At 56.8% G+C, this 115,343-nt stretch carries 94 protein-coding genes, 3 tRNA genes and 1 other RNA gene (1 of these 98 running past the window's edge); 54 read left to right on the top strand and 44 right to left on the bottom strand.

The features are described 5' to 3' along the window. Positions 1–49 carry the final stretch of a methyl-accepting chemotaxis protein gene (locus RDL66_RS00490; protein ID WP_308534532.1) on the top strand. Its footprint begins 1,559 nt before the window's first position, so 49 of the gene's 1,608 nt are visible here — the last part of the coding sequence; its start codon lies off the left edge, out of view; the stop codon is at positions 47–49. 72 nt (positions 50–121) lie between these two features. Here RDL66_RS00490 and RDL66_RS00485 read toward each other — a convergent pair whose 3' ends face one another. Next, on the bottom strand, positions 122–1,825 hold the full coding sequence (locus RDL66_RS00485; protein WP_308534531.1) for a DASS family sodium-coupled anion symporter: 1,704 nt from the start codon (positions 1,823–1,825) through the stop codon (positions 122–124). Positions 1,826–2,502: 677 nt separating this feature from the next. On the opposite strand from RDL66_RS00485, the gene dnaB reads away from it, so the two are divergent. Continuing rightward, a complete protein-coding gene (gene dnaB / locus RDL66_RS00480; protein WP_308534530.1) occupies positions 2,503–3,879 on the top strand; it encodes a replicative DNA helicase in 1,377 nt (458 codons plus the stop codon). Positions 3,880–3,933: 54 nt separating this feature from the next. Here the strand turns inward: dnaB and rplI are convergent, their stop codons facing one another. The 6 genes from rplI to RDL66_RS00450 all read right to left on the bottom strand — a co-directional run bounded on the left by rplI (position 3,934) and on the right by RDL66_RS00450 (position 9,901). Then, a complete protein-coding gene (gene rplI, locus RDL66_RS00475) occupies positions 3,934–4,398 on the bottom strand; it encodes a 50S ribosomal protein L9 (protein ID WP_297723770.1) in 465 nt (154 codons plus the stop codon). A 21-nt stretch (positions 4,399–4,419) separates the two neighbouring features. After that, positions 4,420–4,665: a 30S ribosomal protein S18 gene (gene rpsR / locus RDL66_RS00470; protein WP_296181282.1), complete on the bottom strand. Its 246-nt coding sequence runs from the start codon at positions 4,663–4,665 to the stop codon at positions 4,420–4,422. Between the two features lie 90 nt (positions 4,666–4,755). Next, the gene (locus RDL66_RS00465; RefSeq protein ID WP_308534529.1) at positions 4,756–5,313 is read right to left on the bottom strand and encodes a single-stranded DNA-binding protein; all 558 of its coding nucleotides are present in this window, start codon (positions 5,311–5,313) and stop codon (positions 4,756–4,758) included. Between the two features lie 132 nt (positions 5,314–5,445). Further along, positions 5,446–5,733: a 30S ribosomal protein S6 gene (rpsF, locus tag RDL66_RS00460; RefSeq protein WP_297723768.1), complete on the bottom strand. Its 288-nt coding sequence runs from the start codon at positions 5,731–5,733 to the stop codon at positions 5,446–5,448. A 362-nt stretch (positions 5,734–6,095) separates the two neighbouring features. Beyond that, positions 6,096–8,282: a transglycosylase domain-containing protein gene (locus RDL66_RS00455; protein WP_308534528.1), complete on the bottom strand. Its 2,187-nt coding sequence runs from the start codon at positions 8,280–8,282 to the stop codon at positions 6,096–6,098. 95 nt (positions 8,283–8,377) lie between these two features. After that, complete coding sequence (locus tag RDL66_RS00450) at positions 8,378–9,901, bottom strand: CCA tRNA nucleotidyltransferase (RefSeq protein ID WP_308534527.1); 1,524 nt, start codon at positions 9,899–9,901, stop codon at positions 8,378–8,380. A 114-nt stretch (positions 9,902–10,015) separates the two neighbouring features. Here RDL66_RS00450 and RDL66_RS00445 point away from each other — a divergent pair, with 114 nt between their 5' ends. The 7 genes from RDL66_RS00445 (at position 10,016) to RDL66_RS00415 (ending at position 18,870) form a co-directional block, all read left to right on the top strand. Beyond that, positions 10,016–10,528 (top strand): NUDIX hydrolase, encoded by a 513-nt coding sequence (locus RDL66_RS00445; protein ID WP_308534526.1) that lies wholly within the window; start codon positions 10,016–10,018, stop codon positions 10,526–10,528. Continuing rightward, a complete protein-coding gene (locus RDL66_RS00440; protein WP_308534525.1) occupies positions 10,432–13,065 on the top strand; it encodes a DUF6049 family protein in 2,634 nt (877 codons plus the stop codon). The genes RDL66_RS00445 and RDL66_RS00440 overlap by 97 nt, the downstream gene beginning before the upstream one ends. Then, positions 13,058–14,788 carry a lipid II flippase MurJ gene (murJ, locus tag RDL66_RS00435; protein WP_308534524.1) on the top strand — a complete coding sequence of 577 codons (1,731 nt, stop codon included), beginning with the start codon at positions 13,058–13,060 and terminating at the stop codon, positions 14,786–14,788. Before RDL66_RS00440 ends, murJ begins: the two co-directional genes overlap by 8 nt. A 152-nt stretch (positions 14,789–14,940) precedes the next feature. After that, positions 14,941–15,861, top strand: coding sequence for a hypothetical protein (locus RDL66_RS00430; RefSeq protein WP_299294853.1), 921 nt, complete (start codon positions 14,941–14,943; stop codon positions 15,859–15,861). Positions 15,862–16,001: 140 nt separating this feature from the next. Beyond that, positions 16,002–16,937, top strand: a complete 936-nt coding sequence (gene trxB / locus RDL66_RS00425) for a thioredoxin-disulfide reductase (protein WP_299294855.1) — start codon at positions 16,002–16,004, stop codon at positions 16,935–16,937. Continuing rightward, on the top strand, positions 16,934–17,335 hold the full coding sequence (gene trxA / locus RDL66_RS00420; RefSeq protein WP_374042881.1) for a thioredoxin: 402 nt from the start codon (positions 16,934–16,936) through the stop codon (positions 17,333–17,335). The genes trxB and trxA overlap by 4 nt, the downstream gene beginning before the upstream one ends. 260 nt (positions 17,336–17,595) lie before the next feature. Continuing rightward, the gene (locus RDL66_RS00415) at positions 17,596–18,870 is read left to right on the top strand and encodes a PLP-dependent aminotransferase family protein (RefSeq protein ID WP_308534523.1); all 1,275 of its coding nucleotides are present in this window, start codon (positions 17,596–17,598) and stop codon (positions 18,868–18,870) included. A gap of 342 nt (positions 18,871–19,212) precedes the next feature. On the opposite strand, the gene RDL66_RS00410 is transcribed toward RDL66_RS00415, so the two are convergent. The 8 genes from RDL66_RS00410 to rpmH form a co-directional block, all read right to left on the bottom strand. Next, positions 19,213–20,220 (bottom strand): ParB/RepB/Spo0J family partition protein, encoded by a 1,008-nt coding sequence (locus RDL66_RS00410; protein ID WP_299294861.1) that lies wholly within the window; start codon positions 20,218–20,220, stop codon positions 19,213–19,215. Between the two features lie 3 nt (positions 20,221–20,223). Further along, the gene (locus tag RDL66_RS00405) at positions 20,224–21,195 is read right to left on the bottom strand and encodes a ParA family protein (RefSeq protein ID WP_299294863.1); all 972 of its coding nucleotides are present in this window, start codon (positions 21,193–21,195) and stop codon (positions 20,224–20,226) included. Between the two features lie 268 nt (positions 21,196–21,463). After that, positions 21,464–22,144 (bottom strand): 16S rRNA (guanine(527)-N(7))-methyltransferase RsmG, encoded by a 681-nt coding sequence (gene rsmG, locus RDL66_RS00400; RefSeq protein ID WP_308534522.1) that lies wholly within the window; start codon positions 22,142–22,144, stop codon positions 21,464–21,466. A 28-nt stretch (positions 22,145–22,172) separates the two neighbouring features. After that, the gene (locus RDL66_RS00395) at positions 22,173–22,853 is read right to left on the bottom strand and encodes a R3H domain-containing nucleic acid-binding protein (protein WP_308534593.1); all 681 of its coding nucleotides are present in this window, start codon (positions 22,851–22,853) and stop codon (positions 22,173–22,175) included. A 75-nt stretch (positions 22,854–22,928) separates the two neighbouring features. Further along, positions 22,929–24,254, bottom strand: coding sequence for a membrane protein insertase YidC (gene yidC, locus RDL66_RS00390; protein ID WP_308534521.1), 1,326 nt, complete (start codon positions 24,252–24,254; stop codon positions 22,929–22,931). Further along, positions 24,245–24,643 carry a membrane protein insertion efficiency factor YidD gene (yidD, locus tag RDL66_RS00385; protein WP_308534520.1) on the bottom strand — a complete coding sequence of 133 codons (399 nt, stop codon included), beginning with the start codon at positions 24,641–24,643 and terminating at the stop codon, positions 24,245–24,247. Before yidD ends, yidC begins: the two co-directional genes overlap by 10 nt. A 25-nt stretch (positions 24,644–24,668) precedes the next feature. Continuing rightward, the gene (rnpA, locus tag RDL66_RS00380; protein ID WP_308534519.1) at positions 24,669–25,067 is read right to left on the bottom strand and encodes a ribonuclease P protein component; all 399 of its coding nucleotides are present in this window, start codon (positions 25,065–25,067) and stop codon (positions 24,669–24,671) included. Between the two features lie 10 nt (positions 25,068–25,077). Next, positions 25,078–25,215, bottom strand: coding sequence for a 50S ribosomal protein L34 (rpmH, locus tag RDL66_RS00375; RefSeq protein WP_004007802.1), 138 nt, complete (start codon positions 25,213–25,215; stop codon positions 25,078–25,080). A gap of 290 nt (positions 25,216–25,505) precedes the next feature. On the opposite strand from rpmH, the gene dnaA reads away from it, so the two are divergent. The 8 genes from dnaA to RDL66_RS00335 all read left to right on the top strand — a co-directional run bounded on the left by dnaA (position 25,506) and on the right by RDL66_RS00335 (position 37,702). Then, the gene (gene dnaA / locus RDL66_RS00370; RefSeq protein ID WP_308534518.1) at positions 25,506–26,960 is read left to right on the top strand and encodes a chromosomal replication initiator protein DnaA; all 1,455 of its coding nucleotides are present in this window, start codon (positions 25,506–25,508) and stop codon (positions 26,958–26,960) included. A gap of 723 nt (positions 26,961–27,683) precedes the next feature. Continuing rightward, on the top strand, positions 27,684–28,826 hold the full coding sequence (dnaN, locus tag RDL66_RS00365) for a DNA polymerase III subunit beta (protein WP_308534517.1): 1,143 nt from the start codon (positions 27,684–27,686) through the stop codon (positions 28,824–28,826). A 47-nt stretch (positions 28,827–28,873) separates the two neighbouring features. Further along, positions 28,874–30,115: a DNA replication/repair protein RecF gene (recF, locus tag RDL66_RS00360; protein ID WP_308534516.1), complete on the top strand. Its 1,242-nt coding sequence runs from the start codon at positions 28,874–28,876 to the stop codon at positions 30,113–30,115. A 10-nt stretch (positions 30,116–30,125) separates the two neighbouring features. Continuing rightward, positions 30,126–30,833 carry a DciA family protein gene (locus tag RDL66_RS00355; protein ID WP_308534515.1) on the top strand — a complete coding sequence of 236 codons (708 nt, stop codon included), beginning with the start codon at positions 30,126–30,128 and terminating at the stop codon, positions 30,831–30,833. 200 nt (positions 30,834–31,033) lie between these two features. Further along, a complete protein-coding gene (gene gyrB, locus RDL66_RS00350) occupies positions 31,034–33,058 on the top strand; it encodes a DNA topoisomerase (ATP-hydrolyzing) subunit B (RefSeq protein ID WP_299294884.1) in 2,025 nt (674 codons plus the stop codon). Between the two features lie 59 nt (positions 33,059–33,117). Next, positions 33,118–35,661: a DNA gyrase subunit A gene (gene gyrA / locus RDL66_RS00345; protein WP_299294886.1), complete on the top strand. Its 2,544-nt coding sequence runs from the start codon at positions 33,118–33,120 to the stop codon at positions 35,659–35,661. A gap of 134 nt (positions 35,662–35,795) precedes the next feature. Then, positions 35,796–36,560, top strand: coding sequence for a DUF3566 domain-containing protein (locus RDL66_RS00340; RefSeq protein WP_308534514.1), 765 nt, complete (start codon positions 35,796–35,798; stop codon positions 36,558–36,560). Between the two features lie 62 nt (positions 36,561–36,622). Further along, a complete protein-coding gene (locus RDL66_RS00335) occupies positions 36,623–37,702 on the top strand; it encodes a glycosyltransferase family A protein (RefSeq protein WP_308534513.1) in 1,080 nt (359 codons plus the stop codon). Here RDL66_RS00335 and RDL66_RS00330 read toward each other — a convergent pair. From RDL66_RS00330 to RDL66_RS00305, 6 genes are all read right to left on the bottom strand, one after another. Next, positions 37,695–38,699, bottom strand: coding sequence for a DMT family transporter (locus RDL66_RS00330; protein WP_308534512.1), 1,005 nt, complete (start codon positions 38,697–38,699; stop codon positions 37,695–37,697). The two genes, RDL66_RS00335 and RDL66_RS00330, sit on opposite strands and share 8 nt — an antisense overlap. A gap of 178 nt (positions 38,700–38,877) precedes the next feature. Continuing rightward, positions 38,878–40,098 carry a UDP-galactopyranose mutase gene (glf, locus tag RDL66_RS00325; RefSeq protein WP_308534511.1) on the bottom strand — a complete coding sequence of 407 codons (1,221 nt, stop codon included), beginning with the start codon at positions 40,096–40,098 and terminating at the stop codon, positions 38,878–38,880. Between the two features lie 161 nt (positions 40,099–40,259). After that, a tRNA-Ala gene (locus tag RDL66_RS00320) sits at positions 40,260–40,332 on the bottom strand. Positions 40,333–40,368: 36 nt separating this feature from the next. Then, positions 40,369–40,442: transfer RNA gene (locus RDL66_RS00315), tRNA-Ile, on the bottom strand. A gap of 238 nt (positions 40,443–40,680) precedes the next feature. After that, positions 40,681–41,166, bottom strand: a complete 486-nt coding sequence (locus tag RDL66_RS00310; protein WP_308534510.1) for a prolyl-tRNA synthetase associated domain-containing protein — start codon at positions 41,164–41,166, stop codon at positions 40,681–40,683. 90 nt (positions 41,167–41,256) lie between these two features. Next, the gene (locus tag RDL66_RS00305) at positions 41,257–41,496 is read right to left on the bottom strand and encodes a hydrolase (RefSeq protein ID WP_308534592.1); all 240 of its coding nucleotides are present in this window, start codon (positions 41,494–41,496) and stop codon (positions 41,257–41,259) included. Between the two features lie 691 nt (positions 41,497–42,187). Between RDL66_RS00305 and RDL66_RS00300 the strand changes: the two genes are divergently transcribed. Beyond that, entirely contained in the window at positions 42,188–57,286 is a 15,099-nt protein-coding gene (locus RDL66_RS00300) for a VaFE repeat-containing surface-anchored protein (RefSeq protein WP_308534509.1), read from the top strand. Positions 57,287–57,592: 306 nt separating this feature from the next. On the opposite strand, the gene RDL66_RS00295 is transcribed toward RDL66_RS00300, so the two are convergent. Both RDL66_RS00295 and RDL66_RS00290 read right to left on the bottom strand, forming a co-directional pair. Then, positions 57,593–58,468, bottom strand: a complete 876-nt coding sequence (locus tag RDL66_RS00295) for a rhomboid family intramembrane serine protease (RefSeq protein WP_308534508.1) — start codon at positions 58,466–58,468, stop codon at positions 57,593–57,595. 48 nt (positions 58,469–58,516) lie between these two features. Then, a complete protein-coding gene (locus RDL66_RS00290) occupies positions 58,517–59,038 on the bottom strand; it encodes a peptidylprolyl isomerase (RefSeq protein WP_308534507.1) in 522 nt (173 codons plus the stop codon). Between the two features lie 189 nt (positions 59,039–59,227). Between RDL66_RS00290 and RDL66_RS00285 the strand changes: the two genes are divergently transcribed. Beyond that, entirely contained in the window at positions 59,228–59,659 is a 432-nt protein-coding gene (locus RDL66_RS00285; RefSeq protein WP_308534506.1) for an acyltransferase, read from the top strand. A 242-nt stretch (positions 59,660–59,901) separates the two neighbouring features. Here RDL66_RS00285 and RDL66_RS00280 read toward each other — a convergent pair whose 3' ends face one another. Next, a complete protein-coding gene (locus RDL66_RS00280) occupies positions 59,902–60,174 on the bottom strand; it encodes a cell division protein CrgA (RefSeq protein ID WP_299294914.1) in 273 nt (90 codons plus the stop codon). A 113-nt stretch (positions 60,175–60,287) separates the two neighbouring features. Between RDL66_RS00280 and RDL66_RS00275 the strand changes: the two genes are divergently transcribed. The 4 genes from RDL66_RS00275 to RDL66_RS00260 are packed head-to-tail and all read left to right on the top strand — an operon-like array spanning position 60,288 to position 63,193. Then, the gene (locus RDL66_RS00275) at positions 60,288–61,754 is read left to right on the top strand and encodes a class E sortase (RefSeq protein WP_308534505.1); all 1,467 of its coding nucleotides are present in this window, start codon (positions 60,288–60,290) and stop codon (positions 61,752–61,754) included. Positions 61,755–61,771: 17 nt separating this feature from the next. Further along, the gene (locus RDL66_RS00270) at positions 61,772–61,927 is read left to right on the top strand and encodes a hypothetical protein (protein WP_308534504.1); all 156 of its coding nucleotides are present in this window, start codon (positions 61,772–61,774) and stop codon (positions 61,925–61,927) included. 52 nt (positions 61,928–61,979) lie between these two features. Continuing rightward, complete coding sequence (galE, locus tag RDL66_RS00265) at positions 61,980–63,005, top strand: UDP-glucose 4-epimerase GalE (RefSeq protein WP_308534503.1); 1,026 nt, start codon at positions 61,980–61,982, stop codon at positions 63,003–63,005. 56 nt (positions 63,006–63,061) lie between these two features. Continuing rightward, entirely contained in the window at positions 63,062–63,193 is a 132-nt protein-coding gene (locus RDL66_RS00260) for a hypothetical protein (protein ID WP_308534502.1), read from the top strand. Here the strand turns inward: RDL66_RS00260 and RDL66_RS00255 are convergent. Both RDL66_RS00255 and RDL66_RS00250 read right to left on the bottom strand, forming a co-directional pair. Further along, positions 63,190–65,886, bottom strand: coding sequence for an FtsX-like permease family protein (locus RDL66_RS00255; protein ID WP_308534501.1), 2,697 nt, complete (start codon positions 65,884–65,886; stop codon positions 63,190–63,192). The two genes, RDL66_RS00260 and RDL66_RS00255, sit on opposite strands and share 4 nt — an antisense overlap. A gap of 1 nt (position 65,887) precedes the next feature. Next, entirely contained in the window at positions 65,888–67,216 is a 1,329-nt protein-coding gene (locus RDL66_RS00250; RefSeq protein WP_308534500.1) for an ATP-binding cassette domain-containing protein, read from the bottom strand. A gap of 22 nt (positions 67,217–67,238) precedes the next feature. Between RDL66_RS00250 and RDL66_RS00245 the strand changes: the two genes are divergently transcribed. Next, positions 67,239–67,493: a hypothetical protein gene (locus RDL66_RS00245; RefSeq protein ID WP_308534499.1), complete on the top strand. Its 255-nt coding sequence runs from the start codon at positions 67,239–67,241 to the stop codon at positions 67,491–67,493. A 258-nt stretch (positions 67,494–67,751) separates the two neighbouring features. On the opposite strand, the gene RDL66_RS00240 is transcribed toward RDL66_RS00245, so the two are convergent. Together RDL66_RS00240 and RDL66_RS00235 are read right to left on the bottom strand one after the other, a co-directional pair. After that, complete coding sequence (locus tag RDL66_RS00240; protein WP_308534498.1) at positions 67,752–67,949, bottom strand: hypothetical protein; 198 nt, start codon at positions 67,947–67,949, stop codon at positions 67,752–67,754. A gap of 30 nt (positions 67,950–67,979) precedes the next feature. Continuing rightward, the gene (locus tag RDL66_RS00235; protein ID WP_308534497.1) at positions 67,980–69,446 is read right to left on the bottom strand and encodes an FAD-dependent oxidoreductase; all 1,467 of its coding nucleotides are present in this window, start codon (positions 69,444–69,446) and stop codon (positions 67,980–67,982) included. Between the two features lie 236 nt (positions 69,447–69,682). Between RDL66_RS00235 and RDL66_RS00230 the strand changes: the two genes are divergently transcribed. From RDL66_RS00230 to RDL66_RS00110, 25 genes are all read left to right on the top strand, one after another. Beyond that, a complete protein-coding gene (locus RDL66_RS00230; RefSeq protein WP_308534496.1) occupies positions 69,683–70,495 on the top strand; it encodes a hypothetical protein in 813 nt (270 codons plus the stop codon). Between the two features lie 5 nt (positions 70,496–70,500). After that, an RNA gene (gene ffs / locus RDL66_RS00225) (signal recognition particle sRNA small type) lies at positions 70,501–70,596 on the top strand. 190 nt (positions 70,597–70,786) lie between these two features. Continuing rightward, a complete protein-coding gene (locus RDL66_RS00220) occupies positions 70,787–71,620 on the top strand; it encodes a hypothetical protein (RefSeq protein WP_308534495.1) in 834 nt (277 codons plus the stop codon). Continuing rightward, entirely contained in the window at positions 71,617–72,354 is a 738-nt protein-coding gene (gene cpaB, locus RDL66_RS00215; RefSeq protein WP_308534494.1) for a Flp pilus assembly protein CpaB, read from the top strand. Before RDL66_RS00220 ends, cpaB begins: the two co-directional genes overlap by 4 nt. Then, positions 72,351–73,631 carry an AAA family ATPase gene (locus tag RDL66_RS00210; RefSeq protein WP_308534493.1) on the top strand — a complete coding sequence of 427 codons (1,281 nt, stop codon included), beginning with the start codon at positions 72,351–72,353 and terminating at the stop codon, positions 73,629–73,631. The genes cpaB and RDL66_RS00210 overlap by 4 nt, the downstream gene beginning before the upstream one ends. A gap of 14 nt (positions 73,632–73,645) precedes the next feature. Continuing rightward, positions 73,646–73,999: a hypothetical protein gene (locus tag RDL66_RS00205; RefSeq protein WP_308534492.1), complete on the top strand. Its 354-nt coding sequence runs from the start codon at positions 73,646–73,648 to the stop codon at positions 73,997–73,999. Next, entirely contained in the window at positions 73,996–74,373 is a 378-nt protein-coding gene (locus RDL66_RS00200) for a pilus assembly protein (protein ID WP_299294949.1), read from the top strand. Before RDL66_RS00205 ends, RDL66_RS00200 begins: the two co-directional genes overlap by 4 nt. 2 nt (positions 74,374–74,375) lie before the next feature. Continuing rightward, positions 74,376–75,674 (top strand): CpaF family protein, encoded by a 1,299-nt coding sequence (locus tag RDL66_RS00195; protein WP_308534491.1) that lies wholly within the window; start codon positions 74,376–74,378, stop codon positions 75,672–75,674. After that, entirely contained in the window at positions 75,674–76,600 is a 927-nt protein-coding gene (locus RDL66_RS00190) for a type II secretion system F family protein (protein WP_299294953.1), read from the top strand. The genes RDL66_RS00195 and RDL66_RS00190 overlap by 1 nt, the downstream gene beginning before the upstream one ends. Continuing rightward, positions 76,600–77,499 (top strand): type II secretion system F family protein, encoded by a 900-nt coding sequence (locus RDL66_RS00185; RefSeq protein ID WP_308534490.1) that lies wholly within the window; start codon positions 76,600–76,602, stop codon positions 77,497–77,499. Before RDL66_RS00190 ends, RDL66_RS00185 begins: the two co-directional genes overlap by 1 nt. Next, entirely contained in the window at positions 77,483–78,670 is a 1,188-nt protein-coding gene (locus RDL66_RS00180; protein ID WP_308534489.1) for a sensor histidine kinase, read from the top strand. The genes RDL66_RS00185 and RDL66_RS00180 overlap by 17 nt, the downstream gene beginning before the upstream one ends. 14 nt (positions 78,671–78,684) lie before the next feature. Beyond that, positions 78,685–79,332: a response regulator transcription factor gene (locus RDL66_RS00175; protein WP_308534488.1), complete on the top strand. Its 648-nt coding sequence runs from the start codon at positions 78,685–78,687 to the stop codon at positions 79,330–79,332. A 100-nt stretch (positions 79,333–79,432) separates the two neighbouring features. Further along, positions 79,433–79,648, top strand: a complete 216-nt coding sequence (locus RDL66_RS00170; RefSeq protein ID WP_282922410.1) for a hypothetical protein — start codon at positions 79,433–79,435, stop codon at positions 79,646–79,648. Positions 79,649–79,740: 92 nt separating this feature from the next. After that, entirely contained in the window at positions 79,741–81,255 is a 1,515-nt protein-coding gene (locus RDL66_RS00165) for a hypothetical protein (RefSeq protein WP_308534487.1), read from the top strand. Positions 81,256–81,298: 43 nt separating this feature from the next. After that, positions 81,299–81,808, top strand: a complete 510-nt coding sequence (locus RDL66_RS00160; RefSeq protein ID WP_299294965.1) for a hypothetical protein — start codon at positions 81,299–81,301, stop codon at positions 81,806–81,808. A 12-nt stretch (positions 81,809–81,820) separates the two neighbouring features. After that, positions 81,821–82,429 carry a hypothetical protein gene (locus tag RDL66_RS00155; protein ID WP_308534486.1) on the top strand — a complete coding sequence of 203 codons (609 nt, stop codon included), beginning with the start codon at positions 81,821–81,823 and terminating at the stop codon, positions 82,427–82,429. Beyond that, positions 82,426–83,121 (top strand): prepilin peptidase, encoded by a 696-nt coding sequence (locus RDL66_RS00150; protein WP_308534485.1) that lies wholly within the window; start codon positions 82,426–82,428, stop codon positions 83,119–83,121. The genes RDL66_RS00155 and RDL66_RS00150 overlap by 4 nt, the downstream gene beginning before the upstream one ends. Positions 83,122–83,278: 157 nt before the next feature. Then, entirely contained in the window at positions 83,279–84,991 is a 1,713-nt protein-coding gene (locus RDL66_RS00145; protein ID WP_308534484.1) for an OmpA family protein, read from the top strand. 28 nt (positions 84,992–85,019) lie between these two features. Beyond that, positions 85,020–85,487: a DUF192 domain-containing protein gene (locus RDL66_RS00140; RefSeq protein WP_308534483.1), complete on the top strand. Its 468-nt coding sequence runs from the start codon at positions 85,020–85,022 to the stop codon at positions 85,485–85,487. Positions 85,488–85,496: 9 nt separating this feature from the next. After that, the gene (locus RDL66_RS00135; protein ID WP_308534482.1) at positions 85,497–85,934 is read left to right on the top strand and encodes a hypothetical protein; all 438 of its coding nucleotides are present in this window, start codon (positions 85,497–85,499) and stop codon (positions 85,932–85,934) included. Between the two features lie 51 nt (positions 85,935–85,985). Then, positions 85,986–88,241: a DNA polymerase III subunit gamma and tau gene (locus tag RDL66_RS00130; RefSeq protein WP_308534481.1), complete on the top strand. Its 2,256-nt coding sequence runs from the start codon at positions 85,986–85,988 to the stop codon at positions 88,239–88,241. Beyond that, entirely contained in the window at positions 88,241–88,843 is a 603-nt protein-coding gene (recR, locus tag RDL66_RS00125; protein WP_308534480.1) for a recombination mediator RecR, read from the top strand. Before RDL66_RS00130 ends, recR begins: the two co-directional genes overlap by 1 nt. 211 nt (positions 88,844–89,054) lie before the next feature. Beyond that, on the top strand, positions 89,055–90,389 hold the full coding sequence (locus tag RDL66_RS00120) for an aspartate kinase (protein WP_308534479.1): 1,335 nt from the start codon (positions 89,055–89,057) through the stop codon (positions 90,387–90,389). Next, positions 90,386–91,435, top strand: coding sequence for an aspartate-semialdehyde dehydrogenase (locus tag RDL66_RS00115; RefSeq protein ID WP_308534478.1), 1,050 nt, complete (start codon positions 90,386–90,388; stop codon positions 91,433–91,435). Before RDL66_RS00120 ends, RDL66_RS00115 begins: the two co-directional genes overlap by 4 nt. Positions 91,436–91,517: 82 nt before the next feature. After that, positions 91,518–91,877: a thioredoxin domain-containing protein gene (locus tag RDL66_RS00110; protein WP_308534477.1), complete on the top strand. Its 360-nt coding sequence runs from the start codon at positions 91,518–91,520 to the stop codon at positions 91,875–91,877. A gap of 95 nt (positions 91,878–91,972) precedes the next feature. On the opposite strand, the gene RDL66_RS00105 is transcribed toward RDL66_RS00110, so the two are convergent. Continuing rightward, positions 91,973–93,379 carry a hypothetical protein gene (locus RDL66_RS00105; protein WP_308534476.1) on the bottom strand — a complete coding sequence of 469 codons (1,407 nt, stop codon included), beginning with the start codon at positions 93,377–93,379 and terminating at the stop codon, positions 91,973–91,975. Positions 93,380–93,641: 262 nt separating this feature from the next. Between RDL66_RS00105 and RDL66_RS00100 the strand changes: the two genes are divergently transcribed. Beyond that, complete coding sequence (locus tag RDL66_RS00100; protein WP_308534475.1) at positions 93,642–94,652, top strand: hypothetical protein; 1,011 nt, start codon at positions 93,642–93,644, stop codon at positions 94,650–94,652. 45 nt (positions 94,653–94,697) lie between these two features. Here the strand turns inward: RDL66_RS00100 and pknB are convergent, their stop codons facing one another. From pknB to RDL66_RS00035, 13 genes are all read right to left on the bottom strand, one after another. After that, positions 94,698–96,548, bottom strand: a complete 1,851-nt coding sequence (pknB, locus tag RDL66_RS00095; protein ID WP_308534474.1) for a Stk1 family PASTA domain-containing Ser/Thr kinase — start codon at positions 96,546–96,548, stop codon at positions 94,698–94,700. Next, positions 96,535–98,013 carry a protein kinase gene (locus RDL66_RS00090; protein WP_308534473.1) on the bottom strand — a complete coding sequence of 493 codons (1,479 nt, stop codon included), beginning with the start codon at positions 98,011–98,013 and terminating at the stop codon, positions 96,535–96,537. Before RDL66_RS00090 ends, pknB begins: the two co-directional genes overlap by 14 nt. Beyond that, on the bottom strand, positions 98,010–99,470 hold the full coding sequence (locus tag RDL66_RS00085; protein WP_297723839.1) for a penicillin-binding protein 2: 1,461 nt from the start codon (positions 99,468–99,470) through the stop codon (positions 98,010–98,012). The genes RDL66_RS00090 and RDL66_RS00085 overlap by 4 nt, the downstream gene beginning before the upstream one ends. Further along, positions 99,467–100,957: an FtsW/RodA/SpoVE family cell cycle protein gene (locus tag RDL66_RS00080; protein ID WP_308534472.1), complete on the bottom strand. Its 1,491-nt coding sequence runs from the start codon at positions 100,955–100,957 to the stop codon at positions 99,467–99,469. Before RDL66_RS00080 ends, RDL66_RS00085 begins: the two co-directional genes overlap by 4 nt. Beyond that, on the bottom strand, positions 100,957–102,279 hold the full coding sequence (locus RDL66_RS00075) for a protein phosphatase 2C domain-containing protein (protein WP_308534471.1): 1,323 nt from the start codon (positions 102,277–102,279) through the stop codon (positions 100,957–100,959). Before RDL66_RS00075 ends, RDL66_RS00080 begins: the two co-directional genes overlap by 1 nt. Beyond that, positions 102,279–102,743 (bottom strand): FHA domain-containing protein, encoded by a 465-nt coding sequence (locus tag RDL66_RS00070; RefSeq protein WP_308534470.1) that lies wholly within the window; start codon positions 102,741–102,743, stop codon positions 102,279–102,281. Before RDL66_RS00070 ends, RDL66_RS00075 begins: the two co-directional genes overlap by 1 nt. A gap of 16 nt (positions 102,744–102,759) precedes the next feature. Then, entirely contained in the window at positions 102,760–103,608 is an 849-nt protein-coding gene (locus RDL66_RS00065; RefSeq protein ID WP_308534469.1) for an FhaA domain-containing protein, read from the bottom strand. Between the two features lie 100 nt (positions 103,609–103,708). After that, on the bottom strand, positions 103,709–104,482 hold the full coding sequence (locus tag RDL66_RS00060) for a methionine ABC transporter permease (RefSeq protein ID WP_308534468.1): 774 nt from the start codon (positions 104,480–104,482) through the stop codon (positions 103,709–103,711). A gap of 1 nt (position 104,483) precedes the next feature. Continuing rightward, the gene (locus RDL66_RS00055) at positions 104,484–105,533 is read right to left on the bottom strand and encodes a methionine ABC transporter ATP-binding protein (RefSeq protein ID WP_308534467.1); all 1,050 of its coding nucleotides are present in this window, start codon (positions 105,531–105,533) and stop codon (positions 104,484–104,486) included. A 162-nt stretch (positions 105,534–105,695) separates the two neighbouring features. Then, positions 105,696–105,768: transfer RNA gene (locus RDL66_RS00050), tRNA-Arg, on the bottom strand. Positions 105,769–105,884: 116 nt separating this feature from the next. Next, positions 105,885–106,631: a sulfite exporter TauE/SafE family protein gene (locus RDL66_RS00045; RefSeq protein WP_308534466.1), complete on the bottom strand. Its 747-nt coding sequence runs from the start codon at positions 106,629–106,631 to the stop codon at positions 105,885–105,887. A 141-nt stretch (positions 106,632–106,772) separates the two neighbouring features. After that, on the bottom strand, positions 106,773–108,194 hold the full coding sequence (locus tag RDL66_RS00040) for an FGGY-family carbohydrate kinase (protein ID WP_308534465.1): 1,422 nt from the start codon (positions 108,192–108,194) through the stop codon (positions 106,773–106,775). A gap of 65 nt (positions 108,195–108,259) precedes the next feature. Next, complete coding sequence (locus RDL66_RS00035) at positions 108,260–109,234, bottom strand: phosphoglycerate dehydrogenase (RefSeq protein ID WP_308534464.1); 975 nt, start codon at positions 109,232–109,234, stop codon at positions 108,260–108,262. A 293-nt stretch (positions 109,235–109,527) separates the two neighbouring features. On the opposite strand from RDL66_RS00035, the gene RDL66_RS00030 reads away from it, so the two are divergent. The 4 genes from RDL66_RS00030 to gndA are packed head-to-tail and all read left to right on the top strand — an operon-like array spanning position 109,528 to position 114,241. Then, positions 109,528–110,934 (top strand): GntP family permease, encoded by a 1,407-nt coding sequence (locus RDL66_RS00030; RefSeq protein WP_308534463.1) that lies wholly within the window; start codon positions 109,528–109,530, stop codon positions 110,932–110,934. Between the two features lie 18 nt (positions 110,935–110,952). After that, a complete protein-coding gene (locus RDL66_RS00025; RefSeq protein ID WP_308534462.1) occupies positions 110,953–111,720 on the top strand; it encodes an SDR family oxidoreductase in 768 nt (255 codons plus the stop codon). Between the two features lie 34 nt (positions 111,721–111,754). Then, positions 111,755–112,795, top strand: coding sequence for a zinc-binding dehydrogenase (locus tag RDL66_RS00020; RefSeq protein WP_308534461.1), 1,041 nt, complete (start codon positions 111,755–111,757; stop codon positions 112,793–112,795). Between the two features lie 6 nt (positions 112,796–112,801). Beyond that, positions 112,802–114,241, top strand: coding sequence for an NADP-dependent phosphogluconate dehydrogenase (gene gndA / locus RDL66_RS00015; protein ID WP_308534460.1), 1,440 nt, complete (start codon positions 112,802–112,804; stop codon positions 114,239–114,241). Between the two features lie 64 nt (positions 114,242–114,305). On the opposite strand, the gene RDL66_RS00010 is transcribed toward gndA, so the two are convergent. Together RDL66_RS00010 and RDL66_RS00005 are read right to left on the bottom strand one after the other, a co-directional pair. Beyond that, positions 114,306–114,932: a bifunctional 4-hydroxy-2-oxoglutarate aldolase/2-dehydro-3-deoxy-phosphogluconate aldolase gene (locus tag RDL66_RS00010; protein WP_308534459.1), complete on the bottom strand. Its 627-nt coding sequence runs from the start codon at positions 114,930–114,932 to the stop codon at positions 114,306–114,308. Positions 114,933–115,048: 116 nt separating this feature from the next. Beyond that, on the bottom strand, positions 115,049–115,343 hold a 295-nt coding region (locus tag RDL66_RS00005), incomplete at its 5' end, for a hypothetical protein (RefSeq protein WP_308534458.1).

The following is a 115,343-nucleotide window of genomic DNA, read 5'->3' as shown; positions in this document are numbered from 1 at the left end:
CGAACACTCGGAATACTTAAAGACCCAGATTGGGAACTTTAAGTTCTGAGACTGACCTCCCGTAAAAATGATTTTGGGCTAGCCGCAAGGCTAGCCCAAAATCATATCTAGGTATAACTGCTTATGGCAGAGCCAAACCGAAGATGGGGATAGCCAGGGCAAACACGGTGATGGTAATCAACACCAAGCCCACCAGGGCGATGATGAAACCGCCCTTGATCATATCCGCAATCTTGAGGTACCCAGAACCGTAAGCGATAGCGTTCGGCGGGGTCGCGACCGGCAGCATGAACGCACAGGTCGCAGCCAGAGCAGCCGGAATCGTCAGAATCATCACGTTCGGGCCTTGCAGACCGATACCCATAGCCACGCCACCGATGATCGGCAGGAACGCGGCCGCGGTAGCGGTGTTCGAGGTCAACTCGGTCAGGGCCAGCACCAGGGCGGCCACGGCTAGGACGATAATCACAATGGGCGCACCCGCCAGTCCCTTCACCATCTCACCGATGTAGTTGGACAAGCCGGTGTGCTGGAACTGCTTGGACAGCGACAGACCGCCGCCGAACAGCAGCAAGATGTCCCACGGAATCGTCTTGGCTTCGTTCCACGTCACCAGACGTTCTCCGTTGGTCTTGCCGGGGATGATGAACAGCAGCACCGCTACGCTCATCGCCACGATAGCGTCAAGCTTCTTCGGACCTTCGATGCCTGTAGCTTTCAAAATCAGCGGCACGAAAATCCAGCAGAACACCGCCAGGATGAACAGCAACATAACCAGCAGTTCGCCGCCGCGCAGTTTCCCGAGCTTGGCGTATTCCTCGTTGATGAGTTCCTTACCGCCGGGGATTTCCTCGATTTCCGGCTTGAACATGACGAAAGTCAAAATCCACCAGGCGAACAGGGTAAAGACAACCACCATCGGGAAGCCCATCAGGAACCACTTGCCGAAGTTGATGTCGTACTTCAACGTATCGCTCATGTACGCCTTCAAAAGGGTGTTCGGGGGGGTCCCGATGGGGGTCGCCAGCGAGCCGATAGAGGCGGAGTAGGCGATGGCCAGCATCAAACCGATAGCGAAGTTAGACCGCTTAATACCGTGCTTTTCCGCCGTGGTCGAGGCCACATTGTCGCCCTCGTTCAACAGACCGGACATGACACCACCGTGGATAGCTCCACCGTAGGCGGCTTCCACGTCCAGACCTTTACCGACGGCGGCGTTCTTGTCCTGGGCGGATTCAAACAGCTGAACTACGGATAGGCCGATGGGCAGCATCATCACAGCGGTTGCGGTGTTGGACACCCACATCGAAATAAACCCGGTAGCAATCATGAAGCCCAGAATCAGGCGGCGGGGTTTGACCCCCACGATGCGGACGATACCCAATGCCACGCGCCGGTCAAAGTGCCAGCGTTGCATGGCGATAGCCAGGATGAACCCGCCCATGAACAGGTAAATCGTGTCCGATGCGTAGGATCCGGCGGTGCCCGCGTAGTCGTTGACTCCCAGCAGGGGGAATAACACCAGCGGAACCATTGCCGTAGCCGCCAGTGAGATAGCTTCGGTCATCCACCAGATAGCCATCATGACCGCGATACCGGCGACCAGATACACCGCACCCACATTCATTTCTTCTTCTTTGATTACGTCGGCGCCAACGGACTTCGTAATCACGTCCACAGCGTCACGGGGAATCAAAAAGTAAACGATGGCACCTAGGATGATGCCACCGAAAAGCCCGATTAGCCGGACCTTTGATATTTTCTTTTCGCCCTCAGATTGCTCCACATCGTGTTTGTCGATCGGAGGGACTTCCTTCACACTCATACTTTCGCGTGCCTTTCGTGTTTAATCGGCTCAGCTTTGAGCTGACTTTGCACATTCTACATGAGAATAAGAAGGGCAAATACCAGGTCGAGGGCTTTTCTTGGGGTTTTCTTGGTAAACGTCCAGGTTATCCCTGTGTCACAGATTGGGATTTTATTTTTTCAAACCTTGGTTATTCACGAGTTCGGTGCCACGGTTTTTCGGGTTTTCCCGCGATTTTTCGGGGGTGTGGATAACCTGTGGATAAAATTGCAGTTTGTTGAAACAATTTTCTCTCTCGTTTCTTGCCTAAACGCCCTCAAGTGTGCTAAAGAGGCATTTTGCTATGCCAAATACCCAGCTCATGCCCTGTTTGAGCGGTGGAACCTTATTTCTGTAGTGAAAGGTTTGGAGAATTTTTTGTGGCGATTTTTAATTCACAGCGACTGTGGATAACCTGTGGGTTCCCAACCCGCAACATCTCACATAACTTTGACAGAGGAGCCTAGGTGATAAAAAACTTAAAAAAACAATTCACCGCCTTACCCACCGGTTATCCACAGACTTATTCGGGGTTATCCACCTATTTTCCACCAAAATGGTTTGCTAAGTCAGAACCGAAAGCGTAGGTTTGAGCCCGGATATCTATCTTTCAACCCCTTCCTAGCGGGGGTGAAGTGTCGGTGAAAGGAGTCCGCGTGGAGGAACAAAATAATCTGGCTGTCGACCGGATTCCCCCCCACAACATCTTGGCTGAGCAATGTGTGCTCGGTGCCATGATTCTGTCAAAAAATGCCATCGCCGACACCTATAAATTGCTGCTGCCCAGCGACTTCTATGACTCGCGTCACGAGATTATTTTCAACACTATCCTGGACCTCTACGCGGCGGGAGCGGCTTCCGATCCGGTGACGGTGCCTGCCGAACTGGAAAAACGAGGTCAGCTTTCTCGCGTCGGGGGCTTGGATTACATTCACACCGTTATCCACTCGGTGCCTACGACCGCTAACGCTGCCTACTATGCACAGATTGTGCGCGACCAGGCGACCTTGCGCGGCCTGGTCGAAGCAGGCACCCGCATCACCCAGCTCGGTTACGCCATCGACACTACTGACGCGGACGAACTTATCAATACCGCCCACGCTGAACTGGACCGAGTCAGCGAGAAACGCACTTCTGAAGACTATCGACCACTGTCCGAACTGCTGACCCCAGTCTTGGACGAAATCCAACAGACCGACGACGACCCGCACACGGTTCACACTGGGTTCCTCGATTTTGATAGTGTGACTAACGGTCTGCGCGCTGGTCAGCTCATCATTGTGGCGGCGCGTCCGGCGATGGGTAAATCGACTTTTACCCTAGATATTTTGCGTCACGTGACTTTGAAAGAGAAACGGGCGGCGGCGATTTTTTCTCTCGAGATGTCGGCTGCGGACATTATCAAGAGGATGCTGTCGGCGGAGGCTAGCGTGCCGCTGTCCCTCCTGTTCGCGGGGATGCCCAACGATGGCCCCCAGAACCAAGCCAACTGGGACAACATCGCTTCAGCGTATAACCGAATGAAGTCCGCGCCTTTCTTTATTGACGATTCCCCGAACCTGACCATGCCCGATATTCGAGCCAAGTGCCGGCGCCTCAAGCATTCCACAGATTTGTCCCTCGTTGTCGTGGACTACATTCAGTTGATGAGTTCACACAAACGCATCGAGTCGCGTCAACAGGAAGTTTCCGAGATTTCAAGGTCCTTGAAACTGTTGGCCAAAGAGCTGGAGGTGCCGGTCATTGGGGTCGCTCAGCTGAACCGTGGGCCGGAGTCTCGTACCGATAAGAAACCGATGATGAGCGACCTGCGAGAATCGGGTTCGTTGGAGCAGGACGCTGACCTGGTGCTGTTGCTGCACCGCCCCGAGTATTACAACTCGGACGACCGTCCCGGCGAAGCTGACCTCAATATCGCCAAACACCGCAATGGACGCACCGAAATTATAAACCTGCAGTTCCAAGGCAAGTTTTCGCGTTTCGTTTCGGGGATTCACCGCAATCAAGAGGAACCCCCGCCCCCGGATTACTAAAAACGCCCGGTGCCGGAAACCCGCAGGTTCCCGGCACCGTTCTCTATTTAGGTTCTACTTTTCGGCCCGCACCGTGACTTCCAGCGGTGAGGTCAATTCTTCGAACAGGCGCACCGTCAGCTGGTAGGTACCGACTGCCTTGATGGGCTTCTCAATGACAATCTTGCGCTTGTCGATTTCAGCGCCCTTTTGCTCCTTAACCGCCGCGGCGATCTGAGCGGTGGTGATAGCCCCGAACAGACGCCCGTTCGCGCCGGCCTTGGCATCAATCAACACCGGGTCGCCCTCGGCAAGCTTGGCTTGCACCGCCTGAGCGATTTCCATCGAGGCAATCTGTTTCTTTGCCAAGGCGGCCTTCATCCGGTCGATTTCCACCTGGGATCCCTTGGTCCACGGCATCGCCAAACGGCGCGGCAACAGGTAGTTGCGAGCGTAACCGGGGCGTACTTCCACCACGTCGCCAGCGTTACCGAGCTTGGCGACTTCGTGGGTCAAAACAACTTTCGTATTCTGAGTCATTGTTTACTTCCTCCCTCAAATTTAGCGGCCGGAACCGGAGTAGGGCAGCAAAGCCATTTCGCGGGCGTTCTTAACCGCTTTCGCAATCTGACGCTGTTCCTGGACGGTTACACCGGTGACGCGCCGGGCGCGAATCTTGCCGCGGTCCGAAATGAACTTGCGCAGCAAAGCGGTGTCTTTGTAGTCAATGTTGCCAACCTTTTGAGCCTTTAGGGGGTTGGTCTTTTTCTTAATGGGTTTGTTGTTATTGCGCATCTGCTTACCCATATCGATCTCCTTTATATATAACGTGTTGAAAAACTTATCTGTGCTGTGTCGGAATGCCGCGGGGAAAAGCCCTAACGACGGCAAACCGGTCTAGAACGGCGGATTTTCGCCAAAGCTGGAATCAGCCGGAGCCCCCGGGGCGCCAAAGCCAGGCGCGGGCGAACCCCACGCGTCCCCGTCGGAGCCTCCGGCGGGAGCACCGTAAGTGGGCTGCGGCTGAGCTGTGCCAGGAACGCTGTTGTAGCCGCCGCTACCCGCGTTGGCACCAAAGCCTCCCTCACCGCGCTGAGTCCGGTTCACCGAGGCGGTAGCAAACCGCAGGGACGGACCAATCTCATCTACCGTCATCTCTACTGAGGTGCGCCGAGAACCATCTTGGGCTTCCCAAGAACGCTGCTGCAAACGGCCTTGAGCGATGACGCGCGACCCCTTGTGCAGGGATTCCGCAACGTTTTCCGCCAGTTCCCGCCAAGCGGTACACCGCAAGAACAGGGCTTCGCCGTCTTTCCAGCTGTTGGAGGCCCGGTCAAACGAACGCGGAGTTGACGCAATCGTGAAAGAAGCCAACGCCGTGCCGGACTGGCCCCAGCGAAGTTCCGGGTCCGCCGTCAAGTTGCCTATTACCGTGATAATCGTGTCGCCTGCCATTGTTTCTCCTTAGTTGTCATCAATTCGGGGGCGTGGTGCCAAAATCCGCTCGTTGCGTGGTGCCTTTCCGGCTCTACTCAACATATCAGGGACCCTGGAGACCAAAATTCGCCTCCGTTGGATTGGAAAAAATTAGGCATCCTTGCGCATCAGTTTGGTGCGCAGAATCGACTCGTTTAGGCCCAGCTGACGGTCCAATTCCTTGGCGATTTCCGGGGTGGTTTCCATGTCGACAACCACGTAAATCCCGTCAGTCTTTTTCAGAATGGGGTAGGCGAGCTTGCGCTTGCCCCACACATCAAGTTTCTCAATCTTGCCCCCCAGGTCTTCTACCTGGCCAAACAGGGCGCTCATCGAGGGTTCGACAGTGCGTTCATCGACCTCGGGGTCAACAATCACCATCATTTCGTATTTCCGCATATAACTCTCCTTTGGTCTTAACGGCCCCGGTCCCTCCGGAGCAGGAGTCGCCGTCCTGGCGCGGCGCCAAAACAGCCTTACGATTCTAACGTTTTCCGCTCCCTTTAGCCAATTCGGGGGTTGGTAATGCGAAGTCGGAGGACTTACCCACCTGTGGAGTCGAAAAACATGTCTCAGCCGGCCCGCTATATGCTACTGTAACACCAACTCTAACATTTTAGGGTTAGACTCCCGCCACCCCTCAAAGTCCCAACCACCAGGACATATACCAACTGCCAACCCGCCCTTGTGCCAGCTACTGTAACGTACTGTAACAATGTTAGAGTAGCTGTCCCACCGGGCTTGTAAATCAGTACCGGTTGTTACGAGACGGACCCACCCGATTCGGTCGCGCCGCCTTCCCCACCCGGGGTCGGGTTGGGGGGAACAGGCGAATTACTAGGGTTGGGAACGAACCCGGAAGTGCCCGGGATGGTGGGACTGGGTTCGGTTCCTCCCGAACCATTCCCCGGCTCATTCCCGGGACTGTGCGGCGTCGCGGGAGAAGGCGATAGGGAAGGGCTGGGGGACAGAGAATCATCGGGACTGGGACTCAGTGAAGGTTCAGTCTCGGTGGGGCTTGGTTCCTCCGACCGGGTCACTTCCACTTTCTTGAGTTTTTGGGCCTTCGCAAACTGCTCCACTTCCAGGCCTTTCACGGCCCCGGACATATATTGTTTCCACAGCCACGCCGGCCAGGTAGAGCCGGTAACCTCACGGATACCGCCAAACGGTGAGATGGATTGTTCCTCCCCGTTAGGTCCGGACTGGTACAGACCGACAATGGTCACCACTTGGGGAATGAATCCGGCGAAAACCGCAGACTTGTTATCGGTGGACGATCCGGTCTTACCGGCGGAGGGCCTGCCGATTTGGGCTTTCGCCGCGGTGCCTCCCGCCTGGAACGGTCCCGTCAAGGCTTGGGTGGCGGTCAGGGCGATATTGCGTTCAATGACCTGGTCCGCCGAGAACGACGGCATATAAACAATGTCCCCAGAAGTGTCCGTAACCTGGCGAATCATGTGGACAGTCTCACGTTTGCCCTCGTTGGCAATAGTTCCGTAAGCTTCGGCGATATTTGCCGCCGTCGGAGAAGCCGAACCCAGCACGTTCGTCAGAGCATCGTCCAGGCCCGGGGTGTTTTCGGGATAGCCCAAACGAATCGCCACTTCCTTGGTCAAGGACGGTCCGACCTTCGCGTTCAAAGCGACATAGGCCGTGTTGATAGATTTCGCGGTAGCTTGTGCCAGGTTGACCGTTCCATATGAGGCTCCGGCGAAGTTCCTGATGGGCACGCCTTGTATGGTCTGCGGGGAGTTCCCCGGATAGGTGTCGTTCAACGACCCGCCCTGTTCCAGGGAGGCAATCATGCCGAAAGGCTTAAACGTCGACCCAGCCTGGAAGTGTTCCTGGGTGGCGGCGTTGATTTGGACTTTCAGATAGTCCTGCCCCGGATATTCCGCAATAATTTCCCCCGTCTTCGGATCGGTGGAAATCATCGCGACGTGCAAGTTCTCCGAATGCCCCGACGGCAGCTTCGCCACCGTCTGTTCCATCAGTTTGACTTTATCTTTGTCTAAAGTCGTGGTGATTTTCAGCCCCATCGTGTCGATTTGTTCCTCGCTCAAGCCAGCCAAATCTTTCAGTTCTTGACGCGCCTGGAACATGAAATAGCCGTTCAGCCCCCCGAAATCCTGCACGCTTTGGGTGGGCGGAATCGTGGCCGGGAACTGCGCCGATGCCTGCTGTTGCGGGGTGATATACCCATCGGCGGCCATGTTCTTAATGACCCGTTTCCACCGTTTTTCCGCCAGTTCCTGGCTCACGGCCGGATCGTAGGCGGAAGGCGCGGGGATAATGCCGGACAGCAGGGCGGCCTCGGAGTAATCAATATCTTTGGCATTTTTCCCGAAATAAGCCTTCGCAGCAGCCTGGATTCCATAGGATCCGCGGCCGAAATAAATCGTGTTCAAATAGTTGCCCAGGATTTCGTCTTTTTCCTGCTGGCGGTTAATCTTCAGCGCCATAATGGCTTCTCTGGCTTTCGCCCAGTACCGCTGCAAAACGTTTCCCTGGTTCGTGTTTTCCGCCATGTAGTAGCGTTCCACGTACTGTTGGCTCAGCGTGGAAGCGCCCTGCGTCGACCCGCCGCGCGCGTTATTGAGGAAAGCCCGGGCGATGCCGCGCAAGTCAACCCCGGAGTTGGTCCAGAAGGTGCGGTCTTCCGAGGCCACGACCGCGTTGCCAATCTGTTTGGGCAGATCTTTTGTTTCGATAATTTCCCGGTTTACCTCAGCGAACTTGCCGATTTCGGTGGTTCCATCGGAATAGTACACGGAGGTGACTTGGGCGCGAGCGAACTCGGCGGGTTTCGGTATTTCGGTCGTGGCATAGACGACCAGGAAAGTTGCTAGGGCGCCCACAATGCCCAGAATGATAAGGAACAGCAGGGTCAGGAAAAAGTTGCGTACGTAGTGGTGTTTGCGCCGTTTGGGACGCACCTGTCGCACTGTTTGCCCAGTTACTGTGCGTGGTCGCGCTGCCTTTGCCATGTTACCTGTCCTCGCCACAGTTTTGCCGATTCACCCTAAGCGGTGAAGCGGGGTTACCGCGCTTTGTCCTGCTCTTTCGTACCATTGTGCCATTTTTCCCACCAGTCACGCAGAACGGCAATGGCATTATCGTGTCCGACTGGGCCGTGTTCCATCCGATAGGCCAGCATATATCGATAAGCTTTGCCGACGTCCGGGCCGGCGGGAATCCCCAGGATTTCCATGATTTCGTCCCCGTTGAGTTCGGGGCGGACCGCGTCTAGTTCCTCCTGGGCTTTCAGCTCCTTAATCCGGGTTTCCAGGTCATCGTAGGCGGCCGCTAGGCGGTGGGCTTTTTTCACGTTGCGGGTCGTGCAGTCGGCACGAGTCAGGCGGTGCAGGCGTTCCAGCAGGGGACCGGCGTCGGTGATGTAGCGGCGCACGGCGGAATCGGTCCACACTTGTTCCCCGTAGCCGTGAAACCGCTGGTGCAAAGCGACCAGGCGGGACACATCACGAATCGTCGCCTTGTCATATTTCAAGGCTTTCAGGCGGGCGCGGGTAATCCGGGCGCCGACCACGTCGTGCTGGTGAAAAGTCACGACCCCGCCGGCTTCAAAACGCCGGGTCGCGGGCTTGCCAATATCGTGCAAAATCGACGCTAGGCGCAGCACCAAATCCGGTGCAGGCACCGGCCCGTCCGGCCCGGTCTCCTGGGCAATCGCCTGGTCGAGCACGGTCAGGGAGTGTTCCCACACGTCCTTGTGACGTTTGTGTTCGTCCTGCATATCGCGCAACTCCATCAGTTCGGGCAAGACCTGGTCGGCCAGCTGGGTATAAACCATCAGCTCCAGCCCACGGCGCGGCGCGGTTGCGGTCATCAGGCGGGACAGTTCGGCTTGGACGCGCTCAGGGGAAACAATGCTCAGCCGTTCGCGCATGGTTTCCATCGCCTGCATCGTTTCGTAATCCACGTCAAACTCGAGCTGGGCGGCAAATCGAGCCGCACGCATAATCCGCAGGGGGTCGTCGGAAAATGATTCTTCCGGGTCGATAGGGGTGCGCAAAATCCCGGCCGCTAAATCGTTGAGTCCTCCGGTGGGGTCCACCAGCTCCAGGTTAGGCAGGCGCAATGCGATGGCATTAACCGTGAAATCGCGGCGGAACAGGTCTCCCTCCAGGGTGTCGCCGAACTTGACGGTGGGTTTGCGCGAATCCCGCTGGTAGTCGTCACTGCGATAGGTCGTGATTTCGAACACGTCATCGCCTTTGCGGGCTCCCAAGGTGCCGTAGTTGCGTCCTACGTCCCATACCGCGTCCGCCCACGAGCGCAGTACCGCCTCGGTTTCATCGGGACGCGCCGAAGTGGTCAGGTCCAAGTCGTGGGGGGTGATTCCCAGCAAGGCGTCGCGAACCGGCCCTCCGACCAGCGCAATCTCAAAGCCCGCGGCGGTGAACACCTCTCCGAGAGGCACCACTTTCGCCTCCAGCGCTTGGCGCACCGCGTCCTGCCGACTCGCCTTCGTACCGGACTGTTCCCCTGCCGCGGCCGGGCGAGTTTGGGGCGGAAGTGCGTTTTTCGCGGTCGTTTCGGTCATGGCCCTCCTTTCTGGGTATGTTTTCCTCACAATGATCGGCCTATTACCGAGACTTTTTACCGGGTTTTCAACCGGTTAGAAAAACCTCGGCACTATTTTATATAAAATCGACGTATGTCAGCCGCGCCGGAATCGAATCAGCCCGTCCCCGAGGGCTTTTACCGGTCGCGTTCGGGGCGCCTGCTGCCGATAGTGGAAGAGGTCAGCGCGGGCGGGCTGGCGGTGAAACTCATTGAGGGAAAGGTGTGCGCCGCGTTGATTTTGCGTGAAGGTCGCGCCGGTCGTCTGGAATGGCTGCTGCCCAAAGGGCACGTGGAACCGGAGGAAACCATCCCCCAAGCCGCCGCTCGTGAAATCCAGGAAGAAACCGGTATCGAGTGCCGTCCGGTACGTTACCTCTCCTCGATGGATTACTGGTTTTCCGGCCCGGACCGGCGAGTTCACAAGGTCGTTCACCACTTTTTGCTGGAAGCGACGGGTGGTGAGATTACGGCGGAGCATGACCCGGACCACGAGGCTTGCACCGCCCAGTGGGTGCCGCTGTCCCTGCTGGACAAACGTTTGGCTTTCCCAGCCGAACGCCGCATTGGAGCGTTGGCTCTAAAAATGTTGGGGGTGCGCAGTTGAAGGTGCACCGGTCGATTTCGTTTATTTCCCGAGTCTTTCTCGGGTTAGCGGCGTTGTCTGTCGTGTCGCTGGCTGGCGGCACGCTCGGCCTGGCACAGGCCCAAACGGAAAAACCTTCCCCCACCCCTTCTGCCAGCCCCTGTAGGTCCGCGACCAGCTCACGCTCCGCTCCGGCCTTCTGCAGATCGGGCTTCAATCATCAGGGCGTTCACCTGGAAATCACCGCGATGACCCCCATAGTGACGCCGGACACCACCGAATTGACTGTAAACGCCCTGTTGGAGGTCAACTCTGATTACCACCAAGCCTCCCAAGGGACGCTTAGTCTCGAAGTTTCGACCCAAACCCCCGTCACGCGCGAAGAACTGAACCAGTGGATGGACGCCCGGGACAATGACGCGCGTTTGCAGAGAAACCTCCACACCGTCTCGACCCAGCGAATGACCCGCCTCACCGCGGGCAAACCCCAGCAGGTGACGCTGCGGGTGCCGGTGACTGATTTGCCCTTGGGGGGCTCGGATCGGTGGGGACCTCGGCCGTTGACCTTGACTTTTACCCCGGATTCCGCAGCGTCCTCGGCAAACAAAGTCAAGTCCAACACCGGTTTGGAGCCAGTCAGTGCCCAGGACCGCTCGTTTTTGCTCTGGGATTCCGGGGCGGCCTTTGAGCCCAGCGAGCTGCTGGCTTTCGTACCACTCACTACCACCAAAGCTGACATTTTGGCCTCGACCTGGCCGCTGCCGAACCTGGCTGAGGTGAGCAGTACCCGGATGCAAACAGTGTGCGAACTGGCCACCGCCACCGGACTGACCCCCGTTTTTGACCCGCTCCTCTTGGAACCGGAACTGAACGGCATCAACGACGCGGCGAACCTACTGAACCTTGAAAACGGGCCGACCCAACCAGCTGCCGAAACCCCGCACCCAACCCCGACCCAGCCCAGTGTGGCCAACAGTCTGGCGGGCGGATTGTGTGGAAAACAACCCATTGCTTATCTTCCTCCGGGTGACTTTGCGGCCGCGAACACGTCTTGGTTGGATGATTCCTCCCGTTCACGCCTTGACGAAGCCGCCGCAGACTTGGCCAAAAAAGTCAGCGAAAAACTTCCCGATTACCGAGCAAACCTTTTGTTGTGGCCCGATTTCAGCCAAAAATACTTGCCATCGGGGGACGTGGCGGGTGAAAACCTGCTGTGGGGTGCAGACCGCCCGATGATTTTGTCCCCCGATTCGGGATTCAGTGATGACCTGCGTCCTCTGTCCCATGACCCGGATGCCCGCCGTCTTATCAACTTCGTCGGCCGACATGAGGAAATGGCGATTCAAAGCCTCGGATGGACTTTGGATGCTCAGCTTTCGCGCCTTTTAAACGGGCTTCCTGCCTCTGATCCGGCCGACCAAACCGGCACTGCCAGCACGAACAAGATTGCTGACAACACTTCGGGCATAACGCCAGCCGGTGGCGCGGATTCGCCCACCGAGCTTTCCCCGGTGGCTGCCCGTCAGTGGGCTTTGGCGCAAACCGCTGTTTTGACCCGGCAGCGTCCTTTCGCCCCGCGCCTGTTTGCGGCTGGTACTAAGCGCGATTACAGTGCCAACGCCGCTCAAAAGGCCGTCATGGAGGGGCTTTCGCAGGCCCGCTGGTTGACGTTCCCCGCCTGGAACACGGTTCGCCCCGACAGCCCCAAAGTTGCGGGTAAAACCCCAGCTAACACGGTAACTGTGACTGTGCCTGACCCTTACCCGGCACCGACTGACCCAAGCATTTTTACCTCTGGCTCAACCAATTCCGACCCGAAACGTAACCTTCCCAGCGTGATTTGGTATTCCAACCCGTCCATAGCTGCGGCCAATAATCTGAAAGCAGCCGAGGCTCTCAGTGCTACCATGGCCGATCCGCAACGTTTCCAACTCATGTTTGACGCACTTCAAGTCGCAAGCAACTGTGCGTCTTGTGCGGGTTCTGCCCCTGACGGGCTGATTTGGGCGACAGGCACCGCGGCGGAAAAACAGACCGCAATTGACCACGCCCGTCATCCGCAAAACCCGGCTGATCTTGACATTGCCCCGAACACGCTTGATCCTGATGTGTCCACTGCTCTGCTTGGCCTGGTTCAAGCCCAACCGGCTTCGGTCATCAACCTCATCGATAAGAGCGCCCAAGTGCCGATTTCCGTATCTAACGGCTGGGATCAAGCCGTGAGCGTGCGCCTGAAACTGACCCCAACGGATACGCGCCTGCAGTTCGGTCAGGTCGAGACTCTCACGATTGCGCCCCACTCCATCGGCCAGTTCCGTATTCCCGTGAAAGCAATCGGTTCAGGAGACGTGCAGGTTACTGTGCAGCTGACCAACCCGGCGGGGCAAAGCATCGGTGCGCCGGAAACTATCCAGGTGCGGGTCAGGGCTGAATGGGAGTCCACCGGAACCTACATTGTCGCTGGCTTGCTGGCTGCCGTGTTGGTTTTCGGGATAGTCCGGCGTATCGTGAAAGGCCCAAAGAACCGTAAGCTCAAAACGGGAGACAGGCGTGAGTGAAAACCCGATGAACGAACCGGTGCCGGATTCCAGCCCGAACCCGAAACAGCCCCCGCAGCTGCGCAAAGTCGCTGACGGGGTGGCAAATACGAAAACGGGCAAATCCAGCGCCATCATGGCGGCGGGAACCCTGGTGTCCCGCGTGCTGGGCTTCGTGCGCCAATGGCTGCTGGTGGTGGCCATTGGCGGGTTCGGTATCGCCGACTCTTTCAACACCGCAAATATCTTGCCCAACACGCTGTATAACCTGCTGGCGGGCGGGATTTTGAACGCGATTCTGGTGCCCACCATTGTGCGCGCGCTGGCGAACAACAGCGGTAAAGAGGGGGTCGATCGGGTAAACGCCCTGCTCACCCTGGCTTCTATCGCTTTATTGGGTTTGACTGTGCTGTCGGTGGCTCTGGCTTGGCCCCTGGTGATGCTGTTCGCGGGCGGAATGCAGCCGAAACTGTTTAACCTCACCGTCATTTTTGCGCTGTGGTGTCTGCCCCAAATCTTCTTTTACGGCACTTACGCCCTACTGGGACAGGTGTTGAACTCCCTGTCCAGTTTCGGTCCCTACATGTGGTCCCCGGTGGTGAATAACCTGGTGGGGATTGCCGGACTGGGAGTGTTCATCAACTTTTACGGCACCGCCCCGGCCCACGACTTTGATGTGTCGAAGTGGGATGCGGCCCGGATTGCCCTTTTGGCCGGTTCCATGACGTTGGGGATTGTCCTGCAAGCGATAATTTTGGTGTTTCCCCTGATGCACCTCGGTTTCCGGCTCCGCGCCAATTTTCACTGGCACGGTTTAGGTTTTCGTCACACCGGGCGGGTCGCGGCCTGGGCATTCGCGGGCCTGATAGCCAATACGTGCATGAATTTGATAGTGGCGCGTATCGCTTCAGCGGCCAACGGCGCCGGTCAGCTGGACGGTAATTTCTATCCCGGTTTCGCTATCTACCAATACGCCAACACGCTGTACATGCTGCCCCAATCTCTGGTGACGATTTCCGTGACGACCGCGGTCTTCACTTCCATGGCTCTGCACGCCACCAGGGAAGACATCCCAGCTTTGGCTGAGGATTACATGCATGCCGCCCGGCTGTCCAGCCTGTTCAACTTCCTTTTGGCAGGTATGTTGATTGTGGGAGCGCTGCCCTTGGCCAATGTCACCGCCACTGCCCTTCCTCCCCAGCAGGCCCAAGCCTTAGGCGTCATTCTCATCATTTTGAGTTTGGGCATTCCGGGGCAAGTCATTTTTTCCACCACCTCACGCGCCCTGTATTCGCTGGAGGACACTCGCACCCAGTTTTTCTTGATGCTGCCCTTCCCCTTCCTGACTGCCATTCTCGGTTTCATTGCGTACGTCCTGCTCAGTCCCTCTTTCTGGGTTCCGGTTACGGCCGCGGCCGAGCCGTTGTCCCTGAGTTCTTCGGCGCTGTTGGGTTTGGTTATGTTGCGCCGCCGGGGTTTTTCAAAAGCCGTGTTTACCCAGGTTCTCGGTCATTACCTGCGTTTGTTGGTGGCGGTCGTCGTGGCGGGGATTCCAGCTTGGGTGCTGTTGACCTTCGTTATTCCTGCTCCCGGCGCGAACTGGACTTACGGTGCCACTTTTCTTTCCGGGGCGTGGCGTTGCCTGGTGGTGGCGCTGGTGATGGCTCCCCTATACTTCGCAGTGCTGTGGTTTTTCCGAGTGCGCGAAGTGCGGGGATTCGCCGCAAAGCTACGCCGGCACTAACCCGTAACAAAACTTCTCGGCTTTCGTGAGATATCACGCAAATGTGTGAATTTATCCCAGTTTTACCGGATTAGAGGAAATCCTCTATGTTTTGCCGCGATTTTCAAACACAGGCTAATATACATTAAATCGGCTGAAATTAAGGGGGCGGCGTGGATAACACCAAGTCAAATGGCGCACCGGTGTTCCGTTCTGTCTCTGCCGGCGTTCCTCCCCAGCCCACTCCACTATTCAACGATTCGCCCTCAGCGGCTGAATCTGAGGAACACGTCATTGACGTGCCTGACGAAGATACCTTGACCGGTGAGGACGTTATTGCCGAGGTTACCGGCAAATCCCGGGGCGCTGACCGCACGCGCCTACGCAAAGACTGGGCCACTTGGAAAGCGGGAACTACCGAAGTTTTGAACACCAGCCTTACCAATGCCCGCCAGGCTGCCACCGATTACACCCCTAACCATGAGGAAGTCCCCGCTGGCGAATCGGCTCTGACCTTAAAAATCACAGTGCTGGGAGTGGTAGCGGTGGCGATGTTGGCGCTGTTTGCCTGGTTCTGGCCGCATTCTTCGTCACTAAAAGCCGATACTTCCCTGGATCTGTCCCCCGTCCCTGACTTGCAGGTGCTTCCCGAAGCCGAGCCGACCCCGCTGCCCATAACCGGTGTGGCTTCGGTCTCGGGTCTGCCCGATGGCTACGACCATCCCGAGCTGGCGGGCTTAGCGATTGACGGTAAGACCGAAACGTCTTGGCGCACTGCCGCACTGCGGTCAGAGGTGTTGGCTGGCGGACGCGGCTACGGTCTGGTGATAAACCTTGGAGACTCCCCGGTTAAGGTTAAGAAGGTTGTGGTGAACTCCGCCTCGACAGGAGGCAATCTGGAACTGCGCCAGGGCAATGCCGAGAATTTCCGGCAGGCTACCGTCTTGGGGTCTCAACCCTTGTCCTCCACAATTACCTACCATCTGGCTCAGCCGGTGGAAACGAACAGCCTGGTTTTGTGGTGTACCGAGATGCCTACCGCTGCCGGCGGCGAGTACCGTTTGAATATTTCCGAGATTCAGGTTCTCGGTTAGGTTTTCTTCGTGGGGTTTTCCCAAGTCAGGTGGCTTTCGTCACAGTTTTCGCTCGGCTCTCAGCGAATTCTATCCCCTTGGTAAGGATTCACAGCTACAATAAATCTCATCTATTGTTTTCTTACCAAAGGGAGTCCTTTTTGTACGACGTCATTATTATCGGTTCAGGTCCGGCCGGTTACACCGCTGGGATTTACGCGGGACGAGCCGCTTTGAAAACACTGCTGGTGGCGGGGTCGATGAACATCGGTGGGATGCTGATGAACACGACCTTGGTAGAAAACTATCCCGGTTTCAAGGACGGGATTCAGGGCCCGGACTTGATGCAGGAAATGCTGGAACAAACTGAGCGTTTCGGGGTTGAGGTTATCTATGAGGACGCCCTGAAACTGGATCTGCGCGGCGACATTAAGACTGTCGTGACTGATGAGGGTACGCACCAGGGCCGCACGGTCATTATCGCGACCGGGTCGGGTTACCGCACTTTGGACGTTCCGGGCGAAGAGGAACACGCCGGCCACGGAGTGTCCTACTGCGCCACGTGTGACGGGTTCTTTTTCCGCGATCAACCCATCATGGTCGTAGGTGGTGGGGACTCCGCGATGGAGGAGGCCGTGTTCCTGACTCACTACGGTTCCTCGGTCACGGTGGTGCACCGCCGCGATGAGCTGCGAGCCAGCGCGGCGATGCAGGCCAAGGCGTTTAACGAAGAAAAGATTTCATTTGAGTTCGACACGGTTGTGGAGTCCATTAACGGCACGGACAAGGTGGAGACCGTCACGTTGCGCAACGTGAAAACTGGGGAAACTAAGACTGTGCCGGTCGGCGGCATCTTCATTGCCGCCGGTCACCTGCCGCGTACCGAACTGGTCAAGGATCAGCTGCAGTTGGATGCACAAGGCAACATTTGGGTCGATTCACCCTCCACGCGCACTTCCATGCCGGGCGTGTTCGCCGCGGGGGACGTCACGGACGCGATTTATCGCCAAGCGGTGACTTCGGCGGCTTCCGGCTGCCGCGCGGCCATTGACGCGGACCGCTACATTAAAGACCAAGACGCTCAGATTAAGCTCTGAGCCCACTGAACAGTACTTTTCTCTCGGCACTACAACCGAGAGAGATGAAACATGAGAGAAAGGTAAACATTATGTCCAATGCGATTGAAGTGAGCGAAAGCAATTTCACGGCCGAGGTTTTGGAATCTGACGTTCCGGTGCTGGTGGATTTCTGGGCGGTCTGGTGTGGTCCGTGTCGTCAGATGGCGCCGATTGTGGATCAGATTGCCGCTGACTTTGGCGATCGCCTGAAAGTCGCCAAGTGTGACGTTGATAACAACCCGTCAATCCAGGCTCAGTACGGCGTTTCCGCCATTCCGACTTTCAACATTTTCAAGGGTGGCAAGGTCGTTCACCAGATTATCGGGGGCCGGCCGCGTTCTCAGTTCAAGGCAGAAATCGAAGCCGCCCTCGCCTAATCGCAGCCAACCTGCGCTTATCGCACCTGCCGTGACGCCTTTGCGTCTTTGGTGCCGAATTCGCCTCCGTGTTTGCGTTTTAACCTTTACAATGGAAAGACAAACACTACTCCGCGGTCCTTCGCTGGGGTCTCCGGCTTTACTCCTTTCTCCCGGGCCCAGCGCGGGACCGCATTCGTATCTCGGTATGTTGCCCCGAAATTTTGGCTCAGTTTCGCCCCAGCGTAAACTTGCAGGTAACTCTCTCTAAGGAACGTGTTATGACTTCAGCTTCTGTAACGAGCCAAACCGACTGGTCGGACCGATTTTCGGTGCGCGCCAGCAACCTGCAAATCAGCGAAACGCGAGCCTTATTTGCCGTCGCCTCCCGCCCGGAGGTGGTCTCTTTGGCAGGTGGGATGCCAAACCTGAAAGATTTGCCCCTGCGTGAGATTGCGCGCTCCTTCCAGCAGATGTTCGAAAAGGACGGGGCCACCGCTATGCAGTACGGCGGCGGTCAGGGTTTGGAAGTGCTGCGCGAGCAAATCACCGACATTATGAGCCTGGAAGGTATCCACGCCTCCGCCGCCAACGTCACCATCACCGCCGGTTCTCAGCACGCATTAGACCTGGTCACACAGCTTTTTGTGGACCCTGGCGACCCGATCTTGGTCGAAGCGCCCTCCTATGTCGGCGCCCTCTCGGTGTTCCACTCCTATCAATGTGATGTCCATCACGTTTTAATGGATGAAGAGGGACTCATTCCCGAAGCCCTGGACGAAGCCGCGACCGAACTGGAAAAGGCCGGCCGCCCAGCAAAGTTCCTCTATACCGTACCGAACTTTCACAACCCCGGTGGCATGACCCTCACCGAACAGCGCCGTCCGCAAATTGTGAACATTTGCCAACGCCACCACCTGCTGATTTTGGAAGATAACCCCTACGGTTTGCTCGGTTTTGACGGGCACCTCTATCCGGCCCTGCAACCTTTGAATCCAGAAGGCATTATCTACCTGGGTTCCTTCTCAAAGATGTTTGCTCCCGGGTTTCGTATCGGCTGGGCGCTGGCACCCGACCAGATTACGCAAAAGCTAGTGGTAGCCAACGAAACCGCTATCTTGACCCCTTCGATGGCCGCCGAAATGTCTATCTCGAAATACCTCCACGACTTCGACTGGTACGGTCAAGTCGACAAATTCCGGGTCATGTATCGCGGCCGGGCCCGCGCCACCTTGGAAGCCCTTAAGAAATACCTCCCCGACTGCACTTGGACGCACCCGGTAGGCGGTTTCTACACCTGGGTTCATTTCCCCGAGGGCATCAACACGAACGCCATGCTGCCCCGCGCGGTCCAAAACCTGGTCGCCTACGTCTCGGGCACGGCTTTCTATGCGGACGGGCGCGGCTCTGACTATCTGCGCATCGCCTACTGCTACCCTCCCGAGGAACAAATCCGCGAAGGTATCCGCCGCCTGGCCGTCACCGTGGAACAGGAAAAAGCTCTCATTGCTAACGGCGAGGCAGCATCCGCGATTTCCAGCGCCAAGTCCGCCTAATGCAACTTTCGGGGGTTTTCACCGGGCTGCATTGATTTTTTGCCCGATTTTTTGTCACAAGCCCGGTCGGTTGGTTACCCGATTTGTCTTTCCTCTACCTGTTTCTCAAGGGCGGTAGGTGACGCTCTGCCGGCAGACTCGGTTGATGTTTCACGTGAAACAATTGCGTTGTGCTGTACGTTACGCTTTAGGTGTACCTGTCCCGGCTCGGTCGTGCAGTTCGGTGTCAAATTTTATAAAAATGGCCTGCCACACTTTTAGCTGGGTACCGCTGTCGCTTAAACCTGCCTCGTGGCTGACACCCAGCCCTACCTGACACGCGTTACGGGCACGTCCGGCGCTTTAGCGACTGGCAATAATTTTGGTAATGCGCGCTAAATCATCGCCGTCGGCGAACTCAATAGTGACTTTGCCTTTGCTCTTTCCGACTTGCAGGATAACTCGGGTCTGCAAGACGTCCTCTAACTGCGCTTTCATTTCCATCAAGTCTGGGCTCAGCGGGGTTGCTTGCCGTTTTTTCGGCGCCGCTTTCTGAGGTTGATCGCCCACCGCCACGATTTCCTCTGTGGCGCGTACCGACAAGCCCTCGGCCACAATGCGCTGCGCTAGTTGTGTCATGTCATTGGCGTCCTCCAACGCCAGCAGGGCGCGGGCGTGACCAGCGGACAGCACCCCGGCCGCAACTTGCACCTGTACCGCCGCGGGTAGCTTCAGCAGCCGTAAAGTGTTAGCAATCTGGGGGCGGGAACGTGACAGCCGCTTCGCCAAGGTTTCTTGGGTGACACCCAGTTCCTCAATCATCTGTTGGTAGGCGGCCGCTTCTTCTAACGGATTAAGATTCACGCGTTGGATATTTTCCAGCAGTGCGTTCACCCGCATCTCATCATCAGCGGTTTCCCGGATAATGGCCGGAATCGTGGTGCGTGCCGCGAGCTTTGCTGCCCGCAGCCGCCGCTCCCCCATGACCAGCTCGTATTTCGGTTTCTTTCCAGTGCTGATTTGCCGCACGGTAACGGGCTGCAAAATGCCGACACTGCGAATCGAGTTCGCTAGTTCCGCTAAAGCATCTTCATCAAACACTTCGCGTGGCTGTGCCCGGTTGGCGCTGATCGACGCGATAGGTAGTTCTTGCACCGTCATGCCAGGAACCGGCACCAGTGCCGCGTCCGGTGCGTTCGCTGTCTTGCGCTGCATCGCATCGGGACTCAATAGCTCGTGTACTTTGTCGTTGCCTTTAGTCGCGTTCGCTCCCGGTTTGGGTGGGACCAGCACGTCCACGCCGCGCGGCTGAGACTGCGCACCCGGAATCAAAGCGCCCAAACCACTGCCTAAAGCCCGTTTTTTCGCCATGTGTCAGTTTTCCTTTTTCGCTAATTTCCCTAAAAGTTCCAATGCTGCCATTTGATAGGCCAGAGAACCCGGCGAATTCTTTTCGTAAGTAATGACAGTCTGTCCCCAAGAGGGTGCTTCAGAGATGGCGACCTGGCGAGGAATGTTGGTGCGCAGAGTCTGTTCGGGATAGTGTGCGCGCACATCGCTTTCGACTTGGGCCGCTAGGTTAGTGCGCTTGTCAAACATGGTGATGAGGAACGCCAACAGTTCCAGCTGGGGATTCAAAGCGTCGCGAATCTTGCTCATGGTATCAGTCAAGAGAGATATTCCCTCCAGAGCGTAGTACTCCGCTTGGACCGGAATTAAAACCCAGCGAGCGGCGCAAAAAGCATTCACGGTCAACAGACCCAGAGAAGGGGGACAATCGATGAGAACCAAACAACCGGACTTGTCCGCCAAAAAATTAGTGACCGCTTCGCGCAGGTAAAAACTGCGGTCCACCTGGTCGGCGAGTTCCATTTCCACGCCGGCCAGGTCCACGGTTGCGGGTACCACCAAAAGCGATTCCTGTTGCGGGCAAGGCTGGGCGACTTCCGCGAGGGTGGATTGACCGGTGTACACGTCATAAAGCGAAGGGGTGCCCACATGGTGGGAGATGCCCAGGGCGGTCGAGGCGTTGCCTTGCGGATCGGTGTCAATGACCAACACCTGCACGCCGCGCTGGGCCAGGGTCATAGCGATGTTGACCAGGGTGGTCGTTTTACCGACCCCGCCTTTTTGATTCGCGACTGCGACGACTTGATTGTGGCGCAGCTGGGGAGTTTCCTCGGAGGCAATGGCCTGGCGCATCTCCATAGATTTACGTAGTTCACGAGCGATGGGGGTTTCATTCTCGGAGGTCGGCACGCGCGGACGCAGGGTGCGGTGAATAGAATCCGGACGCTCGATGTGATGGGGGACTACGACCTTCGGCCGTTCGTTTTCTGCCACCATAAACTCCCTTCTTTTCTACCAGTCTACTTCATGGGTGAGCACGAAAAAATTTCATCTTCACGAAAAACTTATCCACACGTTGTCCACAAGAAATTCCGCGTGGTTGCGCCGGTTGACAATTGTTTTCACAGGTCAACCACAAAACAAAAAAGGCGTTTATGGGGCAAATTTAGCAAACCACAAGTGGTAAAAACCACTCGCCCTTACGCAACACTCACCACTGACCCGCCGCGGCGTACGGGGGAAATGTTTCACGTGAAACAATTGCTTATTTCTTAACCAGGCGTACCACGCGGGTCGGTTCGCCGGTCAAGGGAGTTGCGACGGTTAAAACCTCGGGCAGGGACACCTTTTGTTTGGCGAAAACATAGTTGGCTTTCGCTTTTTCAATCTCCGCATCCACCGAGGCGCCCTTTAAGAACAGCATCGTGCCGTGTTTTTTCACTAGCGGCGCGGTCCATCCAAGCAGGGTCGAAAGGTTACCCACCGCCCGCGCTGTCAGGTAAGAAAACGCTTGTTTATCTCTAAAATCCTCAGCACGAGCGTTACGAATCCGCACGTTATCTAACCCGAGTTCTTCAACACAAAACTGCAACCATTCGCAACGCCGGGCCATAGACTCTATCAACGTGAGACTCAAATCCGGCCGACCGATAGCCAGCACCAGACCGGGCAGCCCCGCCCCGGAACCGACATCGGCGACCTGAACACCTTCGGGCAGGAACTCACTAAGCACCCAGCAGTTCAAAATGTGGCGGCTCCAGATGCGTCCGGCTTCTCGCGGACCGAGCAAACCCTGTTCTAAACCCTCATGGCTGAGCAAGTCTGCATAGTAGCGCATCTGGTCACCACTGGTATCAAAAACTTCTGCTAGACCTGCGGGTTCCGGTTCAACCGATATCTCAGCGAGCGCGTCTTCGACCAGCTCATCCGCAGCTGAATCTGTCACGGTCAGTCCTTCTGCGAGCCTCTAACGGTTAAGCTTCGTCAGCCGAGGTATCAGAGTCCTCGTCCAAGGCTGCCGCATCTGAGTCCAGCGCGTCGTCTGCACTGTCGTCAGCCGCCTCATCAGCATCTTCGAAGTCTTCCAAAGGCTCGTCCCCGAAATCGTCTTCGTCGTCACCCTCATCGAGGGACAGCACGACGTAACGATTGGGCGCGAGTCCCTCTGATTCAGAATAAAGCCCCATCTCGGCGGCCTTGTCGTGACACACCTTGCGTTCAAAAGGATTCATGGGATTGAGCTGTACCGGCTCACCGGTTTCCTGGACTTGCGCACCCAATCGTTCCACCAGTTCCTGCAGCTCAAGCCGCCGGTTGGAACGGTAGCCGGCAATATCAAGCATCAGCCGGGAGCGTTCCCCGGTTTGGGACTGCACCGCCAGGCGGGTCAGTTCCTGCAAGGCTTCCAGCACTTCGCCGTGCCGGCCAATCAGCCGTTTCAAACGGCGGTCCGGCTCGGCATCGCCAGTAATGATTTCGACCAGGGCGCGTCCGTTCTCGACGTCAATCTCGATGTCGCCGTCCAAATCGACAATGTCCAGCAGTTCCTCTAAATAATCAGCGGCCAAGTCGCCTTCGTTTTCCAGTCGCTCCATCTTGGAGCCGCGATTGGCAACGACTTCGGTGCCTTCTTCGATAATGTCCAAATCATCCATAGTTTCACTCATGTTTATGTTCCCTCGTTTCCCTCGGCGGCTCGCTGCGTCGTGCCGCCTAAAAAAATTTCGTGTCTATCGGTTCCCTTGCTTCTTCTTTGATTTCTTTTTCTTAGCTTTGCGTTCAGCTGCACGTCTTTCAGCTTGTTTAGCAGCTCTTTGGCTGGCGGTCAGACCATCTTTGCCGACCTCGTCCGGATCGGGTTCCGTCTCGGCGAGCTCCTCGGCCTTGTCCTGATCGAACTGAGCGCGGTATTCCTCCCAGCCCTTCTGGCCGGGCTGCATCCGCTGCTGCCTGCCACCTTTGCCTTGAGCGTCAACCGAACCGAAGTTAATCTCCTCCAACCCCAGCTCCATCCGGCGCTTTTCTAACTTGTGAATATGGGCCAACCGGGCTTCCCGCTTAGCCACCTGAACGCCCTTCTGATTGAGCCCCACCTCGTTGAGCTCAATCCGTTCCAGCTCGGCATTCAGTTGTTTTTCCTGCTCAGAGCGGTATTTCTCAAACTTCTGTTCGTGCGCGTCGGCGCGCCACCGGGCGGCAGCCGAACCACGAGTGGGGTAGGCCCGAATCATAAAGTACTGCTGCACCAAGCTCCACGTGTTGGAAGTCACCCAATAGATGAGCAGTCCCACCTGCACGACCGGGCCGGTGAACAGATAGACCAGAGGCATGAAGTACATCATGGACTTCGTAGACTTCACCATCGGGTTATCCGAGTGCAGCTGTTCGTCACTCATGTTCTTCATCGACAAAAACGCCGTCTGGACGAACATGGTCACGACCAGGTAAGCCACCATAATGCCGATGACAATCTTGGTCTGCATGGTGGAAGTCGGACCGAACATGGTCTGACCCAGGGATTCGCCAAAGAAAGTGGAATCCCACAGCGCCTTGGCTTGCTCCTGACCCATCCCGCCGATGGAATCATGTTCGGGCATGGTTCCTTGCGCGACCGCCGACATATAGAAAAGCAGGCGATACAGCGCGAAAAGTACCGGCATCTGCACCAATAGTGGCAGGCACGAGGCCGACATGGAAGCGCCGTACTTCTTTTGCACGGCTTTCATCTCTTCTTGTTGGCGCATCATAGACTGCTGGTCGCGTTTGCCCTTATATTTCTTGGTGATAGCGGTCAGTTCGGGCTGAGCCAGGCTCATGGCGCGCGAAGCCTTAATCTGTTTAATAAACAACGGCACGATAATCAGTCGCACCACGATAGTCATCCCCACAATGGCCAGCACCCAACCAATACCGGCACCGGATTTTATCCCGAACAGTCTCAACATCTCGTGGACACCGCGCAGAATCCAGCCCACCACCCACATGAAGGGGTACAAAATCTGATCATAGAGGGACAGTTTGGCTTCCCCAGCAGCCGCTACCAGGCTCAGCAGCATGACACCACTCCTTCTTTCGTTTCCATAGTTTTCCCTCTCGCCCCGGCACTCCACAGTGAGTTCTGACCGGGGAAAAAGCCATAAGTTTGGGCACTGACGCTGCCGGGTTCAGTCCACGGATTGGTCCAGGAGCCTTTGACCGGAGGATAGTCCACGCCTCCGTCAGAGTAGGGGTTGCACCGCAGCAGCCGCCACACGGTCAGCGCTGAGCCTTTCCAAAATCCGTGTACTTGCAGAGCCAGGTCCGCATAGTGCGAACAGCTGGGATAATACTTACAAACCGGCCCGAACGCCTTTGACAAAGTATGTTGATAAATGTGTATCAGCATGCGCGCCAGATTTGCCGGCAGGTTCCATCCCCACCGCCATACTGCCTTGCCTGTTAACACCGCACCTATCCTAACTTTTACCGGTCTACCCTCGCGGGACACTCGAAGAACCGGGCTGAAGGGAATGTAAAAGCGCCTGGTGGCGTTTGCGGCCCATCTTTTGCAACACCACCCCAACTTGGTTTTCCAGTTGAGAATAATCAACCTCAGCAATGCCAGCTTTGGCATAAAACACGTTTACAGAACCCACGGGAAACTCCTGAATGCGACCGCGCACCAAGTGACGCAACCGACGTTTAATAAGGTTGCGTCCGGTGGCGTGTTTCACAAACCGCTTGGCCACGACGAAACCGATGCGAGCCGGTTCATCTCCCGTTCCAACATATTGGTGTAACACCAGGTTAGGGCCGTGAGCGTGGCAACCCTCGCGCATCGCTAGGCGAAAGTCCTCAGCGCGGGTCAGCCGGTTAGCTTTGGCCAGCATCAGTGTGGGTTTAGACGGCCAAACGCTTCCGGCCGCGACGACGCCGAGCGCTGATAACCGCCCGTCCCCCACGGGTGGCCATACGATTCCTGAAGCCGTGCTTGTGGGCGCGGCGACGATTATGGGGCTGATAAGTCCGCTTAGTCACTGTTTTCTCCTGAAAAATAATCCCGGGCAAACCCGGGCCGCAGTCAAGTCATAAGACGAAGCTCTAATTTAGCCCAAATGTCAGGTTCCTTGCAAATTAGCGCAAAAGTCCCGCCGCGCGCACTGGCCAGGAAAAAATTGGAAAACTTGCATGTAACTGCACCTCATACCAAAGTTACACCGTTGTAACTTTGTCCACAGGTTGTGGAAAACTTTGTGGATTTCACTAAAGAGTGGCAAGATTTATTCAGTTTTATCTGGACGGATTTAGAGCCAAGGAGAGTACTTACCGTGGACAATACGGCCTGGGAAATCGGCACCAACGCCGACCTTGGATCAGCCGATTTCTGGGCCAGAGCCCTGCAAAACCTCAGTGCTTCAGGCATAATTGGGGACTTCGACTTGGCGCTCATACGCCAATCGAAAGGTTTGGGCGAATCCGGAGACGCGGCAGTTTTGGCGGTGTCCAGCAACGACGTCAAGTCCATGATTGAGTCAAAGTACTACGACCTGTTTAAATCCACGTTTGGTGAGGTCCTGAACCGTCCCATTAATAACCTGATTGTGACGGTGGACGAAAACCTGGGTAACACGGCTCCTGCACCCCAAACTTTTGAACCCGCTCCGCCCTCACCCACCCCGCCGAGCGCCCCCGCCGCTCCCGTGTGGGAACCTGGGAAAAGCCACCAAATGCTGCACATTGACCAAAACACGGGACTGAACCCGACCTACACTTTTGACTCCTTCGTCATCGGTTCTTCGAACTCGTTTACCGCCGCGGCTGCGGAATCCGTCGTGGCTTCACCGGCAAAGGCCTACAACCCGCTGTTTATCTATGGCGGTCCGGGTCTGGGCAAAACCCACCTGTTGCACGCCATCGGTAACTACGCCCTGGAGCTGTACCCCGACTCGAAGGTGAAATACATTTCCTCCGAGGAATTCACCAACGAGTTCATCAACGCCATCGCCTCCCAGACTTTCGCAGATTTCCAGGCCCGTTACCGGGAAGTCGACTTCCTGCTCATCGACGACATCCAGTTCCTCGCCGGTAAAGAACAAACTCTCGAGGAGTTCTTCCACACCTTTAATACTCTGCACACTGCACAAAAACAGGTCGTCATCACGTCCGACGTGGCTCCCAAAGAGCTGAAAGGCTTCGAGGAACGGGTCCGTTCGCGCCTGGAGTGGGGTTTGATGGCGGATATTCAACCCCCCAGCCTAGAGACACGCATCGCGATTCTGCGCCGAAAAGCCCAGGCCGGAAGCCTGCAGATGCCCGACGATGTGGCGGAGTTCATCGCCTCTAACGTCGATTCGGACATTCGCGCCCTAGAAGGCGCGTTGATTCGTGTCACGGCGTACTGGTCGCTGAACCACGTGCCTGCCACCATAGAAACCGCGAAACTGGCGATTCGCGACCTGATGACCGGCAAGGGAGCCAAAGAAATCACTCCCGAAATGATTATTGACTGCACCGCCCAATACTTTGCGTTGAAGTCCGAAGACTTGCTCTCCGCGAACCGGTCGCGCACCGTGGTGGGGCCGCGCCAAATCGCCATGTACCTCTGCCGTGAACTGACCGATTTATCACTTCCCCAGGTCGGAGCCGCTTTCGGGGGTCGGGACCATACGACGGTCATGCATGCAAATAAAAAGGTCGCAGCCTCCATGAAGGAAGACACCCAAACGTTCAAGTCTGTTTCCGACATTTCCGACGCGGTGCGCCGCGCCACCCGCGAATCCTAGTTTCACTGCCTTTCCAACAGTTTTTTCCATCTCTTTTTCTTTCTGCGTCTGCCTCTGTTTTCTGTTCACAAGGTCGGTGCGGACAGTATCTCTTGAGTTCACGAGGTGCGTGGGATGGGTCGCGGGGTTCCTATCGTGTTTAATGCCATTTTCACTAAACAAAACGCCGGTGACCGGGAGGGGAGCGGGGGGAGGAACCCGTACGACGCTGGGGAGGGGGCCCTATCGCGGCGAGAGCGTAGCGGAGACGCGATGGGGGAGGGTGCTCCCTCGATGTCGCTAGGGTCCTCCCCCGCGACCCCGAACGGAACCGCGCAAAACCCCACGTCATACCGCTCCCGCACCTAAAATCCAAGCCAAAATAGCGAATGTGGACAAAGCTGGGGATGAGAGCGTGATTTTTCGGGGATTGGCTGTGGAAGAAATTGTGGACAGCATTTAATTCACATGCCCGCCGATTTTGTCCCGAAAGTTATCAACTGAACTACAGATTTGTGATTCTGAGCCGTCGCCTGGGAAAACCGGGTTTTACACAGAATTCACAACGGTGATGAAGGTAATTAATTTTTAAAAATTTTGCGACCTCCAACCATCATCAAAGCCTCGGCTCGGCCCGTGAACCTCGCGCCCGTGTCGGCAAATTCGGCAACCTGCGGGAGTACTCAAGAATGCCGTTTTAGGCTAGAGTTTGTATAACAACATTTAGCATTTGGGAGGAATTTCATGGAACTCGTGTTGAGACGCGACACTTTGGCAGAAGCTGTGGCATGGAGTTCCCGGTCGATTTCGCCTCGTCCGGCGGTGGCGGTGCTCTCCGGGGTGCGCATCGAAGCACGAGAGGACGGGGTTGAGTTCTCTTCCTATGATTACGAAGTTTCTTCCCGCGTGACGGTCGCGGCAGAGGACATCGTAGAGCCCGGTGTGGCGGTAGTGGACGGCAAACTGCTCAGCGAAACGGCACGAGCCTTGCCGACTAGCGCCGACCTGGTGACGTTCGCCACGGAAGAAAACTACCTGCACATCACTTGTGGTTCTTTCAAACAGAACCTCATCATGATGCATTCTGAGGAATATCCGCCGTTGCCGCAGTTGCCCCCTAGTGCCGGGAAAGTCGATGCGGCCGCTTTTGCTCATTCGGTTTCACAAGTTGCGGTGGCCGCCTCTCGTGACGAAACGTTGCCGCTGCTCACGGGCATTTCTCTGGAGGTTCGCCCGGACAAGCTCTACCTCTTGGCGACTGACCGTTACCGGATGGCGTTGAAGGAGATGCCGTGGGTTGGTGGCCAGGGCGGGGATCAAGACCTGGTGGTGAAGGCCAAGAACTTGAGTGATGCGACAAAAAACATTGCCACCGCCGGTGATGTCGAAATCGCGGCGGGTTCCGCCAACAGTCCCGCTTCCCTGATTGGTTTGAGTGCGAACGGACGCGTGTTTACGTCCCAGATTAACGACGGAAACTATCCTGACGTGCGCCGTCTGTTCCCCGAACCGATTAATGTTACGGCCGTGGTAAAGGTCGATCAGTTCATCGAAACAGCCAAGCGGGTGGCGATTGTGTCCTCGAACCTTTCCAATCAACAGATTTCTCTGCGATTCAGCGCCGGTCAGCTGGAGTTCCTGGCGGGTAACGGCGGGGAAAACAGCGCCAGCGACACGATTCCAGCCCTGCTGAACGGCCCGGACATCGCGGTGTCTTTCAACTCGCGGATGCTGCTGGAAGGCTTGGGCGCTATCGATGAACCCTATGCGCGCCTGTCGTTCAAAGACGAGGCGAAACCTGTGGTCATCACCGGTCAAAAGGACGAAACCGGGGACGACAACCTGACGTTCCGCTACCTCATTATGCCCATCCGCACCAGTATTTAAAGTTTTCTTTATAAGGGGTAGGTCAAGAGAGGTTTTTTGGGGGGCGCGTGTTTGTTTCCGACCTGGCTCTGGACTGGTTTCGTTCCTACCGTCAGGTGATTGTGCACTTTCCTACGGGAGCCAACGTCTTTGTCGGCGCCAACGGGCAAGGCAAAACGAACCTGTTGGAGGCAATAAACTACCTGGCGGTGCTAGCTTCGCACCGGATTGGTACGGATGCGGGCCTGATTTTTCGCGAAACCGGAGACACGGCCGACCCCAGTGCGCCCCCCCGCGCGGGCGTGATTCGGGCCCGGATTCACCCCAGTAGCGACCTTGCGGACCCGGAGGCTACCGGGGAGCTGTTAGAGATTGAATTGTTGGCTGGCCGGGCTAATCGCGCCATGATAAACCGGCACAACGTGCGCCCGCGCTCCCTACTGGGACACCTCTCGACCGTGCTGTTTGCTCCCGAAGATTTACAGCTGGTGCAAGGAGACCCCGCCGCGCGCCGCACATTTTTGGACCGTATCGCCATCCAGCTGCGCCCGACCCTGGCTGGGACGTTGAGCGAATACACTAAGGTTGTCCGCCAACGCGGAGCTTACCTGAAAGACCTGGCGAAACGCCGCGCCCCTATCGATGAAATTCAGCTTTCTATCTGGGACGATGCCCTAGTTCCGGCAGCGGTGGAAATCATGAGTGAGCGGGCGCGGGTCATCGACCTGTTGGGCGCGCACCTGCCCCAGGTGTATGCCCGAATCGCCGGACACCCGGCCTCGGTGGGACTAACCTACGCGGACAGTGTCACGAAAACTCTCGACCTGCCCGCCAGCGAACAACAAAAACTGTGGTCAGACCCGGATTCATTGACTGCCGCGTTTCGCCAAGCCCTGGAGCGGCGCCGTGCCGATGAGGCTCGGCGCGGGGTCAACCTGGTCGGTCCGCACCGCGACGAACTGGAACTAGCCTTGTACGGTTTGCCGGTCAAGGGGTTCGCCTCCCACGGCGAGTCCTGGTCCTACGCTTTGAGCCTGCGTTTGGCGGAGTTTTCCCTGCTGCGCGACAACTTTGCTGACGCCCCGGTACTGCTGTTAGATGACGTGTTCGCCGAACTCGATGAACAGCGCCGCGCTGCCCTGCTATGGGCTATCGACCAGGCTGACCAGGTGTTTTTGACCTCCGCCACCGGAACCGAAATCCCCGACGCCCTGCACGCCGCGTTCTACCGCGTCACCCTCGACCAGGAAACTCGCGAAAGCAGCGTAGAGACCCTCGGTCAGGGAGCGGCACCGGATTTTTTGCAATAATGGCAGGATAATGGCAGGACAGTTACCGTCAGCAGGGGAGGGCTCGCTCGTGGCTAAAGGCATCGACTATTCCGGGCTGTACCCCACCATGCATTCTCCCCTGCCGCGCCGCGCCGTGAAACGTTACCGGAAACTCATGTTTAGCCAGGGCTTTTACCCCCTCACCGGGAAAGTGCGTGGGTTTTCCACCGCGGCTCCAGAGGCCGAGAGTTTGAGCGAACGGGAATGGCTGGACCGCGAAATCGCGAAAAAATATTACGCTGACCTAGCCAAAAGCCTTGGTTCCACGCCTCACCAGATAGAGCAGCTGGCTGCCCCGGGACCGGCCACCGCCAGTTTTACGGACCTGTCGCGTCCCTCCCGTAACGATCCGCAGCAGGCCGGTTTCCTGCTGGGGCATTTGGCTCGGCGTCTGGGGTGGCAGACTCCGCTAGAGATAGCGGACTTAAAAAAACGTTGGGACGAATATGTTGGTGCCCAGGTCGCGGCCCATTCCACGGTAGAGAGTTTTGAGGGGGGAAAACTCATCGTCCGTACCGACTCCACCGCTTGGGCCACCCAGCTGAAATTTTTGCTTCCCGAACTGATTAAACAACTGAATCGGCGGCTCGGGGCGGGAGTGGTGAAAAAAATCATTATCCGCGGGCCCCAGGTGCCGTCCTGGAACCACGGACCGCGCAGCGTTCCGGGGCGTGGACCGCGCGACACCTACGGCTAAAACCGGGCCAACCGGCCTGATGCCAAAACTTGTTGAAACTATAAAGCCGGGATTTACGGCCCGCAGAACCCGCACACCTAGTTGCTCACGAATTACACATAAAACGTGTTAAATCAGTCTTTACGCGTCTCTAAAGGGCAATCGCCAAAAAATTCGATAGGATTATAGTGGCGAAAAAGCCGAAAAAAGGAGACACAAACGTGAGCGATTTTGAAACGCCCGAGGAGCACTATGACGCTTCTGACATTAAGGTCCTCGAGGGCCTGGAAGCAGTGCGAGTCCGGCCCGGTATGTACATCGGATCCACCGGAGAGCGGGGCTTACACCACTTGGTTTATGAGGTGGTAGACAACTCGGTCGATGAGTCTTTGGCTGGGTACTGTGACCATATTGAGGTGACTTTACAAGCTGACGGCGGGGTGCGGGTGGCTGATAACGGCCGCGGTATTCCGGTGGCGGAACACCCTAGTGAACACCGCCCCACGGTGGAAGTCGTCATGACGATTCTGCACGCGGGAGGCAAGTTCGGCGGCTCGTCTTACGCGGTGTCCGGCGGTTTGCACGGGGTCGGCATTTCGGTCGTAAACGCCCTGTCCACCAGGATTTTGACCACCGTGAAACGTGACGGTTACGAATGGCATATTGAGTTTGGCGACGGGGGCAAAGTCATCCAGCCGCTGCGTCGCGGCGAACCCACCGATGAAACCGGGACTGTTCAGGTGTTTTACCCGGATCCGGATATTTTTGAAACTGTCGATTTTGACTATGAAACCCTGCGGACCCGTTTCCAACAGATGGCTTTCCTGAACAAGGGACTGCGCATCACCCTCACTGATGAACGCCCCAACGTGACTGCGGAAGGCGATTTCGTGACCGGAGATCAGGAAGGGGAGGCGGATACTCCCGAGGTCGGACGTCGCTCGGTGTCTTACTGTTACGAAAACGGGTTGCACGACTACGTGCATTTCATCAACACCACCAAGAAATCTGAGGTTATCCACGAGGAAATCATCGACTTTGAGTCCAGCGTTGAGGACACCGATAACGCAATGGCGCTGGAAATCGCCCTGCAGTGGACCAGCGCGTACTCCGAATCCATCTATACCTACGCCAACACCATCAACACCACCGAAGGCGGCACCCACGAGGAAGGGTTCCGCGCGGCGCTGACCTCACTGATGAACAAGGTCGGTCGGGAAAAAGGCTTCATCAAGGACAAAGACGAGAACCTCTCTGGCGACGATTGCCGCGAGGGCTTAACCGCCGTGATTTCCGTGAAAATCCGCAACCCTCAGTTCGAGGGTCAGACGAAAACGAAACTCGGCAACACCGAGGCCCGGACTTTCGTACAGCAAACCGTATATTCCCAGCTGGGGGACTGGTTCGATGCGCATCCGGCGGAATGCAAGGCAATTATTTCCAAAGCCCAGTCCGCCCAGCAGGCTCGTAACGCGGCGCGGAAAGCCCGGGACGCGACCCGGCGCAAGACCGCCCTGGATTCCTTCTCAATGCCCGGCAAGCTGCGGGATTGCTCCAGCCGGGATGCTTCCGAATGCGAAATTTTCCTGGTCGAGGGCGATTCGGCAGGCGGTTCAGCGGTGGCGGGACGCGACCCGGCCCACCAGGCTATCCTGCCGTTGCGCGGCAAAATCCTCAACGTTGAAAAAGCCCGCCTGGACCGCGCTTTGGACAACAAGGAAATCCAGTCCCTCATCACCGCTTTCGGCACCGGGATTGGCGAAGATTTCGACCTATCGAAACTGCGCTACTACAAGATTGTGCTGATGGCAGATGCGGACGTGGACGGCCAACACATCACCACCCTGCTGCTGACCCTGCTGTTCCGCTATATGCGTCCGCTCATCGAAAACGGTCACGTGTTCCTGGCCACCCCGCCGCTCTACCGCCTGAAGTGGTCCAACAAACCTCACCAGTTCGTCTATTCCGACAAGGAAAAGGACAAGCTGGTCACCTTGGGCCTGGACTCCGGGGCGCGAATGCCCAAGGAGGGCGGGATTCAACGTTACAAAGGTCTGGGCGAGATGAGTGCCCAGGAACTGTGGGAAACCACGATGGATCCCAGTGTGCGACTGTTGAAACAGGTCACGATGGACGAGGCCGCCTCCGCTGACGAAGTATTTTCGCTGCTCATGGGCGAGGACGTGAGTTCGCGCCGCGCCTTTATCCAACGCAACGCCCAAGACGTGCGGTTCTTGGATATCTAAGCGAACGACAACCACAAGCCACGGTGAAACTCTCACCAAGCTATTGAAAGACAAGGGAAATGGCTGATAACCAAGACAACAACGATTCCGAAGTGGACGACATCATTCATCCCGATGCGCCCGTGATTACCGAGGCGGAATCTACCCGCGTCATGCAGGTGGATTTGGAAAAAGAGATGAAAAAGTCCTACATGGACTACGCCATGAGCGTCATCGTGGGCCGTGCCCTGCCCGATGTGCGCGACGGGCTGAAACCAGTACACCGCCGCGTCATCTACACCATGTATGACGGCGGTTACCGCCCGAACGGCGGGTATTCCAAGTGTATGCGCGTGGTGGGCGACGTGTTGGGTCACTTCCACCCGCACGGGGATTCTTCGGTTTATGACGCACTAGCCCGGTTGGTGCAGCCCTGGTCGTTGCGTTACCCGTTGGTGGCTGGTCAAGGCAACTTTGGTTCCCCCGGTAACCTCGGACCGGCCGCGCCTCGGTACACGGAATGCAAGATGGCCGCCCTCGCCATGGAAATGGTGCGTGACATCGATGAGGACACCGTCGATTTCATGGACAACTATGACGGGCGCTCCCAAGAACCGACCGTGCTGCCCAGCCGGATCCCGAACCTGCTGATTAACGGGTCGGAAGGTATCGCGGTGGGCATGGCGACCCGGATTCCGCCTCACAACCTGCGGGAAGTCGCGGACGCCGCCCAATGGTACCTGCAAAACCCCGAGGCGACCCGTGAAGAACTGCTCCAGGCCTGCCTGCAGCGCATCAAAGGCCCGGATTTCCCCACCGGCGCCACGATTCTGGGTCGGCGCGGGATTGAGGAAACCTACCGGACCGGCCGCGGTTCCATCACCCAACGCGCGGTGGTCAACGTGGAGGAACTCAACGGACGTACCTGCCTGGTGGCGACCGAACTGCCCTACCAGGTCAACCCCGATAACCTGCAGGTTAAGATTGCTCAGCTGGTCAAAGACGGCCAGTTGCAGGGCATTGCGGATATTCGTGACGAAACGTCGGACCGGGCCGGAACCCGGATTGTGGTGGTACTGAAACGCGACGCTGTTCCGAAAGTCGTGCTGAATAACCTGTATAAACGCACCCAGCTGCAAGATTCTTTCCCCGCCAATATGTTGGCGCTGGTTGACGGGGTGCCGCGGACCCTGTCTATTGACGGTTTTGTCCACTATTGGACCGCTCACCAGGTCGATGTCATCAAACGCCGCACCGCTTTCCGGTTGGCGAAAGCCCAGGAACGGCTGCATATCTTGCAAGGCTACTTGGCGGCTTTGGATGCGCTCGATGAGGTTATCGCGTTGATTCGTCGTTCTCCGACCGCAGAAGATGCTCGGGTCGGGTTGATGGATTTCCTGAAGGTTGACGAGGTTCAGGCTGACGCGATTCTGGCTTTGCAGCTGCGCCGGTTGGCCGCTTTGGAACGCCAAAAGATTTTGGACGAACACGCCGAATTAGAGGCGAAAGTCGCCGACTATGAAGACATTTTGGCTCGCCCCGAACGCCAGCGCGCCATAGTGTCCACGGAGCTCGGCGAAATTACCGAAAAGTGGGGCGACGAACGCAAAACCACCATCGTGCCTTTTGATGGGGAAATGTCGATGGAAGACCTCATTCCCGAAGAAGACGTGGTGGTCACCATCACTCGTGGCGGGTACGCGAAACGAACCCCGGTCGACGCTTACCGGTCCCAGCACCGCGGCGGCAAAGGCATTAAAGGCGCGACGCTGCGCGAGGAGGACCAGGTCGAACACTTCTTTACCACTTCCTCGCACGACTGGCTGCTGTTCTTTACGAACTTCGGGCGGGTCTATCGGGCGAAAGCCTACGAGATTCCCGAAGGCGGACGCGACTCGAAAGGTCAGCACGTGGCGAACCTGCTGGCTTTCCAACCCGAGGAACGTATCGCCCAAGTCCTGCAGGTTTCCTCGTTTGCAGACAAGGATTATCTGGTGTTGGCGACCCGGCTCGGGTTCGTGAAAAAGACTCGACTGACCGATTACGACACGAACCGAACGGGCGGGTTGATTGCGATCAAACTACGCGAGGACAGTGACGGTGAGGCGGATCAGTTGGTTTCGGCGTGCCTGGTGGACGCGACCGACGACCTGATTTTGGTGTCTCGCCACGGCCAATCCCTGCGGTTTACCGCCAGCGATGAGCAGCTGCGCCCGATGGGTCGAGCCACATCCGGGGTGACAGGGATGCGGTTTAGGACCAAAGACGAACTCTTGACGATGGACGTGGTGCGCCCCGATGCGGATCTGTTCGTGGTGACCGAGGGCGGCTACGCGAAACGCACGGCGCTGTCGGAGTACCGAGTCCAGGGTCGCGGTGGCCTGGGGATTAAGGTCGCGAACCTAGTGGAGGCGCGCGGCGACCTGGTTGGCGCGCTGGTTACTGAGGAAGATTCAGAAGTGCTGGTCATCATGGCGGGGGGCAAAATTGTGCGTTCCCGGGTCGATGAAGTCAGCCGAACCGGGCGCAACACTCAGGGCGTGATTTTCTCACGGGCTGATGAAGGCGACGGGGTCATTGCTATCACCCTCAACGTGGACAATGACCCGCAACTGGAGGAATAACTTTGCGGGAATTCGGGCTTTGTGCGATATATTGCAAAAGTCCTCGAAATCGTCAAAGTGAGAACACGGAAGCAAGAATTGAGCCGCCGGTGGCTAGGCTCTAAAATCAAGGAAACATCTGAAGGGGATGGAATATGCGGATAAAAGGAACACCCGACGGGAATAGTCCCGCCCCCAATCCCGATATGGACGCGTCCGGCGAGGATCCCAGCGTATCGTGGGCCAGGCTGGGCCACGCTGACCCCTATTCAGGTGCTTTGCAGGCTGGTGAGACTCCGATGAAAAGACCGGTTCCGCCACCACCGCCGGGAACCGGCGCAGCGGCAGGCGCGCGGCAGGGCTCAGCCGAGGCCGAAAATGAACCTGCTGCGAACCAGGAACCCACAGTCGAGCCGACCCCCACCCCTCGTGAAACGAACGCCGCCGAGCGGGCGGCAGCTAAGGCCGCCAAGAAAGCCGAGCGGGCAGCCGCTCGGGAGGCCCGGCGCTTGGAGGCGGCTAAACGCATGCAGGAACGCGAAGAAGCCATGGATTTGCCCGATGTGCGTCGCGTGAAGCTGACTTTGTCCAGGGTCAATCCGCTCTCAGCGATGAAGATTGGGTTCCTAGTGGCGGTCGCGCTGTCCATAGTGATGTTGGTCGCGTCCATAGTATTGTGGCTGGTGCTGGATATATTGCACGTATTTTCCTCGATGCAAGGGTTTTTACAGGCGCTTTCCGCCACGGCGTTGGTGAACCTGGTTGACGCGCTCACCTTTAGTCGGACGATTGCTCTGGTCGCGATTTTTGGCGTACTCCAGATTATTATTTTGACGGTACTGAGCTGGCTGGCTGCCGTGATTTACAACTTGATTGCTCGCATGGTGGGCGGGCTGCACGTGGTGATGACCGACGAATGAGACCACCCCGACTGACGGGGCAAAACTACAGAAATAACAACGAAATCTAGTGAGAGAACCTGATGGCAGAAACGAAAAACACGGCGGAAACCGCAAACCCTGAACAGAACGCGGCGGATCGCGACATAACCCTGACTTTTGTCATTCCGTGCTACAACTCCGAGGATTACATGGACGCCTGTATTTCCTCGATGATAGGGGCGGGCGAGGACACTGAAATCATCATTGTTAATGATGGTTCAAAGGATCATACGGGAGCGAAAGCTGACAAGTGGGCGCAGGCCATGCCCGACAAGATTCGGGTCATTCACCAGGAAAACGCCGGTCACGGTGGCGCGGTGATGGCGGGTTTGCAGGCGGCTCGCGGCCAGTATTTTAAGGTGGTTGACTCGGACGACTGGTTGGATCGGGTCGGGTTAAACTTGTTGATGTCCAAGCTAAGAACGTTCCTAGCACACAATGAACGGGTTGACCTGGTTGTCTGTAATTATGTTTACGAGCACGTGTTGACGGGTTCGCGCAAAGTCATCCGCTACAACCGCGCTCTGCCGTTGAACCGGGTTATCACCTGGAACCAGGTCGGAAACTTCGGGGTGGGGCAAAACATCCTGATGCACTCCACGGTTTATCGCACCCAGGTGCTGCGGGAATCCGGAATGGTCATGCCCAAACACACGTTCTATGTAGACAACATTTTTGTCTACGTTCCCCTCCCGTATGTAAAGAAACTCTACTATTTACCGGTTGACCTGTATCACTACTTTATCGGACGTGACGACCAGTCCGTGAACGAGACTGTCATGCTGGGTCGCCTCGATCAACAGATGCGGGTCACACGGGCGTTGGTCGATGCCTACACTTTGCCCGACGACGTTCCCAACCCGCGCTTGGCAAAGTATATGGAAGGTTTCCTGGCGCTGATTGTCACGGCTTCCTCGGCTTTCTCGCTGTTGCGCGGCGATCACGAAGCGATGCGAATGCGCGATGAGATGTGGAAACACATATACGCCAAGAGCCCGCGCATGGCTCGCAATCTAAAGCGTCACCCGCTGGTTAGGGGTTCGAGCGTGAACAAAGCCCCGTTGAAATGGGCAGCGGTTAAGACCTACCGCTTGGCCCAGCACCTCTACCGGTTCAACTAACTTCGGGAGGCGTATCTGGCGTCGGCGTGTCGGGTCCGTCCGAGTGGTTCGCGGGGTCGTCCTTTTCCCCTTGCGCCGAGAGCGAATCGATAGGGATGCCGTCGGTGTGTTCCAAAACGATGGGCTGATGGGCTTTCAAGTGGGTCAGCCCCACGATTCCGGCGATGGCGACCAGCCCGCAGGCGATGATTCCCAACGCGACTCCCCAGGTGAAGTTCTTGCCCTCACCCAGTACGGCGATGCCGAAACACACCGCGATGATGGGGGACGTGATGGTCATCGACGCAACCACCAGCTCGGCTTGTCCGGTGGCGTAACCCTGCTGCACCATCCAGCCGGCGGTCATCGAACCAATGACCAAAACCACCAGGACTATCCAGAACATTGGGTTGTCCACCCAGTTATGGTTGCGGACAAAGATGATGAGGGTACGCACCAGCGAGGCTTCCAGACCGTAGAACATAGCCCCACCGCTGCCCCAAAAAAACGAGCGCCACACGCGCGGCCCTTTTGCGCCTAACATTCCGAAAGACCCGGCCAGAATATAAATCGTGATGGCGCCGATAAAGACTTTGATGGTCGTCAGGGGCTGATCGGGCGCGGAATAGTAGGACACCAGGAAAGTGAAAACGCCGGTGGCCAGCACCGTCATCGCCACCAAAGCGCCCTCACGCTTGCGAATCCGCTGGTGAGCGACGCGTGCCTGCAAAATCATGGACCAAGGGAAAGCCAGCAACCCCACGGGCTGCACCACCGTGACCGGAGCAAAGAACAGGGCGGTAATCTGGCACCCCAAAGACACTCCCATCAGCAATAACCCATGCCACCACCGGCGATTTTTCAGGCTTGCCATGAGTTGGTCGGACTTCAGGCGCCGCCGGCTTTGGTTGTGTTTGACCTCGTGGCGAATAGCACTGTTTTGATACCGGGCAGCCAGGGCGAAACAGAACGACCCAATCACCTGCAAAGCGATGGCGAGGGGTAGGTTGTGTTCCAAGACTGTCCTTTCGATAAAGGCTGACCTGCGCAGCTGGCAGGTTCGCCGGGGTCGGTGGGCGGAGATTCCGCAGGGTTCCCGACCCGGTGGGCGGATGCCTTACCGGAGATTCGGGTTTGCCTGAGTTAATGGTAGCGAAATATCCGGTTTTTCACCGGCTATAGGAAGTTCGTCTCGGCTATTTGTCCTGTCCGGCCACAAAGGAGATGGAGGCACGCTCCCCGCGCAAATGCGGCAGCACCACTGCTTCGGCGCGCGACAGGGCGGAACCGATGGCCATATGCATATCCAAATATTTGTAGGTGCCCAAGCGTCCGCCGAACAGTACGTTTGGTTCAGCGGCGGCCAGTTCGCGATACTTCTCAAGGCGTTGGCGGTCGGTTTCCTTGTTGATGGGGTAGTACGGTTCGTCGCCGCGCTGGGCGAAGCGGGAATATTCCCGAGCGATGACGGTTTGGTCCGCGGGGTAGCGGGCGGCGCGTTCGGGGTGGAAGTGGCGGAACTCGTGGATACGCGTGTAGGGCACGGAGGGGTCGCCGTAGTTCATGACCGGGCAGCCTTGGAAGTCACCAGTCGGTTTCACTTCCAGTTCCAGGTCGATGGTGCGCCACCCCAGCTCGCCTTCGCTGTAGGCAAAGTATTCGTCAATCGGCCCGGTGTAGACGACGGGGACGCGCCCGACCGTAGCGTCTTTTGACCAGGGGTTATCGGGGCTTTCGTCGAAAAAGTCCACGCCCAGGTGGACGGTGATGTTTTCGTGGGTGGCCATGTTCGTCAGCCAAGCACCGTATCCGTCAACCGGTAAACCCTCGTAAGTATCGTTGAAATAGCGGTTGTCGTAGTTGTAGCGAACCGGCAGGCGGGACACGATAGAGGCCGGCAGCTCGGTGGGGTCGGTCTGCCACTGTTTCGCGGTGTAGCCCTCGAAAAAGGCTTCGAACAGGGGTTTTCCGACCAGGGAGATGCCTTTCGTGCGGAAGTTTTCGTTGGCGTCCTCGCCTTGGATTTCCTCGGCTTGCCGGGCGATGAGTTCGCGGGCCTGGTCGGGAGTGTAGGCGGCGTGGAAGAATTGGTTGATGGTGCCGAGGTTCACGGGCATGGGGAAAACCTCGCCGTGGACCGTCGTGTAAACCTTATGGATATAAGGCGTGAACTTGGTAAAGCGGTTGACGTAGTCCCACACGCGCTGGTTGGAGGTGTGGAACAGGTGCGCGCCGTACTTGTGAACTTCGATGCCGGTCTGGGCCTCGGGTTCGGACCAGGCATTGCCGCCCAAGTGAGAGCGGCGATCAATCATGACGACTTTATAGCCGGCTTCGGCGGCTTCGCGGGCGATGGTGAGGCCAAATAAGCCGGTACCAACCACCAACAGGTCCGGCGTTCCAGGGGTTTTACTCATGTCTCGAACCTATCAAAAAACCCCGCCGCCCGGAACTCCCGCGCAGTGGCGGGGATGTACTTAGGATAACGTCCGCCGACCAGTGACAAATTATTCACCGAAAGATGTCGTCGTGGCTGCCGGTGCGTTGAAACACGGCGATGCCGGGTTTGTCTGTCCGGTGGAGCTAGGGGGACTCGAACCCCCGACCCTCTGCTTGCAAAGCAGATGCGCTACCAGCTGCGCTATAGCCCCGTTTGTTATGAAAAAACCCCGACGATTCGGGGTTAGTGGGCCTAGCTGGGCTCGAACCAGCGACCTCAGTCTTATCAGGACTGCGCTCTAACCAACTGAGCTATAGGCCCTTTGGGCACCAGAAGATACTACCCGAACCCGCTATCTTGCGCAAATTCGCGGGGTATGCGGGGGGATACGCACCGGCATGTGCTGACGGTTTCACAAGCTCGGTGGGTTGCGTTGGGGTTCTCACAAGCGGGGTGGTTACAGCGTGGGTGCCTGCGCCTGGGCGCCCGCGTTGGCGACCCGACTCGGCTAATAAAGTGCGCCAGCCGACCCAACCGGCCGCGAACCCAGCGGGCGGAATTACACCTCCACCAAATGGTATTCAATCCCCAGCTCGTCATAGAGCCGCAGGAAATTCTGGGTTCCCATAAACAGGGTGGCGCGGTTGTCGCCCGGATGGAAGGTAAAAATTTCCTCCTGCATCATGGCTTTGTCCAGGTAGAGCGCGACCGAACGGTGGCCGGGATCAATCATTCCGAGTGGCGAAACGACTCCCGGCTCCAGGCCGAGGGTTTGAGCCAGCAGCTCGCCGGATCCGAACGACAGGCGGCTTTCCCCGACTTCGCTGGCAAAAGCTTTCAAATCAATCTGTTTATACTCGTCTGTAATTAAAAGGTACGTGCGGGTCTTTTTGCGGTTGGTCAGGAACAGACTCTTGGTGCGCACGCCCTCGTGGCCCTCGATATATTCGTCCGCCAGCTCGATGGTCGTGGCCGGCGGGTGTTCCACCAGCTTGTATTCGACGCCGTGTTCTTGCAGGGTTTCCAGTATCTTGCTGCGTTCCATAGGTTCCTCCGTCTGGTGCTATGCCCGGTGAGAGCGCGAAAAAAATGACCCACCGGTTTGCGGCGGGTCTAAAGGCTTTTGCTCACTGTTCTAATCAGCGCTGACCTCTACCATGACCTGTTCGTAGTCGCCGTAGGAGATTTCTACGGGCTGGACTTGAGTGTTTCCGGTCGAGCTAGATTCGTGGTCAGCCGCCTGAGCAGGCAACAGGGTGCTCAAAGCCACCACCAAGGCAAGCGCCACGGCGGCCATCATGCCCTTCTTTTGTGTCTGCACGGTTCCTCCAGATTCAATCCTCGCGTACCGTTGATTACCGGAAAAGTCCAGCATCAACACCGCTACACAGTTAACTATACCCTATTTTCAGGAAATTACAAGTGCTTTTTTCAAATTCTTTCACCGAGTTTTTTCGCGGTTTCCCAAGGGTTTCCGTTCAAAACATATGTTCTCTCCGTCTCACTATCTGAAACTCGACACTCCGAGGCTTAAGGAATCCTGGAAATGTCTGGTCGGTTTTGGGGGTCGCGGCGGCGAGTTTCTGAGGTTCGGTGTTAGAGGTGTTTTCACAAGGCCGGTGCCGCCGCGCCGGCCCTTTTGGTCTGGTTTTGCGGGCAAAAGCGCTGTTGGAGGGTGTTACTCTCAGGTTCGAATTCGATTTTTAAGGTTATTTTCAGGTTCGCGACAAAAACTGGGGAGATTTGCAGAAAACGGCTGTTTTTACTGTTTATTTGCCGTTTCACTACCTCTCGTCGAGGTGACAAACTCAGCTTTGTATTCTTAGAGGGCGCTGAAAACTGCCGCTAATTTTCGCGAAATTTGCCCTCCTAAGCTGAGTTTTCCTAAAGGAAAACGGGGGTTTGCCGAACGCCTCTGGAGTGATAGTTAGATTGTCAGCACAATCCTGGAATTACTCTTGGAGATAGCTGGGAAACCTGGTATTCTTATCACTGTATATAAGCAGGTGGAGTGTCCCCAAAAGGGCAAAACCGAAGAAATGGCTAACAAATGGAGGTATTTGAGCATGAGTGCTATAGCCAAGAACCCGCGGCAAAACCAGCCGGGAAAGCCCACTTTAGTGAGCTATAAGCAAAAAGGTAAAAAGAGCCGGAACTGGACTGCGGGGGTGATTGCTTCAGCAATCGCCGTGGCGTGGGCCGTTGGCGGCTTGGTTATGCCCTCTCTGGCGGCGACTCCGACCGCCCAGGCTTCGGTAAAGCCCACGGTGACCGTTTCGCCCGATTCAAGCTTTGACATCGGTAAGGACGGTGATGAGCGTTACCGGCTTGTCTACAACGGTCAGTTATTCACTACCAAAGACCCGCAGGAAGCGGCGGCGCATTATGGCCAAACCGCCAAGGTCGGTGACTTCACGGCACAGTACCTGCCCAAGGAATGTATTACCAAGGCCACAAAAGTCGACAGGTACGGCACCCCATTCTGGGATGGTTATGATGCCCTAGACCAGGTTGCCCCCGACCGTGGCATTATTGCAAAAACGAAAATTGCTTCTACCTTTGAGAAAGGTTTTGGTGCGTGGGTTATCTTCCCCGGCGGTTCCTCCACCACGCTGCCTTTTAATGCTTCCGGATCCTCTAGCCAGGCGGCTACCTCCAACCGTTCCGCTGTTTCCGCCGTTGAGCCCGGGGAAGATGAGGATACTCTCACCCTGAGCTTAGAGCCTATCGAAGGCGAGACGGCTGATACGGGTGCGACCCAGGCGCGTATTTTTGCTCAGACTTCCGACCCCTCCGGCAACTCGGCTACCTCCACCGAGCCCACCGGTTCGGCCAAAGCTCCGCAGCTGCCTGCCAGCCCGCAGCAATCGGTTGAGCCTGCCCCTCAGACTTCGGAACCTTCATCGGAGCCTTCCACTCCCACTCCGGTGACCGGTCCAAATAAGGCGCCGACCGCCACCCCGACCGCAACGGCTACTTCCGGCGCGGTTCCTATCGTTCGCAAATTTGAGCCAACGATTAACAAAATTGATCTCAAGTTTGATCCCAGCGTGGACAAAGCTACCGCGATTGCGAACTTTAAGAAGCAGGTTGAAGACGCTAAAACGGATGTAATGAAACAACTTGACCAGTTCGTGGCCGAAAATAACTACGGTGAAGACTTCAAGAAAAAAATGGTGGCTAACCTCAACGCCCAGTTCGACAATCTGCTCAAGCAGGGTCTGGACTGGTTAGAACAGCAGTACAGCAAGGCCCCCAGTGTCTCTAAGTTCCCCGGCATTAAGGCTTGTGAAGAAAACGGACCTATCGTCCCCGCTGGTTCATACATCTTGGTTAAGAACTGGACGGCAGATCTTCAGTCTGGCGAACCCAATGTTTGGCAATGGGCGAAAAAGATTAGTACATCCGGTTCCGCACCGATTAGTTTCCTGGCTCTTTATCCCAGCAGCAAAACCAGCTCATTTAAGGTCGACGGATCAGCCAGCTTCTGTGTCGAGCCATTCTATGGATACCAGCTTGGCAACCATAAGGTTTACACCGATCCCTCAAAGACTACAATCTTCTGGGCTAAGGATAACCCCGAGAAGGCGGAAACTGTTAAGGCACTGGCCTGGCATTACGCTAAAAATAATCAAGGAGCTGACTGGGGTCGTTACCAGAACGCAATCTGGATGGTTATTTTTGGCATCACCGATAATGGGCGTGCCTGGAATTATAAGGAAAAGAAATGGGTCGATGGCGGAGCTACCGATGTTAAAAATCTGATTGAGCAGGCTAAAACTGCTTACCAGCAGCGTGAGCACGGGGACGTGGCTAAGGCTCTGGACACCATGCACCTGGACCAGATGACCACCGTGAAAAAGGCTAAAGATGGCACCTTCCAGTTGACTGTCAAGTTGAACGATTACGACCCGAACTCTAAAGAAGGTCAGTACATCGGCGACCAGGTTTACCTCGCGGTGGATGGTGCCACAGATCAAAACGGTAACCCCATCAAAAAGATTAGCTTGAAGGATGCGGTCAATGGGGTGACCCTAAAGATTGCTGACCAGCACAAGTTTCATATTTCCTTCACGGGCTCGGTAAAGGATGTCGAGAATCCTTACTTCATTGATAACCCGAATGGGCCTACCCAAGCTCAGGTCGTGGTGTTAAAGAAGAACCTCGATGTTTCCGGGGAACTGAAAGTGGTTTGGACCATTGTTGAAGAACCAACGCCTACGATTGAGACCACCGCGAAGGTAAACGGCGCTGACTCGGTGCCTGGTGACGCGGAAACCGCCACGTTCTCTAAGGCAGATGAAGTCATCACCCTTACCGATGATGTGAAGTATGAGAAAATTCCTACCGTCGCCGGTAACTTGTATCTAGTTGGCACGCTTAAGAAGGTTAGCGGCGGAGTCACCACCACGGTGTTCACTAAGACTACCGACGCTAAGAATGAAGACGGCACCAAAATCAAAGGTGACGGCACCTTGACGGGTCTGTTCTCGCATGAGTTGAAGGCCTCCGAGGTTAAGGACGGCGACAAGTTCTATTACGAAGAAATCCTGGCGACTAACGACCCGAAGTACGCTGGCGGTGGACAAATCGATTCTGACAAAGGCCAGCTCAACATCATCGCCAAACACACCGGTGAAAACGCGGATCAGACCGTTAACATTGTTAAGAACAAGGCCCAGCTGACCTTGACCAAGGCTGCTGACGGTGCTGCTGATAAAGCCAGCGGAAACGTGACCTTCACGGTCGACTGCACCGACGGTACTTCTGCGACCCTCTACGCTCCCGCTAAGGGCGGCGCGGCCAATACTGATAGCACCCAGGCGGGAACTCCCAGCACCGTGGAGATCACTCCCGGCGCGACCTGTACTGTTCAGGAAACCTACCGGCCTGCTCCGGTCAACATGCCCGTCGCTCCCACTTGGTCTGCCACCAATGCCACTCAGGACGGCGCTGCTGTACCGGTTACTGAAAACGGCAAGACGATTGGTTCTCAGGCCAAGTTCGTGATGGGCAACGCCGGTGCCATTAACCTCACCGCGACCAACACCTATCAGGAACAGACTGGCGGCTTCAAGGTTACGAAGTTTGTCCAGGGTATCGACAGGGATGCCGCGGCTCAGGCTAACGATGGTAAGTTCGAGTTCAGCTACACCTGTGATAACGGCGTGGCTGGCGGAAGTTTCTCACTTCCCGATAACAACTCGTGGACTTATGAAGTCAAGGGTCTGCCGGTCGACACCAAGTGCACCGTTACCGAAACCAAGCCGAAGGCTCCGGAAGGCTACAACGTAGTCGTCAAGAACACGAACGCTTCGGGTACGACCACTGAGTCGGACACGGTTGCGGTGAAACCGATTCAGGATGGCTCCACCTACGGGGTTGCCTTTACCAACTACTACCAGCCCGCCGACGCGGCCTTCAGCCTGCAAAAGGTGGCCAAGTACGTCAATGGGGATAAGGGCAATGTTGACGGTAACTTCTCTCTGAGCTATGTGTGCGAAGGCACGACCGGGAAACCAATCAGTGGCAATGAGATTGTCCCTGCTAATGGCACTCCGGTGGCCGTCAAGGACGGCATTAAAGCCGGCATGACCTGCACCATTAAAGAAGATAAGAACAGCACTGCGGTGACCGGGGCTAACTTTAAGTCCCTAACCTTTGGGCAATCCGGATTGTTGCCAGCCAACATCTTGGAAAACTCCGCTGCTGGATTCAAGTTCAAGGTTCCGACCAACAACGCAACTGTTGTGGTGACGGCGAAGAACCTCTACGAACACAAGATGGGTTCGTTCAAGCTGACCAAGAAGGTTAAGGCTGACGGTGCGAACCCGCTGAAGGACAAGGCCTTCGCGTTCCGTGTCACCTGCGGTGATGAGGACCCGGTGACCGTCAACCTGAAGAACGGCGAGACCTGGACTTCGAAGTCCTACCTGGCAGATACCGAGTGCATGATTCACGAGTTCAACCCGTCCAACGCGGCTGTAACCAATACGGTTTCCTACACCAATGCTCAGTCGCTAGGTGGAGACGACGCCAAGGTAGTCATCAAGGAAGGCGCCGAGCCGAAAGTGGAGGTTGTGGCCACCAACACGGTGAAAGCAAACTACGGCAAGTTCTCTGTCACCAAGACTGTTGACGGCGACGCCAAGGCTGAACCCGCCACCTTCACTTTTGATTACAAGTGTGACGATGATGCCAAGACCAACGGCACCCTGGACTTGAAGGCTGGGGAAACCAAGACTGTTGACAACGTCTTGGTCGGCACCACCTGCTACATCAAGGAAAAGCCGGTAGAGATTGACGGCGTCACCGTCACCCCGTCTTGGGTGACGGACCTCGCCAACGCCACCGGCACTAACGCTGGCTTCAAGCAGTTCACCATTCCCGAACAAAAGGATGGCAAGGCTCAGGTGTTGAAGCTGGAAGCGAAGAACACCTTGGATTACGACAAGGCGAGCTTCACCATTAAGAAGGTCGTCCAGGGCGGAGCCGTCTTTGAGCCCGGCACCACCTTTAAGTTCACCTACAGCTGTACAGCCCCGAACGGTAAGACCTACACTCAGGCCGCTCCGTTTGGCTCCCAGGCCAAGGCTAAGTTCATCGAAGTAGCCCCCGGTCAGGAATCGGCAGCGATTGTGGTGCCGAAGGACTCCAAGTGTTCCGTGACTGAGCCGAAGGCTCAACTGGATGCCACCAACAAACAGCTGGTGAATGATCTGAACGCGAACCCGTTGAAGTACGTGTCTACCTCGTTCATTCCGGCAGGTAAGGACCTCGCGTCCGGTGAACAGACCGTGACTCAAGGCAACGTCTTCCAGTTCGCTGCTACCAACGTTTACACCGAAAAGATGACCGGCTTTAAGTTCTATAAGGCCGCTCTCACCGGTAACAACGCTGGTAACCACACCGAGCAGTTCTACTTCAACTACTCCTGCCAGACTCCGGCCGGAGCGGTTAAGAACGGTGTCGGTTACGACCTGAGCGCCGGCAGCGACCCGGTCAAGGTCGAGAAACTCCCCGTAGGCACCAAGTGTGTCGTGTGGGAGAAACCGGCAGTCGCGCAGGCTAACGAAGAGCCCACGACCACGTGGACCGTTGGCGCTGCTAAACCGGTTGAAGGCAAGGAAGTAAAGCCTTTCGATACCAACGCGAAAGCCCAGCCCAACGGCGTGGCGTTCACCGTGGATAAGGAAGATGAAGCGCTGATGGTTGGCGCCACCAACGACTTCACAGTGCCCGACACCAAGCTGGTTGTCAGCAAGACCATCGTGGCTGGTGAAAACACCAACGTTGACTCTAAGACGGTCAAACTCTCGGCGACTTGTAAGTACCCGACTGATAACGCCGACCACGTCATCATGGACGGCAAGACCTTTAAGAACACTGACAAGGCTGAGTTCACCACTGATGTGAACGGTGTGAAGATTCCGGTCGGTGCGACCTGTACCATCACCGAATCTGCAGACAGCGCGAAGGTGGCTGGGCACAAGTGGACCGTGGAGATGAAGGAAGGCAAAAACAGCATTTCTAAGACCACCACCGGTTCCGTGACCCTGGACACCACCGCAGGTAAGAATGTTGAGGTAATCAACACTTACGAGCGCGAGCTGGGCAAGTTCAAGATTATCAAGGCGGTTACTGCCGCCAAGAACATCACGGTGAAGGAGTCTTACGACTTCAGCTACACCTGTGCTGACCCGAAGGTTGCTACCCAAAAGGTGGAAGGCAAGGTGACGGGTGTCACCGATACCGGCTACAAGTTCGCAGAGAACATTCCTGTCGGTTACAAGTGCCACATCACCGAGGATCAGGCCGGTGCAAAGACTGAGGAAGGCTCGACCCTGTCCGCTACCCTGTCGGATAACGACTTCGTGGTTGGGAAGGACAAGGTTGTTGAGGTCAACGTGACAAACACCTACTCTGACGTGAACGGCAAGTTCAGCGTCAAGAAGGTGATTGCCGCTGACTCCACCGCTTCGATTGTGAACGGCTCATACAACTTTGAGTACTGGTGTGTGACCCCGGACGGGTCCAAGATTGGTACGCAGGATGCTCCCATGAAGTTCAACGTCGAGGCAGGCAAGACCTGGACGTCCGGGAACATTCCGACCGGTTCCAAGTGCTCCATTCGCGAGGTCACTCCGAGTGGTAACACCACTGGCATAGCTGCCGAAGTGTCCTGGTCCTTGAATGAATCTACGACCACGCAAGGCGTAGAGCCGACTTCTTACACCGCTGTTGGCGCTAAGGGTAACTTCGTGTTTGGTGCGGAAGGTTCTACCGCCGGCAAGTTCACTATCGGTAAGGACAGTTCAACTACCGGCTTGACCGCTACGAACAAGTTGACCTACAAGGAAGTCAAGCTGTCGCTGCAGAAGGTGGCGGAAGCCACTTCGGCACACGGCAAACTCGACTACTCTGTGGCTAACTTCAATTCTCGGCAGGGCTTCAACGAGTACTACCGCTACATGAACCGCGACTTCGTGAATATGCACGTCACCTGCAAGAGTGGCAAGAACACGGTTGTTGATAAGACAGTCAAGGTTGATGTCAACGGAAACGCCCTCGACTTTGGCACGGTGCCTTACAACTCGAAGTGTACGGTAGCGGAGCTGGACGACGAGAGCTTTAACGATAAGAACGCTCTCCAGTACGGCGGCTGGCGTCACAAGGCTGAAATTTCAGCCACTGATGCCAACGGCAAGGATCTGGCCACCCCGGTTAAGTACGCCTTTGACATGTTGGAGCCTGATGAAGAAAAGGCTGCTATCACGTTCGATGTCACTTCCGAAGCCAACGTCTCCGTGAAGATGCTCAACCGGTGGGATTGCTACGCCAGCATTGAAACAGATTTGGATGCTCCTGACCAAAAGGCTACTGCTGACGGTCACCGCATTTTCCAAGACGGCATCAAGGTGATTGATGTTAAGCCTGGTCAAGATCGGGTTAAACTGACCGATACAGTTACCTTGAAGAATGTCACTCCGGGCAAGACTTACACGGTGGTGGAGCGTTTGTACTCCACCAGCCAGGCCGGACAAGCGGGTCTCTTCTATGACGGGTACCTCAATTGGAAGAGCGAAAATGGAGCCAATTGGGATTATTACGCTGAGGAAGTGACTGTTCCCTCAGGGGCGACTGATTTCACTACGGATATTTCCTTCACGATTCCGGTTGAATTGCTGGAGGAACACCCCGAAGGCATCGCCGCTGGCATTATGGTGTTCAACGGTGGAAACCCGATGCAGCTGAATCAGTGCACAAGGTGCTTGGCCTACGGTTCTGAGCTGACGCTGCCGAAGGCTCAATCCATCATCCCGCGGTGGTCACCGGATATGTGGACTATTGCCTACGACCGGACGACGGACTCGCGCGTTCTGTCTACAAACAAAGAGACTGTACCGACGCAGAAACTGACTGATAACCTCAAGTACACGCGGGTTCCTGCAGGTGATTACCTCCTGTATGGACGCTTGGTGCAGACGGATGATACCAGTAAGTCCGCAGTGGACAATCACAAGCCGATTACTGTTCCCGCTGGACAGGAATTCTTCGGCATGAATCGTGTAGACAACGAGTTCACCCTGGAGACTGCCAATCTGACTCCCGGTGCCACATATGTGATGTTCGAATATATGTTGCCGAAGGATACGGATACTAATAGCCTCGCGGGCAAGACTCCGGCTGAACTGCAGAAGATGTCTACGGATGCCAATCTGCCCTTCCACGCGGAGGTCGATGACATCTGCCAGAAGCTGTACACGCCGAAGTTAAAGACGACCGCTTCGATTGACAAGCCTGTGACGCCGGCCGTTGCGGACGACGCGACGGTTACGGTCAAGGATAAGGTCAAGTGGACCAACCTCGCCGGAGGTCGCACCTACACCATGACCGGTACCTTGCATATCAAGAATGCAGACGGAACCGATGGTGGTGTACTCAACGATCCGGGCGCAACCGCAACCAAGACCTTCAAGGTTGACGGCAAACTCGACGCCCTGGTCGAATCGGGCGAGGTCGAGCTGACCTTTACCGTCAAGGCGAAGTCCCTGAAGACTCAAACGGTTGTGGCCTTCGAAGAGGCCAAGGATCGCGGAGTCGTCGTAGCGACTCACGCCGACATCACCGATGAGGATCAGACGGTTTACAACCCGTCAATCGGTACGACCGCGAGCGTCGAGGGCGGTGCCGCTGAGGCTGAGGGTGCGCGTGTCGCAACCGTTGACATGACGAAGGCGACGCTGGTAAAGGATTCCAAGACAAAGAAGGAACTCTCCGATGTGGCTGTGACCGATAAGGTTGCCTACAACTCCATCGCTCCGGGCGAGTACGTCATGTACGGCCAGCTGATGAAGATTAACGGCAATAACACAACGGCGGTTCAGACCACGTTCCAGAAGCTGAGCATCGCCAAGGGCGCTCCCGCCAACGGCACGATGGATCTCACCTTCCCAGGTGTGAAGGTCGTGAGTGGCGAGAAGTACGTAGTGTTCGAGAAACTCTACAAGGCGAGCGACTTCGACCAGACGGCCGGAAAGCCCACCAACCCGGAGGCTACCGTTGCTGAACACGCTAACCCGAAGGACGAAGCTCAGACCGTTTACGTCCCCGGTGTCACTACTGACGCGAAGGACGGCGACGGCGACAAGTACGTTGATCCGACTCAGCCCATCAAGATCATTGATACCGTCACTGGTTCCGGCCTGATTCCGGGCAAGGAATACACCATCGACGGTGAGTTGATGATGGCTGGAGCGAACGGTGAACCGGTTCACACCGGTGTGTTCAACAATGACGGAGACGTCAAGGTTGTTGCCGATAAGGACGGCAAGTTCGCGAAGGACCTCACCTTCGAGATGAGCGTGGACAAGGCCAAGGAGCTGGGTCTGTGGGTTGACGAAAACGGCCAGCCCACCCCGACGGGCAAGGACCTGGTGGTCTTTGAAAACCTGAAGCTGAACGGCAAGCCCGTGGCTATCCACCACGACATCACCGATGAGGCTCAGACGGTTCACTCCGGCAAGATGATGACCAGCGCTATCGATTCTTCTGATAAGAACCAGACCATGATTCCTGGTCAGAAGAATGCGGTCATCACCGATACCGTGACGTTCACCGGCAAGTTCGAGCCGAAGCACAACTACACCTTGGTTGGTGAGTTGCACTACGTCACCACCGACTCTAACGGTGTCAAGACTGACGCCGGCAAGGTGCCGGGTGTGACTGTGCAGCCGGTGAAGGTTACCTCTGACGCGAAGGGCGTCATTGGCGAGCAGACCATGAAGTTCACGGTTCCTGCTGACAGCATCGTAGAGGGCAAGGACCTGGTGGTCTTTGAAACCTTGCACGATGGCGACGCCAAGGGCAATGTTGTGGTCAAGCACGCCAACCCGAAGGACCCGGCACAGACTATCAACGTGGTAAAGAACTCCATTACCACCACCGCTTATGATGGCGGCAAGGACGGTAAGGGTTCGGATCCGAGCGATAAGAACCTCGACAATTCCCCTGCCAAGGTAGTGATTTACGACTTGGTGGATTACGAGGGTCTGCAGGTAGGCAAGGAATACACCGTTACCGGTACCCTGCACTACCAGGCTGACGCCACTTTGGCCGGTGGTACTGAGGTTCACGCTGGAGACCCGATTGACGCCAAGTATGTTACGGTCACACCCGCGAAGTTCGTGGCTAAGACCCCGTCCTCGAAGGACAAGGGTGCTGTGAAGGCCATTGTGAAGTTCGAGGTGGATAAGGCCGCTCTGGCTACTGCCCCGGTGGTTGTGTTCGAAGACCTGATGGATGGTGACGTTACCGTTGCTACCCACCACGACATCAACGATGACTCGCAGGTTGTTTACAACCCGTCCTTGGCTACCGCCGCAACTGTGAATGGTGCCAAGCTGGTTCAACTCCAGAAGGATCAGAAGGACGTTACCGTTGACGACAAGGTGACCATTTCGAACGCCGCACCGGGTACTTACACCCTGAAGGGCAAGCTGATGGCTGAGGACGGCAAGACCGTCGTCGCGACCAGCGATGTCAAGGACGTCAAGGTCACTAAGGGCGTGACTGTCAAGAATGTGACCTTCACGATTCCGGCTGACAAGGTCAAGGCTGGCGCGAAGTTCGTGGTCTTTGAGGAACTCGTGGACGCCAAGGGCGAAGTTGTAGCAAGCCACAAGGATATGGCCTCTGAGGATCAGACCGTGCGGGTTGGCTCTCTGGAGACGACCGCTACCGATAAGGCTGACGGCGACAAGGTCGCGGATAACACCAAGGCAGTCACCATTGTTGACAAGGTTGACTACTCCGGTTTGAATCTGGATGCCAAGTACGCCGATGGTACACCCAAGGCCTACCTGCTGTCCGGTAAGTTGATGGATAAGGAAACCAAGCAGCCTGTGCCTGGATTGGCTCCGGTGGAGCGAGTCATCGGCCCGGCAAACTCGGTTTACCGTGCGGATGGTCAGGCAGACCGTCCGGTAGAGAAGGTTATTACCTCCGGTACTGGCTTTGAGCTCCTGAAGTTCGAGGTTCCGGCAAACTTGATTATGGGCAAGCCGGTCGTGGTCTTTGAGACCGTGTACCAAGAAGGCAAGGAATACCTGATTCACCACGACATCAACGACGACTCGCAGACTGTCTGGGCTCCGAAGCTCGCCACTAAGGCTAGCGCGGCGGGCGAACGTGGTCTGGTCCTCGCCGACGCTAAGTCGACGGTCAAGGACACCGTGACCTTCACCGGTATGAAGGTCGGGGAAACCTACGTGGTCGCTGGCGAACTGTGGAACAAGACTCAGAACAAGTCCACCGGCATCAAGGTGACCTCCAAGCCGTTCAAGGCTGAAAAGGCAACCTGGACCGAGGCCGACTTCATGACCTTCGAGATTCCGGCCGGTACTGTGGCCGAGAACGACGAGCTGGTTGTGTTTGAGACCCTGTACCTCGGTAATAAGGTAGACGGTCCGGCTGAGTCTACTCACGAAGACCCGAACGATCCGGCACAGACTGTTGGCTCCGGCGTGAAGCCCGGCATGAAGACGGTGCTGAGCGTGGACGGCAACCGTGCCTGGGAGAAGAATCCGACCATCCCGACCATTCCGGTCGACTCCAAGCAGCTGGTTGATACGGTCAGCTACGTTGGTTTGACTCCGGGTGTCAAGTACACCTTGAACGCGACCCTGATGGAAATCGGTCTGGACGGTAAGGTCAGCAACACCGGTATTACCGGCACCGCCACCTTCACTCCGACCGAGGCCAGTGGTACCCAGCAGGTTGGCTACAATACCATCCCGGCGGGTACGCTGAAGCCCGGCTACAAGTACGTGGCTTACGAACAGCTGATTCGCAACGACAAGCCGAACGAACCTCCGCTGAAGCACGAGGATCCGAAGGATGGTAATCAGACGGTAGAGACCTCCTACAACCCGAGTATTGAAACCGACCTGGCTCAGGACGGCACCCAGGTCATCGCGACCGATGCGGCGCTGGATCTGCAGGATAAGGTGCAGATGAAGGGTCTCATCAAGGGTGAGAAGTACGTGTTGGTTTCCCGCCTGGTGTACAACGCCGGTCAGCCTAACGAAACAGTTTTGGCAGATGGCCTAGAGAGGTTCACTGCTGAGAAGGTGGACGTGACGAAGGACATCAAGTTCAACGTGACGGCTGATCAGCTGAAGGCTCCGATGGAAGCGGCCAAGACTGCTGGCACCGAGTTGAAGCTGGTGGCGTACGAATACCTGACGCGCGCCTCGCTTGTGACTGGCGACGACGACACCATCAAGGCCAGCGTTACCGACACGACCAAGTGGGATACTAATCACGCAGACCCGAACGATGGTCGCCAGACCGTGACGGTTGTGGACGTGCCACATATCGGCACCAAGCTGGAATACGAAGGCCAGAAGGTCGTTTGGGAAGGCGATAACGTCAAGCTGACGGACTACGTTGAGTTCTTCAACCTGCTGCCCGAAACCGAGTACACCCTTAGCGGTGAACTCAAGGGTATCGCGGCTGATGGTACGGTCAGTGACACCGGTGTGGTTGGTACAGGCAAGTTCACCACCCCGAAGGCAACGAACGGCGCTACTCGCGTGAGCGGGACTATCAAGGACAAGACAGCCGCTACTGTCGAGTTCACGGTACCGTTGAGCGTATTGAAGGCTAACGACAAGCTGGTGGCTTTCGAATCGCTGCAGCTGAAGGGCAAGCTCGTCGCGGAACACAAGGATCCGAAGGATGAGAACCAGATTGTGAAGGTCAAGCATCCTGGCGTGGGCACCCTTGCCAGTGTTGACGACAAGAAGTCAAGCCTGACGGTTTGGGAAGGCGTCAACAAGGAAGGCAAGAAGGCTCCCGAAACCTACACGGTTCACGACGTAATCCGCATGGTGAACGTCGAGGAAGGCAAGACCTACGCTCTGGACGGTCAGGTTTACAGCAAGACCGCCTACGATGCGGGCAACACTGGTTCCTTGGCTACTAACGCGAAGACCGTAAAGGTCACCGCGAGCATGGCTGTGGACCCGAATGCTGACGAAATCGCCAAGTACGGTAAGGATGTCAAGGTTTACGAAACGACTATGGACATCACCGTCAAGGCTGCGGACATTAAGTCCGACGGCGACAACCTGGTTGTGTTCGAGCAGCTGTGGGCGGAAGGCACGTATGAAAGTGCTGACGGCGGCAAGGTGACCCCGAAGGGTGACAACAAGCCGGTGGCTACGCACAACGACATTACTGCCAAATCTCAGTCCATCACCGTGAACCGGCCTGAGTTCGGGTCCTTGACCCTGACAAAGGCTGTGACCGGATGGGATGAGAACACCGCGAATGTCGAACGTACCAACGCGAAGTACGTGTTCACGGTCGCCTGTACCGAAAAGGGTTCGACTGACACGATTACCCTGCACGAAGGTCAATCCGCGACCATTGACGGTATTCCCGTGGGTGACAAGTGCACCATCACCGAGAATGTCCAGAATGCTGAAGAGCAAGCCGGATTGAAGGACACCGTGAAGTTCACCGAGGCCAACGGCGTCACCGTTGAGTCCACGAAGAACGGCGAGGGTACAGTGATTGTCGGTGGCACGCCGAACGGTAAAGACCGCGTTGCGAACGTGACAGTGACTGCTGAAAACGTGTTCACCAATGAAGTCACCATCGGTACGCACACCACCGGTAAGTTCGATAAGAAGGCCAGCAATGGCGACACGATTACCGACCTGGTGAAGTACCAGAACCTGCAGGGCGGCAAGTACCTGTTGCACACCTACTTTGTCGAATACGACAAGGCGGGCCAGGCCCACAAGATTGACTACGTCCCCTCTGAGGTGCGCGAAGTCACTGTTGAGGGCGGCTACGTCAAGGGTGGTCACAGTGGTACTTGGACCATCGATGTGAAGGTTCCGTCCGAGCTGATTCAGGAACATAAGACGGTCGTCTTGTGGGAAGACCTGTATCGGATGCCTCAGGATAGGGATGCGTTCGAGACGCAGTTGTCCAAGTTGCCGACCGGCAAGACTGCTGCAGGCTTGATTGCCTTCCACCATGAAGAGAATCTCGCTCCGGGTAAGGGCACTCAGTGGCTCGAGGTTTCCACTCACTTCGGTGGATTCCAGGTCACCAAGGTAGTCAAGACGGCTGCGGATCTGCCCGCTGACGTGGTGGCTAAGATTCCAACGACTTGGAGCTTTACCTACGAGGCTAAAGTGCCGGATGGTAAGACCGCCAAGCAAGGAACCGCTCTGGAGGGTAGCTTCAACCTGACGGTTGACCCGAAGGATCCGAGCAAGGCTGTCAGCCCGCGGTTCGACGGCTTCCCGACTGGTACTGAGATAACCATTACGGAAACCGACGCCAAGGCGCAGATTCCGACCCAGGCAAAGTGGAAGGTTACGTGGAAGTCTGAAGGCTGGACTGATGGTGCTGAAGGTACCACCAAGACCTTCACCATCACCCCGGCTGCCACTGTGAGCGTCACCGCTCTCAACGAGTTCAGCTTGGTTACGCCGACCTTGGCGACCGTGGCTCGTACTGCGGATGATGGCAAGATGCTCAAGCCGAGTGAGGACACGGCTGTGGTCGATACCGTCACCTACACCAACCTGGTGCAAGGACGCGACTACTGGCTCAAGACCGAACTGGTTTACGTCGATGACACGGCTGACCCGAACGACAACAAGCCGGTGCTGGGTGCCGATGGCAACCCGCTGGTGAAGTGGACGAAGGTCACGGCTGAAACCGATAACAGCGAGTGGGTCGTTGACAAGGACAAGCCGATGGTGGTTCCCGCCAACGCTAACCCGGATGCTGACGTGGTATTCTTCGAATCTCTCTACGAGATGACGAAGGATGGCGGACAGCCCAAGGCCAACGACAAGCCGATTGTGGAACACCGCGACAACGCTGATCCGAAACAGATCATCACTCGTCGTCCGGCTCTGAGCCTCCAGACCACGGCTGACCTGTCCGGCGGCAAGGCGATTACCGCTGGTGAGGGCGCGACCGTGAACGACACGGTGACCTACAGTGGCTTGAAGGCTGGTGCTGACTACACCTTGGTTGGTACCTTGGTCAAGAAGTCCGACGGCTCCATCGTTGGTTCACCTGTGACCGTGGCCGGCTTGAAGGCTGAGGCTGACGGCTCCGGCAGCTGGAAGATGTCGATTCCGCTGACCGCGAAGGATACGGCAGGCTTGGCTAATGGCGAGAAGCTGGTCGTCTTTGAGAAGGCCTACGCTGGTAACCTGCCCAAGGCTGGTACGGCTCCGGCTGGCACCTACACCCCGGTTCTGGCTCACGAAGATCTCGACGATGCTTCGCAGACCGTGAACGTGGTGAAGCGGCCGACCCCGCCGCCGTACACGCCTGGTACTACGCCGCCTACGCCTCCGGTAGAGTCTAAGACCACGACTCCGCCTACGCCTCCGGTGAAGTCTGAGACGACGACTCCGCCGTCGACTACGCCGAATACCCCGCCGACCATCCCGGTTGCCCCGGCAACCACCCTGCCTCCGATGCACCCGAAGGTTCCGCCAACATTAGCTCGGACCGGTGCACAAGCAGCAATCTTTGGTGGCTTGTCCATCCTGATGATTGCGGCAGGTGCAGGGATTGGTCTGCTGGCAGCACGGCGCAAGCGCCAGTCTGACGCTCAGTAGGCGACATAAGCCCTAGGCTGTAATACTGAAACGGCGAGGTCTCACGACCTCGCCGTTTCAGCTTGTGCAGTTTTATGGCCGTTGTTGATGGTTCGCGCCTACGCCTGCCTCGAAATGACAGCGGGGTAAGTCCCAGGTTTGTGGATTACCTGTGAACTGGGTTTTGTCCGCTGGCGTAATGTTTTACGCCCTGGCATATCCGCGTCTACCCTCTGGAGTTGTGGCTAAAGCGTGAAAATAGCGCCGTAGCTGCCAATAATGGCAGCTACCCGGCTATTCTCCCCTTATAAGTCCGCTTCTGGGGAATTATTTAAAGAAACTGTAGATAGCCTCGTAGTTGAAATGATAGAAAGCCCAGTTGCTCACTATCAGCACGGCGAAAACTCCGCCGTAAACCGCCAGGTCACGCAGCCGTGTGGTGGTATTGGTCACTCGGCGCACCACGGGAGCGGCCGGAGCGGCCGGGGAATCCGCCCCGTCTGACGCCGTTGCATTGGAAGTCTCCGGAGTGTCCGGTGAACTGAGAGCGGGGTCTGGATACTGCAGTGGCTCGGGCGCGTTGGCCGCGAAGCGAGTGTCGTCCGAGCCCGTGCCCGGAACTGCTACGTAGGTCGCGTGACGCAGCACCCAGCCGGTGTAGGCTCCCAGCACCAGACCTACCACCAAGCCCCCCAGATGGGCCACCCAGGCGACGTTAGGAACCATGAACCCTATCACAAAGTTCAGCCCGATTAAGGTCGCCATTTCTGTCCAGGGCAGGCGCAGCACCTTTTGAATCGCCAGGACCATTCCAAAGAACCCAAAGACCGCCCCGGACGCGCCTACCGTGGGGGTAATCCAGGCGTTCGGGTCGACAAAAACGGTCAGGCATTGCGCCATGAGCGCCCCGAAAGCGCTGATGACAAACGCGAGGGCCAGTTTCACGTGACCCACGACCGGCTCCAGCGCCCTGCCGACCACCAGCAAAGCCCAGGTGTTGAACGCCAGGTGGAACGGTGTCGGCACCGAGTGCAGGAACGCCGCGGTGATGAAACGCCACGGCTCAAACAGGCCTAGGAGCGGCAGAAAAGCAAAGTTCTGAATGACTCCGGGGATAAACAGCTCGGCAACCCAGACGATGATTAAGGCAATACAAAGCCCCCAAGTCACGTAAGGCTTAGGGGCTGTTGCGGTGTTTTTCATGACTTAACAGTACATTCAAAACCGCCGGAGTGTCGGGGTCAAACGGGTTTACTCCGTGATGTCGATGGACTCAATCATGACGTCCTCCAGGGGACGATCCGAGCGGTCCGTTTGGGTTGCGGCGATTTTGTCTACGACGGCGCGAGACGCATCGTCCAGGACGCGGCCAAAAATCGTGTGCTTGCCGTTGAGCCAAGTGGTCGGGGCGACCGTGATAAAGAACTGGGAACCGTTGGTGCCCTGGCCGCCGCGCGTGCCGGCGTTGGCCATCGCCAACAGGTAAGGTTCGGTGAATCCCAAGGCCGGGTCGATTTCGTCGTCAAATACGTAGCCCGGCCCGCCGGTGCCGGTACCGATGGGATCCCCGCCTTGAATCATGAAACCAGAGATGACCCGGTGAAACACCGTGCCGTTGTAGAGCGGGTCCGTGGAGGTTTCCCCGGTAATTGGGTGAGTCCATTGACGCGCACCGGTCGCCAGGTCGGTAAAGTTTTTCACCGTGATCGGCGCGGATTGCGGATAAAGTTCCAGGCTGATGTCGCCTGCAGAAGTGTGAATTGTTGCTTGCATAGTTCTATCTTTTCATGCGCGCGGCCTAGGCGCAAAGCAATTTTAGGCACTCTCAACGCACACGGCGAGGCCCCGCTGTGGGCCGGTCAGGAAAAATGAACATGCCTATTTCCTGCAAAAATTCCAAATAAGAGGCAAAATAGTACCAACCGTGTCCGTTCGGCTCGGTGTGAGTGAAAGAAGGATCCAATGCTGGATAACTTGTCGAAATGCATCGATATGGACTGCATGAAGCGAGCCGGGGAAGACATGGCACTGAATGCTGCCGAGGTTGCTGGAAAGGCTCGCGGAGCCGTCGGGGACTTCGGCACTAAGGTGAAAACAGACCTCCTGCCGCGGGCGCAAGCCGTAAACGAGGCAGTGTCGAAGGCAGTTGCCGGTGACGGTACTATTGCCGAAAAAGTTTCCAAAGCTAGTGAAGGAGTCAAATCAGCTATGAACCCCAAAAAGAAGTGCCCGATTCGTCACCCCTGGTTGGCGACTATTCTGTTGACCGGAGCCGCCGCGGTGGCTGGGTTTATTTTGTACAGCCGAAGCCGTCCGGTCGAGGATCCCTGGGCTGAGGAATCCTGGGAGGACATCGACGACGATGACTTGGTCGTTGTCGCCGACGACAAGTAAAAACAAACTTCAAAAAACCGACCGGCTGACGCTGCCGGTCGGTTTTTTAGCACTCCCCCGGATTTGCTTTCGCTGTTACTGTTATTGCTCGGAAAACGAAGGGGCGGAACCCAAGCGCGAGACTAGGGGGTGTGCTTTTCGTTGTAAACACAACGAAAAGTGAGGGGGGTCCGTGACCCCCCTAGGCCTCGCGCGGATCCCCCCGAGTTGGCGAGCAATAAAAATTAAGCAGAAAAAAAGCCCTATTTCCACCACATCAGCATGATGAAACCGACCATGATGACGCCGAATCCCACCGCGATGTTCCAGTTGCCCAGTCCCAACAGATTAATCCCCGCGGTTTGCGCCAGGATATAGTGCAACACAATCCACAGCAGACCCACGCCCATGATAATCAGGGCCGCCGGAGCATACCAGCTGGGGGAGCGCTTCATATCCTCAGTCCACGAGGGACGCAACTCGCTGTCAGACTTAACCACTTTCGAGGCGCGCTTGCGCTTTTTGGATTCGGGCACAATGACTCCTTGTGACAAAAGATTGCTTAACAGGTTAATGATAACCGTAAGCCAAAACCTTTGGAAATTGGTAAAATTTGGACGTTGGTTTATCCGCGCGTCAAGGGGTTGGAATGAGTGAAGAGCGTCCCGTACCACAGCGGTTTCCCTCGCGCCGTCAGCGCCGCGAGTCTCAGGAACCGTCTGCGGCACCGCTGTCACCCGCGCCACTGTCGCCTGCTCCGGCCCAGCCCCCCGTGGTACAGCCTCCCGTTACGCAGCCTGCCGGGGTCCCTCCTTACGGGGCGCAGCCGTCCTCGCAGCCGTCTGTCCGACCGCCCCAGGTGGCTCCACAAGGGGTCACAAGGGCGGTTCCACCTGCAGGTTTCCAATCTCCGGCCGATACTTCGGGCGCGGCTCGACCCGCGTTGCCCCAGCCTAACCGTCCGGTTCCTCCCGCTGTACCGGCGCGCAACGCGGCAAACCCGCCGGTTCCAGGCTTAGCGAATCCCCCGGTGCCGGGCCTAGCGAATCACCAGGTACCCGGCACGGCGAACCCGGCGGTCCCCGCTTTTGCCCCCGCGCCTTCGCGCCCCCCGGCCGCCGCGACACGACACGCAAACCCCGCGCTCACCCCTGGTGAACCCCCGGCAATACCACAAACCCGCCCGCAAACCTCGAACCGTCCCCCGGAACAGGGCACCGCGACAACCGAACCCACCGAACCAATCGAGTCAGACGAAACAGCCTCCCCGGCGAAACGCCGGCGCACCCCCGTATCGGTCCTGGTCATGAGCGGGATTGGACAAACCATGCTGACGGTCGGTGTCGTCTTGGGACTGTTCGTTGTGTGGCAGCTGTACGTGACGACCTGGCAGGTGCAAGGCGCTACGGCGGCCGCGGTGCAGTCTTTCCAAAGCTCCACCGCGAACGATGCGACCGCCACGACCGAAGTACAGCGCACCGACCCGCCTCCTGGCGTCACCATTCCCGCGGTGGGCCAAACTTTCGCCACCCTGCACGTGCCGCGTTGGGACTCGATGGTTATCCCCATCATGCAGGGCACGAACGAGGCCGTGCTGGACACGGGTTATGCCGGACACTACACGGACACCCAAGGGCCGGGAGAGCTCGGCAACTTCGCTTTGGCCGCCCACCGGCGCTCGTATGGAAACTCGTTCCGCCGCGTTCACGAGTTGCAGACCGGCGACCCGCTGGTGGTCGAAACCTCGCAAGCCTGGCTGGTTTACCAGGTCAGGTCCACGGAGATAGTCCTGCCGTCACAAGGTGACGTGATTTACCCGGTTCCTCACGAGGCGAAAGACACCGTCCCGCATGAACGGCTGATGACCCTGACGACTTGCCACCCCGAATACGGCAACACCCAGCGATTCATCGTGTATTCCAAGTTTTCTTACTGGGTGCCGCGCACGCAAGGCCGGCCTTTCGCGCTCAAAGGGTTGGATGCAATGAAACAGGCCGGTCAGGGCACCGCTCCGGAGGGGCCGCAAGATGGGACCAATGCCCCGGCGGCTGACCCGAACACGACTGTCAAGCCCGGCGACGCCAGCTCCGCGCCGGCAGAGGGCTTGGTCGGGTAGACAGAGAGGAAACCAGAATGTACAAATGGCTGTTTACCGTGATGCCCGGCCCGAAGTGGCTGCGCTGCATCGAGATGGCGATTTTGGTGTTGGCAGTGGTGGCCGCGCTGTTCCAGTGGGGATTCCCCTGGGCGGTAGAGACTTTCAACCTCAACCCGAACACCGTGAACTAGCGCCTTTACCCGCCAGCGCAGCGGGGACCCTTGTGAGAAAAGGAAAGAAACAATGACTGAGAAAACTATTTTGGTGGCCGGGGGAGCCGGATATATCGGCACGCACACGCTGATTTGCCTCTATGAGGCGGGATACCGTGCGGTCTGCGTCGATAACCTGTATAACTCCAGCGCGGAAGCGATGACGCGCGTCTCAGAAATCGTGGGCGAGGCTATCCCGTTTTATCAGCAAGACGTGCGCGACCTCGACGCTTTGCAACGGATATTTGCATCTCACCAGATTGACGGGGTCATTAACTTTGCCGGACTTAAGGCCGTGGGGGAATCGGTGGCCAAGCCGGTGGAATACTACGACAACAACCTCAACGCGACCCTGACCCTGGTGCGGGCCATGCGGGACCACGACTGTCACCTGATGATTTTTTCCTCCTCCGCCACCGTGTACGGAGCCGACGGGGTGTCCCCGCTGAAAGAAACCATGCCGACCGGCACCGCTACGAACCCCTACGGCTGGTCCAAGCTGATGAACGAAATTATGCTGCGAGACGTGTGCCATGCCGACCCCGAGTTTTCCGCCGTGCTGCTGCGTTATTTTAACCCTATTGGGGCGCATCCCTCCGGCCGGATTGGCGAGGATCCCAAAGGCATTCCGAACAATGTCATGCCCTACATCACCCAGGTCGCCGTCGGTAAGCTCGAAAAACTGCACGTCTTTGGCGACGACTACGACACTCCGGACGGAACCGGGGTGCGCGACTATATTCACGTCATGGACCTGGGGCGCGGGCACGTGGCCGCCATTGATTACGGGCTGAAACATCGGGGCGCGAAGGCGATAAACCTGGGCACCTCGCAGGGGTATTCGGTGCTGGAGTTGCTGCACGCGATGGAGCGAGCCTGCGGCAAACCCATTCCTTACGTTATCGACGGGCGCCGACCGGGAGATATTGACACGGTTTACGCCGACGCGAGTTTGGCGCGGGAACTGCTGGGCTGGGAGGCCCGCCTAGGTTTGGACGATATGTGCCGAGATTCGTGGAATTGGCAGTCGCAGAATCCGAACGGTTACGCCGGCTGAAGTGCTTTTGTGGGCGGCGACGCGGGTGGCGTGAGTAGCGCGGAAGGCGTGGTGGCTTGGGTGGCGTGGTGACTCCGTTGGCTCCGGTGGCTCGGGGTGCCGCCAAGAGTGCCGCACAGGAGTGCGAGTCAGAGATTCGCCTGGAGCCAGGCACCGCGGTTGAACCTGGCGGTAAACCCCTGCGCTAATCGGTAGTGGCGATGGCGGCGAGGGTCGGGGTGCGCACCGCCCGCAGCGCCGGACCGAGGCTGGCCAAAACGGTGGCGACCAGGGTCAATACCACCAGGATGAGCAAGTGCTCAGAGCTGACCACCATACTGCTGATACCGCGAGCAGCCATGATGCGCTGCAACCCAAACGTGGCGCCCAGCCCGGTGAGAATCCCCACCACCAGCGCAAAAATAGCGGTCAACAGGGCCTCTCCGACTATCATCGCGACCATTTTCGGCCCCGACAGCCCCAGCGCTTTCAACATACCGATTTCGCTCAAGCGTTCCCCGACCGACATCGCCAGCGTGTTCATGATTCCCACCAGCGCAATAATCAGCGACAGCGCCAAAAGTCCGTAAATAATCGCCAAAATCATGTCAAAAGACTTGTTGAGCTGGGTGTTCAGATCGGCTCGTGACGCCACGGTGACCGTGCCCGGAGCAATGGCGGCGACCTGGGATTTTAGTTTGTTGCCGAGTGCTTTCAGATCCGTGTGGTTCGTAAAAATCACGCCGCTGTTTGCAATCTGACCCGTCGGGTGCAGCGATTCCAAATCGCGAGGATGCACCACCACGGTCGCGTCAACCAAGTTAGAGGCGCTGAATAAGCCGCTTACCTTTAGGGTTTCCTGTTCCGAAGTGGTTGACGTTAGGGGGGTTAAGGTCGCGGAATCACCGAGCTTCAACCCGAGCTTGCGGGCGGTTTTGTCTTCCACCAGCAGTTTTCCCGGAGCGCTAACAGCGCGGCCCGTCACTGATTTCAGGGTTACTCCGGGTTTGGTGTCGGGAAGGGCGGTGACGGTGACGTTGTGTGAATCACCAGGTTTTCCGGTCGTTTTGTCGTTAGTTTGCAAGGTGAGGGGGGCTTGCGCGAAAGTCTGGACCGCCGTCACTCCCGGGGTGTTTTTCCAGCTAGAGACCAGTTCGTCCGGGATGCTGTGTCCGGCTAAGGCGAGGCTGGGCTGAATCAGGAAACTGGCGGTCAGCTCCGCGCCAGCCGTTTTCGTAAAGGAGGCCTGCAGGGAGGTCACCAGCGAAGATCCGGCTGCGACCAGCATGACGCCAATCAACAGAGCTCCCGCCGTCGTGGCGGTGCGTTTCGGGTTGCGCCCCAGGTTACCGACAGCCAACTCACCCACCGGACGCCACAGATGTTTAGCGAGCCTTCCCAGTAGCGCCGCAAACGCGCTGACCAGCAACGGCGCCGCCGCCAAAATGCCTACCACCACGAAAAACACGCCGCCCCCGTAAAGCATCGACCGACCCTTTTGCGTCGTGGTAAAGACGGAATTAACGGCGCAGATGGCGGCCGATAGGCCGAGGGAGAGAGTGATGATTACCACCAGCAGGCGCCGCCCCCAGTGCAGGTCCCCACCGTTTAGCGCCGTAGACATCGCTTGGACGGGCGGGGTCGCGGCGGCACGACGAGCCGGGCGCAGCACGGAAACCAAAACGACTGCCAAACCGGCTAAAACCGTGAGCGCCAGGGTCGAGCCGGAAACAATGCCGGAGGTCAAAAAGTTCATGCCCCGCAGGCGCAAAATCTGCATAATCAGCGCCACCAGCCCCCAGCCCAGCACAGCTCCGAGGAGGGAACCAATCAGGCCCGCCACGAAACCCTCACCCAGAATGATGGCAAAAATTTGGCGCGGCTGAGCCCCAACCGCCCGCATCATCGCGAGTTGACGTGTTTGACTGCGCACCGTGGCGGTGAACGTGTTGGAGACGATGAAAGTCGAGATGAACAGGGCGACACAAACAAAGACCAGCAAGATATTCGAGACGAACCCCAACACGGGAGCCATCAGGTCGGATTGTTCCGCGGTGTAGTCCGCAGCGCTTTTGACCTTCCAGCGTTTGTAATCGTTTGGGAAAGCCTCTTTCAGACCGGTTTTTAGGTTTTGTACCAGGCGGTTTGGCTCCACACCGGGTTTGGCGCTCACCGCGATTTCTGCGGTGAAACCTTCGGGGGTGGTGGCCATCTGACGCATGACTTCCCCGGGAAGCTGCAGCATTCCCGTTCCCAGCAGCGGCACGCCGTAATCAAACAGGCCGCTGAGCCGGTAGGCATACTTTTGACCAGCGATGATGGCATAGATTCGATCCCCGGTGTGCAAGTCATTGGTTTGCGCAAACGATTTTTCAGCCGAGATTTCACCGATAGTCGGCGACTCTTCACCGGCAGAACCGTCAGTAGTGGTTGACTCGGTTGTCGCATTGGCATCAGTTGTCGCGGTTGTGGCGTCGAGGGGCTGGGTAGGGGCCTTCGGGGCAGAGCCGGTCACATAGTTGGCGTCCGGGCGCGCGTTTTGAATCGCGACCGTAGGATTGGACCCAATCGTTTCATTATCCTGATTCAGCAGGGTCGCCACCAGATAGAGCTGCGGTTCAGCCGATTTCACCCCGTCTATGGCTTTGATGGCGTCGAGTTCCTCCCAGGTGACGGGACGGGGCACATTTTTCAGCCCGGAATCATCGCCGGAAATGCTCGGGGCACTGACAAAAGCATCCCCGTGGGTGCCGGAGGTAATCAGCGCTGTCATAGTGTCGGACAAAATCCGGTTGAAAGTCAGGGTCCCAGACAGAAAAGCCGTGCCCAGCGCCACCGCCAGCAGCGTCATCAGGTACTTGCGCCAGTGCGCCTTAAAATCCAGCCAGACGTATCTGCGCATCTTAGCTTCCAGAAACGTGCGGTGACGCGGATACGTCCGTCGGAGGCGGCGGTAAGGATGGGGTTGTGGCGGTTGAGTTACCGGGGAAGTTCCAATCCACCTTAAGCGGGCTCGCCCGGTGTGCCGCGTGGCGTAGCCGCGGTGTTTGGTGCGGGACGGTGGTCTCAAGCGCGGGGCTCACGAGGGATTTCGGCGTGCGGCTAGACCAGGGTGTGGCTTCGAGAGGGGGCACTTTCAGGGTGCTGGTCGCGGTCGGCTGTGGCTGTACGGTGCGGGTGAGGGGGTCTGGTTCGGGTTGTGGTCGCACCACCAGTGCGTCAGGGCTGGTTAGTGCGTTCGGGTCAGACCGTGTGGAAGTGGGGAGGTTTTCCCGGCGTTGGCGCCGTTCCCGCCGGCTCACTGTCACCGGGGCAGGCCGGGTAACCGGAGCTAAATCGGGGAGGAACAGTGGTGTCGTGGGAGGCGGCGGGGGCATATCGGGCACCTGTGCAGCTGGGGTCATATCGGACGCCGGCACGGTTGGGGGCATTTCGGACCCCGGCACGGCCGAGGGTGAGCTCGCCTCGTCGCTATCGCCAGAAATCTCGGTCATAGCGGCAAAAATTTCCGCCTCGGAAGGATGCAACAGCTGGCCGATTATTTTGCCGTCGCGCAAGAACAGCACACGATCCGCCCAAGCCGCCGCCCCGGCCTCGTGCGTAACCATACAAATCGTGTGATTATCCCGATCGACCGTGTCTCGTAGCAGGCGCAGGACCTGCAGGGTCGCGGTCGAGTCTAAGTTTCCGGTCGGTTCGTCAGCAAAAATGATTTGCGGATTGTTCGCCAAAGCTCGCGCCACCGCCAAGCGTTGCTGCTGGCCGCCAGACATTTCAGTAGGCCGGTGGCGCAGCCGCTCGGAAAGCCCCACTTGCGCGGCTAGGGCCTCGACCCGTTTCCGGTTCAGCCGTTTCCCGGCAATAATCGCTGGTAGTTCAATGTTCTGTCGGGCATCCATGACCGGAATCAGGTTGAAAGCCTGGAAAATGAAACCGATTTTGTCCCGGCGAATCGCGGTAATCTCGCGCTGCTTCAGGCCGGCTATCTCAACGCCGCCAATCAAAATCGAGCCGGAAGTCACCGTGTCCAAACCCGCCAGACAGTGCATCAGGGTGGATTTCCCGGAGCCGGAGGGTCCCATAATGGCCGTGAACTCGCCGCGGGCCAAGTCAATGTCCACGTGGTCTAACGCCCTGACCTGCGCATCGCCTTTCCCATAGACACGCACCAAGTCGCGCGCCGAAACGATAGCGTCGTCTAGGGCGCTAACGGGGGAAAGTTTTTGCAACACGGAAGAATTTTATCTTGAAAACTTGGGCTACAACGCCACGGGGGCAGTGGTGCCAATCAACCAAAACACCGGCGAAAAGCATGCCCCGCCGAATCATCGACGGGGCAGCGGCTTTTCTTTACAAAGTGTCTGTTTAGAACAAGCCGGCGAGGAAGTTGAAAATCTTAGCCAACCATTCGACAACAGTCTGGAGGATAGGAAGAATGTTGCTCCACATAATTTATTCCTTTCGGATCGGTCAACAACGTTTGTTGATATTTTTGGTGCCACCTTGTGACAGTATTAAGATTAGCTGAACGTTTGCTCAAAATGCAAGAACATAGCACACGATATTTTCCGCAATTACGGATAAATCCCTGAATTTCGCGGAAAAAAGCCGAAAAAACCTGGGAGATTGCTGGGCGGCGCCCAGGGAAAACTCAGGAAACCGCGACGTCGAGCCCGACCGCAATGCCGACCCCACGCCTTGTGAAGACCTGAGGACCCCACCGAACAGCGGCCGGAACCGCCCCAGCCTTCTGAACGCCTGGTGACCTCAGTCCTGGGGACCGAACTTGGCGATCGTCACCAGGCGCAAGATCCGCCAGTTAAAGCTCGCAAAGGAAAACAGCTGGAGGAACGGGTTTTGGCGGTGACGCAAGGTCGCCGGGGATGGGTTCGGGGCCGCCGCAATCCGTTCGGCGGTGGCCGGGCTGAGCTCCTCAATCGTGGGAGACGCGCTAAAGTCAGTCATTATGAAAATCCTCTCTTCGTGGGTTGGGGGTTACTCGGGGATAATCCACCAAAACGGCTTCCACTTCGCTTTATAGATAAAGCCCACGTGGAGCAGGAACTTGGTCCAATGCCCGAACAGGCCGATGCGTCCAAAACTCAGTTTAGGGTGGCGTCCGGCATTATCCGGGTACTTGTCGTAGTTGGGCACGATGGGGAACATCACCATCGCGGCCGCGGAGCCTTTCTTAAAGCCGGTGCCGGTTGAGGCTACGCAAGCCGCCCCCAACACCGCCATCGAGGCTTCGTGCAGTTTCGCCTCGGGGCCTTGGTTAATGAGGTCAACTATGCTCATGGCGACTTCCTTGCCGATGGAGCCCGAAGGCATTCCGGTACGCGGCGGCGCCGGGGTAATTTTGGTGCCGTTGGGAGTCTGGTGCGGTTTCGAAATCCCGTGCGGGGGTGCAAAAGCAATCCCGGCGGCAAAAATGTTTTTATACAGCGGGGACTGGTAAGTCTTGGGCCAATCCTCGTGGGACCACTGCGCGGAGCTCTTCTTCGAATAGTCTGCGTCTACCTTCATGAACCCAGCCGGGTTAAACATTTCAGGAATCAACGTCCCGTCAGGTTTCTTGGCCTCCAGCGCGACCCCGGTAAACGGCGGGAGCAGCATGGCGAAATCAAAGGACAACTCGTGCATATTGCCGTCATAATCCTCGTAAGTCAGAGCGTGTGGGCGCACCTCGCGAACCCCCGCGCCGGTGATGGCTTTCACCCCGCGTTCCCGAAACAGCGATTCCGTCCACAACTGGGAGTCGGTAGAGTAGCCGTTGTCCTTAAACCGCATGCCGGCCATCCCAAAGTCGCCGAGCTTTTCCTCGTTGGTGAGGTAAACGACCTCGGTCTGGTCCCGAACCCCCGCTTGACGCAGGTCATATTCAGTGTTGAAACAGTACTCAAAAGCGGCGCCCTGGCAGGTACACCCGCCGTTGCCGGTCCCAATCACGAACCGCTTGGGTGTCCCGGTCTCTTTAATCTCTTGGACGATTTTCTGAAACTCGATCCCGGCCTGTTCGGCGTGGTCAGGAGTGCAAACCGAATACGTGTTGCCACAATCCGGGCCCAAACCCGGAGTGGCGGCAAAGTTCAGCTTCGGCCCGGTCGCGTTGATGAGGTAGTCATAATGCACCAAAGCCCGCCTACCTTTATTTTTGCCTCCCGTAAACTCCATCTCGACCTGGGGCTGCGCATCATCGCCGCGACCCTCGGGATAGATAACTTTCGCGGCCGCCTGATGAAAAATGACCCCCTTGCGCCTATAGAGCGGGGCGAGGGGAAACACCACTTCCTTCTTCTTCATCTTTCCGGTGCCCACCCAAATGTTGGAGGGAACCCAGTTCCAGTTGGCGCGCGGGGAAATGACCACGACTTCATGATTGCGCCGCGACAACTTGCGACGCAGATGCATAGCGGCGGTATGACCGGAAATACCCGCACCCAAGACGACAACTCTTGCCATAGTTACAACTTCCTTAATCTGTTGCGGCCCTTCAGCAGCGCCTCAGAAAATCGTTGAGCGGGCGGTAAGTCCGCGCCGAAAGTGGAACGTCCGACACTGCACGACCAAGGCTTATTATAGCTTGAAAATCAGTGTGGATTTACCGGCTTCGCCCCCGCTTGTGGTTTAGACTTGAAATTTAGAGAATCCCGAGGGCAAACCGGGGAAAACCGTGAACAGCTGATGAGGAGCAAACCATGAGTGTGGCGAGTGAAAACGCTTTGGGCCTGTCCAGCGGTGAGGGCGGCACGAAAGTCTTTACCATCGGACCGACCTGGCGGGCTGTGGGCTTTGAGATGACCACTGAGCAACGGGCCGATGAAATCCTGGCCCAGGCGGCTGACCAATGCACCCCGGTGGTGGGGGACATGGAAAACGGCACTTTCCAGTACGTGGATCGTTCCGGCGCGGTCGCCGTGTTTGACGTGGTTGAGGAAAAGATTGCGGATATTCACCAGGATTTCAACGCTAGTGCCGCGGTGGACGCGCGCTGGGTCGAGATGGCAGACCGTTTTGCCTTGGTTGACATAGTTGATACACAAGGGGGGACGGAGCGTTCCGTAGGTAAGGCCTGCGTGGCGATGCGAGCCGGGCTGGGGCACGAGCCCGGACGTGCAGGAGCCGGGAAACTGGGCATTTCCGCCCTAGCGCAGCGCGTCGAACTGTATGAAAACGTGGCAAGTTACGCGGCGAGCCAGACCGCCAAAATTTTCGGCGCGGCTCTGGACGGCCCGCAACGCGCCCCGGAAGAAACCCTGCCGACCTTTATTTCGACCGGGGCTGTTTCCGTCCTGCAAAAGCAGGGCGCACACGCCGGAGCCGTGCTGGCTGCGAAAATCACCGCCGCCGAGATGCATTCCAACACTCTGACGGGGGAAAACTTCTGGGTGTTGGAGGTTGCGGCGGGATTCCCCCTCAGCGTGTGCGTGGCTGAAGGCGACATTGCGGGACGTCCCCGCCCCGGAATGGTCGTGGCTGGAGAATTCCTAATTCTGGCGGCCGTCAAGTAGAATAGTCTCGTTCCCCGCGTGACGGCATAGTCTGAACCTCCCCAGGGTCGGAAGACAGCAAGGATAAGGGCTCCCTGTCGGGTGCGCGGGGAACGTTTATTTTCCCGGCACCGGGCCGGAGCTCTGGCTCCGCCAGTGTTCACCCTTTGAAACAAATCCTCCTCGCAAATAGCTATTTGACCTCGTGTTTTAAGGTTCGTCTGATATTGCTTACTTTTCTTTAACCTGTAGCTGTCAAAAAATTTTCGAAGGCTTGCTACGTTTTGCCCTGTTGCAGGTGTGCCGGAAACGGTGACGAAGTTCGGTAAGGGTGAGGTCGAGACGATGCTGCAGGTGTTGGAGACTTGGGGGAACGAAAATCCTTCCCTGGGGGTGCGACACACTGATAGCCTGGTGGAACTGTTCGACAACCTCGAAGTCTTATCGCAAGACCCGCAACCTTGCAGCGTTTTTGTTCCTGATGTCAAAGCTGCCCGGCAAGCCGCCTGGGTGCGCACCGTCCTGCAGGTTCCTTTTGAGATTGTGGTCCTCACCGGCCCCACCACGCGCCGCGCCCTGACCATGTACCTGATTAACTCACTTGTGGAGCCGCGTTTTCACGTTTTAGGGCAAGCAATAGTTGACGTAATTGACCCATTTATCGAGACTCGTTTCCTCCTGAGTTCGGTTTTTTCCCTGAACCAGCCTCGACCCTCACTGTCGCAGATGCTGCAATCCCTCGCGAAAAGCAGCGTTTTCGAGGCAGACGTGAATGCGGGGAGTGTGGAAAAAATCACTGCCGCCAAGTGGAGCGCCCACCCCGACGGAATCAGCATAGAAGCGCGAACCTGGAACCCGGAAGATAACGTTCCCTTAGAAATGTTCCCCGCACACACCCACTTCACCTTACAAGCCGTACCGAAGGATTCCGCCTGGGGTCAACGCCAAGGCAAACACTGGGTGGAGGCGAGCTGGACCAACGAATCGGTTGACGCCATCCGCAAGGCCCTCAAAAACAACATCAAACCCCGACAATGCCAGCGTTGCGAACAATACGTGGTGGGCAACATCTGTGCAAACTGCGGATTTGCCGGTGAATCCAGCCCTGAACCCGATGAGACGAAGCAAAGCTTGGAGGCTTTATGAATTCCAGACAAAGACGCGGTGTCATCCTGCTGTTGGCCACCATTGTGGCGGCCATCGCGCTTTTCGTGTCCATCTTTCTGTATGTCAAAGAAATTGATTCCCGAGTGGGGCCGGAAGTGGACGTGGTGGTGCTGGCGAAAGACATCAAAGAACTGGCGCCCATCACCCCGGGGGATGTGAAAATCGAAAAACGCCCGAAGAAATGGATTTCTGCCAGTACCCTGCTGAGTAAAAGCCAAGTACAGGGCATGGTTGCCTCCGGAGACTACGCGAAAGGAACCACCCTGCAGGAGGGCATGGTGATCAAAGCCCCCACGGTAGAACCGGATTACCGCGAAATCGCCATGATGGTGGATGCGGAAACCGGTGTGGCCGGCAAGATTCGCTCCGGAGACCGGGTGGACATCATCGCCACCACCCAAGAACAGAACGGGGTGAATCGCCAATCCAAAGTTTGGGTCGAAAACGCGCTGGTAGTTGAGGTGGGAGTACCCACCACGGTAAAGAAAGAAGACGAGCAAGGCTTCGCGAAAAACGATAAAGTCCCGGTGACGTTCGCTCTTCCCGTGGACCAGTCTTTGGCTCTGGCTTATGCGGAAAGTTTCGGTGAAGAAGTCCGGTTAGCGTTGCGCGGCCGCGGCGACCAAGGCCAATCCAATCCGCTACAGTTCCCTAACGCTGCTGCAAAACCGTCTGGGGGACCTGGTCCAGCGCAGTCAGGAGAAGGAAAATGAGCGACGCTCACATTATCAGCTCAAATTTAGAGGAAATTACCCAGATTCAGGCCACTTTGGTGGAAACCGGATTGTTTGAAGAGGTGAGCTACAGCACGACTCTGGGCGACTATCGCCGGTTACGTAAACGCGACTCCAGCGTAAAGGTCGTACTTGTTTCCACCCGATTGGAAGGCTTTACCTGGATTGAAGGCGTAAAGGAAGTCCACCACGAGGACGCGCTTTCCCCGGTGGTGTTGATTACGGACGACCAAGAATCCATCACGGTAAACGATGCAATGACCGCGGGGTTGTCGGAAGTCGTCTCGGCCAACCCCAGCCTGGAAGAATACGTAGCCAAACTGGAGCGGGTCATCAGTCGGCTCAACACCCTCAATCGGCGCCTGGAACCCACCGAAATGAAAACCGAGACTGCAGGACATTTGGAAGTGTTCTTTGGAGCCAAAGGCGGGGTGGGAACCAGTTTGCACGCCACGTTGTTCGCTCGGTTTTGGGCCGCCCACGTGCGCACTTGCCTGGTGGATTTGGACCTGTACAAGGGCGATTTGGCGGCCTACTGCGCGGCTCTGCCCCGGCGCAGCATCGTTGATTTGGCGGAAATTTCGGAAGAATTGTCCGGACGGAGCATTGCCGAAGTGGTGCACAAACTGGAATGTGGCATTGACCTGATTGCCGCTCCCAAGGATGTCGAACAAGTCGAAAACATTGACGAACGTGACTTGCAGCTGATTCTCTCTGCGCTGCGTTTCAACTATGACCTGGTGGTGGTGGATTGCGGCTCGCGGTTGTGGGATTTGGTCGCGGTAGCTATCGAAACCGCTGATGAAGTCACCCTCGTGACCAGCCCGGAGCTGGCGGCGGTGCGGAATGTGCGCAATACACTCAACGATTTTGAGCGTCTGGAGTTGAGTTTGGGGTCGGCGGCTCCCCGGCTGCTGTTCAACCGGGCTACTAAGAAGACGGAAATCCAGCCCGAACTGGGCAGCAAAATGACCGGCCTGAATACGGTTTCTGTCACCAACGAGTCGGGCAACATTGAGACTTACCTCAACACCTCGAACCTGTTGGAAGCCAAAACCAGCGGATGGGACTCTATCTATCGCGGAATGTGGGAATCCCAACGAATTCTCACCGAGCTGAGCTCCCGGAGGGAACGACGCAAGCAAACGAAGCTCGCGAAGAATCCTCAGGAAGTCAAGGAAGATGGGGCGAATAAAAGCCACGGGAGGCGGGCTTTAAAGAAATTTGGCACGAAAGAAAAAGAGAAAAAACAATGATTAAGGGGGAGATTGTGGAAAGAAAACTCGTGAAAGAAAGCGGTCAAGCGACCGTGGAAGGCACGATGGCCATCGTGGTCCTGTTGGGACTGCTGGTGGTGTGTGCACAAATGTTGCTCTGGGGAGTTTCCCACTACATTGCTTATACCGCCGCCGAAGAAGGCGCCCGGTTGCATGCCCGCGGCGCCAGCGTGGCCCAGGTCAACGCAAAGATTGACCAGTGGGTGCCGAGCTTTTGGGACGCTGCTCCGCGAGCCTCGTGGGGTTCGGACACGGTGACGGTGTTTCTGCGGACCCCGGGCCCGGCCGCGAACTTGTTGGATGACGTGAGCTACACGGCCCAGGTTGTAGGGGAGGAAACGCAATGAAAGCCCTGATGCAGTGGATGAAAAACGAACGAGGCTCCAACTCGGTAGAGCTGGTGGGCATTTCGATTGTGGTGATTTTCTTTACGGCACTGTTGGCGGAAGGCCTCTACATCGGTTCCGCAGTGGGTGCCACGCAACAGGCCGCTCGTGATGCTGCCCGGGCGCAGATGCTCGGCCAGTCCGCCAGCATGGCAGCCCAAGAATCCACACCGGATTGGTTGCGTATCGTGAACCTATCTACCGGGGGTTCCGTGCCGGGATGTCTGGGTACCTGCGCGGAAGTCACGACTTCGGTGCCGGTGGGGTTGCCGAGCCTGACTTTTGCCCACACCCAAATCACCCAGCGAGCTATTTTCCCGAAAGAACCCCGGTAACTATGCCCCTGACAACTCGTGTTTTCAGTGATGAGAAGCGTCTCGATCGTGACGCTCAGCTCGCGGAGCATTTTCGCCAGCGACTGCTGGAAGAAATCGATTTGGAGACGATTTTTAAGCTGGATAACTCCAAGCGTCGAGCCCGCCTTGAGAAAGTCCTGCTGCGTTTGATAACGGCTGAAGGGCCGGTTATTTCCAGTCGGGAACGTGCCAGCCTGATTCGGCGCATAATCGATGAAGCGGTGGGTTTGGGGGTATTGGAGCCCCTGCTGGCTGATGGAAGCATTACCGAAATCATGGTCAACGGAATCAACGACGTGTTTGTTGAACGCCGGGGACGTCTGGAACGTGCCCCTTCTGTGTTCCGCAACGAAGACCAGTTATACCAGGTCATCGACCGGATTGTGTCTTCGGTAAACCGTCGTATCGACGAATCTTCCCCGATGGTCGACGCCCGGTTGGAAGGTGGGGAACGTGTCAACATCATCATTCCCCCCCTGGCTTTGGACGGACCTACGGTGACTATCCGGCGTTTCCCCCGGCCCTTCCGACTGCCGGACTTAGTGACGAAAAAATCCATCAATAAGCCCATCATGGAACTGTTGAAGGTACTGGTTGAGGCCCGCCTGTCCGTGCTGGTGTCCGGCGGTACCGGCACGGGAAAAACCACCTTCCTCAACGCCTTGTCCGGGGCTATCCCCGAAACTGAACGCATCATCACCATTGAGGACGATGCGGAACTATCCCTCCAGCAGGCCCACGTGGTGCGGCTGGAGTCCCGCCCCGCCAACATCGAGGGGGAAGGTGAGGTCACCATTCGTGACCTGGTGAAAAACGCCCTGCGGATGCGCCCCGACCGAATTGTCGTAGGTGAGGTTCGTGGTGCCGAGGCGATGGATATGCTCCAGGCGATGAACACGGGCCACGAAGGCTCCCTGACCACCGTCCACGCCAACAGTGCGGAGGATGCGTTGGTGCGTCTGGAAACTTTGGCCTCGATGAGCGAGCTGGAGTTGCCGGTTGACACCCTGCGTGACCAAATTAATACGGCTCTGAACATCATCGTGCAGTTGACGCGCTCGGTAGAGGGCTACCGTCACGTCGCCGAGATTTCCGCTCTGTTGTCAAAACACCGGGAAAACTATCAGGTTTCGACCATCGCCAAATACGTCTATGACGCAGATCCGGTGGGTGATGAACCGGGTCACTTTGAATATTTCCCGCTCCCGGAAAGCTACGTGGAGGCCATCCGTGTCAAGGGCCTCAGCGTCCCCACCGAGTTCTTGCGGAGGAAAAAGTGATGTCGAGTTCTTCGCTAGTTGAGCTGGTCGCGCTGTGTTTTTGCATCCTCTTGACACTAACACTGACCTACTGGCGCAACTACCGTCTGCGCAACGCGGAACTCACCGACCTGCTGAATGCCGACAAAGGGGGAACCCGCAACGGCCTGTGGACTCGACTGGAAAAAGGTTTTGCGGCGTCTCGCCCGGGAACGCGACTGGGGGTTTACCTTCGCGCCACCAACATCAGCCTTTCGGCGCTCAGTGTCGTCCTCGCCTTGATGGCAGTCACATTACTGGCATCTTACCTGGCGTTTCGTCTGGCCGGAATGGTGGCCGGGGCGGTGGTTCTGTTCCTGATTCCTTTCGGATTCAAGTCATGGCTGTCCAATCAGCACGAGAAACGCCTGGCTCGCCTCATCGGCCAGCTTCCGCAGGTGGCACGGATCCTCGCGAATGCGACGTCTTCGGGGTTGTCCATTCAGCGGGGGATGCAGATGGTTTCCACCGAAATGTCCAAGCCGGCTTCCGAGGAGTTTGCCCAAGCCGTGCATTCTTTAGAAATGGGCGTGACCCTGCAGCAAGCCTTGACGGAACTGCGCGACCGCAACCCCTCTCGGGAGGTGTCGGTTCTGATTCAAACCGTGGTGATTCAATCGAGAGTCGGGGGCAAGCTGGTTTCCGCCCTGACCGATATTGCTGCCACATTGGAGGACCGCAAAGAGCTGGCGCGAGAAGCCCTGACCGCGACTTCCGGAGCCAGATTCTCCGGCTACATGGTCGCTGCTATCGGTATCCTGGCACCCATCGCCATCGCCTCGGCCTCCGGTTCTTCCATTGATGAGTTGCTGCATACGGATACGGGACGTATCGCGGCGGCGGTCGGAGGAACCATGATTGCCGCCGGAATCTGGTTGATGTCCAAGTTAGCGAAGGTGAAAGTTTGATGCTCACATTCTTTCCCATCCTCGCCCCAGTCCTGGCCTCGATGCTGTTCTTGCTGGCCGCATGGTCTTTGCGTATCATCACCGTCACCAAGGTCGATCAGTCGGTGGAGGCCGCTCCTACCGCTCAAAAGAAAGCGTTTCGTGCTTTTGAAGCGGTCATCGACCGGATTGGGAAAGTCGCACAAGGGGGGTTGGGGTTCCTGTATCCTCCGTCGCGCCGTCGCCTGTTGATTCGTACTCTCGATGCGGCCGGGCATCCTGAAGGCTTGACTCCCTCGCTGTTTATTCAGCGCCACTCCGGTTTCATCGTGGTCGCTGTGCTGGTCGCCGTGCCTTTCTTGATCCAAGGTAACGTTTTGATGGCGGCCATTTTTGGGATTGGTTTGGCGGAGTGGATGTGGATTTGGATTTTGCTCTCGGCAAAGGACCGGCGTGCCGAAGTTGAATCCAGTTTGCCGGATTTCCTAGATGTGCTGGGGGTAACGGTGTCTTCAGGGATGTCTTTCCGTAAATCCATCCAGACCGTCACTCAGTTCTATGACGGGCCGCTGGCCGAAGAACTCTCCACCGTTCTCTATGAAATGGGGGTGGGAATCCCGCGGCGGCAAGCCTTCAGTTCCATGCGGGAGCGGGTTCCTTCCGACTCGATGGATTCCTTCGTGACCGCAATCCTGCAAGCTGAGGAACTGGGTGTACAGCTGTCGGATGCCTTGACATCCATCGCGGTAGAGGTCCGTCGTGATCATGCGGCGCAGGTACGGCGTCAAGCCGGGCGGGCTACCGCAAAAGTTTCATTAATTGCTACCGTCCTGGTGGTTCCTGGTGCGGTCGTGCTGATGTTTGCCTCCCTGTTCCTGCCGATTTTGCAAAGCGGTGCTTTCAATGCCTTCTTGGGTTAGCACCAACGGCAACCTGCAGGAGCAGCTGCGCAATCTGATGCTGCGCGGTCCCATCTTGATTGCATTGGATGTGCGAGTGGTGCTGCTAGGGATTTGTCTGGTGGCGAACCCGGAGCCGAAACCGCTACAGGTGTGGGCGGCTTTCCTGGCTTTGGCCGGGCTAAATTTTGTGCTGTTGTGGCGCAGCCGACGCAATCGGCTGATGGTTCAGTCTTTGCGCCGTTGGCAGGTTTGCGACGCGATTTTGACCCTGATGGGTTTGAGCATTATCCAAGGCAACGATGGTTGGAGCGCCTACCTGGTCATTTACGCCGCAGTGTCCGCCAGTTTGTATATGTTGATCTCAGATGGTTTGCTGCCTTTTCTCATGGGACCGGCGTTCATCGTAGTGATTTTCCTGGTCACTAACCAGTTGGGGGCGACCGTGTCCCTAGAAGTCCTGGTGCAGTATGCCCTGATATTGTTCGGGCAAGTGCTGGGGATGGTGATTCGCCACAACTTCGCGACCCTGTCGGCCGCCATGGAACGCTCCGCCCATGAACGTGAAGTCAACCTAATCCAATCTGAACGTCTGGAAATGTCTCGTGAACTGCATGACTCTTTGGCCAAAACCGTTCACGGCACCGAGATGATTGCGGCGGCGACCCTGCAAACTTTACGTGCCGAAAACTCGGCGGCTTTGCCGCAAATGGAGGCAATTCGCGATGCCTGCCGGCAGTCCTCACGGGAAGCCAGGGAGGTGCTCACCGGTCTGCGCACCCTCTCGCAGCAGGATTTTCGGGAAACTTTGGTTCTGGCTGTCGAGCAGTTTCGGGCTGATAACGCCATCTCCGTGGAAACCGCGATTCCGCTGAAACTCCCTCCCATCAACCCTGATGCCCAGTGGGCGGTCGTGAAAGTTCTGCAGGAACTGCTGGAGAACGTGCGCAGACACTCCCACGCGACCGAAGTCAGAGTCGAAGTCGTTAAGAACCAGGACTCCTTGTTCCTGACCATTATCGACAACGGTATCGGGCTGCCCACCGACAAGCTAGCCAACCTCGCCTTGCGTGGTCACTTCGGTCTGGTGGGGATGCAAGAACGAGTCCGCGCCTTGGGAGGGTCGGTCAACATCATGTCTCACAGTGGGGGCGGCACAAAAATCACTTTGGCAATTCCACTTGACGAGTAATTGAGGAGGATTTCATGAAAGTACTAGTAGCTGATGATGCCCCCATTATGCGGTTTGGCATTATCTCGATTTTGCGTCAATACTGCCCGCAGATAGAGATTTTGGAAGCTGGAGACGGTGAACAAGCTCTCGAAATTTTGCGCGGTGAGAATCTGGATTTGGCACTGTTGGATGTGCGGATGCCGAAACTGTCAGGGCTTGGGGTTTTAGAACAAAATGACACCGAAGTGCCCATCATCATGGTGACCCATTCCGAAGAACCCGCCATTATCCAAGCTGCCATGCGCGGGGGAGCCTCAGGTTACCTCGTGCTGGGCGATATCACTCCTGAAGAAATCGGGGGGGTCATTAAAACCTGCCTGAACGGGGGCATGGTGATGAGCAAAACTGCTGGACGCGGGCTAAAAGCAGCGGCGAGCGAACACTTCGATATCCGCGATGAAGTCAGCCAACGGGAAGCCGAGATTTTGGATTTTGTGGTCCAAGGAATGTCCAACAAAGAAATCGCTAAGGAACTGTTCCTTTCCGAACGCACGGTAAAGAACTACTTGAACGCCTCGTACAAAAAAATCGGGGTCAATGATCGTAATCAAGCCGCCATAGTGTGGCGTGACCGGGCTTTTTCTGTGGACTTGGCGTGTTTGGAAGTTGGGGCGCTTTAGGGGCGAATGCCCCAAGAAGGTGGGGCGGGTTCGTAGCCAGAATAAAAGTGCAAACGAAGTTGACGACCGTTGACTCGCTAGTACCAAAAGGAGAAACAAAATGTCTATTCAATCCAAGATTGATAACGCTTTGATTGCGGCTCAGGTTAAGTTGACCAAGCTGACCGAAACCGAAGAAGGCCAGAACTCTATCGAATACGCCGGCATGATTGCTGTGGCCGGTATCATCATCGCCGCGATTGTGGCTGCGGCATCCGGCTGGGGCAGTGAACTCGTTGCCAAGATTAGCGCTGCTATTGCCAAGATTGGCGGCTAATAGAGCCTGTGTTGCGGTTGTGCCCCGTGCCCGTATCACTGGGCGCGGGGCACAACTTTTGTTGGTAAAAATTTTTTCGATGGGGTGGGAACGTGTTGATCAAATGGTTGAGGTATCTGAAAAGTTCTGAACGCGGTCAGGCCAGTTTGGAATACGCGGGCATGATTGCGGCCGCGGGCATCCTAATCGCGGTCATCATCGGGGCTGCACAAGGGTGGGGCGACACCTTGGTGTGCAAAATTTCCGGCGCAATCAGCGGAGGCAATGCTGGATGCTCCGCCAGCGTTTCGGCTAATTCCGCAATTCCAGACAAAGTCCTGGCTGCTGAAAATTCTATGAATTCGGTAAACAAAATCGGCGGCTCCGTGCCTATAGAAATTTTTAATGTGGGGGGTGACTACCAGGGAAAACAAAAGATGCAACTGAAACGATACTTCGATGGTAGTTACGAACTGGTAGTTGAAAATAGTGATGGGCTCTCGTTGAACGGTTCTGTCGGGAAAGATCTAGACACTAAGAATTATGGTGTAACGGCGGAACTTAGTGCGAATGCTGAACTGGGCGGATCCAAGGGCGAAACGCAGGTTTACCGCTGCCAAGCCGGTCAAACCGGCTGTATTGAAGCGCTTAAGAAATTCGCTGATGAAGCGCAACGCACCCACGAAGCCAGAGGATTAGAACATCTCACCGACAAGAATGGTAATCAGCTCACCGTCGCTGAGGACTGGAAGTTTTGGCAGGTTGACGCATCTGCCAGCGGCAAAGCAAAGTTTGGAAATAAAATAGGGGATAATTCCGCAGCTACCTCGATTGATGCCAGCGCAGCCATTTCCCTGAGTGGAAACGCGCAATGGGCTGAGGACTCGGTCACTGGCAACAAGAAACACACCGTGAGCGGTACTTTTGACGCCAAGGCTGCGGCGTCTCTGGGCAAAAAATCCAAGGAAAAGTGGGGCACGGAAAATGGTACCGAAAATACTTTTGACATTAAGTCTCCCTCTCTTTATGCCGGTGCTGGATATAAAGGAGCTTTCCAAATCGTCACCGAACGTGACGCAAAGGGAGAACCCATCGGCATCAAACTCATCACTACTAGAGACATGAATGCCAATGCTGGTGTCTCAATGACTGCCGGCACTGTTAAGTCGAAACCGGTAGGGGCAAAGGATCCCAGCAGGTCTAAGTTTGGCCCGAATCTGAGTGGTAAGCACGACTTCGTCTCTTCTGCCGCGATGACCACCACAACGTTGAAACTCAAAGACATCAAAGATCCAGCGTTACGTGCCAAAGTGAAGGCGCAAATCAACAGCGATACCCTTAGCTCCAACCCGGTGCACGCGGCTCAAATTATCGCCAACGGGGGCATGTATGAATCAGATCCGGGGGCGGATAACCCGGTCGCAAAAGCCCTATATCAGCATGGGGTGTCCACCACTCAGACTTTCGCTACAGATAAAAATTCAGGTGAAGCCGGCGTGGACTTAATCCTGGTACACAGCAACAACGAGTGGTCCACTGATAACCGTAAAACTCTCGCCACTCAGTACCTTTCAGCGCCGGATTCGGCGGGAAAGAGGCATGTAGAAACTTATAATCCTAAACCGTAGTATATGTAGTGGTGTTTTGTTCGTGTTGATAGAAAGGGTTGTAATGAAACACAAAGCGATTTGGGCCATGTTTGCGGTCTGTGCAGTTTCTCTAACTGGTTGCGCCGGAGGCGGCGAGGCAGCGCCGAAAGTACCCGACGGCTGGGTGACTGACACAGTTGCTGGCAAAGTTGAGTTTGCCTATCCAAAGGATTATGACAATACGGATGGCGAATTCTTTAACTGGAGCAATATCCACGCTTCAAAAAACCTGTATAACTATGTGGTCGGTAATCAGGACGCTACCGTAACTGAAATTCCACAGGCAGAAGGTACGTTCGTTTCCCAAGCGACCGGGTTCGAGTACAACCTACAGCCAGGTCGAGTGGAAAACATCAAAATGCAGGGACATGACGTGCGCACCCTGGACTTCACGATTAGTGATCAAAACCTAGCGAGCCGTGCCTGGTTTATAAAGATTGACGACAATACGGTAGTTTCCATTGCTGCCATGTTTGAAAAACAGAACCAGGCAAATCTCGATAAAGTCGCTGAATCTATCAAGATTCTTTAGATAGGAAAGTCCATGAATTGGATGTTGAAACGACTGAAAAGCGAGGATGGAGCGGTCTCCTTGTTGGGGACGGTGGCTATTCTGGGGGCGTTGGCGGCTTTCTCAATCGTCTTCCTGATGTTGGGGTCGGCTACTACTGACCAGCGTAATTCCTCGACTGCGGCGGATGCGGCGGCTCTGGGTGGTGCGCGTCATTGGGCGGATACGATTAACGTTTCTTATCAGGCGAATTTGGCTTCTCCCACCAATGCGACGTTCTGGGCTTTCGCTGGACATCCGGCGACGTCTTTTGCTGTTGGTTCTGCGGCCTCGGCAGATGCTTTTGCAGCTGCTAATAACAATGAGTTGTTGTCTTATCTGACTATGGCTCCGGCAAAGACTTATGCGAAGGTTCGTAACTTTGACACGATTGAAAAGTCTGACACTGTCAAAATGCGGGCTGAGTCGTATGCGGTGTTGAAGGTTAAGGACAGGGGGGTTTGCCTGCGTGGTGGCCAAATCGGTTTGTTTTGGTCGGGTGTGTGCTGGATGAGTATGCCCCCGGGTTTGGATCCGAAAGCTCCCCCGCCCCCCGGGTTCCCTCCAGAGACAACGATTCACACCAGACTTGTTAATCAATGACCCTGGATTTATCGTCATGGATTGTCCCGCCCCTGGGGGCAATCTTGGGGGGCGCGGTCGCGTTATTCTTTCGCAAAAAACTCCCCAACTATTTTCATGAGTCTGCCAGACCTTCTTCGCCGGTTTTTCTGGCTGTTTCCACTGCCATAGTTTCCGGCCTTGCCTCTCACGTTGCCCTACGTTTTTTCAGTGCGGCGGGTCCCACTGTGCTGGTTGCTTTGGTGTTCGCTGTGGTAACCCCCACCTTGATTGTTACGGATGCGCAAAAGCATCTGTTGCCTAATCAGATTTTGGGTTTTGTGACTGTCACAGAGCTGGCTGCGCTGATTGCCGGCATTATCGCCGCGGACCTCGTCCCCCAGTTATCCCCGGTGCCCGGCTCCGGCGTGGCCGTGGGGATTCGTGCTTTACTGGGGGCTCTGGCCTTTTCCGCGGTCATGTTCCTCCTCACCTTGCTCAAGACCGGGCTCGGTCTGGGGGATGTGAAGTTGGCGTTTCCGTTGGGGATGATGTTGGCATCGCAAAGTTGGACGGCGTTATTCTATGGGGTAATTCTGGGATGGATACTCGCTGGAATCGTGGCAATCGCATTGCTGGTCACCCGCCGTGCCAAACGTGACACCATGATTGCCTACGGTCCCTACATGATTGTCGGGGCTTGGACGGTCTGGCTTCTGGGACTTTTTGTCTAACTGCCGGGGACGGAGTGCAAACCCAGCGGAAAACCGGGTTTCTGGAGGCAATCGGCGGGGATATTTTTACCTGAATTTAACAGGGATAAAACTGGGGTTTTACCTTAGCTTGTTAATCTGCAAATTGAGTGTGACTACTACGGAAAGCTGACGATTTATGGTGAAACGTGGTTTGAGGATGCTGGTGGCGGCGACCTTCGTGGCGGCGCTGGCGTTGACGGGATGTGTACACACCGGGAAAGATACCCCAAAACCAGCCAAGACTGACTCTTCGGCCAGTAAAGAGGCGCCGCAGAGCCTACCAGGCGCCATCGACCTGAAAGCCGACTTTGAGGCCGGTTCTATGTGGGCCCAGGTAGGCCCGCTGTATCGGCTGGATAACGGCAATTCGGCGCTGGCACTTACGGTGGGCATCGATGACGTGAACTCTACCATGGTGAGAGGCAGTGTCGGTACTGCTCTCACCACCCCGGATTACCCCGCGCAAAAGGAATATTCGGGGATGTATCTGTTGACGGACACCGAGGTTTTTGAACCCTGGCGTGACGATCAAGAACACGTTCCCTACGTCAAACAGGATGGGACCGACACCAAGAACAGCAGTTTCAGCGGCAAGGAGGGGGACCCGATTTCCGAAAGCGTCCTGGTACCTTTCGGGGACATTGGCGATGATCCGGGCACGATCGGAGTAGATTTGGGCCTCATCGGTTTCGCCTACGATGTTCCGGTCCAGGACGCGGCAAAAGCCCCCAAGTCGTTGCAAAAAGCTCTGGGTAGCTTGCCCGACAAGGCAGCAAAAGATAACCACGGGGAGTACTCGGCTTTCACCATAGTTCCGGGCATGGACGTGGCTTCGAGTTCAAAGAGCCTGGATGTGACTTTGGCGGCCGATGTGTTCTTTGATTCCGGCAAATGGGACATTAAGCCCGAAGCCCAGGCGACCTTGGGTGACTTGGCGAAAACACTAGCGACTCACGAGCCGGGTGAGGTAACTATCGTGGGTCACACCGATAACGTGCCTGAGCCGACTATTGGGAACCAGGCCTTGAGTGAGAACCGAGCGAACGCGGTGAAGGCCGTGCTGGAAGGGAAATCGGAGTTGTCCGGGTTCACCTTTAGTGCTTCCGGCAAGGGCGAGACGCAACCGGCCGTGCCGAACACTGATGACGTTTCGCGGGCAAAGAACCGACGGGTGCAGGTTTCCATTAACACCCCGGTTAAAAAGGAAATCCTCGAACTGCAGGCGACCAGCGCGGAAATGCCCGCCCCGTATGCCCAGGAATCTGATTGGCCCAAGGCAGTGCTTTACAACGCCAGCCGCAGTGATGCCAGTAAGCCCCAGTATGTGCAAATCTCGACCTCCCAGGCCGTAGCCTACCCGAACTACACCCTGGTGACTTTTACGGTGGAAGCTGTTGACCAGGTGGGTTCCATGCAGTTGAACCTAGGCGGTTTTCACCGTCCGGAAGAGACGACTACCAATATCAGCTCTGTCTTCTACGGGCCTGATATTTTGCTAGGTTCGGCGCGTACCGTGCCGTTGGAATATCCGCGTATCGGTGTTAACGGGAAAAATATACACGGGGTGGTGACGGGCGGAAGCCTAGGCGCCATTCCGCTGTTGAAACCAGGTGAAAAGTGGACTGTTCCGGTTCTGTACCCGCCGGTTAACACCAAAACCATCACCATCGACGCCTCCAAGGAATACAACCATGTCAAGTACGGCTACCGGATTAACGACGTCCCGGTGAAACAGGCTGGTGAGGCGTCCGACTCTCCTCAGGGTTCTAACAAGCCCGCACCCCAGAAGAACCAGTCTGGTCACACCAAACAACCCAGCGGCTCTTCCACAGAATCTCCGACAGCGTAACTTGGAGAGACGATAGCGAGGAAACAAAATGGTGAACCGACCGGGACCCATTTGGGCCGACCTCGAAAAACCGGATTTTATGGTGGAATCCGAACGCTTCGTGCCTGTCTATGTAACCAAGAATCGTCGCGATAGAAACCAGGGGCTGCTGTACTCTGCCAGCACTCCCGGGATTGTGTGGATAACGAAATGCAATGGAATTCACACAATAGCCATGCGTTTCACGATTGACGTGGCTTACATGGATCGACACAACCGGATTTTAGAAATCGTGACCTATCCGCCCGGGCGCATTGGTAGACCGCGATTTCGAGCCAGTTCCGTACTGGAGGCACAACCCGGAACTTTTGGGGAACTCGGATTGAAACCGGGGGCGATTTTTGCGGCAAAGCCTGCGGGAGAACCTGAATCTGAAAAAGGCAAAGTGGCGCTTAGCGGAGCTGCGAAAGCGACGAGGGTTGGTACAGTCGAATCTGTCTCAGAGGGTAAAAGGTGAGGTCATACCGTGGAAATTAGTTATGAAGAAACCGCCGTATCGAACGAATTTCCCACCCGCAACGCCCTGATTGGGCTGTTCCTGGGGGCGGTCACCCTGGGTGCACAAACCTACCTGGTGATGAAATCCCCGGCCATGGCGGAAATGTTGATGACCGGGTGGGGTGGATATTCCGTGGCTTACGGAGCCTTGGATTTGTTGCGCTGCCTGGTGGTGTGCGCGTTTGCGTTGTATCTGTTGCGGGCACGGATGAACCCGGATTCCGAGCGGCCTTTCGTGGTGGTGGCGGTATTTACCACGATTATTCCGTGGGCTGTTTTACAGGCCTACATTCTGATATTGGCGATTCAATCCGGCGGTTTTACTCCTTTGGATTTCCTCTGGGGGGCGCTATTGGCCAGCATCGCGGGGGCGGGGTTGGCGCTGGGTTTGATTCGGCCGAAATAACTGTGCGGAACTGAAAAAATTTCACCACCGGGGCTCGGGTAGAGTAGAGACATGATGACTGCCCTGTATCGCCGCTACCGTCCCGACACTTTCGAAGACGTAATCGGTCAAGAACACGTAACTAAGGCGCTGCAGGCGGCTTTGGCGAACGGGCGGGTCAACCACGCTTACCTGTTTTCGGGGCCGCGGGGCTGCGGCAAGACGACCAGCGCTCGGATTTTGGCGCGCTGCCTGAACTGTGCCCAAGGGCCGACCGCTACCCCGTGTGGGACTTGTGATTCCTGTCGGGATTTGGCGACGGGCGGGCCGGGTTCCCTGGACGTCATCGAAATTGACGCAGCCTCTCACGGCGGGGTGGACGACACCCGGGAACTGCGCGATCGGGCGGCCTATGCCCCGGCTCGGGATCGGTTTAAGATTTTCATCATTGATGAGGCACACAACGTGTCTAAGGAAGGTTTCAACGCCCTGTTAAAGCTGGTAGAGGAGCCTCCGGAACATATTAAGTTCATTTTCGCTACCACGAACCCCGAAAAGGTCATTTCCACGATTCGCTCCCGCACCCATCACTATCCGTTCCGGTTGGTTGCCCCGGAGGTATTGCGCGACTATATGGCGGATTTGTGCCGTTCCGAGGGCGTCACGGCCGAGGACGGGGTGCTGGGGCTGGTGGTGCGGGCCGGAGGCGGTTCGGTGCGCGATTCTTTGTCCATCCTCGATCAGCTCATTGCTGGCGAGGCCGAGCCGAAGTTGCACTATGACCGGGCCGTGTCCCTGCTGGGCTACACCGATTCCGCGCTATTGAGCGGGATGGTGGACGCTTTGGTGTCCGGCTCCGGTGCCGAGGCCTACACGGTGGTGGACCGGATGATTCAAACCGGGCATGAACCGCGGCGTTTTGTTGAGGACCTGCTGCAATATTTGCGTGACCTGGTGGTGATGAAGCTCGCTGGGGCGGGAGCCGGAGCCGTGTTGGGGGATTTGCCCGAGGCCGAACTGGCGGCGATGCGTCCCCAAGTGGCGGCTCTCAGTCCGCGCACCCTCACGCGCTGTGCCGAACTTGTTGACGAGGGGTTAACCGAGATGGTCGGGGCGACTTCCCCGCGTCTGGCCTTGGAGCTGTTGGTGGCGAAACTGCTGTTGGCTACCTCCACGGAGGGTCTGGCGTCGCCCCCACCGGCGGCGACGAAAGCTACCGGGTCGGGTGCTCGGGACAGTAGTGGTCCTGTTCCCCTGGTGACACCCGCGCCCGCTGAGACTCCTTCACAAGGGGTTCTCACCAGCGCCGTTGCGGGCTCGGCTGGTTCTGCCGCGAGGTCAGGCGCATCTGCGTCTCAATCAGCGCCGGTTTCCCCTCCACAGCGCGGAAAGGACACCGTTTCACAGCCCGAGCCAACTATGGCGCCCCGTGAGGAAAAATGGGAGTTTAAGCCCACCCCGTGGGACATTCCCGGTGGTAACACCGGCGGTACGGATCAGCCAGATAATCCAGGCCCAAGCACTCAGTCCGGGCAAAAGCCTGCTCGACGCGATACCCCGGCAGACCAACTCGCTCCCGCCACGCCTCCCGCTCCCACCGCGACTTCTGCTCCCGCTCCCACCCAGGACGCGCAACCGACCCAGTCCGGCACTGGCACAGATAGAGACTATGAAAAAATCCGCGCCAACTGGGGCAAAATCATGGCTCGTGTGAAACAAAATCACGCCGCGACCGGGAACCTGTTGGAATCCCACGGCCAACTGCAAGGAATGCGCGGCTCGACGGTGGAAATCGCTTTCCCGAACCCCGGATTGGTGCGGGCCTTCGGGGAACGCCACACTTCCGCCCTAGCCGGGGTCATTCAGGGATTTACCGGCCTCAATGTGGAAGTGTGCGGAGTGGTGGCTGGTTTCGGGGCGCCCGCTGCTGAGCCCGCCCCCACACCGGAGCCGTCCGATGCTGAGCCGGAGCCGCTCGACTCGTCGGAGGGTTTCCCCCAGCCGCCTGACCCGGCCAATTTTGAACCAGAGGTACCTCAGGACTGGCCCGAATCCCCTGCTCAACGTCTGCCTCGACCTGCTGAACCAAGTGTGCCAGTTGCTGAGCCAGAAGCGCCCGCGTCTGCTGCCCCTGCGGAGCAACCCACACCTGCAACCGCGACCACACCTCGTGACTCGAAAGAATCTGGTGAACCACGTAAACAGCCTGACCCGCAAGTTTCGGGGGAAATGAAAGCGGGAATCCAGACCGCGCAAGCCATGTTGGGCGGAACCATCATTGATCCGAAAACCCCGCCCGGTTCCCCATTGGCAAAGGCAGGTCGGTGATGAGCCAAATTTTCACCGATGCTCTGCAAGACCTCATCGATGCGCTGGGGAAAATGCCCGGAGTGGGGCCAAAATCCGCCCAACGCATCGCATTTTGGGTGCTAAGTGCGGATGAAGCCGACATTAAGAGACTCACCGAGGCGCTGACCAGCGTTAAGGAAAAGGTTCACTTTTGTGAGGTTTGCGGCAATATCACCGAACACCCGGTATGCGCGATTTGCCAGGATTCCCGCCGGGATCAGTCGCTCATCTGCGTGGTAGAACAAGCCACCGACATTGTTTCTCTGGAACGCACCCGGATGTATCGCGGGCTTTATCACGTTCTGGGCGGCGCCTTGGATCCCATCAACGGGGTCGGCCCCGATCAGCTGCGGATTGCCGGGCTAATGACGCGCCTGCAGGATTCCGCCATCAAGGAAGTCATCATCGCCACCGACCCCAATACGGAAGGCGAAGCGACCGCGGCATACCTGGCACGAATGCTCTCTGCCATGGGAATCCCCGTCTCGCGGCTGGCCTCCGGCCTGCCGGTGGGAGGAGACCTGGAATATGCTGACGAAGTGACACTGGGGCGCGCCCTGGAAGGCCGGCGCCGCCTATAGAAACCTCGATTCGCTCAAACTGTCTGCCCAAAAACTGCCCACCCACAATCTCCCGCCGCAAAACCACCCGCTCCAAACCGCTTGTCGGGAAAACCCGATTCGCCTCCCGGCGGCGAATTCACGAGTTTCGGGCATAATAGCTATAATCAAGACGTCAGCAGTAAAGGTGCCGCGGCCCTCACTGCCGCGTGTCGGCTTAAGGGAGGTTTTCATGGCGCTGGTTGTGCAAAAGTACGGCGGCTCGTCTGTATCGGACGCAGCGGCCATGAAGCGTGTCGCTAAGCGTATTGTTGCCACCAAACGAGCAGGTCACAAAGTTGTCGTAGTGGTTTCCGCGATGGGAGACACCACCGACGACCTGCTGGATTTGGCCGGTTCCGTCACGCAGAAAGCCCCCCAGCGGGAAATGGATATGCTGCTGTCTGCCGGGGAACGGATTTCGATGTCCCTGTTGGCGATGGCCGTGAACGAACTCGGTGAAACCGCCATATCCTATACAGGCCAGCAAGCCGGGGTACTGACCGACAATCACTATGGCAAGGCACATATCGTTTCGATTGTTCCGGAACGGGTAGCCCGCTCTATTCATGATGGCAACATCGCGATTGTGGCGGGATTCCAGGGCGTGAACGAACGTAAAGACGTGACTACACTGGGCCGTGGCGGTTCAGACACCACCGCGGTGGCGTTAGCGGCTTCCCTTCACGCTGATGTGTGTGAAATCTATACCGATGTGGACGGTATGTTCACGGCAGACCCACGTATCGTCTCTAAGGCAAAACAAATTTCGTCCACAACTTTTGAAGAAACCTTGGAAATGGCTGCCCACGGCGCAAAAATCCTGCATCTTCGGGCTGTCGAGTTTGCGCGGCGCTACCACGTGCCCCTCCACGTGCGTTCTTCCTTTTCGGACAAATTAGGCACCTGGATTTCCGATGGCCCGGCTCATCCCGAGCTAAAGGGATTGGTGCCCGACAGTGCTTTGACATTTGACCCTGAAGCCCAGCTCATGAAGGAGACCCCCGTGGAGGAACCGATTATTTCCGGCCTCGCGCATGACCGCAGCGAGGACAAGATTACTTTGGTGGGAGTGCCCGACGAACCGGGTCGAGCCGCCCACATTTTTGAGATTATTGCCCAAGCCGGCGCCAACATCGACATGATTGTGCAAAACGTGTCGACGGTGCAGCCAGGCGCTACCGACTTGACAATCACTCTGCCCCACGCCGATGCTGCGGACACAGTAAAGGCGCTAGAAGGTGCGAAGGCGGAAGGAGGTTTTCTAAAGGTCGTCCACACCGGCAACGTTGGAAAGTTGTCGCTCGTGGGCGCCGGAATGCGAACCAATCCGGGTGTTTCTGCAAAACTTTTTGGAACTCTTTCCAAGGCGGGAATCAACATTGACATGATTTCCACTTCGGAAATCCGCTTGAGCGTCCTGGTCAGCGAGGATCAGCTGGACGAAGCCGTGCGTGTGGTTCACAGCGCGTTCGACCTCGATGCTGAACAGGTTGAAGCCGTAGTTTATGGAGGTACGGGACGATGAGCCAGGATAATCTTTGCGTAGCCGTGGTGGGCGCCACCGGCCAGGTGGGTCGGGTCATGCGGACTTTACTCACGGAACGAAACTTCCCCGCCTCCCGTTTTCGTTTCTTTTCCTCAGCCCGATCGGCGGGTACTGTGGTTGACTTTCGGGGTCAGAAGGTCGTGGTGGAGGACACCGCGACAGCGGACTTTTCCGGGGTGGATCTCGCTATCTTTAGTGCCGGTGCCGCCGCCTCGCGCGAATTTGCTCCGAAATTTGTTCAGGCAGGAGCTGTCGTGGTTGACAATTCCAGCGCCTGGCGCAAAGACTCGGAATGCCCCTTAGTTGTCAGTGAAGTCAACCCCCAAGACTTGAAAAACCGACCGAAAGGCATTATCGCCAACCCGAACTGCACCACCATGGCGGCCATGCCGCCTTTGAAAGTACTGCACAACCTGGCGGGGTTGACCCGGTTGACAATTTCGAGCTATCAGGCGGTGTCCGGATCGGGACTGAAAGGCGTGCGCGAACTGGAACGCATGGTAAAAGCCGTGGGGGACGTCTCCAACCTGGACAAACTCGTTCTCGACGGCAAAGCTATTGCCTGGCCGTCCCCGGAAACCTACGTGGCTCCCATCGGCTTTAACGTGGTGCCTATGGCTGGTAAATACGTAGACGACGGCAGTCTGGAAACCGATGAGGAACAAAAGCTGCGCAACGAATCACGTCGTATCCTGGGCATACCTGACTTGCGGGTGTCTGGCACTTGTGTGCGGGTTCCGGTGCTGACCTCCCACACCCTCACCATTCACGCCGAGTTCGCCCGCCCCATCACTGTTGAACAGGCCAAACAGGCATTAGACGGCGCCCCTGGAGTGGTGCTGCAAGACGTGCCGACCCCGCTCGATGCTGCCGGGATTGATCCCTCCTTGGTAGGCCGTATCCGTCAAGACCAGGCGGTGGCGGATAACCGGGGCTTAATCATGGTGGTCTGCGGCGATAACCTACGCAAAGGGGCGGCGCTCAACGCGGTGCAGCTGGCTGAACTGGTCGCCGCTGACCTCTAGAATAAAGTTAAATATTTGAAGACAATAAACTTAGAGTCCTATCTCTCTGTGCTAAACTCATTGCAGGAAGGAGCACCGACTCATGGCAGTAAATATTGTCACTCAAGAGAACATGGCTCAGGCCATGAGTGAGAACGATATTGTGGTGCTCGAATTCTGGGCTCCGTGGTGCAGTCCATGCCGCCTATTTACTCCGGTTTTTGAACAGGCTTCCTTGCGTAACCAGGACGTTTTCTTTGGCACCGTCAACACCGAGGAACAAAAACCGTTGGTGAGTGCGGCGGGCATTGTCTCCATCCCGACGCTGATGATTTTCCGCCAGTCAGTTCTGGTGTTCCGTGAGGCCGGTTTGCTCCAAGGCACTCAGCTGGACGAACTGCTTCACCAGGTTCGGAACTTAGATATGGCTCAGGTCGCAGCCGGACACGGGGCAGTACAATAACCCCGCTAAAACCTGCACGTCACCCCCGGTTCCGCCGGGGGTAAAGCATATTTCGCGGCCTACAAACCTAGGGACGGCAATCAGCAAGACGCTGCTTACTTATCCCACTGCGGAGGAATGTACTTGCCTTTTCCGAAGCGTGCCGCCAAGTCGCTGCCCACCACGATGCCGTCGCCTGCGGTGGTGTTCCAGCACACCACGCGGTTGCCGGAATTACTGGCGTGGCAGGCAAAAATCCCGTTGGTCACCGTTTCGTTGGCAGCCAAAGTCCCTTCCGTGGCGGTGTCGATAGGTTCGATACACGCATACTCGTGGTTGCGGCTGTGCGAGGCGTAAAGCGCATCGCTGTATCCCGAATTCGGGGCTTGCGCAGAACAATAGTAAGGATCCGTGGAGTTAGCGAAACACTGTACTTGTGACTTGCCGAAAATGCAGCGAACATTGCCATCAGCAGTGGTAAAACTGTTGAGTTTCTTGGCATTTGCGGGGGGAGCCAACGGATTCGTGGGTGTGGGCGTAGGCGAGGCGCTGGCGCTCGCGCTGTCATCAGGGACAACCTGTTTTATGGTCTGGCCGGGGTGGGGTCCCGGAACCTCAATAATCTTGGTGGGGCCGGTGTAACCTTCCGGCAAGCTAGTTTGTACCAGCTCTTGGGGAGTGGCGTTGACACTCGGGGTGGGTTCGGCCGCGTTGGCACTGAGTGAAACTGGTTTTTCAGCTTGGCTGGTGAGCCCCCAGACAACCAGCATAATCACGACCAGCCAAATCAATAACCCGAAAATGATCCACAGCCAAAACCGGTTGAACCGGCGTCTGGCGGTTCCCGCAGAACTGGGAAGCCGGGCACCAATCTTTTCGGTAGTAGAGAGAGCCGGAGCTGCGGGGTAGCTGGCCAGGTAATCTCGAGGAGTGGCGGTTCGTGCCCGGTTTATCGCCGCCATTTCGGTCGCGGCCGTGGCGGCTGAAGTTGAACCGTCCTGATATAACTCCAGCTCATTAGCAGTAGGCTGAGGGTTTTTAACGACGGGCGCAGCTGGCTTTTCGGAGGGCTGAGGTTCCTCAGAAGCTGGCGGTTCCTTCGGCTGGGAAGTATTGGGCTGCGGGGCTGTCGCCGGTTTACTCGGTTGAGGTACTTGGGGTTCTGGGGCTGTCGCCGGTTTACTCGGTTGAGGTACTTGGGGCTCTGGGTGGACTGGCGGTTTTGAGACGGGCTTGGCTGAGGCCATGTACTCCGTCACATAGTTTTCCAGTTCGCCTCGCTGCACCAGTTTGGCGCGTTTCGCTAAGGCCGCATTAATCTGTGTATCTTGCAGTTCACCTAACCAATCCAACAGGTCGGGATAGGTTGATGGGTTCAAAGCCAGCAGGGGACCCAGCTCGGGAGCATCTTGCGCGATAGTCTGCAGACGAGCCAGAGGGGTATCTGGATTGATAGCTTCAAGTTGTTCCTTAGATAATTCTTCCATGAGTGCACCGGCCTTGATCTCTGAAATGGAAATCACCTCTCATTATATCTATATTCCTAGCGTTTTCCAAGGTAATCATAAGGTTTGTCCATGCAAAGGGTGTGAATCCTGCACCCGAAGGCAGGAAAGCCCTCCCGGAACACTGGCAACGCCCGACTTTACGGACATGTGCCGGGTTTTTCCGTCCTGAGTAACAGGATAATTTTGCGTTAGAGCCTGATTCCGGGGCCGGGATATTATTCCGGACTATTACCGGGTTAGACTTGGGTTAGCTAGTTTTGGCGGCGAGAGGTGAGTGATGGTGGGTAATACGCAAAAACCCGTTACGCAGCAGGGCCATGCCCCCAACCGGGAGCGCCCCAATCCTCAGAATCTGCCTGCGGAACAAATCGCCAAAGCCCGCCGCCGCTGGACCATCACTATCATCGTGACGGCTGTTATTTTGGTGGCGCTCGTTATCGGCTTGGTCGTGATGTGGGTGCTGGGTGGTGATTCCCAAGGAGCGCGTTCGGCTTGCGCGAAAGCCAGCCAGGATTTAACCAAACAGTACACTTCGCTGCAGCAGGTAGTGTCCGACGCGGAAAATACTTTGGCCGCGGTTGATTCCTCTCAAGTCAAAGACCCCGCGATGCTTGATGACATTCAGGGGAAAGTTCGGCAAGCCAGTAAAGAAGTGAAACCGCTGGAATGTACCGGTAAGGACGTCGCCAAGAAGACCACCACCATGATGGCTCAGGCCGAAGCATTGAAAAAGCAGCAAACTGAGCTAGAGGCGGCGCTGCGACAAATTCAAGAAGCTGAGAATCTCAACAGTTTGACGGTAGCCCAGAAAGCCTTGACAGATAAGATTGCTCAGGCGGAAAAATTGGCGCAAACCGCCGCGGACATAGAAGCAAATACCGAACCCAGAGCATCCCTAGCGGCTCAGATTGAGGACGCGAAACGCCTTTTGAACCAGGTTAACTCCCTGTCAACTGTGCCGGACGATAAGGTTGATGGTCTCAACGAATCGATGCGTGCCTCCGTGGATCGTCTGGATGAGGACATCACCGCGGTCACCAAAGCTATAGATGACAAACGCTTAGAAAAGGCCCGGAAAGAATCCGAAGAACAGATGCTGCGTCAACAGCAGCAGATGGAGCAGGAACAGCGTGCTCAGCAAGGCGGTGCGACCTGCGAGGTCGGCCAGACGATAGTTGATGCCAACGGCAATAAGTTCTATTGCCGCACCGTCTTGGACCCCGCTACCGGAACCGGCAAAACAACCTGGGTTGGAGAACCAGCGGAACAACCGCAGCCCGGCAACTAATCGACGCTAGCGAAATCACGCCCTCCCTGGGTGCGGCAACCCGCCTCACGTGCCGGGCGATTCCGGGGCGTGTGAAGGCTCCGTAGGTGCGGTCGGGGCATCAGTCGGAACTTCTGGCTTAGTCGTGGGTTCTTTCGGGGCAATCGCCACCACGGCGGTCATAGACGTATCCAGCCCAACCAACTGACCTGCCTTGTCCAAAGACAACACGGTGCCCGGAGCAGCTGTAGCATCTTCCTTTTCGGTGATCGTCAAACGCACCCGGTTGGCGTCCACAAACTGTTGCAAAGCCTCCTTGGTGCCTCCCACCAGGTCTTGGGGAATCCGGAAGTTACCGGAGGCCACTTCCAGGTCGACCGAGTCGCCCTTCTTAACCGCTTCGCCCTCGGCGGGGTTGGATTTAATGACTTTATCCTTGTCTATCGTGCCCGAATCAGAGGTCGTGATGCTGCCAATCTCTAAGCCTTCCGCCTCCAAAGCCTTCCGAGCCTGATCCTGAGTCAGCCCAGCCAACGAGGGAACACTGGCATCGCCCGGGCCGGTAGAAAGCGAGACAAACACCTTGGACCCTTTGGCAACCTTCGTCCCCACCGCCGGATCGGATTTAACAAAAATACCCTCCGGAATGTCCTCGGAACTGACCCCGCGGCCCAGGCGGAACACCAGCCCCGCATCGGTAATCGCGGTGGAGGCTTCTTCCTGGTTCATGCCATCCAGAGAGGGAATCTCTACCATCTCATCGGTTGGCTTGTCTCCGCTGAAAACCAGCCAATATCCGAGGCCTAAAACCGCCAAAATCGCCAGTAGCACAATGACAATAATCAGCGGTTTCTTATTGGTTTTACCGCGATGGTTCTGGGCCGGATCGGTGGCCTCCAAAGTCTGGGTGGTCTGTCCCGCGGAAGACATTGCGTTAGACCTAGCGGTTCCGTAGTTAGAGGGGTACCCCTGATTTACAGGCGGCAAGACAGTGGTCGCACCGGTGGTATCACCGACCAAAGGAGCTGTCCAGGTTGACGTGGCGGGAGCCGCCACGTTCCCTCCACGCAGAGAAGCCTGCAGGTCAGCGCGCATATGAGCGGCATCGGGATAGCGGTCTTCACGGTCTTTCGCCAACGCTTTCATCACCACGCGGTCCAGAGATTCCGGAATATCCGGGGCAATCGAGGAAGGTAGAGGCGGCAGCTGAGAAACGTGCTGGAACGCGACCGCCACAGCCGAATCGCCCTTGAACGGGGGCTGACCAGTCAGCAGCTCGAACAGTAAACACCCCGCGGAATACAGGTCAGAACGGGCATCAACCTGTTCGCCGCGTGCCTGTTCGGGGGAAAGATACTGGGCGGTGCCCACCACCGCATCGGTTTGCGTCATCGTGGCTTGGGAATCTGACAGGGCGCGAGCAATCCCAAAGTCCATCACCTTGATTTTCCCGGTCGTGGTAATCATCACATTGCCGGGCTTAATGTCGCGGTGCACCAAGTTTTGATGGTGAGCATACTCCAACGCGTCCAGGACTCCGGAAACGATTTCGACCGCTTCTTCCAACGGAACCGGATTCCCGTCCGTCAGCAGCTCCCGCACCGTGTGGCCTTCCACGTACTCCATGACGATGTAGGGCACCTTTATCTCAGCGCCATCAGAAGCGGTGATGGTTTCCTCACCCGTGTCATAGACAGCCACGATAGAGGGATGGTTCAGGTTCGCCGCCGACTGGGCTTCGCGGCGGAAACGGGCCTGAAAGACGGGGTCGCGCGCCAAGTCCTGACGCAAAATCTTAATCGCTACAATCCGGTTCAGGCGCGTGTCAGTACCGATATGGACTTCCGCCATACCGCCGCGTCCGATGAGCTGGCTAATTTCGTAGCGCCCGCCGATAATCCGGTCAGACTGACTCAAGGTTTTCCTCCTCTACTGGCGAGCTGGCTGGGGCTGCAACCGACGTTACGGTCAAGCCCGATTCAAGGTTACCGGTTGAGGCTCCGGTACGCAGGGTGGTTGCCAACCCAAAAATCAACGCTATCAACACCACAGCGGTGATGACTAATGCAACAACAAGTTTTCGTTTCGATCCCGACTCCGGCTGGGGCAGCGGTTCGTCTTCCAGGTAACGCATCATTTCCTCGTGACGCTCGGAAGGGATTGCCTGGGAACCTACCGGTATAGCGGCAGGTTGAGCCGGTTTTACCCGCTGAAAATTAGGTCGCAAGGGCGGGGCGGACTTCTCCGGGGCAAAAGCGGCAGGCGGGACCAAATCGGTCTGGTACGGGCCAACTGCGGGAGCCGTCGCGTCAGGTTTGGCCGAGACCACACGAGGGGGCTGCGGTGCCGGGTCGACCGGCGCAGCAGGTGCTTTGGTGGGAGTGACCGGGGACGCCGCCGCAGGTTGGGTTGGAGAAGCAGATACGGCGGGTGCATTTGCGGACGGGGATTCCGATGACACATCTTTCGGGGTGTCCTCGACCGGTGCCACGGGCATCTGAGCGGTCGGGGGAGCGTCGGCCAGATTGCGTGAAAAACTCATACGCGGGGTAAACGACAGCGGCACCGTGCCGTGCCACAGCGCCTGAATCGCCTCAGCGAGCTGTTTCGCTGATTGGGGACGCAGCCGCGGGTCTTTTTCCAACATTTGGTAAATCAACGCTGCCACTTGAGAATTTACAGTTTCCGGAAGGGGCGGGACCGGGTCTTTCACGTGTGACATCGCGATGTCTACCTGGGTCGGGCCCGTAAACGGACGTTTTCCAGCCAAGGCTTCGTAGGCGATGACCCCCAGCGCATAAATATCACCCAAGGCGGTCGCGGTTTCACCCATGGCTTGTTCGGGAGGCAGATACTGGGCAGTACCCATCACCATCCCGGCCGCGGTCAGGGCCTCGGCGCGCGGAGCCAACGAAATCCCGAAGTCCGTCAGTTTCGCCACGCCCTTGTCGGAAACCAGAATATTCGAGGGCTTTACATCACGGTGTATGACGTGCGCCTCGTGGGAAGCCTGCAGGCCGTTCGCGATCTGGATCAGAATCGGGGCGAGCTGTTCCCAGGTCAGAACTTGGCCTCCCGCCAGAATGTCTGACAGGGGACGGCCCTCCACCAGCTCCATCACAATCCAGCCCTGGCCATCTGTTTCGCCCCAATCAAAAACGGCGGCGAGGTTAGGATGATGCAGGCGGGCGGCGTTGGTGGCTTCGGCACGCAAACGGGCCAGGAATGTTGCCTGACCGATGAGTTCCTCTTTTAACACTTTCACTGCGACGACGTTTTGGCTGCGTTTGTCCCAACCGCGCCAAATCGCGCCCATTCCGCCGGTCGCCAGGATAGAAACCAGGCGGTAACGGTCGTTGAGCACCGTATTTGCCCCAATCATTGGCTCACTCCTGCCTGCAGAATGCTGCGTGCCAGCGGAGCAGCCACGGTACCCCCGGTACCGTACACGCCCTGCGGATCCTCCACCACAATCGCTACGGCAATGCGCGGGTCTTCTGCCGGGGCAAATCCTACAAACCACTGATCTAGGCCGCGCCCCACCCCTGTTTCGGCGGTTCCGGTTTTACCTGCGACATTCAGGCCGGGAATACCGGCAGCCTTGCCGGTTCCAGATTGCACGACTTCCACCATCATTTGGCGGATACTGGCGGCGATTTCCGGTGACACCGCCCGGCTCAAAACTTGTGGAGCATACTGTTTGAGGACCTGGAAATCGGAGGACAGTTCCTGATTAATCAGGTAAGGCGTCATGACTTTTCCGTCGTTAGCGACAGCGCTCGCCACCATCGCCATCTGCAGGGGCGTCACCCGCACGGACTGCTGGCCGATGGCGGCGTTCGCCAGGAAAGACGGCGCTTCCGGAGGAGGAAATTGGGACGCCACCCCGGTCAGAGGCACGTTCGGGACGGTGCCGAAACCAAAGGCTTTGGCTTGTGCCTGCAAAGGCTCGCCGCCCAACTGCATTCCCAATGCGGCAAACGGGGTGTTACAGGACATGGCAAAGGCTTTATGCAACGGCACTTGGCCGTTTCCGCAAGATTCTCCTGCAAAGTTGATGAGTTTCACGTTGGTGCCCGGCAAATCCAGAGAATCGGGGGCGTCCACAATCGTATCTGCGGCAACCGTCCCGTGAGACAGCAGAGCCGCGGTGGTCACAATCTTAAACGTCGAACCGGGGGGATAAAGTTCGCTAATTGCCCTGTTCAGAAGGGGTTTTTGCGGGTCGGCGACCAAAGCGTTGTAGGTACTTTGCAGGGCGTTGCCGTCCGGGCCGCTCAAAGCGTTGGGGTCAAAAGCGGGGGAGGATGCCATTCCCAGGATTTCTCCCGTTTTCGGGTTCAGTGCCACGGCGGCGCCGGTTTTCCCGGACAAAGCCGCGGTCATCGCGTCTTGGACTGCCGGATTGATGGTCAGTGATACGTTTCCAGCCTGCGGCTGGGCGCCGGTAAACAGGTCCTGCAGACGCTGCATCCATTGGGAATCCGCTTTGCCGGACAAGACCGGTTCGGCGGCCTTTTCCAGGTCCGTCATCTGGCCGCGAATCGCTGCCGGAAAATAACCCGTAATATGGGCGTACTTTGCGCCCTGGGGATAGTTCCGGGCGTAGGTCACGTCCGGTTCGGTTCCCACGGGCAGTGACTGAGCCAGTACCAGGGCGCCGTCTCCGGTCACAATCTTGCCGCGCTCCTGGTTCCAGTAGGCGTCGGTGACCCGCCGGTTCAGGGGGTGGGCATTCAGGGTCGGAGCAAAAATAAACTGCTGATAGGTTAACGCCCCCATCAACGCCACAATCATGACAATCAGGGCAACCGCTAAACGGCGAATCTGAGCGTTCACTGGGGCATCACCACCCGTTCGGTGGCGGCGTAGTCAAGAGGCCCCCCGCCGAGCCCAGCATCTCCCGAGTCACCGGTACCGGATGTCAACCGAAAACCGCCGGACCCATCAGAAGGGACTGGTCGACGTGCTGAATCGGAGATGCGCAGCAGAATCGCTACTGCCAACCAGTTGGCGACGGAAGAAACGCCCCCCGCGGCCAGGAACGGGGCAGTCAAACCGGTCGAGGGAATTAGGCGGGTCACGCCTCCCGCCACGATAAACAGCTGCGCCCCAATACCGAAAGCCAAAGCGGTGGCTAGCAGTTTCCCGAAACCGTCGCGCACCCCCATCGCGGCTCGCAATCCGCGCAGTACCAGAATCAGGTACAGCAGCATTACGGCTAACATACCGGTCAGACCGATTTCCTCAGCGACAGAGGACACGATGAAATCCGAGTTTGCCAAGGGAGTTTGACCCGGCCGACCCAAACCCCACCCGGTTCCGGTCAAGCCGCCGTAAGCCATGCCGAACAGGGCGTTGACCAGCTGCCAAGAACCGCCGACTCGATCCGGGTTGGCGACATCCAAATCCAGAGCATTGAGCCAGTTCGTCACCCGGTCTTGCACGTGAGAGAAGGACAGATAGGCCACGACGGCCATCGGTATCATCAACACCCCGCCAAAGATAATCCAAGACGGACGGTCCGTAGCGACATAGAGTACGGCCACAAAGATGGCGAACAGCAGCAGCGCCACCCCCAAGTCCTTCTGCAGCACCAACAGACCCATCACCGCTGCCCAGACGACCAGAATCGGCAGCAGGTCGCGCCATCGGGGCAGCTGAATGAATCCAATCTTTTTCCCAGCGATAGCCAGGGAATCCCGGCGGTATTCCAGATATCCGGCAAAGAAAATCGCCAGCAAAATCTTGGCAAATTCGTTAGGTTGAATCGTGAATCCCAAAATCCGCAAGGAAATATCGGCACCGTTGACGGTTTGACCCAGTCCCGGAATCTTGGTGGAAAGCATCAGCAAAATGGCGACAACCAGGGCGGGCCAGGCAAATTTTCGCAGGCTGCGATGATCCCGAAACGCCAGCAGGGTCAGGATTACCACCACGATGGAGCCGACCATGAAAATGACTTGGCGTTCGTTGTTGACCTGGGTCAACATGGCGTTGCGCACCGCGGTGGAACCGGTGGTATCGGCGCGCTGCTGATAGTACAGGTCCAGGCGGGAAATCATCGCCAAACCAATCCCGTTTAACGCCACAGCTACCGGCATAATGACCGGATCGGCATAGGGCGCCAAAAACCGTATCGCCACGTGCAGCCCGATTCCCCCCACGGCGATAGCGGCGCAATACCAGTACCAAACCTGGGGAGCCTCCGGGTGGGAAACCATGATGGAAAGATAGGCTCCGACCCCGACCAAGATTGCCAGGATGAGCAAGACCAGTTCGGAGCGGCGTCCGGATCTGGCAGGATATTGCACGATGGTAGCCATTACTGGTTACCTCCCGCAGTATTCGGGGATTCTTCGGTTGACGTGGTTGTCTCAGGTGTTGCCGGGGTCGGGGTCACAAGCTTCGGTGCGGGCTTTTTCGTTTCCTTCACCATTCCGGTGTCCCGCCACGATGCAATCAGCTCCCGGGCCTCCTCACGACTCCGCAGAGAAATGCTCTTTTCCAGGCGCTGCTGAATGACGGGAGCCAAATCGGAATCGCGTAGCCCCATCTCTTCGACAGGGTGATACAAATCCCACGAACCGATGGATTGGTCAATCCCCCTAAACAGGGTCACTTCGCCCTGGTTCACCCCCAAGAAGTACTGTTTTTGAGTCCAGCCATAGGAAAACCAGGCTCCGAGCCCCAAACCCGCCAAAATCACCAACGTCAAAAAGATGCCGACGAACCAGCCCCGCCGGGACATCTTGCGGGGATCTTTCGGGGTACGGGTGGCGAATTCATCCTGCTCCAGAGGTTTACCGCGGCGCAGCATCGCAGCTTTCTCAGCGGGGGTGGCTTCGCTGATACTGGCTCCGGCAGGTCGAATAGAGGCGGCCCCCACGATCTGTGGGGCGGTAGCGGTCAGTTCCTCATCGGAATCCACCACATCGGCAATCACGCAGGTCACGTTGTCGGGGGCGCCGCTTTTCAGCGCCAAACCCACCAGTTCTTCGCAGCAGCTCTCCGGCGTTTGCTCCTCAGCCAGAACGGTGGCGATGGTTTCGGCGGAAACCACTCCGCTCAACCCGTCCGAGCACAGCAACCAGCGATCCCCCACCACGGCCGCACGTACGGACTCGTCCAAAGTCACGTCGCCTTGTGAATCCCCCAACACCCGCAACAACACGGAACGTTTCGGGTGGTGCGCGGCCTCCTCCGGGGTCAGCTCTCCAGATTCCACCAGGTACTGCACAAAAGAATGGTCTTTCGTCACCTGGGTCAACTCACCTTCCCGCAACAGGTAGGCTCGGGAGTCACCCACGTGAACCATCGCCATCTTGTTTCCGGAACGTAAAATTGCCACACAAGTGGTACCCAGACCCTGCAACTCCTCGTGGCTGCCCGACAGCTCCACCAAATCTCGGTGAGCCTCCCCAATGGCGTCACGCAGCAAGTTCAACAAGTCGTCAGCAGCGTGGGAATCTGCGTCCAGCGGCGCCAAATGCGCCACCGCCACCGAGGAAGCAATGTCGCCCCCGGCGGGACCGCCCATTCCGTCAGCCAGCACCAACAGATGCGGCCCGGCATAGCCGGAATCCTGGTTGTTTTTGCGAACCAAGCCGACGTGAGAACGAGCCGCATAACGCAGTTGGATTGACATCAGCGCAGCTCCACTATGGTTTGCCCGAAGCGAACCGGGGTGTGTGCGCTGAGCGGGGTCGGGGAAGTAATTCGCACTCCTCCCACGACAGTCCCGTTGGTTGAGCCCAAATCCTCCACGAACCACTGGCCGTCTTGCGGATAAATCCGGGCGTGTTGAGCTGAAGCGTAGTCGTCATCCAGCACCAAAGTTGAAGTCGGAGCGCGCCCCACGATGACCGGCCTGTCGGTGAGCTGCAGGGAAGACCCCGTCAATGGCCCTTCGGTAACCAAAAGCGTGGACACCTGGGCGTCACGCTTCCGCTGTTTACGGCCTTTGGTGGGTTTTGCTGATTTAGCCTGGTCACGCCGTGTAACGACCGTACCGTAGATATCACGGCTCAAAACCAGGATGGAACCTCCCACCAGGAGCCACAGCAGCACCAGGTATCCCAGGCGCAGTAAAGAAAAACTTAGTTCGTTCAAAAGCTCGCCCCTAGCCTCACGATACTCGGGGTGGGGCGGCTTGGCGCCAGAAAATCATCTTGATACGTCCTGCCGTCACCACGTTGCGATCTAAGAGAGTAGCTTCGTTGACGCGGTTGCCTTCCACAAAAGTTCCGTTCGTGGAGCCCAAATCGCGCAGCACGTAGTTGGTGCCGACCTGGACAATTTCAAAATGTTGATGGGACACCCCGGAATCGCTCAGGGCAATGTCCACGTTGCGTCCCCGTCCTACCACGGTACGTTCTCCCACCAGCAGGTAAGTTTGTCCTCCAACCACTTCCAACAGAGGTTTTTGTTCGTGCTTCGTTAAAAGTTCGGATTCCTGCGGCGTGACCGTGCCGCCGGGGTTCGCCGAGACCCCAGAAGGCGCGGATTCCACAGGTTTCCATTCCAGGTCCTCACTAGCGGGAGTCGGTGCAGGAGCCGGTTGCGGTTCGGGTGGGGAGGGCGGTGTTACCGGCTGAGCTGGGGTTCCGGGTTCCACACCGGAAACCGGACGGGCCCCGGATACGGAACGAGCCTTAACTTCCAGGCGGTGCTGTTCGGGGTTCAGCGGCGTAAATTCGACATAAACCGAACCGGTCAAGGAATAATTTTGCTCAGTCGCGTAGGCGTTGGCGTCACGCACAAACTCTTGCAGCAGGGCTTCCTTACCCCACTGTTCGAAAGCGGCGTCAGTCTCGGGAGAAATAGAAATCTCGAAATAGTTTGGTGCCACGGTGCGTTCACGAGACATCGGGATGGCGCCTCGATCCATGGCTTGGCGGATAGCCTGAGTCACATCTATAGGTTTGTCAGGGCCGGAACGATACACTTTGGATTTCACGCGGTCAAAGAACTCCAAAACCCCCTCCTTCCGAGAATCACCAACAGTTAAGACAGTCTGGGACAATTCTAACGGTATAACCCACGTAATTCGTTATTGAACTATCAGACCAGGGATTTTAGCGGTGATCCGCAACCCGGGTAAAGAAGTCCCCGATGGCCTGCAAAATAATGACGATAATGCCGATAACAATCAGCGAAACCAACAAGGTGTCGGCTTGGTAGCGCGAGTGGCCGTAATTAATGGCCAAAGAGCCCAAGCCTCCCCCGCCGAACGCCCCGGTGATCGCGGAATAACCAATGATGGTGATGACCAGCACGGTCGTGGATTGAATCAGGGCAGGAAGAGCCTCGCGGACTTGCACGCCCCACATGATTTGGCTGCGGCTGGCACCCATCATTTGTGCTGCCTCAATCTTGCCGGAATCCACACCCATAATGTTGGATTCGACCAGGCGGGCAAAGAATGGCGTGGCGCCGACAATAAGCGGGACGCAGGCCGGCTGCCAGCCTATCGTGGTGCCTATCAGCAGGCGCGTAAACGGGAGAATGAATACTGCCAAAATCAAGAACGGCAGGGAACGCCCCAAGTTCACAAAGAATCCCAAAATTTTGTTTACCGCAGCGTTGGGCATCAAGCCGGTTTTCGCCGTGGAAACCAGGAACAACCCCACCGGTAGGCCAAACAGCACCGTGAACAGGGTCGAAACGGCTGTCATCGCGAGGGTTTCAAGGGTGGCAGGAAGCATCTCTCGCGTGATGGCGGGGTTGTCAAACCAGGTCGGATCGCCAGGTCCGGCGGGAAGTATGGATTGGACTGACGAAGCAATCGAATTCACCTGGTTTACTAAATCTGCGTTGTGTGGCAGCAGGGTGGGCAGGAGTTCCAGCATCTTAAATTTCCTCCTCCAAGTTCAAAGCCTCCAAAGGCCTGACGCTCGCATACACACCCTTGGCGCGCATCGCCGCAATCAGACCGTTCATGTTTTCAGCTGAAACCGCCAAAGCTAACCGTCCGACCTGGGTGTTTCCTACAGTTTCAAATGTTCCGGCAGCGATATCCGCCCCCGCGGCGGCAACCATCGACATCACGGCAGAACCGGTAGGTTTGCCCGGATTCGAGTTGAAAGCAATGTCCACCAGCGCGGCCGGTTTACCGTTCAGCACCGGCTTGCTCTTGACTTGCGGTCGGGGAACCAGGTCAAGCGCTAAACGGCTTTCTGGCTCAGTTAAAATGTCCTCAACCGTGCCGGTTTGGATAATCTTGCCGTGTTCCAGCAGGGTGACGGAGTCACAAATTTCACGCACTACCGCCATCTCGTGCGTAATAATCACCACGGTGACCCCCAAAGTTTCGGAAAGGTCACGAATCAGGTGCAGGACCTGACTGGTGGTTTCCTGATCCAGTGCCGAAGTCGGTTCGTCACACAACAGAACCTGAGGACTGGTGGCCAGACCCCGAGCAATGCCGACCCGCTGCTTTTGACCTCCGGAAAGCTGGGATGGATAAGACGAGGCACGATCCTCTAAACCCACCAAACGCAGCAACTCCATGACTTTTTCCTTGCGGTTGCCGTGCGGTACACCAGCCAGATAGAGGGGGTAGGCGACATTTCCGGCCGCGGTGCGGGAATCCAGCAGGTTAGCGGCCTGGAACACCATCCCGATTTTGCGTCGTGCCTGGCGTAGTTCCGTTTCACTCAAGGCGGTCATTTCTTGACCGTCAAGGGTGATGGAGCCCGTGGTGGGTTTTTCCAACGCCGTCAAGCAACGAATTAAGGTGGATTTACCGGCCCCGGATTGTCCCACGATACCGTGAATCGAACCTTTGGCTATCGTCAGGTCAATGTTATCCAAGGCATGAACGGTTCCGCCTTCCGCGGACTTTACATGATAGATTTTGCTAACCCCGCTCAGGGTAATCATCGGCTCGCTTGTTTTCATCGCCTTATACCTTACCGGATTTTGTTGTAATTCCCGCAATAGTGTCCGTCTTGGGCTGGTTGACACTAGCCTGACCAAACAGCCCGATAAATGTGGAACAAATTGTGGGCGTTAAATGAGTTTTCCCCGGTCCGCTGGATCGCAGCGGATTCCGGGGAACAGCGCGCCCGAAGGGACTCGAACCCCCAACCTTCTGATCCGTAGTCAGATGCTCTATCCATTGAGCTACGAGCGCTGAGGTCATTAAGTCTAGCCTTAACCTGCACGATTCCCCAAATCGACACTCTCCGGGCAATAAATCTAGAGGAATCTGGCTTAATTCAAAGCGATTCCAAGAGGCATTGGGCAGCTCTATGGCAGGCCGGGGAGGAACACGCTGATGATGACTCGCAAAGCCCCAAACGTGGCTAGGGCCAGAGCCAAGTTGCGGGCCCACTGAGGTTTGACATATTTCTTTAGCAATCGTGAAATGACGGTGCCGACCAGGATAGCCCCCAAGATGGCGACAATCGTGGGGGTGGGCAGGGAGGTGAGCACGGCGTTTTGACCGCCGAACCAGACTTTGCTGGTCACCACAATAATGTTGAAACACAGGAACAGTGGCTGCAAAGTGGCCGCAAACTCGCGCTGGGACCACCGGGTAGTTTGGGAGTAGGCCGCCATGACTGGGCCGGACTGAGCCACTAGGGCGCTCATCATGCCCCCGAGGAAACCGAAAATCAGGGATCCCGAAAAAACCGGTACCGCCCGAAAACGGGGGGCAAAAATGGAAAAGAACACCATGGCCAGCATGATGATTCCCACAAAAATTGAGAAAATCCGGTCCGGCACAAACCGCAGCGCCACCACGGTGGCGAACAATGCCGGCAAGGCGCTGAGCATCAGCAAGCGGAAACGATACCAGTTCACGTCCCGAAAACCGGTCACGAACAGTAGCAACGTGACAAGGCCGCCGCAAATGTTTCCCCACAGAATCCCGTAGTGAGCTCCGGCTGCCACCACGAAAACCGGGACGGCAATCATGCCAAAACCCATCCCAGCCAAGCCTTGCACGCAGGTGCCCAGCAAGACGATAGCAGTCAAAAGGACCATTTCCATTACTTCACTATAGCGCCTCGCCGCGCGACCCCCATCATGGAATATGTTTCCTAACTGTGGGAAAGCGAGTCATTGGCGCAATATATTGCGCCAAGCCGCACAGTTATCAGGGTGAGGAATTCAGTCGGGATTGGCCTAGCGTCACCGGCTGGCATTGTCGTGATATGCCTCCAGGTAACGCTGATATTTCTGGGCCGTGATTTCGGCGTATTCTTCCTGCGGGACGATTTCCTCACCTACCGGCGGTTCGTAATCCTCTAAGGATAGAGTGCTATCCAGCAGATACGCCCCCCACAGGGCGGCTCCCATCATGGAGTTTTGTTTCACCAGACAGGGAGTGAGGGTGTGTCCGAACACGTTTGCTGCTAACTGAGACCAGATGCTGGTGTGGAGGATTCCCCCCGAAATGAGGATGCGCTCGGGTTCTCCGTTCAGTTTGGTTACGGCGTCATAGCACTGTTTGAGGTTGAACAACACCCCTTCCAATACGGCCTGGTAAGTCTGCTTGAAATCGTGCTTTGAGGTCAGACCTAAGAAACCGCCCTTGCGCTTGTCCCCCCAGCCGGGGTTACGTTCCCCAAAAATGAATGGGAGAAAGACCGGCGTATCGGCAGCGTAATCCATTCCTGCTTCGAGTTCATCGTAAGTGGTGGGTCGCAGCGACAAACCTTTAAACCAATCCACCGTGTTGCAAGCTCCTGCCGTGGCAGCCCCGGAAATCCAACTCTTGGGTCCGATATAGCACCAGGTGGACATATCCGGGTGGAGCTGCGGCTGGGGAGACGTGACCCGCAAAGCACCGGACGTGCCTACCGACAGTGTCATTTGCCCTTCGCGCAAGGCACCCGAGCCAAGCTGATTGAGTGACCCATCGGACATGGCGGGAACCACGGGGATCCCAGCCGGTAACCCCAAACTGGCTGCAGCCTGGGCAGAAAGCGGCGCTTGATAGTTATTATCGACAATTTCCGGAAGCTGGGAAGGTTCGAGATTAATCACCTCTAACAGCTTAGGGTCGTATTCGCCGGTAGTGATATTAACCAGTCCGGAACCGGACGCCATACAGCGAGAAACTTTGATGGTTCCAGTCAGGCGATAGAAGTTGTAAGTTGCCTGCCCCATGGCGATGTAGGAAGAAATGTTGTATCCCTCTTCTTTGAGGAAGGCAAGTTTAAAGAACGGATAGATAGCGTTGGGGTAACCACCCGTGAGGTTATAGTATTCCCTGGTCAGTTGGGGCTTGCTGCGGAAAGCCTCAGCTTGGTCGGAAGCCTTGGTATTGGACCACTGCATGATGGGGGTCACCGGGTCCAGGTTCGGGTTGAACAATCCGATGGAATGCCACACCCCGGAAAGCACGATGATGTCGATATTCTTACGACCCCGCAGAAGTTTCTTGGCTGCCGCCAAGCTCGCTTCATAAACCACCATGGAATCATGCAGTGTCAAATCATTACCCATGGGCGGATAGAAAGTATTTTCAACCGTAAAATCGTTCTTGACTGTGTCATAGATCATCGCTTTGGCTGAACTGGTTGATGATTCGATAACTAAAACATTCATCGCGCACTCCTAAAGGTCACGGCTTATTTTCAGTATATCCACAGTGTCTTGCGCGGTGTTCAGATTCAGGAAACCGGATCAGAAGCCAGATTAGTTACCGGTTTACCTGCTAAGGCGTGCAACAGATTGTCTACCGCACCCCGTGCCATGCGGATGCGGCTTTGAACAGTTTGGGCGCCGCTGTGCGGGGTGGCGATGACATTGGGGAAACGGAAAAGTTCGTGGTCGGGCGAGGGCGGTTCTTGCTCGTAAGCATCCAAGGCGAGACCGGCGAGTTGACCGGCGTCCAGGGCTGCTGCGGCGGCGGACTCATCGATAATCCCCCCTCGTGAAGTATTAATCAAAAACGTACCGGGAGACATGAGACGGAACATTGCAGCATCAAACAAGTGTTCGGTCGTCGGCGTGAGCGGCAGGTGCAGAGAGATGAAGTTGCTCTCACGCACCAGGTCAGCCAGCTCCATGCCCTGAACCGTCGGGTCGGTTTCGGGGTCAAAAAATGGGTCGTAAACCAGCACTTTCATTTCCAGACCCGTGACCAGCCGGCGCAAAGCCCGCCCGATTGAGCCGTATCCCACAATCCCTAAAGTGGCTTGCGACAACTCGGTACCCACCACGCGCAACCACTGTCCCTGCCGAGTCGTTTCGTTCAACTGGGCAACGTGGCGTGCCAGGGCAAACATACTGGTCAGAGCCATTTCAGCGACGGCGATGGAATTCGCTCCCGGAGTGTTGGTCACCACGACACCGTTGTGGCCAGCAGCCTGCAAATCGACCCGATCCACCCCCACGCCATAACGCGAAATGACCCGCAGATCAGGGAGCTGATGCAAAACCTCGGCTGAAAAATCGTCCAAACCCGCCAAAATCCCCACGCAACCGCGAGCGGCTTCGACCAGCTGGTCGGCGTCTAACGGCTTGCCTGACTGGTTATAAGCCACCTCGTATCCGCTTTCTTCCAAAAGGTTGCGGGCAAACTCCAGCTCCGCAGAGGCAAAAGAGGTGGGTGTCACTAATATCTGTGGTTGATTGTTCTGCATGGTGTTCTCCGTGGTGAGTCAACAGGCCCAGTCCTGGCGGGCGTACAGAACCATCCTAGTTCTATATCGTTTTCCGTGGCTGGCACGCGCGACGCTTCCAGGCGAATCGTCTAAAAATCTCATTATCTGCACCTGCGCAGCTATTTCAACCAAAACCGCGACGCGTTCCAGTAGACTTTGGGTACATATCGACCGCCGAGCGCCGGCCAACTGGGTTCTTGATGAGGACTCTTGGGGGGTTCGGTGGCCAACATATTAGTGAGAGTTTGCTCTATGTTCAAAGGAGAGTTTAGATGCAACCATTTGAGATAGAGGGATGGACCCAGACTATGGGGACATTACCGCTGCTCGGCATTGCTTTAGCTGCAATCGCCGCGATTTTGGTCCTGGTCATTGTATTCAGGCTCCATGCTTTCCTGACCTTGGTTTTGGTCAGCTTCCTCACGGCCTTAGCTACTGGTTTGCCTCTGGATTCAATCGTGGGGGCGATGAAAGATGGCTTTGGAGGCACCCTCGCCTCGGTCGCGCTGCTCGTTGGCTTAGGTGCCATGCTCGGCAAGATGGTCGAGCAATCGGGGGGCGCGAAGGTACTGGCGGACGCCATGATTAATCTCTTCGGTGAGAAACGTGCCCCCCTTGCTTTGGGTGTGGCATCCCTGATTCTAGGCTTCCCCATCTTCTTTGATGCAGGCTTGATTGTGATGCTACCGATTGTTTTCGCAGTGGCGAAGAGGCTAAAAGGTTCCATCGTCCTCTACGCGATTCCAACTGCGGCCGCGTTCTCGGTCATGCACGTTTTCCTCCCGCCCCACCCCGGCCCCGTTGCCGCAGCCGATTATTTCCATGCCAATGTGGGTTTGGTGATGCTGCAAGGTTTCATCATCGTCATTCCGACCTTCATTCTCTCCGGTTATCTGTGGGCTAAATTCATTGCTCCCCGCGTCAAGGTGGAGGCTTCGCATGTGTTCGGTAACGTTTCGGATGATGAACTTCCCGATAATCCCCCTTCGGTAGGTACCATCATCGCGTTGCTGCTGCTGCCCGTTCTGTTGATTTTCATGAACACCGGGTTCTCTACCCTGTCCAAGGTCGGAGTTATCAGCGGCGACGCCAGCTGGGTGAAGTTCCTCATCACTCTGGGTGAAACTCCTATAGCGCTGCTGATTTCGACTCTGGTTTCGATTGCGGTGCTTGGTGGCAAGATTTCTAAGGATAAAACCGTATTGGAAAAGGTGATTGATTCCGCTCTGGGACCAATCTGTTCCGTGGTGCTCATCACCGGCGCCGGCGGTATGTTCGGTGGGGTTTTGCGTGCTTCGGGAATCGGTGACGCGCTGGCTAAATCGATGGAAGATTTGGGTATTCCGCTCTTGCTGGCTGCCTACCTGATTGCGGTGGCTCTGCGTCTGGCACAAGGGTCGGCCACGGTTGCGCTGGTCACGGCCGCTTCACTGTTGGCTCCGGCGGTCGAACAGGCAGTGTCTGCCGGTCAGCTTTCGCAGTGGGGCGTGGTCTGCATCACCATGGCTGCGTCCGCGGGTTCGGTCTTTGCTTCACACGTCAACGATTCTGGTTTCTGGCTGGTTGGTCGATTGACGGGCATGGACGTAAAGACCACCCTGAAGGTGTGGACCATGCAGCAGCTTCTCGAATCAGTCATCGGTTTCGCTATCGTGGCGTTGCTTTTCATCTTTGCTTAGAGCGAAGTCCGCGAAATCATGAGTAGTTGGTTCGATGTTTCTGGTCGAGCCGCCCTAGTAACCGGATCTAACCGGGGACTAGGGCTGGCTCTGGCCACTGGATTAGCAAAAGCTGGAACACACGTCACACTGCAAGGCCGGGACACCGCGAAAGTTTCCCAAGCAGCCCAGCAGTTGTCGCAGTCCTTGGGGGTCCCGGTCGGACACCTGGTTTTTGATGTCACTAATGCCCAGGAGGCCGAGCAGGCTCTCAATGACTTTATGGACAGCCAGGGCACGCCGGACATTCTGGTCAACAACGCAGGTATCCAGCGTCGTCATCCCATCACCGAGTTCCCCACTGATGAATGGGACGCGGTCATCAGCACGAATCTCTCTTCCGTGTTCTACGTGACGAAACCGGTAGCGCAGCGCATGGTGGAACGCGGCAGTGGCAAAGTCATCATGGTCGGTTCGGTGCAGTCTCGGCTAGCGCGGCAAACCATTGCTCCATACTGTGCCTCTAAAGGTGGCGTGGCGATGTTTGCCCAGGGCCTCGCGGCGGATTTATCGCGCTACAACATCCAAGTCAATACGCTGTCTCCCGGATACTTTGCTACCGAGATGAACACCGATTTGTGGCAAGACCCGCAATTCGACGCTTGGCTAAAAGCCCGTACTCCGGCGGGACGCTGGGGAAAGTTCGACGAGCTGATGGGAACACTCATATATCTGTCCTCCGAAGCATCGAATTTTGTCACCGGACAAAATATTTTCGTCGATGGCGGAATGACCAGCGTGGTTTAGATCATCAGGTCGAAATGCCACAGGGAGGTAATGAATGACTGATATGAAACAGGTGCGTATCAACGCCAAGGAAGAAATGGAATCTTGCTGCGTGCCTCGCCCCGAGCCCGGTAAAGGCCAGGTGCTGGTGAGAGTGGCCTGGGCAGGAATCTGCGGTTCAGATTTGCACTATTTCTTTGATGGACAGGTCGGTGCTTTCAAACTGCGCGAACCGCTGGTGCCGGGTCATGAAATAGTCGGTATCGTCGCTAAAGACCCCTCTGGGACCTACGCGCCAGGAACGCCGGTTACCCCTCATCCGGCTACTTTCGGTCAGCCCCAGGCCGCCTACAGTGATTCACCGCACTTGTGGCCGGGGGGAGCCTATCTCGGATCGGCCTCTACCTGGCCCCACACCCAGGGGGGCATGAGCGAATATATCCTGTTACGGCTTGACCAAATCAACGCTTTGCCGCCGGATTTGCCGCTGAAGCGCGGGGTGCTGACTGAACCTTTGTGTGTCGGTTTACACGCTCTGCATCGTCTCCAGGCAGCTACAGGATGGCGGAATTTGGCGGGTCGGAACGTGGCGGTGATTGGGGCGGGTCCGATTGGGCTGCTGGCCGCCGGCGCGGCCCAGAGCCTCGGAGCCCAGGTTAGCTGTATAGATGTGCAGGACGTACCTTTGCAGCGAGCTCAAGCCCTGGGAGTAGACCACGTGTATAACTCGACTGTGACTGAACCCGAGGCCGGGGCTTTCGATGCGGTCCTGGAATGCGCGGGCGTGTTTCCCGCCATTTCACAAGCCTTCCAGATTTGCCGTCCTCGTGGCACGGTGGTTCAGGTGGGAATGGTTCCCGCGATTGATGGGCCGGTCAATTTAGCCCCCTTGATTTCCAAAGAAATCACCTATTTGGGAACGTTCCGTTTCCTGGACGAAATCGACCAAGCATTGGAAATCTTGGTTGCCGCTCCGCAGTTAGAATCCGTCATTACGCACGAGTTCAACGCTGACGAAGCTGAAAAAGCCTTCCACACGGCCAAAGACAGTGCCGCGTCCGGCAAAGTAATAGTCAACTTATGGTTTGAGGAGTGAAAACTTATGACAGCAAAAGCAGATGTAGCAGTAATCGGGACCGGCGTGATGGGACGTTCTTTGGCGCGCAACTTCGCACGTCACGGACACACCGTTGCCCTCTTTGATGTTTCTCCTGGGCGGGCTGCTCAGGTGGCGCAAGAGCACAGTGCGGAAGGATCCTTTATCCCCGCCCAGGATCCGGTGAAGTTGGCCGAGTCGATGTCCACCCCTCGGGTAGCCATTTTGCTGGTGCCAGCGGGTGAACCGACTGACAAGGCTATCGATATGCTTGGTGAAGTTTTCTCCGCCGGGGACATCATCGTAGATATGGGCAACTCTTTCTACCTTGACACCGAACGTCGGGAAAAGCTGGTTACGCAGCGCGGCCTGCACTTTGTCGGGTGTGGAATCTCAGGAGGGGAATCTGGGGCTCTCAACGGGCCTGCCATCATGCCGGGCGGTGCCCAAAAGGCTTACGAGAGGCTGGGGCCTCTGCTGGAATCAATTTCGGCTCATTATCAAGGTGAACCGTGCTGCACCTGGGTAGGTCCGGGCGGGGCGGGACACTACGTGAAAATGGTGCACAACGGGATTGAATATGCCGATATGGAACTGCTCAGTGAGGCTTACCAGCTGTTACGTTACCGAAACGGAATGAGCCCCAAGGAAATCAGCGAGGTGTTTTCTCGGTGGAACGAGGGCCCGCTGCATTCCTATCTGTTGGAAATATCCGCCGATATTTTGCAGCATACCGATGAAAAAACTCATCAGCCTTTCATCGACATTATTTGTGACCAGGCCGGTCAAAAGGGTACTGGTTCCTGGACTGTGCAAAATGCGTTGACTCTTGGGGCTGGTTCCACCATCATTGCGGCGGCCACTTTTGCCAGGGCGGTATCTTCGCAAAGTTCTCACCGGACCTTGGCTCGTGAGGTCTTAGGAGAGCTGGTTCCTGACACTGCCCCCGGCGGGCCAGATTTGCTGGATAATCTGGAAAAGGCCGTCTATGGGGCAAAAATTGTGGCGTATTCTCAAGGGCTGTCGCAAATCCGGGCCGCCTGTAAGGAATACGGTTGGGAAGTCGACCTGGCCAAGCTGGCGGGCATTTGGCGTGCCGGTTGCATCATCCAAGCCCGGCTCCTGCAAGACATCATGGAAACCTATAAGGATGGCGACTTTGATACCCCGCTGTTGATGAAGCCCGCCATCAGCGCGGTCATTAAAGACGCCCTGCCCGCGTGGCGCGCGGTGGTCAGTGACGCCATCAAAGCCGGGATAGCCCTGCCTGCTCTCAACGCTGGCTTGGCATATCTGGATTCCTTGCGTTGCCCAGCTCTGCCGACAGCTCTGGTACAGGCCCAAAGGGACTTCTTTGGGGCGCATACCTATCGGCGGCGGGACAGTGAGGGAAGCTTCCATACCCGTTGGGAGAACTCGCAACGTCCGGAGATATCGCTCTCCTAGCAGTAACTATAAGTTAACGTGGTTCACCCAATAGGGTAGGGTCACAAGCTGTACGGTGTGGTTTTCAGCGAGTTGCCGCAATCTCTAGGGCCGTAGCAGCCCGAGCGGTAATCTCGCTGAAATCACCATGGGCAATCAACTGTCGCGTGGCTATCCAAGAGCCCCCGCAGGCAGGAACCTGTGGGTGAGCCAGATACTGCGCCAGATTTTCCTTTGAGATACCACCGGTCGGGACAAACTGTATCTGGGGGAAAGGACCTGAAAGTGCGGAAATAACCGGCAGCCCACCCGAGGCTTCCGCGGGAAAGAACTTGACGTACTGCAATCCCGAATTGACCGCTTTCATCAGCCAAGAAGCATCGGTAGCGCCCGGCAACACCGGCACTTGGTTCGCCTGGCAGTAATCCACTAGGTCTTGATCGTAACCGGGCATGACCAGGTACTTGGCCCCCGAATCTATGGCGGTTCGAGCCTGTTCCAAATTTGTGACGGTGCCCGCACCGACCAAAATATCGCTGTGCTGGGACATCTGCGCGATAGCCTCAGCTGCCGCGGCAGTGCGGAAAGTGACCTCAGCGGTGGTGATGCCTCCGGCGAGCAGAGCTTTAGCCAATGCCACGGCATCTTTCGCGTCGTCTAAAACAACTACCGGTATGAGGGGATTTTTCTTGATAACCGCATCCATATCCATCTTGGTTCCTCCTGGAATTCGTGAGCCCTGGTCTGCTGGGCATTTTGCCTGACTGTTACGGAGTTCTGAAAAGGCTGGCACATCGCCCAATCGTGAAACCTCGTCTTACCATCATTTTAAGATTTCATGAGGTGTGAAATGACCGTAATCAAGCTAGATTGCACAAGGCGAGGGTGGTGTTTGTGGTGTTTCGCCTGAAACGACCAATTGTGGTCGTTTCTTAACGGCTTCACCGTTTTTCGCGGCGGCTCTTGCGAGCTTCGCTCGCTGCCGCCCGCGCCGGTGAACCGGGGGTTCGAATCCCTCGCGGAGGGCGAGGGTGGTGTTTGTGGTGTTTCGCCTGAAACGACCAATTGTGGTCGTTTCTTAACGGCTTCACCGTTTTTCGCGGCGGCTCTTGCGAGCTTCGCT

Origin of the sequence: uncultured Mobiluncus sp. (assembly GCF_902488535.1) — a bacterium.
Taxonomy (GTDB): domain Bacteria; phylum Actinomycetota; class Actinomycetes; order Actinomycetales; family Actinomycetaceae; genus Mobiluncus.
Note: the sequence above shows the minus strand (reverse complement) of the source record. Positions and strands in the feature narration are given on the sequence as shown.

Coding starts and splice junctions, on each gene's coding strand:
- gndA (WP_308534460.1), top strand. CDS start 112,802: ATGACAGCAAAAGCAGATGTAGCAGTAATCGGGACCGGCGTGATGGGA.
- RDL66_RS00115 (WP_308534478.1), top strand. CDS start 90,386: ATGAGCCAGGATAATCTTTGCGTAGCCGTGGTGGGCGCCACCGGCCAG.
- RDL66_RS00335 (WP_308534513.1), top strand. CDS start 36,623: ATGGCAGAAACGAAAAACACGGCGGAAACCGCAAACCCTGAACAGAAC.
- RDL66_RS00185 (WP_308534490.1), top strand. CDS start 76,600: ATGCTCACATTCTTTCCCATCCTCGCCCCAGTCCTGGCCTCGATGCTG.
- RDL66_RS00255 (WP_308534501.1), bottom strand. CDS start 65,886: ATGCGCAGATACGTCTGGCTGGATTTTAAGGCGCACTGGCGCAAGTAC.
- RDL66_RS00130 (WP_308534481.1), top strand. CDS start 85,986: ATGATGACTGCCCTGTATCGCCGCTACCGTCCCGACACTTTCGAAGAC.
- RDL66_RS00175 (WP_308534488.1), top strand. CDS start 78,685: ATGAAAGTACTAGTAGCTGATGATGCCCCCATTATGCGGTTTGGCATT.
- RDL66_RS00190 (WP_299294953.1), top strand. CDS start 75,674: ATGTCGAGTTCTTCGCTAGTTGAGCTGGTCGCGCTGTGTTTTTGCATC.
- rpsR (WP_296181282.1), bottom strand. CDS start 4,665: ATGGGTAAGCAGATGCGCAATAACAACAAACCCATTAAGAAAAAGACC.
- RDL66_RS00155 (WP_308534486.1), top strand. CDS start 81,821: ATGAATTGGATGTTGAAACGACTGAAAAGCGAGGATGGAGCGGTCTCC.
- RDL66_RS00150 (WP_308534485.1), top strand. CDS start 82,426: ATGACCCTGGATTTATCGTCATGGATTGTCCCGCCCCTGGGGGCAATC.
- RDL66_RS00445 (WP_308534526.1), top strand. CDS start 10,016: ATGTCAGCCGCGCCGGAATCGAATCAGCCCGTCCCCGAGGGCTTTTAC.
- RDL66_RS00270 (WP_308534504.1), top strand. CDS start 61,772: ATGTACAAATGGCTGTTTACCGTGATGCCCGGCCCGAAGTGGCTGCGC.
- RDL66_RS00145 (WP_308534484.1), top strand. CDS start 83,279: ATGGTGAAACGTGGTTTGAGGATGCTGGTGGCGGCGACCTTCGTGGCG.
- rnpA (WP_308534519.1), bottom strand. CDS start 25,067: ATGCTGGCCAAAGCTAACCGGCTGACCCGCGCTGAGGACTTTCGCCTA.
- RDL66_RS00200 (WP_299294949.1), top strand. CDS start 73,996: ATGAAAGCCCTGATGCAGTGGATGAAAAACGAACGAGGCTCCAACTCG.
- RDL66_RS00160 (WP_299294965.1), top strand. CDS start 81,299: ATGAAACACAAAGCGATTTGGGCCATGTTTGCGGTCTGTGCAGTTTCT.
- cpaB (WP_308534494.1), top strand. CDS start 71,617: ATGAATTCCAGACAAAGACGCGGTGTCATCCTGCTGTTGGCCACCATT.
- RDL66_RS00045 (WP_308534466.1), bottom strand. CDS start 106,631: ATGGAAATGGTCCTTTTGACTGCTATCGTCTTGCTGGGCACCTGCGTG.
- RDL66_RS00285 (WP_308534506.1), top strand. CDS start 59,228: ATGCTGGATAACTTGTCGAAATGCATCGATATGGACTGCATGAAGCGA.
- RDL66_RS00055 (WP_308534467.1), bottom strand. CDS start 105,533: ATGAAAACAAGCGAGCCGATGATTACCCTGAGCGGGGTTAGCAAAATC.
- RDL66_RS00140 (WP_308534483.1), top strand. CDS start 85,020: ATGGTGAACCGACCGGGACCCATTTGGGCCGACCTCGAAAAACCGGAT.
- RDL66_RS00305 (WP_308534592.1), bottom strand. CDS start 41,496: ATGCTGGACTTTTCCGGTAATCAACGGTACGCGAGGATTGAATCTGGA.
- RDL66_RS00210 (WP_308534493.1), top strand. CDS start 72,351: ATGAGCGACGCTCACATTATCAGCTCAAATTTAGAGGAAATTACCCAG.
- RDL66_RS00295 (WP_308534508.1), bottom strand. CDS start 58,468: ATGAAAAACACCGCAACAGCCCCTAAGCCTTACGTGACTTGGGGGCTT.
- RDL66_RS00010 (WP_308534459.1), bottom strand. CDS start 114,932: ATGGATATGGATGCGGTTATCAAGAAAAATCCCCTCATACCGGTAGTT.
- RDL66_RS00180 (WP_308534489.1), top strand. CDS start 77,483: ATGCCTTCTTGGGTTAGCACCAACGGCAACCTGCAGGAGCAGCTGCGC.
- RDL66_RS00395 (WP_308534593.1), bottom strand. CDS start 22,853: ATGGATGATTTGGACATTATCGAAGAAGGCACCGAAGTCGTTGCCAAT.
- recR (WP_308534480.1), top strand. CDS start 88,241: ATGAGCCAAATTTTCACCGATGCTCTGCAAGACCTCATCGATGCGCTG.
- RDL66_RS00120 (WP_308534479.1), top strand. CDS start 89,055: ATGGCGCTGGTTGTGCAAAAGTACGGCGGCTCGTCTGTATCGGACGCA.
- RDL66_RS00020 (WP_308534461.1), top strand. CDS start 111,755: ATGACTGATATGAAACAGGTGCGTATCAACGCCAAGGAAGAAATGGAA.
- RDL66_RS00240 (WP_308534498.1), bottom strand. CDS start 67,949: ATGACTGACTTTAGCGCGTCTCCCACGATTGAGGAGCTCAGCCCGGCC.
- RDL66_RS00340 (WP_308534514.1), top strand. CDS start 35,796: ATGCGGATAAAAGGAACACCCGACGGGAATAGTCCCGCCCCCAATCCC.
- RDL66_RS00075 (WP_308534471.1), bottom strand. CDS start 102,279: ATGTCAATCCAACTGCGTTATGCGGCTCGTTCTCACGTCGGCTTGGTT.
- RDL66_RS00485 (WP_308534531.1), bottom strand. CDS start 1,825: ATGAGTGTGAAGGAAGTCCCTCCGATCGACAAACACGATGTGGAGCAA.
- RDL66_RS00405 (WP_299294863.1), bottom strand. CDS start 21,195: ATGGTGGCAGAAAACGAACGGCCGAAGGTCGTAGTCCCCCATCACATC.
- RDL66_RS00415 (WP_308534523.1), top strand. CDS start 17,596: ATGACTTCAGCTTCTGTAACGAGCCAAACCGACTGGTCGGACCGATTT.
- RDL66_RS00450 (WP_308534527.1), bottom strand. CDS start 9,901: ATGACCGAAACGACCGCGAAAAACGCACTTCCGCCCCAAACTCGCCCG.
- RDL66_RS00040 (WP_308534465.1), bottom strand. CDS start 108,194: ATGAATGTTTTAGTTATCGAATCATCAACCAGTTCAGCCAAAGCGATG.
- RDL66_RS00100 (WP_308534475.1), top strand. CDS start 93,642: ATGGTGGGTAATACGCAAAAACCCGTTACGCAGCAGGGCCATGCCCCC.
- RDL66_RS00290 (WP_308534507.1), bottom strand. CDS start 59,038: ATGCAAGCAACAATTCACACTTCTGCAGGCGACATCAGCCTGGAACTT.
- RDL66_RS00355 (WP_308534515.1), top strand. CDS start 30,126: ATGGCAGGACAGTTACCGTCAGCAGGGGAGGGCTCGCTCGTGGCTAAA.
- RDL66_RS00090 (WP_308534473.1), bottom strand. CDS start 98,013: ATGATTGGGGCAAATACGGTGCTCAACGACCGTTACCGCCTGGTTTCT.
- RDL66_RS00275 (WP_308534505.1), top strand. CDS start 60,288: ATGAGTGAAGAGCGTCCCGTACCACAGCGGTTTCCCTCGCGCCGTCAG.
- RDL66_RS00465 (WP_308534529.1), bottom strand. CDS start 5,313: ATGGCAGGCGACACGATTATCACGGTAATAGGCAACTTGACGGCGGAC.
- rplI (WP_297723770.1), bottom strand. CDS start 4,398: ATGACTCAGAATACGAAAGTTGTTTTGACCCACGAAGTCGCCAAGCTC.
- gyrA (WP_299294886.1), top strand. CDS start 33,118: ATGGCTGATAACCAAGACAACAACGATTCCGAAGTGGACGACATCATT.
- RDL66_RS00230 (WP_308534496.1), top strand. CDS start 69,683: ATGAGTGTGGCGAGTGAAAACGCTTTGGGCCTGTCCAGCGGTGAGGGC.
- RDL66_RS00310 (WP_308534510.1), bottom strand. CDS start 41,166: ATGGAACGCAGCAAGATACTGGAAACCCTGCAAGAACACGGCGTCGAA.
- RDL66_RS00025 (WP_308534462.1), top strand. CDS start 110,953: ATGAGTAGTTGGTTCGATGTTTCTGGTCGAGCCGCCCTAGTAACCGGA.
- RDL66_RS00410 (WP_299294861.1), bottom strand. CDS start 20,220: ATGGCGAAAAAACGGGCTTTAGGCAGTGGTTTGGGCGCTTTGATTCCG.
- RDL66_RS00195 (WP_308534491.1), top strand. CDS start 74,376: ATGCCCCTGACAACTCGTGTTTTCAGTGATGAGAAGCGTCTCGATCGT.
- RDL66_RS00235 (WP_308534497.1), bottom strand. CDS start 69,446: ATGGCAAGAGTTGTCGTCTTGGGTGCGGGTATTTCCGGTCATACCGCC.
- RDL66_RS00110 (WP_308534477.1), top strand. CDS start 91,518: ATGGCAGTAAATATTGTCACTCAAGAGAACATGGCTCAGGCCATGAGT.
- rpsF (WP_297723768.1), bottom strand. CDS start 5,733: ATGCGGAAATACGAAATGATGGTGATTGTTGACCCCGAGGTCGATGAA.
- RDL66_RS00030 (WP_308534463.1), top strand. CDS start 109,528: ATGCAACCATTTGAGATAGAGGGATGGACCCAGACTATGGGGACATTA.
- RDL66_RS00080 (WP_308534472.1), bottom strand. CDS start 100,957: ATGGCTACCATCGTGCAATATCCTGCCAGATCCGGACGCCGCTCCGAA.
- galE (WP_308534503.1), top strand. CDS start 61,980: ATGACTGAGAAAACTATTTTGGTGGCCGGGGGAGCCGGATATATCGGC.
- glf (WP_308534511.1), bottom strand. CDS start 40,098: ATGAGTAAAACCCCTGGAACGCCGGACCTGTTGGTGGTTGGTACCGGC.
- RDL66_RS00300 (WP_308534509.1), top strand. CDS start 42,188: ATGAGTGCTATAGCCAAGAACCCGCGGCAAAACCAGCCGGGAAAGCCC.
- RDL66_RS00060 (WP_308534468.1), bottom strand. CDS start 104,482: ATGCTGGAACTCCTGCCCACCCTGCTGCCACACAACGCAGATTTAGTA.
- RDL66_RS00035 (WP_308534464.1), bottom strand. CDS start 109,234: ATGCAGAACAATCAACCACAGATATTAGTGACACCCACCTCTTTTGCC.
- RDL66_RS00170 (WP_282922410.1), top strand. CDS start 79,433: ATGTCTATTCAATCCAAGATTGATAACGCTTTGATTGCGGCTCAGGTT.
- dnaN (WP_308534517.1), top strand. CDS start 27,684: ATGGAACTCGTGTTGAGACGCGACACTTTGGCAGAAGCTGTGGCATGG.
- yidC (WP_308534521.1), bottom strand. CDS start 24,254: ATGCTGCTGAGCCTGGTAGCGGCTGCTGGGGAAGCCAAACTGTCCCTC.